The organism is Burkholderia sp. PvR073, from assembly GCF_054055695.1.
The window spans coordinates 170832-285850 of sequence record NZ_JBSRXO010000008.1 but is presented as its reverse complement, the minus strand read 5'-3'; the positions used below and the strand labels follow the sequence as shown (position 1 = coordinate 285850).

Genomic DNA, 115019 nt, shown 5'->3' with positions numbered 1-115019 from the left:
TGCTGCCGCGCCTGCTCGATCTCGAGGCGCCGACCGGCATGCCGACGCGCGCGGCAATCTTTTCGCACGTCGAAGACAGTCTGCCGGCCGGGTCGACCGATCGCGACAAGATCTGCATTGCCGTCCATCCGGAGCGTCGCGACGTGTGGTTCTGGATGATCCCGCTGACGAACGGGCGCTCGTCGGTCGGCTGCGTGGCCGACGCCGGTTTTCTCGACGTGCCGCAAGCGCAACAGGAATCGTTGCTGCGGGAATTGCTGCAGAGCGAGCCGACGTTGTCGCGGCTCGTCGGCGGCAAGCCGTTCGTGATGCCGGTGCGTCGCATCGCGGGCTATGCGTCGAATGTCGAGCACCTGCACGGGCGCGGCTATGCGTTGCTTGGCAACGCGGGCGAATTCCTCGATCCGATCTTCTCGTCCGGCGTGACGATCGCGATGCGCTCCGCGCAACTGGCAGTCGCCGTGCTCGAACGTCAGTTGCGCGGCGAGACGGTCGATTGGACGCGCGATTACGACATCGCGCTGCGCAAGGGCATCGACACGTTCCGCGAATTCGTCGAGCGCTGGTACTCAGGGGCGCTTCAGGACATCGTGTTTCATGAAGACAAGGCGTCCGACGTGAAGCGCATGGTCTGCTCGATTCTGGCCGGCTATGCGTGGGACGAGTCGAATCCGTTCGTACGGGAACCGGCGCGCGGCCTCGACGTGCTCGCCGAATTCTGCCGTGCCGGTGGCCTCGGGTGATTCGGTGAATCGAGGCGGGCGCCGAGCGATGTTTCGTCCGGCGCCCGCCATTGCATCACCGTTGCTCAGCTCCCCTGCAGCCGGATGTCGCGCGACGACGCGCCGACATACACGGTCCCGCCCGGCACGACCTTCCAGCCGTTTCGCGACGTATCCCACACGCTCTGCATCCGCGGTGAAATGGTCACGCGCACATGCCGTGCCTCGCCCGGGTTCAGCCGGATCTTCTCCCAGCCGACCAGCCGCTTCGGCGGTTCGTCCTTGTACGGCACGCCGAGATAGACCTGTGGCGTTTCCGCGCCTGCGACGCGGCCGTCATTGCGCACGGTAAACGCGACGCTCAGCGAGCCGTCCCGTTGCCGCGACACCGACAGCCCCGAATACGCGAAGTGCGTGTACGACAGCCCGTAGCCGAATTCGTACATCGGCTTGATGTTGCGCGCGTCGTACCAGCGATACCCCATGTTCAGCTTCTCCGCGTAGACGGGATCGTTCTCGAACGCGCCGCCTTGCCTCCACGCCTGCGAATCCTCGTCGCGCGCCGGGAACGTGACGGGCAGCTTGCCGGACGGATTGACCGCGCCGAACAGCACGTTCGCGATCGCCTTGCCGCCGCCTTCGCCCGGATACCATGCCTCGACGATCGCCGACACGCTGTCCTTCCACGGCATCAGCACCGGATTGCCGCTCTGCACGACGACGATCGTGTGCGGGTTGGCACGCGCGACCGCTTCGACGAGCGCATCCTGGTTCGACGGGTTCGCGAGGCTCAGGCTCTGCAGGTCGCCGAAATCCTCGCCGGCCGGCTGCGCGACCACGACGATCGCGACGTCCGAGCGCCCGGCGAGCGCCGCGGCCTGGTCGATTTCCTGCTGCGTGTACGCGCGGAACGGCGACTGCTGGTCGCTGTTGCCCGCGAACGTGACCTGCGCCGCCGGCGCGAGCGCGCGGATCGCCGCGACGATCGGCACGTCGACCTTCAGCCACGGATTGCGCCACCAGCTGCAGCCCGTCGACGAACCGAACGTCAGGCCGCCGCAGCCCGCGAACGAACCGGTGACCGGATCGCGCGTGTTGCCCGAGCCGCCGCCCGACAGCACGGCCGCATCGGCGTGGCCGCCGATCACGGCGATCCGCGACAGGGCGGACGCGGCCAGCGGCAACTGGTTGCCATCGTTCTTCAGTAGAACGATCGACTGCTCGGCGACGCCCTGCGCGAACCGGTTCGCGGCCGCGAAATCGATGGTGCCGCCGCCCTTGGCCGGATTGTCCATCACGCCGACGCGGATCATCACGGCCAGCTTGCGGCGCACCATGTCGTCGAGACGCGCGGTCGACACCGAGCCGTTCGAGATCGCCTGCTTGACGGCGGCGGGCGTCAGGTAGACGCTCGGCCCGACGTCCTCTTCCTCGTCGAGCCCGGCGTTGATCGAGGCGGCCGTGCTGTGCGCGGCGCCCCAGTCGGATTGCACCTGGCCCTGGAAGCCCCATTCGTTCTTCAGCACGTCGTTCAGCAGGTGATTGTTCTCGCACGCGTACGTGCCGTTCAGGCGGTTGTAGCTGCACATCACGCTGCCGGGCTGCCCGCGCTTCGCGGCGATCTCGAACGGCAGCAGGTAGAGCTCGCGCAGCGTGCGCTCGTCGATCTGCGTGTTGCCGCCCATCCGGCCGTGCTCCTGTTCGTTGCCGGCATAGTGCTTGATGGTCGCGATGACTTTCTGCCGCTGCGTGGCGAGCGTGCGCTCCGCGAGCAGGTCGCCGGCGAGCAGCGGATCCTCGCCGAGATACTCGAACAGCCGGCCGCCGCGCGGCTCGCGCGCGAGGTTGGTGCCGCCGGCGAGACCCATGCCGAATCCTTGCGCACGCAACTGGATCGCGACCTGCTTGCCGTAGTCGTACGACAGGCGGCGATCCCAGCTCGCGGCGACGGCGATCGTCGCGGGAAAGGTGGTGCTCGCAAGCGACGTGCTGCCGGAGCCGGTCGCCGAGTCGACCATGTTGAGATCGGGAATGCCGAGCCGCGGCACGCCCTGGATGTAGCCGGCGCCACCGCCCGGCACCTTGGACATTTCGTATTGCGAATGAATGAACTGCAGTTTTTCGTCGAGCGTCATCTTGCGCACGAGGAGGTCGGCGCGCCGCTGCGCGGCGGACGACGCGAATGCGTCGGCGGCATCGCCCGGTGAGTTGAAATCGGCGTTGCCCGCATAGACGCTGGTGCAGAGGGTCGCCGCCAGGACGGCGGCCGGCCAGAGTGTGTCCCGCATGTTGCTCTCCATGATCGTATTGCCGGTTGTTGTTCGGATGATGTCTGGAGCTGCGTACGTCCGATGGATTCGCATCGAACGCATTCGGCTGGCGATGCAGGGTGATTGCGCGTCGGCATGCCAGGCCAGGCGGGGAATCGTTACGGCCGGTTGGGCCCGATCGGACAACGCGGACGGCGACGCGGACCGCCCGACACTGCCGAATCGGATGTAGCGATTCTCTGCAGGGACCAATCGTACGAATGTAGTTTGACTACAGCATCGGTGTTTCTACCGATACGTATGATCTTTTTTCGATGCGATCGCTCGGCGCCGGAAAAAGACGGTCATCGTTCCCGATCGAGTGTTCGCGGCGGAGTAAGAAGTACCTGCGCGCGGGCGTTCGGGAAGGGGGGAAGGCGCGCAGCGCGATGCGGTTCGTTGTGCGCGCATCGAAGGGAACACCATCGGATTCTGGCCGCCACGAGAAAGCCGGGCAGCACGGACGACGCGCTAGCCGCGTCGAGCGACAGGGCTGCCGGGCAACGGAATCCCGGCGCGATAGACGACGGTCGCGAGCGCCGCGGCAACCGCGGCCTCGGCCGTCAGCACGGCGGCGGCCGCGCCCAGTTCCGCAAAGTACTTCGCGAGCACGGGCACCAGCACGATGTTCAGAATGCCCGACGACATCAGGATCCGCGTGAACGCCGATTTCATGCCGAGCGGCAGCATCGTCTGCACGCCGAACAAGTCGGTCATCCCGGCCATGAATGGAACGAATGCCATCCAGCGCAGCACCTGGACCGTCGGTTCGTACGAAGGGCCATACAGGATGCGCACCGCGAGCGGCGCACCGAAGAAGATCGCGAGCGAGATGCCGAGCACCATCACGACCTGCACGACGAACAGCTTGCGCAGGAACGAGAACGCGTCGTTGCGTGCGTGCCGCATCAGGTAGCTGATGCGTGGATAGGTCGCGGCCTTCAGCGGCTGGAGCATGCTGAGCGCCGCGCGGATCAGCTTGTCGCCGGCGGCGAAGTAGCCGGCCGCGACGTTGCCCGACACGAAGCCGAGCAGCACGGTGTTGGTCGACGCATAGAACGCGATCGACGTCGACGCGAGGAACACCTGCCAGCCGCCTTTCAGCGATTCGGCGATGTCGGCGACGCCGACGCGCACGAAGTCGATTTCCCGCTGGAAATACAGATAGGCGGCGAGCGCGATCGCGGACAGCGTCGGCACCGCGGCGTTGACGATCATCGCGCGGTCGATATCCGCCGGGCTGTGCACGAGCGCGAACATCGCGGGCAGGCTCAGGATGCGGCCGATGAACAGGATCACGCTCAGCGCGCGCAGCTTCTCCATGCCCTGGAAATACCAGCCCGGCGTAAACGCCACGCCGGCTACCATCCCGAAACCGATCAGCAGCAGGTCGCGGTCCTCGCCGAAGCGCTCGACCAGGAAGGTCAGCACGATCAGCACGATGAAGCAGATCACGGCGATGCCGATCTGCGCGTACAACGTCGCCCAGAAGATGCGAGAGCGTTCGGCGCGGTCGTCGCGGGCGAGCGCGATGCGCGGCGTCGCGGTCAGGTCGAAGCTGTAGCTCGTGCAGTTGGTGAGGTAGGCGATGACCGCGAGCGAGAACGCGAGCTGCCCGTAACCTTCCGGCCCCAGCGCGTGCGTCAGCAGCGGTGCGATCAGCAGCGGCACCGCGTACATCGAAATCTGCAACGTCAGCAGCAGCAGGAAGTTTTTCTTGATGTTTGACATTCGCTCGGTCGGCGCCGTGAGTGCCGCATGGCGGCGGAGTGCGGGCCGCCGTGCGCGCGCGCGGCCGGCCGGCGCTGGCCCGGCTGCGTGGGTTCGCGGCCCGTTCCGGCGGGCGCCGGTTTCGCCCGGCGATGCCGGACACGGCCACATCGTATGGCGGTCATGATACGGGCCGCGCGAGACGCCTGTGTTCGCGAGCCTACCGTTCGCGCGTGCGACGCGAATCGCGCGTCGGCGCGCATCGTTGTATCGCCGCAGTGACGAATGCATTTGTAAGCTGGCGCACCGAAGGACGCTCGGGCCCGGTGCTCTAATCGAGCGCACTGTTCTGGTTCAGCGCGCAAAGGGCTTGATGACGACTCGGGCCGACCACCGCCGTCCCTGGGCGACGGGAGCACGACGACGCATGGCGAAGGGCGAGCGGGGCGCGCAGGGGCGCGGCGGCAGTCCGTTACCCGAAGGCCTTGCGTTCGCCGACTAGTCGCACGATCGCGGAATGGCCGATCCCGGTGGGGCCGCCGGGGCGCGTGTCCGCACCCGATAACAAATACCGATCCGAGGAGTACCGATTGAAGCCGATAACGTTCGGCAGCTGCGTGGGGTGGCTGCACGAAGGACAGACGACACAAGGCGTGATCCTGTGCGAATCGCTGGGGCACGAGGCTTCGTGGACGCACAAGCTCATGCGGGCGATCGCGGAGCGGCTGGCCCGCGACGGCGTCACGGTATTGCGATTCAACTATCCGTGCACCGGTGACTCGGCCGGCGACGATCGCGACGCCGGTCGGCATGCCGCGTGCATCGCCAGCATTCACGACGCGATCGACCTGTTGCGCGACCAGGCTGGCATCACCGCGCTGACGCTCGTCGGGATTCGCGCGGGTGCGCTGTTCGCAATGCTGGCCGCCGCGGGGATGGGTCCGCGCCCGTCGCCGCGCGTCGATGCGCTGGTGGCGCTCGCGCCGGTCGTGCGTGGCCGCGCCTACCTGCGCGAGCTGTCGTTCGTGCATCGCCAGTGGCTCGACACCACATCGCCCGCAATCCGCGTCGCGCATCGCGACGAACCGTGCATGAACGTGCTCGGGCACCGCTTTCCCGCCGATTTCGTCGATGCGCTGAAGGCGCTCGACCTGTGCGACGTCGTGCGCGATGCGCCGACGTTGCCCGGCGCGATGCTGCTGATCCAGCCCGATCAGGGCGACGGGCCGGCATTGCGCGACGCGTTGCTCGCGCGCGGCGTGGACGTGACGAGCGATCCGTTTCGCGAATGGCCGACGACGATGCTGGACGGTACGCGCTCGCGCTTGCCGCTTGCCGCGATCGACACGCTCGCGAACTGGATCGCCGAACGCGCGCCGCATAAGCCGGCCGGCACCGACACCACGTCGCGAGCGGACCCGGCATGGAATGGCGAGTCGGCCGTCGCGCTCGACATGAACGACATGACCGAGCAGGTCGTCGCGGTCGGTCCGGACCGGCTGGTCGGCGTGCTGTGCCGGCCCGCCGATACGCGGCCGGCGAAGCCGGTCGGCCCGGCGGTCGTGATCGCGAACACGTCGACGAATCCGCGCAGCGGCGAAGGGCGCTTCAGCGTCCGGCTCGCACGCACGCTGGCACGTGCCGGCGTGACGACGCTGCGGATCGACGTGCATGGCGTCGGCGACAGCGGGTCCGCCGCGCCCGACGATCAGTCGGATGTCGTGTATTCGACGCAGTCGAGCGACGACGTGGCCGCTGCCGCGGACTGGCTGCGCGCGCTCGGTCATCCCGAGGTGGTCGCGGCCGGCATTTGTTCGGGTGCCTACGCGGCATTGCATGCGGCATTGAAGACGCCGTCGCTCGGCGGCGTGATCGCGATCAATCTCGCGCGCTTCGTGTGGCCGGCCGGGCTCACGCTCGAAGCGGTGCAGAAGCAGCGGAACAACTCGGTGCGCGGCTACTGGCTGTCGGTGCGCGACTGGCAGAAGTGGAAGCGCCTCGTGCGGGAGCGGCGCGACCTGCGTCCGATCGTGCGGGCCGTGGCCGCGAATGCGATCGCGCGGGTCAGCGTGCCGGCGAAGGCGCTCGCCGCGCGCGTCGGGTGGAAGCCGCGCTGCGGCACGCCACGCGGCGTGATGCATGACCTTGCGCAGCGCAACGTCTGGACGACGCTGGTGTACGGCGCGCTCGATCCCGGCATCGACGATGTCCGGCGTCACTTCGGCGCGATCGAGCACGCGTTCCGGCGCTCGCGTCACGTGCGTCTGCATCTCGAGCCGCGGGTCGACCACGCGGTGTACGGCGCGGCGGGCACGGACATCGTGATCGACCTGTGCATGCAGGCGCTGGGCCGCGACTCGGCCTGGCCGGTCGCGCGCGTCGCCGATCCGGCCACGCAGGATGCGGCCGCGCGATCGTACGCGAACGTGTCGGTCGGCCAATCGTGATGCGGGCCGCGCCCCTTGCGTCGACGCTTAGGGGCGCGATCCCGTTGGGCATGAAGATCGGCGTTCGGTGGGGTCGCTCACAGACGCGCCGTTCGCCGTGGTGTCCAATCCCGTATCGGCACGTGCACGACGTGCACGGTCACGCCGTGGCGTGACCGGCCGGGATGCGTCAGTCCGGATCGCCCGGCTGCGCATAGGGCGACTTCGCGTAGGGCGACGTGTACAGCGTGCCGGTGTGCCAGAGGTCTTCCGTGGGGGCGTCGGCCACTTGCGGGCGATGCGGCCGCCTCGGCACGAGCGGCCGGCGCAGTGCGCCGCGAGCGCGCGATTCGGGTGCTGCGGCGGTGCTCGCGGCGGGAAGCGCAGCAGGAAGCGCGGCGGCAGGTGCCGCGACGTCGGAGGCAGCCGCGGCCGGCTCCGTGGCCGCGCCGGTTATCGCGGTTTGGGCGGAACGCTGGAGCGGCACCGGCGCGAGCGGCGTCGACGATGCGAAGACCGGCGCGTCGGCCGGCGTGGCGGGCACAGTCTGCGCGCCGGCGGCACAGGCAACACAGGCCGAGACGATGCAGACGAGTGACGAAAGCGATGCAGAGCAGTTCATGACGAATCGTACGGAGTACGTGCGGTGAAGAGGGAGGCGCGGCACCGCCATGCGAGCCGCGCCGCCAAGCGTAATGCCGGAATTCGCCGCGTTCGGCGGGTTACCGCACAGTTTTGGAAGGACACGATGTCAATCACCACGCAACCGGAATCGACGCTCGGGACGCCGCGGCTACGCACGGCAGGCATCCGGCGCGCGCCGTGGCTGTCGCGCATGGCGATCGTGGCGGCCGCGTGCGCGCTGAGCGCATGTGCGTTGTCGCCGGGCATGAGCTACCGGGCGCCTGCCGCGGGCGACGCGAATGCGCGCGTGAGCGCCGACGCATCGGGCTCGGGCGGCCTCGACGGCGTGCAGAACGTGTCGAGCGAGGATCTGATCGAAATCACGCCGGCGTTCGTCGCACAGCAGCATTCTGGCCAGCGCGCCGACGCCGATGCGGAGATCCGCCAGTTGTTCGGCAAGCCGAAGCCGTACGCGATCGGCCCGGGCGACGTGCTCGGCATCGTCGTCTGGGATCACCCGGAATTGAACCTGCCGACGACGCAGACGACGGGCGGCGGCGACGGCGTCGGCGCCAGCTCGGTCGCGACGGGCTACACGGTCGACGCGAACGGCAACGTGCAGTTCGCGTATGCGGGCCTCGTGCATGTCGCGGGGCTGACCGAGGCGCAGGCGCGCGCGCTGCTGACGAAGCGGCTCGGCGAATACGTGCGCAAGCCGCAGATCGCGCTGCGCGTGCAGACCTACCGCAGCAAGCGCGTCTATCTGGATGGCGAAGTGCGCACGCCGGGTCTGCAGATCGTCAACGACATGCCGATGACGCTGCCCGAGGCGATCGACCGCGCGGGCGGCTTCACCCCGACGGCCGACCGCTCGCAGGTATCGGTGACGCGCGGCGACAGGACCGTGAACGTGAGCCTGCCCGCGCTGATCGCCGCGGGCGTGAACCCGTCGAACATCCTGCTGCGCGACGGCGACCTCGTGCGCGTGCGCGCGGCGAGCGACGCGAAGGTGTTCGTGCTCGGCGAGGTGTCGCGACCGGCGACGCTGACGCTGACCGACGGCCGGATGAGCCTCGGCGAAGCACTCGGCGACACGGGCGGCGTGAGCCAGTACACGTCGGACGCGCGCCAGGTGTTCGTCGTGCGCCGCGGCCCGGACAATCGCCCGCGGGTGTACCACCTCGACGGCAGTTCGCCCGCGTCGTTCGCACTGGCCGACCAGTTTCCGCTCCAGCGCCGCGACGTCGTGTTCGTCGATGCGTCGTCGCTGGTGCGCTGGAGCCGCGTCGTCAACCTGCTGATTCCGTCGTCCGCGCAGGGTGCGCTGACGGCCAGAGCCATCTCGCCGTGACGCGCGTGGCGGATTTCGTGACCGCGACCGCGCGTCGCGCCATACGGGACTGATTCTGCATGACTTCTTCGACCCTGCCTGACCCGCACAGCGGGCCCGCCCTGCGGCCGTCCTATCCGGTGCGCCGCTATTGGGGCATGCTGTCCGGCGGCCGCCGCCTGATCCTTTGCACGGCGCTCGCGGGCGCGCTCGTCGGCACCGTGTATGCGCTGTGCGCGGCGCCCGTCTACCGGACCGACATCCTGTTCCAGGTCGAGCAAAGCCCGACCGACTCGAAACCGACGTCGCCGCCCGGCGATCCGTCGGCGGTGTTCGACCTGAAGACCGACGCGTCGACCGAGATCGAGGTGCTGAAATCCCGCGCCGTGCTCGACCGCGCGATCGACAGCACCAACCTGGCCGTCGACGCGCGGCCGCATTACCTGCCGCTGATCGGCTGGCGGTTCGTGAGCGCGGCCGACGGGTTGTCCTCGCCGTTGCCGGGCGGCTACGTGTACGGCACCGAGCGCATCGACGTGCCGACCTTCGACGTGCCGAAGCGCCTGCTCGGCAAGGGGTTCGCACTGACGCTCGGCGACGACGGCGTCTATACGCTGCAGCGGACGGGCTGGTTCGGCCGGAAGGGGCCGGCATGGCAGGGCCGTATCGGACAGCCGCTGCATGTCGACACACCGCAGGGGCCGCTCGACATCTTCGTGCGCAACGTGGCCGGCAAGCCCGGCGCGCGCTTCGACCTGACGCGCTACAGCGACGAGGAAGCGACGGTCTGGCTGCAGAAGAACGCGCTGATCTCGGAGCGCGGCAAGCAGTCGAACATGATCGGCGTGACGCTCGACGGCATCGATCCCGTGCATGACAGCCGCGTGCTGAACGCGATCGGCGACGCGTACCTCGCGCAGAACACGCAGCGCAAGTCCGAGGCGGCCGACAAGCTGATCCGCTTCATGGATACCCAGCTGCCGCAGCTGAAGGCGCAACTGGAAAAGGCGGAAAGCCGCTTCAACGCATTCCGTGCGTCGCATGGCACCGTCAATACGAGTGACGAGGCGCTGGCATTGCGCCAGCAGTCGGTCGACATCGAGACGCGCGTGCAGACGCTGCAGCAGCGGCGCGAGGAATTGCTGACGCGCTTCATGCCGAAGCATCCGGCCTTGGTGGCCGTCGATGCGCAACTGGCCGACGCGCAGCGTTCGCTCGACACGACACGCAAGCAGATCCAGCAGTTGCCGACCGTCGAGCAGGGCGTGCTGCAGTTGCAGCGCGATGTGGCCGTCGATACCGCGCTGTACACAAACCTGCTCAACACGCGCCAGCAGATGATCCTCGCGCGGGCCAGCAAGACCGGCACCGTGCGGATCGTCGATACGGCGAAGGTCGCCGAGCGGCCGATCGGCCCGCATCGCGGGGTCGCGGTGATCGCGCTGCTGATGCTGGGGCTGCTGGCGGGCGCGGCGATCGTGATCGTCCGGCAGCGTGTCGTCGGCACGATCGGCGACGCCGAGGAAATCGAATGGACGACGGGGCTGCCCGTGTTCGCGACCGTGCCGCACAGCCCGGTCGCCGCGCAAACGGAGTCGCGACCGAAGGCCGGACGGCGCGGCATGCGCGCGCCGATGCCGCCGATCGACGCGCAGGACGCGGCGCTCGAAGGCCTGCGCAATTTCCGCGCGGCGCTGCAACTGTCGATGCCGGACGCGTCGAATCCCGTCGTGCTGATTTCCGGGCCGACGACGGGCGTCGGCAAGTCGTTCGTCGCCGCGAATATCGCGTCGCTCGTCGGCGCGGCGAAACGGCGGGTCCTGCTGATCGATGCCGACCTGCGCAAGGGTTCGCAGCACGAGCGGTTCCGCCATAGTCGCGCGCCGGGCCTGTCGGACGTGGTGGCAGGCACGCACGGGCTCGCCGAGACGATCCGGCGCGGGGTCGCACCGGGCCTCGATTTCATCCCGATGGGCAGCATCGTGCCGGACCCGGGCGAACTGCTGCTGCAGCCCGCACTCGCCGAACTGATCGAGCAAGTCTCAGCGCGCTACGACATGGTCGTGATCGACGGCCCGCCGCTGTTGCCGGTGGCCGATGCGCTGGTGCTCGGCCGCCTCGCGGGAACCGTGTTCCTCGTCGCGTGCAGCGGCGTGACGACGCTGACCGAACTCGAAGAAAGCGCGCGACGGCTCGAACATGCGCATATCGACGTGGGCGGCGTGGTCCTGAACGATTACAAGGGCGCGCCGGGACGGTACGACTACGGCTATAAGGAGACGAACACGCATCAGGCCGCGTCCGGATATACGGAAGGGATGGCGTCGCGGCAACGGGTGGAACGGGTGTCATGAACCGGCGAGCGGGCGGGGCCGGGCACGGGCCGCGACGGCGCCCTGTGACGATGCGCACGGCGGCGCGCGTGCGCTGTGCCACGGGCGGTTACGCAGGCGGTTATACGGGCTACTGGTGGGAAGATCCGGCGCGCCTCGTGCTGATGTTCATCCTGCCGTTGTACGGCATGCTGTCGCTCAGCCTGCTGGGCGACCCGAAAGCGATCGCGCGCGTCTATTTCGACGGCTACTACGCGTTCGTCGGCGCGCTGTTCCTGATGGTGGTGATGGCGGCCGCATGGCTCGCGACGACCGAAGCGCGCACGCGACGCGGGCCGCCGCCCGCCGCGGTCGAGCTGTCGCCTCGCGTGCTCGATTTCGTGTTCGCGCTCGCGCTGTTCGGCTATGCGCTGCTGCTGAGCGGCATCCTCACGCATCCGGCGCTGCTGGTCGCGTTCGTGCGCGGCGAAGCGAATGCCTACGACATGCTGGAACTGAAGGGGCGCATCACGGGCCTCAGCACCTTCACGCAGGCGACCGCGCCGTTCGTCGTGCTGTATTTCTATGTGTTCAGGACACCTGTAAAGGGACTGAATCGCTACAAGATCTATTTCGCCGTGCTTGCCGTGCTGACGCTGATGCGCAGCTTCATCTTCGCCGAACGGCTTGCGCTGATCGAGATGGTGATGCCGCTTGCGCTGATGGTCGTGCGGTTCCGGCTCGGAGGCCGGTATTCGGGGCTGTTGACGCTCGGTCCGTATGCGGCGATCCCGTTGCTGTTCGGCCTGTTCATCGCGAACGAGTACAACCGGTCGTGGGAAGCCTATTACGTCAACATCTACGACAACCTGTTCGATTTCGCGCTCGAACGTCTCGGCCTGTACTACTCGACGTCGTTGAACAACGGCGCCGGAATACTGAGTGTGCTGGGCTGGGACCAGGGCCACCCGATGTTTACGTTCGACTGGCTGCTGCGCTTCCCGGTCGTCGGCTCGACGTTGCAGCCGTGGCTGGACTCGGGCGACAGCATCAACCTGTTCCTGAACGGCTACGCCGACCCGGAGTTCAACAACCCGTCGGGCATCTTCGTCCACTTCTACGAGTGGGGCTGGTTCGGCTTGCTCGACGCGCTCGCGCTCGGCTGGGCGGTCGGCCGCAGCTATGCGGGCTGGCGGAGCGGCAACGGGTTCTGGTGCTGCATCCACGCGGTGCTTTACGTGTCGGTCATGGAAGTCATGCGAACGCCGAACCTGTTCAGCGGACGCAATTTCGTGCCGGTCGTACTGCTGATCGCCATCTTCCATTGGTTCGCCAAGGCGCCGGCACGTCCAGCGCCTGCCGCCGGCGGCGGAGCCGATGGAGAGGGAAGCCGGCGCGTCGTTGCGCGTGGCAATCGCGCCGCGGACGTCGATCCGGTGTTGTCGCGATAAGGCCACGGCCGAGTCGTGCGGGGCATGCGACCACTTTGCAGATTGCCGGGTCCCAACACCAATATTTCCCGGAGCCACTCCTTTTCATGGCGACTCACAAGCAGAAGTTTGAAATTCTGGACGGGTTGCGCGGCATTGCGGCAATCAGCGTGATGCTCATGCATTTCCTTCAGGATCTACCGATTCCGATACTGCAGAGTGCTTATCTTTCGGTCGACGTGTTCTTCATGCTGAGTGGCTTCATCCTCACGTACTCCTACGGGGAAAAATTGCGTCAGGCGTCGTGGCGGGGCGAGTATGTGAAGCGACGGGTGATCCGTCTTTATCCGATGATATGCATCGGGCTGACGATCGGGTTCGTGAGCCTCGTCGTCATGCGCGTCAATGCGTCAGCGGCGTTTTCGTTCGGCAACCTGGCGGCAGCCACCGGCCAGAATTATTTTCTCATTCCGTATCTGGGTCGTTTTTCGGTGTCGGGCTTTGTCGGCGCCACGAATCACGGCTTGCCGGCAGTCGACGATCCCGGTGTGTTTCCTCTGAATCCGCCCGCCTGGTCGCTGTTCTTCGAGTTGTTCGCGAGCGTTGTGCTGATCGCGGCCGTCAAGATGACAGAGCAGAACCTGCTGAGACTGGCCTATGCATGTCTCGGTGCGTTCGTCGCGTATGGATGGCTCGTGGGCCTCGACCACGACAAAGTGACTGTCATCCTGAATCAGGGCTGGGCGGCCGATAATTTCTTCGGCGGATTCTTCAGGGTCGGCTACGGGTTCCTGCTGGGCGTGGCAATCGCGAAAATGCACGACGCCAGTCTCCCGGCGAGGCCGCACTGGTTCGTTGCCGGGCTCGTCAGGAACGACTGGATGCTGTTTGTTGCGTTCCTGCTGGTCGTGCTGTTTCCGACGTCGATCAAGGGAATTTACGCGTTGGCCGTGCTGTTGTTCGTCGCCCCCGCGCTGGTTTATCGCGGCGCCATGCTCGCTCCGAGCGGCAAGGTGGTGGCACGGATCAGCACGTTCCTCGGCTGGATATCGTACCCGCTCTATTGTGTGCATTACCCGATCGGAAGGCTCGTGTTCGCGTATGCGCCGCAGGGCGACATCCACGTCGTCAGAACGGCAATGCTTGCGGCGTGCCTGTCGATCGTGTCGGCCGCGTTCCTCGCGAAATTCGTCGAGGAGCCGATCAGGTCGTATCTCGGCAAGCGCCTGTTCGGGAATCAACCGGCCGTGACCGGCAGCCCCGTCAACGTCGCGTAATCGCGCTGAGTCGCCGGGAAGGCCGGCGCGTGTCGATCCGGTCGCCTGCCGATCGCGCTACAGCGTCTCGAAGATCGCCTTCATCATCTCGGCACTGCGGCTCCAGCGATATTGCTCCGCATGCGCGATCCCCTTGCGTTTGAGCTCGGCCCTGAGCTCGGGGGAATCGAGCAGGCTACGTAATTTCCGCGCGATGTCGTCCTGCGAATACGGATCGCAGTACAGCGCCGCATCGGCACAGACTTCCGGCAGCGCGGCCGATTTTCCGACCACGGTCGGGCAGCCATAGCGCATCGCCTCGAGCGGCGGAATGCCGAAGCCTTCGTAAATCGACGGATAGAGGAAGCACGCCGCGTTCTGATACAGCGCCTTCAGTTGTTCGTCGCTGATATAGCCGACGTACTTGATGTTCGGCTCCGGCGCGCCAACCGGGTCGTGCTTGCCGAACACGGTGGTGTTCTGCATCCCGACGATGACGAGATCGACCGACGGATCGCCGATCTGCCGGAATGCGGCGATCAGCCGGCCGAAGTTCTTGGTGGGATTCATGCTGCTGACCGCGAGCACGAACCGATCCGGCGTCAGCGCATGTTGGTCGAGCACGCTCGTGTCCGGTTCCAGCGCGTCGAGATGATCGGCACCGAGCGGCACGACGCGGATCTTCTCCGCGGAAACGCCGCAGTGATGGGCGAGGCGATCCCGCGAGAACCGGGAGTTGGTCAGCACGCACACCGAGGTTCGCGCCAGGATCCAGAACATGATCCGATACCACATTCGAAACGGCCGGGAGAAATGCGCGGGCGTGTCGAACACCGCAGCATCGTGCATGTAGATGATCTGGTTGCCGAGGAAGATGGATGCCGAATTGCCGAGATTGACGATGCGGCCGCGGCGCGCGAACAGCGGGAGGATCAACTGCTCCCACACCACGCCCTTGTAAAAACCGACCTCGACCGTCTTCGCTCCACTCACCGCGACGCCGGGCCGAGGCGGCACCAGCACGGTCACCGGATCCTGTGGATGAAACTTGATCAGTGCGGCGATCAGCTCGCGCGCGACGCGTTGCACGCCGGTCGTCTTCTGCGTCGTGAATCGGCCGTTGTAGACGAGTTGCTTCGGTTTGCTGGCGATCATGTCAATAAGGAGATGTCGAAATCGGGATCAGGCTTCGACGTGATCCGGCGCAACCGGCTCGAAGTCGCGCGAGTCGGCACGCGGCTCGTCGGCGCCGAGTCCATAGAGGGCATTCCACTGGCGGAAGATCGCGTTGATCGAAAACCGCTGGATCGCGCGCTGCCGGGCCGCGGCGCCCATTTGCTCGCGCAGCTGCCGATCGTCGCGGAGCGCGGCCACGTAGGCGGACATCTCGTCGGCGTTCGACGCGACGTAGCCGGTCACGCCGTGGATCACCACGTCGCGATTGCCGACGACGTCCGTCACCACGGCCGGTATGCCGGCAACCTGCGCTTCGATCAGCGCGACCGGCATGCCTTCCCAGCGGGAGCTCTGCACGTAGATGTCCAGTTCGGCCGTGAGCGCCAGCGCCCGGGCGCGGGTCACCCAGCCGCTGCAGACGACGGCCCGGCGCTGGCCGGGATCCGCGATCTCGGCCGCGTTGCCGCCGATCCACAGAAACTCGACGTCGGCGCCGTGCAGCGTGTCGGCGAGTCGCACGAATGCTTCATGATTCTTCTGGAACGATGCCCGGCCGCTCATCCCGATGACGACCTTGCGATCGTCGCGTGTTCGACGCGGCGGAATCTCGGCCACATGGACGCCGTTTTCCACCAGGACCGCCGATTTCGGCCTGACCTTTCTTCTGATCTCGCCGAGCTCGCTGCCCGAGCAGGCGACGACGGTGCCGCCGATGCGCGCGGCGATGCGCTCGAAGCTCAAATACGCGAACTGCTTCATGCGCGACACGTCGGCGCGCAGGAACGAGAGTCCGTGCGGCGAGTAGAGGACCGTCGCATTCGGGGCGGCGATCCGGGCGGCGACCCGTCCCAGCACCCCGGCCTTCGACGAATGCAGATGAATCGCGGTCGGCTTGTACTCGCGCAGGTTGCGGATCAGCGCGCGCAAACTCCGCAGGTCCTGTGTGACGCTGACCTCGCGCACCATGTCCACTTGGACGAGCTTCACGTCGGGCCGGAACAGCGTTGAAAAATCGGCCGGGGTTTCCGGTCGGATCGAGTGCAGCACCGTGACATCGGCGCCGGTTGCCGCGGCATGATTGGCGAGATGCGTCAGCATCGAAAGCACGCCGCCACCAAACGCTTCGGCAATATGAACGATCTTTTCTGTGGTCATCTTTGGGTCCAGCGATCCGATCGCCCCTGTCATCGCCCATCGCGACGATGGGCAGCCGGTGAATCGTGCGGTCGCGTCGTCCGGTTCCTTGAACTATGCATTCCTAATTGATAAATGCTTGAGAGTCGTGGCCATTGAATCCCGCTGTCTAGCTCGCGTATGCGAAGCGGATGACGCGGTCGGTCGAATTGCACCGGACATGATGCAGCGCGACGAATCAATACCGCGTTCGACTACGGCGACTGGGGACGAGGTATCGGCGAAGTCCGGTCAGTGCGCGTGAATCCACTGGTCCGGATCATTGTGCAGCGCATGCGCGATCCATTGGGTGCGATGGCTTACCGAAGAGGCGATTCGACGCCGGACGTCACGGCCCGACGACGCTATCGTGTGCCGACGCGCTGCCCGGACGACTTGCGCACGCGGGCGAGGGGATTGGAGATATAGCGAATCGCACGGTTGCTGAGCGTCGACGACGGCAGCAGGCAGGCGAGCGACAGCCCGGCGACGGCCACCTTTTTCGCCGGACGCCAGAATGGATTGCGCAGCACGGTATGCCAGTAGCGTCCGGATTCGCACAGGAACCAGCGCCAGCGCCGCACGAGCGGCGCGTGATACAGCGTGCTGGCGAAGCGGGCCTTCTCGATCGCGAAGTCGAGCGGCGCGATCGGCAACGCTTCGTGCAGCCGCGTGCCGGCGAGCATGCGCAGTGTCGACCAGCGGCGTTCGGCCTTCAGCGCGCCCGTCGCGGCGTCTTCCGAATTGGTGAGTGCAAGGGCCGGCGTGTCGGCGGCTGCGCCGCCGGCCGGGCGTAGATCCGGATGCTGATGCACGCGATAGCCGCCGAGCGTTGCGTCGATCATGTGCACGGCGCCGAGCAGTGCGATGCCGTAGATCGCATAGAAATCCGCGCCGTGCAGGTTGTCGGCCGTGACGGGCACCGGAAAGATGCGCTTGAGCGCGTCGACCCGGTACGCGTTGCCGGACGCGGGCGGCGACGGATACAGCCAGCCCGCGCGCAACAGGCGGCCGCAATCGGTGTCGACGGCCGACTGCGGCACGCTCGCGCCGGTCATCGCACCGTCCCGCGCGATCACGTCGAGCCGGAAGTGGACCTTCACGAAGTCGCCGGACGCGAACGCGGCCAGCACGCGGGCCGCGGCGTCCGCATAGAGGAGGTCGTCCGCGTCGAGCAGGATCACGTAGCGCGTCGCGACATGCTCGAGCGCGCGGTTGTATGCGGCGACCTGACCGCGATTTTCCTGGAACACCGCCGTCACGCGCTCGCCATATGAGCGGATGATGTCGCGCGAATCGTCGGTGGACCCGTCGTCGACGACCAGTACGCGTACACCGTGCGGCGTCTGCGCGAGCGCCGAATCGATCGCGTCGCGCAGGTATGCGCCGTGGTTGTAGTTGCAGATGGCGATGGTCAGGTCGGTCATGAACGGGTTCTGGACGAGCGAAGAGCGGACGGTCCGCACGTCCGGTGCCTTGCGGCGACGCCGGAGCGCGGCCACGTCGTATGGTGGCCATGATACGCATCGCGGATCGGCGCTCGGTTCGCGAGCCTACCGTTCGGCGACGCGCCGCGTGAAAGCGCGACGAATCGTCGACCGGCACGCGGCAGCGCGCCGCGCAGGCGGGACGCATCGGTCTGTTGACGCACCGACACCCGGCCGGATCGAATGATTCAATCGAATGTATCGCGTCGTCCGCTGCGACGAGGGTGTCGCGGGCGGACAACTCGGCCGGCACGCGGCGATTCGCATGCGCAGGCCGACGGGCGAGATGTCATTCCGGAGGAAACGATTCGATATGCGTAGCTCGCAATGCTCGTTCCGCGCCTGCGCGTTGATCGCCGGCATGTGCATGGCAGGCGCACTGTCCTGGCCGGATGGTGCTGCGGCAGCGTCCGGCGCGCGTGCGCCTGGCGCGCTTCATGCGAATGTGCCGGACGCATACGTGCGTCCCGCCGCGGACGTGGCCGATCAGGCCGACATGCTGCAACATGCGCTGGACGCGTTGCAGCCGGGCCAGCGATTGATATTCGCACCGGGGCGATACGTGGTCGGCCGTTCGCTGGTCGTGCGACAGCCGAATGTGGTGGTGTCGGGCTACGGCGCGACGCTGATCGCGACCACCGCGGACGATCAGACGGTCGAGATGCGCGGCGACGGTACGGCGCTCGTCGGCTTCCGCCTGGCGGGCACCGGCACGACGCGCCTGACGACACCGGAATCGACGAAGGTCGAGGTCACGGGACGCGGCGTGCAGGTGCTCGACAACGTGATCGACGGCGGCGCCGGCGCCGGCATCTTCGTGTTCGGCGGCGCGGAGGTCGCGATCGTCGGCAACGAGGTGCTGTCGACACTGGCCGACGGCATTCACATGACGCATGGTTCGCACGACGTGCTCGTGCGGGGCAATGTCGTGCGCGGCACCGGCGACGACATGATCGCCGTGGTGAGTTACCAGGCGGAAGGCGTGCTGACGCGCAACGTGCTGATTACCGGCAATTCGCTGGAAGGCAACCCGTGGGGCCGGGGCATCACGGTGGTGGGCGGCGCGAATGTCACCATCTCGAACAACATCGTGCGCAACGTGCAGGTGAGCGCGGGGATTCTCGTCGCGCAGGAGGACAGCAACCGCACCTACGGCGCGTCAGACGTCCGCATCGAGAACAACGTGATCGCGGACATCCAGACGGCGACGGGCCGCACCGATCCGCGCCCGATCACGCAGCAGGCGGCAATCGAGGTCAGCACGTGGTCGGGTTCGGTGTCGCGTGTGACCGTGATCGGCAACCGCGTGTCGAATGCGCGCTTCGACGGCATTCGCCTGTGGGGAAACGTGTCCGGCGTGCGGCTCGCGGACAACCAGCTGTCGGGAATCGGCGGGATGGCGGTGCGGGTCGGCCCCGGCAAGGATTGCGCGAGCGATGGGCCGTCGAAGTCCTCGGCAAACCCGGTGAAAGGGGCGACGTGTGCCGCGGCGCATCAGTCGACGGCTACCGCTGCCGACGCGCTCGGCGCGGATCCGTCATCGCTGCCGCGCGTGCGCGAGGCCGTCAGGCAGGCGCGCTGGTCGCAGCGAAGCATAGATTGACCGCGCGCCGCCGCGATTCGCACGCGCCTGTCGAACGCGCTTAGCGAACGGCGTCGCGTTCCGCCGCTTCCTCATGCGGCTCGTCGGGTTCGCACGGTGAACATGGCGCCGGCGGCGCGGTACCGACGACCGGTCGTCCATACCGATCGTCGAACCGCACGATATCGTCTTCGCCGAGATAGTCGCCCGACTGTACCTCGATGATCTCGAGCGGGATCCGGCCGGGATTCTCGAGACGATGGACCTCGCCGACGGCAATGTAGGTCGATTCGTTCTCGCTGAGCAGGAACGTCTCGTCGCCGCGCGTGACCTTCGCGGTGCCGCGTACGACGATCCAGTGCTCGGCGCGGTGATAGTGCATTTGCAGCGACAGTTGCTTGCCGGGTTCGACGACGATCCGCTTCACCTGGAACCGCTCGCCGAGATCGATCGAATCGTAGTGTCCCCACGGCCGCTGCACCTTGCGGTGCTCGCTCGCCTGCGGGCGCTGCTCGGTCTTCAGGCGCGCGACGATGTTCTTCACGCGCTGCACGTCGTGCTTGTTCGCGACCAGCACCGCATCCGGCGTCTCGATCACGACGACGTCCTTCATCCCGACGCATGCAATCAGCCGGCCTTCCGAGCGCACGAAACTGTCCTGCGTGTCCTCGAACACGATCGGGCCGCGCGCGACGTTGCCCTGATCGTCCTTCGGCATGATTTCCCAGATCGCATCCCAGGTGCCGACGTCCGACCAGCCGGCCGAAAGCGGCACCACGATGCCTTCGATGCCAAGGTCGGGGTTCTCCGCGAGGCGCTCCATGACCGCGTAGTCGATCGAGTCGGCCGGGCAGGCGTCGAAGGCCGCCGCGTCGATCCGGAAGAACGGATCCTCGGCGATGCCCGCACGCCATGCCGCGTCGCAGGCCGCATGAATGTCGGGCGCGAGCGCGCGGATCGCCTTCAGCCAGATCGATGCGCGCGTGACGAAGATGCCACTGTTCCACCAGTAGTCGCCCGAATGCAGGTAGCGCTCGGCGAGCGCGGCGTTCGGCTTCTCGACGAAGCGCCCGATCGTATAGCCGCCCTGTCCGCCGAGTCGGCCGGCGCGCGGTTCGCCGACCTGGATGTAGCCGTAGCCGGTTTCCGCGCGGCGCGGCAGCACGCCGAGCGTGACGATCGCGCCTTCCTGCGCGTAGCGCGCCGCGCGCCCGATCGCTTCGTGGAACGCACCGACGTCGCCGATCACGTGATCGGCCGGCATGACCGCGAGAATGGGATCGTCCGCGAGCACATTGGCGTCGAGCGCCGCGAGCGTCAGCGCGGGCGCCGTATTGCGCGCGGCCGGCTCGAGCAGGATGCGTGCGGGCGCGGCGCGCCCGAGTACCTGAGCGGCGCTCATGATGCGATGCTGTTCGCCGCATACCAGCAGCAGCGTGTCGCCGAGCGACGCGTTCGCGATGCCGTTCAGGCGGCGCGCGGTCGCCGACAGCGGCGATTCGTTCGAGGTCAGCTCGATCAGTTGCTTCGGATACTGCTCGCGCGACAGCGGCCAGAGCCGCGTGCCCGAACCGCCGGCGAGAATGACGGGCAGGATGCGGGGCAGCTCGGGTTCGGGAACCGGGCGAAGGGTAGGGGTCATCGATTGGCTCCGGTATCGGCGGGCAGCCGGTTGTGCGTGCGACCGTCGGCGCGCGCGTCCTCGTTTCGCGAGCGCGGCGCCGGGACGGTCCGCGACAGCAGCTTGCGCAGCGCACCGGCGGCGCGGTCGGCCGGCCGGACGAGACCGACGAACGGCGCGCCCTGTTCGAGATAGGGGCCGTAGGCCTTGCGGAATCCGAAGCGTTTGTAGAATGCCTGGCGCTGAGCGGGAACGTGCGTGCGTACCGCCACGTCGGGCCATGCGGCCTGCGCGGCCGTGAGCGCGCGCTGCATCAGCTGCTCGAGGGTGGCGTCGTCCCGACATGCCTCGCTCGTGAGCACCTTGTCGATCACGACGTCCGGATCGACGTCGTCGCCGGGCAGCACGCGTGCGTACGCGACGACTTCGATCATGTCGCCCGTGTGCATGCGCGCGAACACGTGCAGCGCATGCGCATCCTTGCCGTCGATGTCGAGATGCGTGTGCGCGTCCTCGACCACCAGCACTGCGTTGCGCGAGCGCAGGATTGCATAGAGATCGACGGCGCTCAGATGTTCGAATTCACAACAATGCCATTCCATGATGCGGTCCTCGTGGGAATCCTTCAGCACGCAGCACCACACGAACGCGTTCGTACGGTACGGCGCGGCGATGCCCATGATGCGGATGCGGCGTGCGCCGGTCTGTTCGAAAGCCTACTCACCCACCCGTTTCACGCGGGCCGGCGCGGGCTGCGCGGCGCATCCGCGTGGCGCGAGCGGAGCAATGTGCGGTAGCACACAATGGCCGTGTGGAGGCTTTTCCATAATTAGCCTGTCGCGACGGTCCGCTGCGAAGCACGCAGCACGGGTCGCCGGCATCGAACGCGATTGAAGAACCGGGGGTTGTACTTGAAGATTGCGACTGCTCACGACCGACGGCTCGTACATCGCGGCGCTGGGCGCATACGGTCGACTGCCGCATGCAGGCTCACGTCTGCTGCTTCATCGATTTCCTCGCGCGGGGCAGGTCCGTCATTCGGACACCGTTGTTTCGGCGCACCGGCCGGCACGTGCATACTTGCTACTGCGCGTTGCCCGACTCTTTCGATTCGCATTCAGGCCCGCGCCGTCGCGTTGCCTGTCGCGTTGGCGCGACGGCAGCGACAGCGGGTGCGCGTCATGCGTGGCGGTCATGCTGCGTCGCGCAATGAAGTGGACGACACAACAGGTTTGCCGGCGATCGCCGATGCACCGCCGCGGCGCGAAAGCCGCGATCGGCCGACCCGGTACGGGGCGGCGACGCCCGGCCCGGTGCGCGACGGCCAAGCGCTTCGTTACGACGATGTAACGACCGCGCGCGATTCGCCGGCATTCGATGTGACATTCCGGTGTCGCGCGAGGAATGCGATTACCGACGCCTGAAAAACACTGCGCGGTTCTTACACGCGATTTCGTCAAGAATCGCAGGCAATAGGCGGTGCCGATCTTGCAGAAAAGTAGTATTTGCCACTGATTGATGCGAATGGTCGTAGATAATCAAATCTGAGTCGCTAAATGCGGCCGCGCCGGCGGGGCGGTAGCGTAACCGGCTGAATCGATGTTTATCGTTTGGTAACAAGCCCTCTCGATACGGGGTGTAAATTCAGGAGTGGATGAAATGAGTCAGCCATTCCGAAAGCGGGTTGGCGGCCGTCCAGTTCAGCATCGAGCGCGACTGTCGTGTACGACGCGACGCAAATGCGGACGGAATTCCCGTTTGCCGACGTGCTCCGCCTGACGGCGCGTCGCATCAAAGCCGGAACGCCGTGGCTCCCGCGGCCGCGCGTTCCCTTCGAGTTCGATGACAACGAGGCCGGATGAAATCTGGCTCGACCTCCGGGGGCTCTCGCCGTGTGCAGTTTCGATCTTCGCCAAAGCTGCGGAAACGCAGCACGGACCGGCGGCCATGCGCCGCCGCCCGCAGCGCACGCGAACGGTTCGCAGAGTGGAGAAAGTGATGGTTCGCTATGAATATGCCAATAACGCGCGATAAGAGCGCCGGCGCGGGGAGGACTACCGGGCAGCGTCCTTTGATTTACTGGACGCAGTCACCGTCCGTCATGCTTCGCAAGGAACTCGCGCGACGCGACTGGAAGGTGACGATCGTCGCGCACGCGAGCGAGTTGCGCGACACCTCCGGCGAAATCACCTGCGGCATCCTCGACCTGAGCGGCGGCCACGCCGACGCGATCGGCAGCATCGCGTCCACCTGCGCGTCGATGCGCGATGTCGTGTGGGTCGCACTGGTCGAGACCGGTCAGACCGCGTCCCCGAACGTGCGCGCGCTGTTGCGCGACTATTGCTTCGACTACATCACGTTGCCGGCGTCGCATCAGCGGATCGCCGACACGGTCGGCCATGCGTACGGGATGGAATGCCTGTTCGCACGCGATCGCGAACGCCTCGAATCGCAGGAGAACGGCATCGTCGGCACCTGCAGCGCGATGCTGCGGCTGTTCGATACGGTGCGGCGTTTCGCGCGCACGGACGCACCGGTGTTCGTGTTCGGCGAGACGGGAACCGGCAAGGAGCTGACGGCCGTCGCGATCCATCGTCATTCGGAGCGGCGCAACGGCCCGTTCGTCGCGGTCAACTGCGGCGCGATCCCGCCGCACCTGCTGCAATCGGAACTGTTCGGCTACGAGCGCGGCGCGTTTACAGGCGCGAACGCGCGCAAGGCCGGCTACGTCGAAGCCGCGAACGGCGGCACGCTACTGCTCGATGAAATCGGCGACCTGCCGCACGAGAGCCAGGCGAGCCTGCTGCGCTTCCTGCAGGAGCGCGCGATTCATCGCCTCGGCGGCAGCGATCCGGTGCCGGTCGACGTGCGGATCGTCTCCGCCACGCACGTCGACCTGCGCGAGGCGATGGAAGAAGGGCGGTTTCGCGCGGATCTGTTCCACCGCCTGTGCGTGATGCGCATCGACCAGCCGCCGCTGCGTGCGCGCGGCAAGGACATCGAACTGCTCGCGCATCACATGCTCGAACGCTTTCGCGGTGACGCGCGCCATCGCGTGCGCGGCTTCTCGACGGATGCGATCACGGCGCTCTACAAGCACGACTGGCCGGGCAATGTCCGCGAGCTGATCAACCGTGTGCGGCGCGCGGTGGTGATGACGGAAGGTCGCCTGATCACCGCGCAGGATCTCGAACTCGAATATTGTCTCGACGCGGCTTCGCCGTCCGTTGCCGACATCCGCAAGTCGATCGAGCGCGAAGCGATCGAAACGGCGCTGCTGCGCACGCGCGGCCGCGTCGCTGCTTCCGCGCGCGAACTCGGCGTATCGCGCGCGACGCTCTATCGCTGGATGGAAGCGTACGGCATCGAGCGGCCGCGCGGTACGGGGTCGTCGGACTGACGCGCGCGGCGCGGCCGCGCAACCGCACGGGCGACGCCGGCCGCGTCAGCCGGCCGGCGCGGCGCGCACGGTTCGTGCGGCGTTGACCGCGCGGATATCGACGGTCGGCGGCGCGCCGGCGGCCGCTCGGTCGCCCGTGTCGGCGAGCGGCATGAGCGCGACGCGTGCCGGCGTGCCGGGGGCGAGATCGAACCAGTCGTCGCGCGGCACGAAGCCCGGCGCGTCGATCTGTACGTGACGGGCGACGTGGCGCGTGTCGATGTCGACGTGCCACGTGTCGCCGATGCGCGACACACATGCCTCGATGCCGGGCTCGCGGCGTGCGAACACGGCCGGATGTGTGCGGGACGGGAAGTAGAACGCCTGCGACAGCAGCGTGCCATCGTCGGCGCGCAGTGTCGCGACGACGGTGTCGTGCTCGCAGGGGCCGAAGCGATACGCGTAGGTCCAGTCGAAGAAGCGGCCGAGCAATTCGGCCGAGCCGAGCCGCACCGTGTCGTGCGCCGCGATCCGGACCGGCCCGCCGGCCCGCGCGACCGGCGTGCGGCCGTCGCGCAGCGCGACCAGCTCGACGGCCGCCGACAGCGGCGCCGGTCGCTCGTTGATCACATGCACGTCGAGGCCGTTCAGCCCTTCGTCGACGAGCAGGACCTGCACCGGCTGAAGCACCTGGCGCAGCGCATACCACGCCGATTTCGGCCGATGCGTCGCATCGATCAAGCCCCATCCGGCGCCCGGCATCACGTCCTGGAACTGCCAGACGAGCGCTCCCGCGCAGCGCGAGCCGGTGCGCCGCCATTCGGCGAAGGTGTCGCGCATCAAGTCCGCGATCGCCGCCCGCGACAGCTCGAAGTAGCGCGACGGATCCTCGCGTCGCAGGCGGTCGGGCGCCACGTCATACAGCGTCTGCAGATAGTGATCGCGAATATCGTCGAAATCCCACGACGTGCCGGGGTCGCGCGGCACGGCCGCCTTCCAGCGCGGCTCATGAACGCCGGGCCAGCCGAGGCTCGCGAGCATCGCGTCGCACGGCACGTTCGCGAACGCGAGGCATTCGCTCGCGAAGCGCACGTCGGCGCGGCGCGCGTCGTCGAGCGGGCGCAGGTACGCGCCGACGCCGTAGTAGTGCGACACGCGCTCGCGCGGCAGGAACGGCAGTGCGCCGCCGTCCGGCGAGTCGGGGACGTAAAGCGCGTCGGGCCGCCGTGCCGCCGCATGGCCGGCGAGGCGCTCGGCGGTCAGTTCGAGGAAGCGCTGCTTCGGCCCGAGCCCCGACATCGCGGCCTGCTGGGCGATCTCGCTGCCGCCGCACAGCACCGCGAGCGACGGCGACGCGCGGTGGCGCGTGAGGAACTGTTCGGCTTCGCGATCGACGGCGTCGGCGAACGCGCGATCGTCGAGCGCGTAGTCGAAGTTCGCGAACATGAAGTCCTGCCACACCAGCAGCCCGAGCCGGTCGCACCACGCATGGAATGCGTCGGCCTCGTAGGTCATCGTGCCGCCGACGCGAATCATGTTGAAGCCGGCGTCGCGCGCGTGCCCGAGCAAACGGCCATAGGTCGCGTCGTCCGCGTGCAGCGCGAGCGGGTCGGCGCTGCTCCAGCAAGCGCCGCGCGCGAACACGCGCACGCCGTTCACGCGCAGCCCGAACCCCTTGCCGTCGTCGCCGGCGTCCGGTTCGATCGTGCGGAAACCCGTCGCACCGAGCGGCCGCCGTTCGGCGCCGATGTGCAGCGCGACGTCGTAGAGCACCGGTTCGCCGTGCGTGTGCGGCCACCAGCGGCGCACGTTCGGCACCGCGACGCTCGCATGCAGCCGGTCAGCGCCAATGCGTTCGAGCGTCGCGTGGTGCTCGCCGCACGACAGCCGGGCCGCGAACGCATCGGGCAGCGGAGCAGCGAACGCGAGTTCCGCATCGAGCCAGCCGGTGTCGCCGTCGATGCGCGCATGCAGGTCGCAATGGACGAGAACCGGGCCGTCGGCCGGGTCGAGCACGTCGACGGGCCGCCACGGTCCGGTCGGCACGCAGCGCGGAAACCAGCCGGGCATGTGCCCGAGCAGCGACGTGCGAACGGTGCGCAGCGTCGCCGGTTCGGCCAGCCGCGTGCGCCAGCGTGCACGGCGCGATGCGCGCGCGTCGCGCAGGTGCGGCGCGAGGGCGCGGAAGCAGAGGGTGAGCCGGTGTGTGCCGTCGAGCGACACGGGCACGTCGTGCGCGACGAACATGTTGTCCGAGCGCAGGATCGGCGCATCGTCGAGCCATGCCTCGGCGAGCGTCGCGAGGCCGTGAAAGCGTAGCACGCGTGGCCCGTGTCCGCGCAGTTCGACGCGATACCAGTGGTCGCGCTCGTCGAGCGACGCCGTATCGTCAGGCTGGCCGGCCAGCGCGAGCGCTTGCGCGACCGTGCCGGGGGCGGGGGCGGCGATCCAGCCGTCGGCGGGGAGGTCGAGCGGCCCGCGCACGGCGCCCGCGGCCGTTGCGAGCATCGACCACGCAGGCGCGGCGTGCGCGGCACGCGTGCGCGTCACCGCATCACCGGCACGGGAGCCGCGTCGACGCGAACGGGCACCGCATGCCGCAGCGGCGGGGCGATCTGCCGTGCACAGTCGATCAGGTCGGTGTAAGCCGCTTCGATCGCGTCGAGCGTCGCGTCGCCGCGTTCTTCCTTGCCGCGCGCGCAGGCTCGCGCGAGCCGGAATTCCAGCACCATCGCCTCGGATGCGATGCGGTCGCAGGCGGTGCGAATCTCGGCGAACGGCCCGACGCAGCCGCTTGCCTGCAGCCAGCGCGTGTAATGGCCGAACAGTTCGAAGTTCGCGCCGAGTTGCCGCACCGAATTGAACGAGTACGCGTGGAAGCGTTCGAGCGGCGAATCGGCGAGCGACTTCGTATCGATCCGCAACTGGCGCCGGAACGCCGTGATTGGATTGACGACCGGCAGGCGGCGCAAGTGCCGCTGCAGCGACGCGAGCGAGACTTCGCACAGCACGCGCTCGTCGAGCGGCGCGAAGCGACGCTTCGCGCATTCGACGTAAGGCGGCAGCGGCATCGGCGAGTTGCCGCCGACGAGGCCGTTGTAGTCGAAATCCTCGGCCACGTAATAGCCGCTGTTGTGGAAGTAGCCGATCTGGCGGCGCGTGCGATCGATCGCGTCGATGCCGATCGTCGTCTTCGTATGCTGCGCGCGGTAGCTGCTGCCGCGGGTGTCGGGCAGGAACCACGCGTCGACCTCGACGATCATCAGGTGGCCGCGCGCGACCTGCGTCTCGATGTGCTGGTCGAGCGGTTCGTAGATCGAGTGCTCCTGCACGACGATCCCGTAGAGCCGCTCCAGTTCGTCGTGCGGAAACTTGAAGAACGTGAACTGGTCGCCCTCGAAATCGAGCGCGATCGTAAATGGCAGTGCCGCGTACGGATTCAGGCCCCACCACCGGAGCACCTCGAGCCACATGTCGACGTAGCAGTTGGTCTGTTTCCAGACCATCTCCTGACTGTGCAGCGGGTGCGGCCGGTAGTGGCGTGCGCGATGGCGCACGTCCTCGAACGACGCGTCCTCGCCGTCGCGGGACACGAATTTCATCGCGTGCCCCACAGCACGTCGCGAACTTCAGGCGGCCATGCGTCGAGATCGAAGCCGTGATGACGGAACAGCGCGAGCGTCAGCCGCTCGAGGCCGAAACCGACGCAGCCCGTGTGTGCGACGTCGCCCGTCGCGGTGCGGATGTCCCACAGCAGCCCGAAGTGATCCATGTGGTAGTTGAAGCTCAGGCACGCGGTCTGGCGGTCGTCGTGTTCGATCGGAATCAACAGCTCGAACTTCAGGTTCTGCTCGCGCTGGCTGTTCGCGACGATCTTGCCGCCGCGTCCGAAGAACGGATCGTTCGCGAGATCGATCGCGTTCGGTAGGCGCAGCGCCTCGATCATCCGCGTGCCGCGCTCCATCCACGTCTCGCGGAACGCGACGATCTGCTCGGGCGTGCCGATCCGCACGTATTCGCGCATCCGGAACAGCTGCATGCGGGTCGGGTCGAGCGACGGCTCGTGGCGGAAGCAGTACGAGAACACGTCGACGATGCGGCCGTCGCCGGGCAGCGCACCCGCGCGCGCGACGACCGGATAGACCGGGTAGCAGGCGGCCGGCGTCATCACGACGTAGGTCGGCTTCTGGCTTTCGGTCCAGTCCTCGCCGCGATCGAGGCACTGCAGCACGCGCTGGTGCCGCTGTTCGTCGCCGCAGAACGCATGCACGCTGCCCGCGAGTTGCGGGAAGCTCTTCATGTATTCGCTGCGCTCGAATTCGGTGCGGCTCATCGCCGGCGGGAAGCGCAGCACTTCGGCCTGCTGGTCGGCGCCCAGACGCGTGACGAACGCGTCGAGCCCTTCGACGACGCGCTCGAACCGCTCGCTGCGCCCGAACAGGCCCTGGATCCCGGTCGACACGAGCAGGCCCGCATCGATCAACGCGTCGCGCAGCGGATTGACGCCTGCGCGATCGAGCGGCGCGTCGGACGCGATGGAGGCGGAGGGTACGGCGAGGCGATCGTTCACGAATGTTTCTCCAGCGTCGCGGGACGCAGTGCGAGCAGCAGGCTCGAGGTATTGGCGGCAATGCGGTCGTTGCTGATCATCAGCGGCGCCGCTTGCAGGTCGCGAAGGTGGCGGCCGATGCTGAACGGCGTGCCGTGCTTGTAGCCGGCCATTCCGCAGATCATCATGGCCTGCTGCGCGACCTCGAGCGCCGTCGACGACACATAGGTCTTCAGCGTGTTGATCTCCGCGGCCCAGGCCATGCCGGCCGACCACGAGCGGGTAGACGCGCTTGAATGGAGGCGCAGCACGTTGTCGACGCGCGCCTGCATCGCCTGCATCAGCGCCAGCGATTCGGCGATGCGCCGCGACGCGGGCGACGGCGCGCCGTCGGTCTGGCGCGCCTGCGCGCGGAAGAACTGGTGCGCGCGGTGGAACGCGTCGCCGGCCACGCCGATCCACACCGCCGCCCACAGGATGTGCGAAACCGGCACCATCGTCTGTTCGGCGATCTGCGCGAACGGCACGGGCAGGCATTGCACGGTCGCCCCGTGGGCGTCGAGCACGAAGCCGTTGCTGCAGGTGCCGCGCATGCCGAGCGTGTCCCATTCGCCGCGGCGCGTGAGCGTATAGCCGTCGCGCAGCAGCGTGACGAGCACCTGTTCGGACGCCGGCGCGTCGGCATCGCGCCGTGCGGTCGCGAGGATGCCGTCCGCGTAGTCGCCATACGAGATTGTTGGCGCGGATTTGTGCAGCCGGAATTCGCCGCCGTTGGTTTCGAGTGCGCACTGGCTCGCGCGCAGGTTGCCGCCGACGCCGTCCTCCGACGTCGCCGACGCGAGCAGCCATTGATGGCGCACGAGCTGCTGCAGGAACAGCTTGTGCCAGCCCTGGTCGGCCGCGTGGTTGACGATGCATGCGACCTGGATCTGGTGCATCGCGAACACCATCGCCGACGATGCGCAGGCCTGGCCGAGGATCGAGCATGCCGAGGCGATGTCGGCCAGCGACGCGCCCATGCCGCCAAGCTGGGTCGGGACCATCGCGCTCAACAGGCGGCGCGCGCGCATGGCCTCGATCGCCTCGACGGGGCAGCGCGCGTCGCGATCGACGGTATCCGCGTGCTGGGCGGCGATTTGCGCGACCGCATGCGCGGCCTCGTCGAGCCGGCGGGCTTCGTCGTCGGCCGCGAGCTCGGGAAGTAGCGCGCTCATGCGGAATGCTCGGAGCGTTGCAGGGTCGCGATCGTGTCCGCGAGCGCGTCGATGCTGCGGAACAGGTTGCGGTTGAGCATCTCGTCGGGAATCTCGATGTTGAACTGCTTTTCGATCGCGAGCATCAGCTGGATCGTGTCGAGCGAGGAGAGGCCCGCTTCGTAGAGGTCGTTCCCGTCACCGATCGAATCGATCGCGGCTTCGAGATGGGCGACGTGCTTGAGGATGGTTCTGATGTCTTTTTTCACGTGCTGCTCCGGCGTGCGTGGTGTCGTCCGCTCGGGCGGACGCGCATCGCGCGCTGACATCCCCCCGGCAGCCCGGCATCAGTAGACCATTCGCACGCACGGCGTTCTGTTCGCCACCCTACAATCGGCTGACCCGGCGCGCCCGCGAGCGCCGACCTGCCGTGCGCGTCACGCGCGCGCCGCGGCGCTCACGCCCGAGTCGGCCGACAGGATGCGCTTCATCTCGTCGCGTACGATCGCGCGGCAGCCGCACGACAGTTTCTCGAGGCCGGCCAGATCGGCGAGCACGATCGAGCTCCGGTACTGGCGGATCAGGCCGAGCCTCTGGATCTCCCCGGCTGCGTCCGTGACTGTCTCGCGGCGCACGCCGAGCATCTGCGCCAGCATGCTGTGGGTGACCTGGATCTCGATGCTGCGCGACCGGTCGTAGGCGAGCAGGAACCATCTGCATAACTGATGTTTGAGGACGTGATGGCGGCTGCAGAACGTGATCTGCGCGACCTGCGCCATCAGCAGCCGCACGCAGACGAACACGAGATGGCGAATCACCGGCGACGCGTCGAACGCGGCGGCGAAGATGCGCCGGTCGAGCCGGTAGACGAAGCCGTCGCGGCATGCGACGGCGCGGCACGGCATCCGGCCGCTGCCGCCGATCACGTCGTCGCACACGACGCTCTCGCTACCGATCTGGGCAACTTCCAGCGTCATGCCGCCGGTCGACACGTACTGCAGTGAAATCGCCGTCGTGACGGGCAGGTAGACCGCGGTGAGCATTTCGCCGGGTTCGCACAGCACCTGGCCCGATTTCAGATGCACGAGCTGAAGGTTGGCAATCAGCGTGGCGCGTTCGTCGCGGTCGACGGCGGCGAGGAACCGGTTGGCGTCGAAGCTGTGGGAAAGCTCGATCATGCCGCTCGCGTGGGCGACGGCGTCATTGGCCTGGTGAGTCACGGCGCATCCTCGTAAAGGGCGATCGCGCATCGCGCGGCGGCACCCACGAGGGATTTAGCACGCGCGTGCGGATTTGTGTTCGTCGGAATTCGAATGCCGATAGTGGGAAAAGGCTAGCACGCAATTGAATTAGATAAATTTCGCATTACGTCATTTCACAAAGTTTGACGATTCGATGAAAATCAAAATGTTATGTGGATTTGAAGTTCATGTTTTCGTGAATTAATCGTATCGAAGTGGATTGGCGGATAAGTGATGAATTCAGTGCTGATCGTGAATCAATCGGACGACGATGCAAATCGTACCGGGAAATTATTCGGAATGTATTGAACATTATTTGACAATCAATATTGGTGGCTCGTTTTATTCAATTGAATCATAGGCTTAGTTGGGATGTGTGCGTTAGCCTACAAAGCCGCGAATTAGTGGATCGATTCAAATTTGAGACAGTTTCAAACGGTCATTTGAGGCCCGGTACGCTGCTCCGGCGCCGTGCGGGACATCACGGAAACAATTGAAAACGGGCCGTAAGTATTTGAACGATAAGCGTCGCGCACCGCTGCTGGCGCCACCGCGCGCGACGTGATCATTGATCAGTCGAATCGCATGCTGTGTCCGCGACGGCGGGGGGTGTCCGGAAATGAGACGCTTTTTGCAGTTTTCGACCGGCTATTCAGGTGCTCTGAATCGCGTGTCATTTATATATTAAGGATGGAGCGGGTATTGGCACGTAAATCGCTTATTCGGGCAGGCGTGTCGAAACGGGACTGCCGATTCGATCCGGCGGCGTGAAGCCGAAGGTCGATTCGGTCGAGGGTTGTGGCCGCAACCCGCGTCGTCGTCCGGGCGCGCATCGCGATAACGAGTTCCGCTGACGCGGCTGCATGCGGCGCGGACAATAAAAGGGATACAGCCATGCTTCATCTTCACTCGAGCTACTCGGCGAATGCCATTCTCGGTGCCCTCCCCGAGGACAGCATCCGTGCCATTGCACCGCATCTCGAACTGGTCAGGATCAAGGCCGGCATGCTCGACCGGGTCGGGGAGCCGATGCGCCACCTGCATTTCCCGACCACCGCCATGATGTCCGTGCAGCACCTGATGGAGGACGGGGCGATGGTCGAGGTCGCGATGGTCGGCCGCGAAGGCGCGGTCGGCCTGGCGACGCTGGTCGGCGGCACCGCGGTGTCGAACCGCGTCGAAGTCCGCATCGGCGGGATGGCCTATCGCGTCCCGAGCTGCATCATGCGCTCGGAATTCGAACGTTCTCCGGCGACGTACCGCCTGCTGCTGAACTACTGTCAGGCGATGATGGCGCAGGTTTCGCGCAGCGCGCTGTGCAACCGCCACCACTCGGTCAGCGAGCAATTGAGTCGCTGGCTGCTGCTCGCGCACGACCGGATCGACGGCGACGAACTGGCCGTCACGCAGCAGACGATCGCGAACATGCTCGGCGTGCGTCGCGAAGGCGTGACGGAAGCGGCCGGCAATCTGCAGGAGGCCGGGCTGATCCGGCAGCGGCGCGGCCGCATCACCGTGCTCGATCGCGACGGTCTGGAGCGTCAGGCATGTGAGTGCTACGAGCTGATTCGTGCGGACTATCGCCGGCTGCTCGGCTCGCGAGCCGGCGCGCGAGCGATGCCGGTGCGGCAGCGCATGCAGGACATGCACGGCGGATTCCCCGCGCACGGTGCGTGACGATGCATGCGCTGGCGGGTGGAACGAATGCGATGCGGCGTGCCGCGGTCGCCGCGGCCGACGTCGCGCTCGTGCTGGCGGGAACCCTCGCCGCGCAGGCCGCGATGGGGCTCGCGTGGCGTGATCTGTCGGATGCGCAGCGCGGCGCGATTGCATTGCTGTGCGTGCTGACCGTCGCGCTGTTGCCGCGCACCGTGCGCGTGTCGCGCGGTGGGGCGTCGCCGCAGGGCGGCGGGGTCGTGCTGACGCGCACGGTGGTTGCCGTCGTGTGCGCGGGCGCGCTGACGGTGGTCGGCACGATGTGGATCATGAACCGTGGCGGTACGGTCACGACGCGCTGGATCGCGCGGACGGTGCTGTCCGGCGACGCGGCGCTGCTGCTCGGCAGGCTGGCGCTATGCGCGCTGGCGATGCAGCGCGGCGATCCGCGCGCGCGGCAGCGGCGGGTCGCGATCGTCGGCGCGACCGCTTACGGACGCGTGGCGATCGAGCGCATGCAGCTCGAGCCGGCCGGACTGTTCGCGGCGGCCTGCGTGTTCGACGACGATGCGCCGGCCGCCGCCGCGGCGGACGGGATCGGCGGTGTGCCGGTGATCGACGACTGGGTCGCGCTGCGGCGCATGATCCGCGCGGGCGAGATCGACGAAGTGTGGCTCACGCTGCCGATGTCGCACGAGTCGCGCATCCGGCGCATCGTGCGCGAACTGCGTGACGAGTTCGTCGAGCTGCGGTTGTTGCCGGACGTGCGGCAGATGGCGGTCGTCGAGCGTTCCGCGACCGATGTGCTCGGCATGCCGGCGATCAACCTCGCGACCACGCCGCGTTCCGCACCGGAACTGTGGGCGAAGTTCGCGTTCGACCGGCTGTTCGCGGTCGCCGTGCTGATTCCGCTGCTGCCGCTGCTCGCGGTGCTGGCGATCGCGGTGAAGCTGTCGTCGCCAGGGCCCGTATTGTTCAGGCAGCGTCGCAAGGGCGCCGACGGGCGGGAGTTCCATATCCTCAAGTTCAGGACGATGCGCGCGCATCGCGCGCAGCCGGGCGTCGTGCGGCAGGCCTCGCGCAACGACGCGCGCATCACGCCGGTCGGCGCGTTCCTGCGACGCACGTCGCTCGACGAGCTGCCGCAGTTCTTCAACGTGCTGTCCGGCCAGATGTCGGTGGTCGGCCCGCGTCCGCATGCGATCGAACACGACGACTTCTACCGGCAACTGATCGACTGCTACATGTATCGCTATCGCGTGCGGCCGGGGATCACGGGATGGGCGCAGGTGAACGGCTATCGGGGCGAGACGCGCAAGGTCGAGGCAATGGCCGCACGCGTGAAGCTCGACCTGTTCTACATGCAGAACTGGAGCTTCTGGTTCGACATGAAGATCATCCTGATGACGGTCGTGCGCGGCTTCGTCGGACGCAATGCATTCTGATTGAGAGGAATGCGAAGTATTGCGGGTGAGGAAGTCGGCCTCGATTCAACAGGCACCGCAACCGCAAACCAGAAACCGGCCCCGCGCTCAACTGTCCGACGGCGGCTGCCCACCCGCCGGCAATGCAGCGGGCGAGACGGCCGGCGAAGCGGCGGGGTGAGCGTCGGGCGCGGTTTGCGCGCTGGACGGCTGGATGGCGTGCTGAATCGTCGGCACGACCATCGTCGGGAACAGGGCCGCAAGGGCCACCCAGATGACGACGCCGAATACCATGACGTTCTCCCGGAAAGCCGCGGATTCGCCGCGCATGTTTTCAATCTATGACGCAACTTTGTACAGGGGATTGATCGATCTCAACGGCCGCTATGTCGGACGAATGCGCTCGAGCGGGTTTTCGCGTCCGTCCCCGGTTTCCGTGCGCGCGATGCGGGCGCTGACGCCGGTCAACACATGCGTGTGCATTGGGTTTATGCTGCGTCGAATGCGTCCGGCGCCTCGTGCGGCCGGGCGCGTATCCGGGCACGGCGCGACAACCACGCGCCGCATGCCTCATTGCGCGGGAACCCGGAAAAGGAGAGACGGCGATGGCGCTCGACCAACAACAACGGCAGACGCTGCAGCGGCGGCTGACCGAGAGCGAGCAGACGTTGCGGGCGGATATCCGGACGACCGAGGACCAGCGCGCGTCGGAGTCCTATGCCGAACTCGCCGGCGCGGCGCCGGACGAGGGCGACGAGGCGAATGCCGATCTGTTCGTCGACATGGATCATGCATTGATCGGCATGAAGCTGGCCGAGTTGCGTGCGATCGGGCGCGCACAGCAGCGCATGCGCGACGGCAGCTACGGCGAGTGCATCGACTGCGATGCGCCGGTCGACTACGAGCGTTTGCTCGCGCGGCCGAGCGCCGAGCGCTGCACGCATTGCCAGTCGGTGTACGAGCGTCGCTACGCGACGACGCCACGCGCATCGCTCTGACGTCGGCACCGGGGCCGCGCCGGCAGCGGGCCCCGCGCAGCGCGACACCGGCAACCGGAGCAGATGACCAACGGGCGCCCGCCGCCGTCGACATGCGGCGCCGGGTGGGCAGACGCCGGCGCGTCAGCGCACGGCGCCATCCACGTGGAAGGGAGCCACGCCGATCATGCCGATCCACAATGCCGAGTGCGCGGCCGTATTCGCCGAAATCGCCGACATGCTCGAGATCCAGGGCGCGAATCCATTCCGGGTGCGCGCCTATCGCAACGCGGCCCGTACGATTGCCGACTACGGGCGCGACATTCCGGCGATGATCGCGAACGGTGGCGATCTCGGCCAGATTCCCTCGATCGGCGCCGATCTCGCGGCGAAGCTGCGCGAGATCGCCGCGACCGGCACCTGCGAACTGCAGCAAACGCTGCGCCATGCGTTGCCGGGCGCGATCGTCGAACTGCTCGACGTGCCGGGGCTCGGCGCGAAACGCGTGAAGGTGCTGCATGATGCATTGCACGTCGATTCGCTCGAACAGTTGCGCGCCGAAGCGAAGAGCGGGCACGTGCGCGCGCTGCCGGGCTTCGGCGCGAAGACCGAAGCGCATCTGCTCGACGCGATCGACGATCGCCTGCAGCGCGAGCCGCAGCGCTTCCTGCTGCCCGATGCCGCGCAATCGCTGAGACCGATGCTGGAGCGGCTGCGCCAGGTGGCCGGCGTCGGCGACGTGGTGCCGGCCGGCAGTTTTCGGCGTTGCCGCGAGACGGTCGGCGATCTCGACATCCTCGTGAGCGCACGCGATCCGGCCGCGGTGGCCGACGCGTTCGTCGGCTGCGGCGACGTCGCGCGCGTGCTCGCGAACGGCAAGACGCGTTCGAGCGTCATGCTCGGCAACGGGTTGCAGGTCGACCTGCGCGTCGTCGACGCCGACGCGTTCGGCGCGGCGCTCGTCTATTTCACCGGATCGAAGGCGCACAACATCGCGCTGCGCCGGATCGCGCAGGCCGGCGGCCTGAAGATCAACGAATACGGCGTGTTCCGCGGCGACGAACGGATCGCGGGCGCGACGGAGGCCTCCGTCTACGAGGCGATCGGCCTTCACTGGGTGCCGCCCGAATTGCGCGAGGGCCGTGGCGAGATCGACGCGTCGCGCGCCGGCACGCTGCCGGCGCTGGTCGAGCGCAAGCACGTTCACGGCGATCTGCACGCGCATACCGACGCGTCGGCCGGGCGCGACAGCCTGCGTGCGATGGCGGACGCGGCCCGCGCGCGCGGGCTCGCGTATCTGGCCGTCACCGATCGCATGCCGGATGCCGGCGGCGGCCGTACCGATTGCGACTGGCTCGTGCGGCAGATCGACGAGATCGACCGCCTCAATGCGTCGTTCGATGATTTCGTGCTGTTGAAGGGCGTCGAGGCCGGCATTCGCGAGGACGGCAGCCTCGATGTGCCCGACGACGTGCTCGGCCGGCTCGACCTCGTCGTCGGCGCGGTGCGCGACGGCTTCGACCTGCCGGGCGACAGGCAGATCGAGCGGATCCTGCGCGCGATCGATCATCCGTATTTCACGATCCTCGCGCATCCGACCGGCCGGCTGCTCGGCGAACGCGACGCATGCGAACTCGACGTGCCGCGCGTGCTCGCCGCGGCCGCCGCGCGCCGCTGCTTCGTCGAACTCGACGGCGACCCGCGGCGGCTCGATCTGCCGGACCTGTGGTGCCGCGAGGCCGCGAAGGCCGGCGTCGCGGTTGCGATCGGCTCGGACGCCTGCTGCGCGGACGATCTCGACAACCTCGGATACGGTGTCGGCCACGCGCGGCGCGGCTGGCTCACGCGGCACGACGTGCTCAACACGCGCACGCTCGCGCAACTGCGGCCGCTGCTGGCGCGCACGATGGGCGGTGCGGACAGCGCGGGCGGCGCGTCGAAGCGCGACCGCCCGAAGGGCGCGTGACGGCGCGCCAGGCTCAGGCCAGCACGTCTTCCGCCGGGACGTACGGCAGGCCGAGCGCGAGCGCGACGGCCTCGTACGTGACGTGGCCGTCGCACACGTTCAGGCCCGCGCGCAGATACGGGTCGTCGGTCATCGCGCGTTTCCAGCCTTTGTCGGCGAGCGCGAGCGCATGGCCGAGCGTCGCATTGTTCAGCGCGAACGTCGACGTGCGCGCGACCGCGCCCGGCATGTTCGCGACGCAGTAGTGCACCACGCCGTCGACGACGAAGGTCGGCTGCGCATGCGTCGTGGCGTGCGATGTCTCGAAGCAGCCGCCCTGGTCGATCGCGACGTCGACGACGACGGCGCCCGTGCGCATCGTCGCGATCATGTCGCGCGTGACGAGCCGCGGCGCCGACGCGCCCGGCACGAGCACCGCGCCGATCACGACGTCGGCGTCGCGCACGGCTTCGTCGATCGTATGTGCGTTCGAGCAGACGGTCGCGATCCGGTTCGCGAAGATCAGGTCGAGCTGGCGCAGCCGGCCCACGTTGGTGTCGAGCACGGTGACGCGTGCGCCGAGGCCGACCGCCATCTGCAGCGCACCGGTGCCCACCACGCCCGCGCCGAGCACCACGACGTGCGCGGCCGGCACGCCGGGCACGCCGGCCATCAGCACGCCGCGGCCGCCGCGCGGGCTTTCGAGGTGCGTCGCCGCGACCTGGATCGACATGCGTCCCGCGACCTCGCTCATCGGCGCGAGCAGCGGCAGCCCGCCGCCCGGGCCCGTCACGGTTTCGTACGCGATGCAGACCGCGCCGGACTTCACGAGCGCGGCGGCCTGCTCGGGATCGGGCGCGAGATGCAGGTACGTATAAAGAATCTGCCCGCGCCGCAGCATCGCGCACTCGGCGGCCTGCGGTTCCTTGACCTTGATGATCATGTCGGCGCGCGCGAAGAGGTCGCGTGCGTCGTCGCACAGCGCCGCGCCGGCGGCCGTGTAGTCGTCGTCGAGCAGGCCGATCGCGGTGCCCGCGCCGCGCTGCACGAGCACGTGGTGGCCATGCCGCGTGAGTTCGCGCGCGCCGGCCGGCGTGAGGCCGACGCGGTATTCATGGTTTTTGATCTCTTTCGGCACACCGATCAGCATGAGTCGTCTCCTTGGGTATTCGTCATTGTTGTCGTGCCCGAGCGCGCTGCGATCGTCCGACCGTGCGTGCCGGCGAACGGCACGTGTGCGACGGGTGCGCATGCACGGTCCGATTGCCGTATTGGAATAAAAGGGTAGTGGTGCCCGGAGGGAAGTCAAGCGGCGGCCCGCCGCGACGGTGCGCGCACTGCACCGCAGCACGCGGCGTGGCGCATTGCGACCGGACGTCGCAATGCGCGCGGCACGCGGTTTGGGTATCGTCTTGGGTGCCGCGGAGCGGGGCCGCGTGCCGGAATCGTTCCGGCTGGATCACGCGACACAACGACACGATGAAGCAAGGAACCTTACCGACATGACGGGCGCGTATTTCAGCGTGCCGACGCTTTGCGCGATCGCACTGGTTCACGTCTACTGGGCGTTCGGCGGAAGGCTCGGCAAGCGGGCGGCCATTCCGGAACACGACGGCGTGCCGCTGCTGCGGCCGAGCGCGCCCGGCACGCTCGCCGTCGCGGCGGCGTTGCTGGCCGGTGCAGGCGCGGTGGCGTCGCGCGCGGGCTGGCTGTGGCCGAACCTGTATCCCGGCGCGATCGCGTTCGCGGTCGTTGCGCTCGCATTGATCTTCGCGGTGCGCGCGGTCGGCGATTTCCGCTACGTCGGCTTCTTCAAGCGGATCCGCGGGTCGCGTTTCGCGCGGATGGACAGCCTCTGTTACTCGCCGTTTTGCGCGGCGCTCGCGTTGTCGCTCGCATCGATGCTGTGGCCGTGGTGAGCGCCGGGCCGATCGGGGCGGTCATCTTGCAGCGAGTGAAGCCGTAACGCGCGTCGCGGCGCCTCCACGAAAGCACCGACCGGGGCGCGCGGGTTATGCCTGAAAACGACCTGCACCGACCGGGCGAAACCCGCGCCTGCGTCCGGCACCCCTCCGCGAGCAACGACGTGATCGGGCTGCGGCTCTTGCATATTCCGGCTCCCGCATTTTTCAATTGTTGCGATTTTCGATGCAATGAATTGCATCTAACCCTTTGGAAATGGAACCGGTTCCATCTATAATTCGCGGCACTCGTCGCCAGGCCCGAAATGAGGGTCGTGCACGTTGCGCTTGCCGTCGGCCAGCGCGGCGTCTAAGTTGAACCAGGGCCATGGCGATGGCGGGTAAATGACGTGAGAAGCCCGGCATTTGTCCGACGATAAGGCCCGCGAAGAGGTCGACCCGCGTGGCGCGCCCGAACCGGCGCGCCTGCGGCTGCATGATGGCGCCGTCACGCAATGCGCGGCCGGCGCCCGCATCGAGAGTGTTCGCAACACAGCAGGAACAGGATGCCGGCCGCATGCGGCATGGCTACCGGTCGGGCATGGCGCATACGGAATGCGCGTCCCCGAACCAAGCTCCCCAACGATCAACATCCGACCATGTCCACGCCACCCGACAAACCCAATTCGCGTCGCCGTTTCCTGCGCACGTCGGTCGCGCTCGTGCCGATCGCGTCGGTCGCCGGTTGCGACCTGCGCTCGTCGTCGTCCGCGACCACGGCCGGCAATGCGTCCACCGCGTCGGCCGGCGCCGAACGCGCGCCGTACAAGCCGACTTTCTTCGATGCGAAGGAGTGGGCGTTCGTCCAGGCCGCCGTCGACCGGCTGATCCCGGCCGATGCCGAGGGCCCCGGCGCCCTCGACACCGGCGTGCCCGAATTCATCGACCGCCAGATGGAAACCCCGTATGCGCACGGCGCGACGTGGTACATGCAGGGGCCGTTCCAGCAGGGCGTGCCCGAGCTCGGCTATCAGCTCAAGCTCGTGCCGCGCGACATCTACCGGCTCGGCATCGCGGCGGTCAACCGCTATTGCGAAAAGGCGCACGGCAAGACGTTCGCCGACCTCGATGCACCGACCCGCGACACCGTGCTCGGCGCACTGGAGAAGGGTGGCGCGCAGATCGACGACGTGCCGTCCACCGTGTTCTTCGGCCAGTTGCTGCAGAACACGCGCGAAGGCTACTTCTGCGATCCGGTGCATGGCGGCAATCACGACATGGCCGCGTGGAAGATGATCGGTTTTCCGGGCGCGCGCGCCGACTTCATGGATTTCGTCAACCAGAACGGCAAGCCGTATCCGTACGGCCCGGTTTCGATCAACGGGGAGCGCAGCTGATGGCCGCGGAAAAGAAGCCGCACGTCGATGCGGTGATTGTCGGCTTCGGCTGGACCGGCGCGATTCTCGCGAAGGAACTGACCGAAGCGGGCCTGAACGTCGTCGCGCTCGAGCGCGGCGAGTATCGCGACACCTATCCGGACGGCGCGTATCCGAACACGATCGACGAGCTGACCTACAACGTTCGCAAGAAGCTGTTCCTCGATCTGTCGAAGACGACCGTCTCGATCCGCCACGGCGTGCAGGACACCGCACTGCCGTACCGGCAGCTCGCCGCGTTCCTGCCGGGCGAAGGCGTCGGCGGCGCGGGGCTGCACTGGTCGGGCGTGCACTTCCGGATCACGCCGGAGGAGCTGCGCCTGCGCAGCCACTACGAAGAGCGCTACGGCAAGAAGTTCATCCCGGAAGGCATGACGATCCAGGACACGGGCGTCAGCTACGACGAGCTCGAGCCGTATTTCGACTTCGCGGAGAAGGTGTTCGGCACGTCGGGGCAGGCGTACAAGGTCGGCGGCAAGGTGGTCGGCGACGGCAACGTGTTCGAGGCGAACCGCAGCGACAACTTCCCGCTGCCCGCGCAGCTCAACACCTATTCGGCGCAGCGTTTCTCCGACGCGGCGAAATCGCTCGGGCTGCATCCGTACCGACTGCCGTCGGCGAACACGTCGGGGCCGTACACGAACCCGTACGGCGTGCAGATGGGGCCGTGCAACTTCTGCGGCTACTGCAGCGGCTACGCGTGCTACATGTACTCGAAGGCGTCGCCGAACCTGAACATCCTGCCCGCGCTGAAGCAGGTGCCGAACTTCGAATTGCGCTCGAAGTGCCACGTGCTGCGCGTGGACCTGGACGACACGAAAAAGCGCGCCACGGGCGTCACCTACGTCGACCCGGCCGGCCGTGAAGTGCATCAGCCGGCCGATCTCGTGATCGTCGCCGCGTTCCAGTATCACAACGTGCACCTGCTGCTGCTGTCGGGCATCGGCAAGCCGTACGACCCGATCTCGGGCGAAGGCGTGGTCGGCCGCAATTTCGCGTACCAGAACCTGTCGACGATCAAGGCGTTCTTCGACAAGGACACCTACACGAACCCGTTCATCGGCGCGGGCGGCAACGGCGTCGCGGTGGACGACTTCAACGCGGACAACTTCGACCACGGCCCGCTCGGCTTCGTCGGCGGCTCGCCGCTGTGGGTGAACCAGGCCGGCGTGAAGCCGATCAGCGGCATCGCGACGCCGCCCGGCACGCCGCAGTGGGGCTCGGCGTGGAAGAAGGCGGTCAAGGACAACTACGCGCACACGATCTCGATGGATGCGCACGGCACGAACATGTCGTACCGCGACGTGTACCTCGACCTCGATCCGACCTATCGCGATTCGTACGGCCAGCCGCTCTTGCGGATGACCTTCGACTGGAAGGACAACGACATCCGGATGGCGCAGTACGTGACCGGGCAGATGAAGAAGATCGCGGAGGCGATGGGGCCGAAGGCGATCGGCGTGTCGACGCGCGAGTTCGGCAAGCATTTCGATTCGCGCGCGTACCAGACGACCCACCTGGTCGGCGGCGCGATCATGGGCACCGATCCGAAGACGAGCGTGCTGAACCGCTACCTGCAGTGCTGGGACGTGCACAACGTGTTCGTGATGGGCGCGTCGGCGCTGCCGCAGGGCATCGGCTACAACCCGACCGGGATCATCGCCGCGCTGGCCTACTGGTCGGCACGCGCGATCCGCGAGCAATACCTGAAAAATCCCGCCCCGCTGGTGACCGTATGAAGAGGACAGTGAACCATTACAACGCCGCGCGCGGCATGTCCCCGCTGCGGCGCGCACTGGCGATCGGCACGGCATGGGCGGCGCTCGGTCTCGCCGGCGGGTCGGCCTTCGCGCAACCGGCGGCGCCGGCTTCGGGCCCGGCAGCCGCACCGGCCGCACAGTCGGCCGACGCGGCCCTCGTCAAGCGTGGCGAATACCTGGCCCGCGCCGGCGACTGTATCGCGTGCCACACGGCGAGCGGCGGCAAGCCGTTCGCGGGCGGCCTGAAGTTCGACACGCCGATCGGCGCGATCTATTCGACCAACATCACGCCGGATCCGAAGACGGGCCTCGGCGGCTGGACGCTCGAGGACTTCACCCGCGCGGTGCGCGAGGGCGTCCGCAAGAACGGCGACACGATGTACCCGGCGATGCCGTTCCCGTCCTACGCGCGTCTGAACGACGACGACGTGAAGGCGCTCTACGCGTACTTCATGCACGGCGTGGCGCCGGTCGAGCACGAGAACCGCGCGGTCGACATCGTGTGGCCGCTGTCGATGCGCTGGCCGCTGACGTTCTGGCGCAAGCTGTTCGCGCCGACGCCGAAGCCGTTCGATGCGACGCCGTATACCAATCCGGTGATCGCGCGCGGCGCGTATCTCGTGGAGGGGCTCGGCCATTGCGGCGCGTGCCACACGCCGCGCGCGGTGACGATGCAGGAGCGCGCGCTGACCGATGCGGGCGGCCTCGACTTCCTGGCCGGCGGCGCGGCGATCGACGGCTGGGTGCCGACGAGCCTGCGCGGCGAGCCGCGCACCGGGCTCGGCGCGTGGACCGAAACCGAGATCGTGCAGTTCCTGAAGACCGGCCGCACGCTGCGCACGGCCGCATTCGGCGGGATGACGGACGTGGTCGGCCACAGCATGCAGCACATGACCGACGACGACCTGACCGCGATCGCACGCTACCTGAAGACGCTGCCGCCGCGCGTGCAGGGCGAGCAGCCGCACGTGTACGACGCGGCCGCCGCGAAGGCGCTGCAGGGCGGCGACGCGAGCAAGCCGGGCGCGGCCGTCTATCGCGACAACTGCATGGCCTGCCACCGCAGCGACGGCCACGGCTACACGCGCGTGTTCCCGGCACTCGCCGGCAACCCGGTCGTGCAGGGCGAGGATCCGACGTCGCTGATCCACGTCGTGCTGGAAGGCAGCGCACTCGCGGGGACGCGCACCGCGCCGTCGACCTTCACGATGCCGCCGTTCGGCTGGCGCCTGTCGGACCAGGAAGTCGCGGACGTGTCGAATTTCGTGCGCACGAGCTGGGGCAATACGGGTGCGGCGATCACGGCCGCGCAGGTCGCGAAGGTGCGCAAGAGCGTGCCGTCGACGCGACCGGAGCCGCCGCCGGGCGCGCGGTTCCCGCAGGCATCCCGCTGACGCGGGCGGCGGGGCAGCCGGCCCCGCCCGCTCGCTCCGTCTCGCGGCGCCGGCCGGCGCGCGGGACACGTTCCTTCCGACCGGGGTTGTACCCCGCAATGGCGCGCCGCCACGTGAAAATTTCGCGGTGGGGCGCCATTCTTCCGCCTCATCCCTTATCCTTTCACTCTTGAACCTTACTAAATCGTTACAAGAGCCTGGGAGGGGGGATGCCTCATGACGTCAGCCTGATTGCGTTGCTCGCGGCCGGTTTCGGTCTCGCGATGATCTTCGGTTACCTCGCGTCGCTGCTGAAAATGCCGCCGCTCGTCGGCTATCTGCTTGCCGGTATCGTGATCGGCCCCGGCACGCCCGGTTTCGTCGGCGACCTGTCGCTCGCGCAGCAGCTTGCCGAAGTCGGCGTGATGCTGCTGATGTTCGGCGTCGGCCTTCATTTCTCGCTTGGCGATCTGCTCGCGGTGCGCAAGATCGCGCTGCCGGGGGCAGTCGTCCAGATTACCGTCGCGACGCTGCTCGGCGGCGGGCTTGCGCTCACCTGGGGCTGGAGCCTCGGCGCGGCGCTCGTGTTCGGGCTCGCGCTGTCGGTCGCGAGCACGGTCGTGCTGTTGCGCGCGCTGGAAGGGCGCGGGCTCGTCGAGACGGTCAACGGACGCATCGCGGTCGGCTGGCTCGTCGTCGAGGATCTCGTGATGGTGCTCGTGCTCGTGCTGCTGCCGCCCGTCGCGGGGTTGCTCGGCGGCACGCCGCCCGGCGACGCGCACGCGGCCGGCGGCAGCGTGTGGGGCACGCTCGGCGTCACGATGCTGAAGGTCGCCGCGTTCATCGTGCTGATGCTCGTGGTCGGCAAGCGCGTGTTCCCGCGCATTCTGTGGCTCGTCGCGCGCACCGGTTCGCGCGAGCTGTTCACGCTGTGCATGATCGCGGCAGCGGTCGGCATCGCGTTCGGCGCGGCGAAGCTGTTCGACGTGTCGTTCGCGCTCGGCGCGTTTTTCGCCGGGATGATGATGCGCGAGTCGGAGTTCAGCCGGCGCGCGGCCGACGAGACGCTGCCGCTGCGCGACGCGTTCTCGGTGCTGTTCTTCATTTCGGTCGGGATGCTGTTCGACCCGAAGGTGCTGCTCACCGAGCCGCTGCACGTGATCGAGGTCGCGGCGATCGTGCTGATCGGCAAGACGCTCGCGGCGGTCGCGCTCGTGATTGCATTCCGTTATCCGCTGAACACCGCGCTGACGGTCGGCGCGGGCCTCGCGCAGATCGGCGAGTTCTCGTTCATCCTCGCGGGTCTCGGCCGGGCGCTCGGTTTGCTGTCGGCCGAGGGGCAGAGCCTGATTCTCGCGGTCGCGCTGATCTCGATCGCGATGAACACGCTGCTGTTCGCGATGATCGATCCGGCGCTCGCCTGGATTCGCAAGCATTCGGCGTTCGCGCGCAAGCTCGAGGCGCGCGACGATCCGCTCGCCGCGCTGCCGATGTCGACGCCGCAGACGCACCTGACCGGTCAGGTCGTGATCGTCGGCTACGGCAAGGTCGGCACGCGCATCGCGCATGCGCTGGACGAGCGCGGGATCGCCTATGTCGTCGTCGAGCAGAACCGCGAACTCGTCGAGAAGCTGCGCGCGGACGGCGTCGCGGCCGTGTCGGGCGACGCGATCGAGCCGGTCGTGCTCGTGCAGGCGCATATCGCGCGTGCCGGGATGCTGGTCGTCACGCTGCCGGACGTGTTCGACGTGCGGCAAATCGTCGAGATCTCGCGCACGCTGAACCCGACGCTGGAGGTCGTGCTGTGCACGAACAGCGGCGACGAGGCCGACTTGCTGTCGAGCGAGGGCGTCGGCACCGTGTTCATGGGCGAGAGCGAACTCGCGCGCGGGATGACCGAGCATGTGCTCGGCCGGATGGTCAAGCCGGTGGCGGCTGCGCATTGACGGTGGCGCCTACTCGTATTCGACGACCCCGCCACACGCCCGGCCGCGTTCGCGCGGCCAGTGGGATTGCGTCGGCTGTCGGGACTGCGCCGGCCGTCGGGACGGCGAAAGGGCGCATGAGCGGCATTCGACGCGGCGAATAGCGGACGCATTCGCCGGCAGCCGCGCCCGGTATCACGCGATGGGTTTCAGCCTGCCGCCTTCGCCTGTACGGTCGCGCCGGATTGCGCGGCCGTCTTCACCGGCGTCGCCGCCTTCTGCGCGGCCGCCGTCTTCGGTTGCACCGCGGCCTTCGGCGCCGCGCCTGGCTTCTGCGGTGCCGCGCCCCTGGCCGGCGCATTCGGCGTCGGCTCGACCGGCGCATCGGGCGGCACGCCGAGCAACTGCAGCGCGCCGCTCGTGACCGACGAGAACACCGGGCCGGCCACCGTGCCGCCGTAGTAGCCCTTGCCGCGCGGCTCGTCGATCATCACCGCGACGATCAGACGCGGGTTGCTCATCGGCGCCATCCCCGCGAACAGTGCGCGGTACTTGCCCTTCGCATAGGTCGCGCCGACCTGCTTGCGCGCCGTGCCCGTCTTGCCGCCGATCCGGTAGCCGTCGACGCGCGCGCGGCGCCCCGTGCCGCCTTCGCCGACCGCCGACTCGAGCATCGAGCGGATCGCCGCCGCGGTTTGCGGCGACGTCACGCGGTGCCCGCGACGGGCGTCCATCGTCAGCGGATCGGTGCCGCTCTTCAGCAGCGACACCGGGTGCAGCGTGCCGTCGCCCGCATAGGCGGTGTAGGTCTGCGCGATCTGCAGCAGCGACATCGACAGCCCGTAGCCGTACGCCATCGTCGCCTGCTCGATCGGCCGCCAGCGCTTGTAGCCGCGCAGGCGGCCCGATGCGACGCCCGGGAACGTCAGCTCCGGCGCGCGGCCGATCCCGTATTCCTGGTACTTGTTCCAGATCGTTTCGGCGGGCAGGTTCAGCGCCAGCTTGGCGAGCGCGACGTTGCTCGATTTCTGCAGCGCCTGCGAGACGGTCAGCGAGCCGTGGTTCGACGTGTCGTGGATCACGGCCGGGCCGATCTTGTAGGTGCCCGGCGACGTGTTGATGATCGTGTTCGGCGTGACCTTGCGCTCGTCGATCGACAGCGCGACGACGAGCGGCTTGATCGTCGAGCCGGGCTCGAACGTGTCGATCACCGCGCGGTTGCGCAGCTGCTGGCCGGTGAGCCGGAAGCGATCGTTCGGATCGAAGGTCGGGTAGTTCGAGAGTGCGAGGATTTCGCCATTCTGCGCGTCGAGCACGACGACGCTGCCGGCCACCGCGTTGTTCTCGAGCACCGCGGCCTTGAGCTGGCTGTACGCGAGTTGCTGGATGCGCCGGTCGATCGTCAGTTCGATCGTCGCGCCGTGCTGCGCGGGGACGAGCGGGCGCGTGTCGGACACGATGCGCCCGAGCCGGTCGCGGATCACCTCGCGCTGCCCGGACGTACCCGACAGCCGCGCATTCGCCGCGAGTTCGACGCCTTCCTGGCCCTTGTCCTCGACGTTGGTGAAGCCGACCACGTGCGCGGCCGACTCGCCTTCCGGATAGAAGCGCTTCGAATCGGCGATCTGCGTGATGCCGTCGATCGCGAGCTTGTCGAGCCGGCTCGCGGTATCGGCGTCGATCTGCCGCTTCAGCAGCACGAACGTACGGTCGTTGCGCAGGCGGCGTCTGACTTCCGCGAGCGGCATGTCGAGCAGCTTGGCGATCTGCGGATAGTCGATTTCGGCGACCTGTTTCGGGTTCGCCCAGATTTCATAGGTCGACAGGCTGACCGCGAGCATCGCGCCGTTGCGATCGACGATGCGTCCGCGCATCGCGTCGAGCTCGATCGTGCGCTGGTAGCGCTTCTGGCCTTGCCCGACATAGAAATCCTGGTTCGCGACCTGCACCCAGAACGCGCGTCCGATCAGCGCGGCGAATCCGAGGGACACCATGATCACGACCAGTTTCGAGCGCCACATCGGCAGGCGCGACGCGAGCATCGGATGCTTGGTCGCGGCGGCGTACGGATCGGCGGGGTGGGTCTTCTTTTTCACGCTCATGCAAGGGCCGGGTCGGGCCGCCGGACGGCGGCAAGTCAGTCTGAATAATGTGATTGTAATAAATGAGTAAACATTGTGTGGGGAAAGTATGTTTCGGCCCCGTAAAAGAGGCGTGGCGGTACGCCGGGACGAGCGGAGAAAAAGCGGGAGGGAGGCTGGAAGGGCGGTGCGGCGCCCGACGAAATCGGGGCGGACCATTTGATTAACCCGGCCCCGATTAATTTCGAGTCCGGAAAATAAAAATCGCCTCGAAGCGAGGCGACTTTATTTATGAATATCGAAATGAATATCGCGGAAACTGGAATAAACCCCAAAACCGCAGAGGAATGCCGTCAGCAATACCTAGCGCGCGACGGAAGTAAATTCGTGGTTTTCCGACTCCGCCGTGGAGCGATCGACCGCCTGCAGGCGCCATGCGCCATCGGGGTGCTCGCCGGCGAGCACCGCGGGCCCCTGCTCGCGCTGCGTCGCACTGGACGACAGGCCCTTCAACTGGCACACGGCCTTGCCGCCATCGGCCGCGCAGAGGGCCATTGCACCCTCTACGTCCCGAATCTTGCCCCACGTCGGAAGATCGATACCCTGGTGTGCCTCGCGTGACCACAGGCCCTCGTCGGTATCGACCCACAGTACTGCGAACGCGTGTCGGGTTGCCGATTCGCTGCCATTAATGCGAATAGTGAGGCGCATTGGATCGTCTCCTGAAAAAAGGACACATTTGACTGTTTCGGTTTGGACAGTCTAGATAGACTGCAGTGAAACGCAAGTGATAAACCGCAATAAATTCCAATTAATTGTATTGGCGTTTCAGATCGAACGACGTCTGACGATTCATCGCGATCCGACGCCGCGTGCAAACGGAGGCGGCAGCGCGATGCGCACGCCGTGACCGCGCGATCGCGCCCCGGGACATGCGATGACTCGGGGGAAGTCCGAGTCGAAAGGTCGCACCGAAGCGATGACCCGATGGGCCCCCCGGCCGTCCGTCCGCACGCCCACCGAACGCCGAACGACCGGACGTTTGAACGATTTGCCAGCCAGCCGGCACGACACACTCCGACATTCGCGTACAAATCCACACACTTTCACGAAACTTTCGGGACAGACTTGCGGGCGATCGGGCCCCACACTTGGAGTTTCCCGATCCTGCGCCGCGGACGCCCGTCCGTGGCGCGCTGCCGAGACGCGATCGACGCGATCGCGGGCCGCAGCGAGATCGGGACTGCCGGGGCGAGCGTCGGCCCCGGCCCGGCCGAGCGCCGCGTGCGACCTCGCCATCCGGGGCAGCCGCGCTGTCCGGCCGACTCTTCGAAGGAGACTATCGTGCTGATCTGGAAAACCGCGTTGTCGCTCAACTGGCGCACGAGCCTCGTGTCGCCGGCCAGCGCACCGGTCGCGGCGGCCAACGTCGGACACCTGGTGCTCACCGGCGCCACCGGCTTCATCGGCAGCACCGTGCTGACGGCGCTCGTCAACGCAGGGTTGCTCGAGCGGATCGTGTGTGTCGTGCGCGCCGAGAATCGCGGCCATGCGGTCGCGCGTCTGCGTGAAGCGGCGCTGCGCGCGGGACTCGCGCCGTACTGGGCGTCGCGTCTGGGCGACGCGAACGTGGTCGTCGGCACGCTCGGCGACGTCTGGCAGGGCGCCGACGCGCCGCGTCTCGCCGGCGCGACGCACGTGATCCACTGCGCGGGCCATGCATCGCCGGCCGACGGCGCGCACCTGCAGGCGGACATCGCCGACTCGCTGGGCTTCGCCGCTCGCTTCGCGCACACGCCGCGGCTGCAGCGTTTCGTGTATGTCGGCACGGCGTATGCCCACGCGGGCCGCGGCGGGATCGTGCATGAGGACGCGGCGGGCTTGGCGGCAAGTGGCACGATGCAGGGCGGCGACGGGCTGCCCGGCGCGGTGCTCGCGGCGGACTACCTGCACGCGAAGGCGGAAACGGAACAGCGCCTGCGCGAACTCGGGCTGCCGCTCGTCGTCGTGCGTCCGTCGCACGTCGTCGGTCACACGGTGCTCGGCACGCGTCCCGCGCCGAATTCGTTCTGGATGTTCCGCGTCGCGCACGCGGCGCGCCGCTTCACCGCGCGGCCGATGACGCGCATCGACATCGTGTCGGTCGACGACGTCGCGCGTGCGACGATGCTGCTGGCCGTGAAACCGACGCTGATGCACGACGTGTACCACGTGTCGGCCGGCGACGAGGCGCCGCAGGTCGCGCAGATCGTGCGCGCGATGGACGAAGCGGCGGGCATGACGGGCGCGCCGCGCTACGCCGCTTGCGCGCCGGCCGAACTGCCGCTCGTGGTGCGTGACGTGCTCGGGCGGCCCGATCCGGCGCTCGAGCGCGTGATCGGCCGGGCGTTGCAGCGTTGCGCGGAATTCGCGACGGTCGATCGCGTATTCGACAACCGCCGCGTGCGCGACGAAATCGATTTCGAGCCGCTGCCGTTCATCGATTACGTCGAGGAATGCATGCGCACGTCACGCGGCGTCGCGGTGACCGAGCTGATGCGCGGCACGCTGCACTGACCGCCCGCGCGATCCCGGGCCTGCCGGTCCAGGTTCGCCGCCGCTCGCCGCGGCCCGGTGACGGCAGGTCCTAAGACGCGTTGCCGAGCTCGATCAGCCGATCGAGCGCACGGTAGACGTCGTCGAGGCCGTCCTGGCCGAAACGCGCTTCGAGCTGACGGTACTGCTCGTCGATGCGCGGACCGATTTCGGTCACCAGTTTCCTGCTTTGCGGTGTCAGGCTCACCAGCAGCCGGCGCTGATCCTCCTGCGCGCGTGTGCGCGTAATCAGGCCGTCGCGTTCCATCCGTTCCAGCACGCCCGTCAGACTCGGGCTCAGGATGCAGCAGCGGCGCGCGATCTGTCCCGCTTCCAGCGCATGCGCCGGCTCGCCGTCGAGCACGCGGATGATCCGCCATTGCTGTTCGGTCAGCGCGAATTCCTTGAGAATGGGGCGGAACAGGCCCATCAGCGTTTCGCGGGCCTCGAGCAGCAGCATGGCCAGATTGCGATGGTCGAGCGTACGGTTCATCGGGGTGGGGAATGGACGGGGACGCATCAATCTTAACAGCCGATGGTGACGAATATCGTGAATCAGGGTAATCGAGGTTGTCAGCGCACGATTGTTTACTTAAGATGTTAAGTATTGACGATGCGCCGCGACGCGCGGCAGGGGAATGACGCATGGAGCTGTCTTGCAGGACCGCCGCGGCACCGCCGCTGCCGGTCGCCATCGGTACCGTCTACGGCGCGCTGCTCAACGAACGCGCGGCACTCGACGCGCTCGGCGACGCCGTGCACGCGCCGCCTTACGGTCGTCCGCCCCAGGCGCCGATCCTGTATATCAAGCCGGCCAACACGCACGCAGCGGACGGCGCGGCCGTCGTGGTGCCGGCCGGCGTCGATGCGCTGGAGATCGGCGCGTCGGTGGCCGTCGTGTTCTCGCGGCGCGCGACGCACGTGCCGGTCGGGCAGGCGCTCGACTACCTGCACGGTTTCACGCTCGCGAACGACGTGTCGGTGCCGCATCCCGACTACTACCGTCCCGCTGTGCGCTTCAAGTGTCGCGACGGCTTTTGCCCGCTGGGTCCCGCGATCGTGCCGGCGGCGGCGCTTGCCGACGTCGACGCGATCGGCCTGACCGTGCGGATCGACGGCGACACGGCGGTGTCCGCCTCGACGGCCACGCTGATTCGCCCGGTGCGCGAACTGATCGCCGACGTGACGGCCTTCATGTCGTTCGACGCGGGCGACGTGCTGCTGCTCGGCGTCGCGGGCGGCGCACCGCGCGCCCGCGCGGGCAGCACGATCGAGATTACGGCCGCCGGCATCGGCACGTTGCGGCATACGCTGATTGCGGAGGACGCACGATGAAGACGGCACGCGTGATCTACAACGGCGCACTGCATGTGGCCGAGCCGGCCGGCGACGGCGCGATCCGGCTCGACACGGGGCGCGTGCTGGCCGAGGACGAGGTGACGTGGCTGCCGCCCGTCGCGCCGCGCACGACGTTCGCGCTCGGTCTGAACTACGCGGACCACGCGAAGGAACTCGCGTTCAAGGCGCCGAGCGAGCCGCTGATCTTCCTGAAGGGGCCGAACACGTTCATCGGCCACCGGTCGCGCACCGTGCGCCCGACGGACGCGACGCACATGCACTACGAGTGCGAACTGGCCGTCGTGATCGGCCGTCCGGCGCGCAACGTGAGCCGTGCGCAGGCGATCGACCACGTCGCCGGCTACACGGTCGCGAACGACTACGCGATCCGCGACTATCTCGAGAACTACTACCGCCCGAACCTGCGCGTGAAGAACCGCGACACCTGCACGCCGCTCGGGCCGTGGTTCGTCAGCCGCGACGAGATCGGCGATGCGGGCGACCTGATGCTGCGCACGACGGTCAACGGCCAGGAGACGCAGCGCGGCAGCACGCGCGACATGATCTTCGACGTGCCCGCGCTGATCGAGCACATCAGCGGCTTCATGACGCTCTCGCCGGGCGACCTGATCCTGACCGGCACGCCGGAAGGGCTCGCGGACACGAAGCCGGGCGACGAGGTCGTGACGGAAATCGAAGGGATCGGCCGGCTCGTGAACACGATCGTCGGCGAAGCAGACTACTATCGCGCCGGCTGAGCCCGTCGCCCAAGGAGAGCACATGACCATCAAGCACTGGATCGACGGCCGCGAAGTCGAGAGCCGCGAGACTTTCACGACGCTGAACCCCGCGACGGGCGATGTGATCACCGACGTCGCGTCGGCCGGCGAGGCCGAAGTCGATGCGGCCGTGCGCGCGGCGAAGGCAGCGTTCCCCAAGTGGGCGAACACGCCCGCGAAGGAGCGCGCGAAGCTGATGCGCAAGCTCGGCGAGCTGATCGAGAAGAACGTGCCGACGCTCGCCGCGCTCGAGACGCAGGACACCGGCCTGCCGATCGCGCAGACGAGCAAGCAGCTGATTCCGCGCGCGTCCGAGAACTTCAATTTCTTCGCGGAAGTGTGCGTGCAGATGAACGGCAGCACGTATCCGGTCGACGACCAGATGCTGAACTACACGTTGTACCAGCCGGTCGGTGTATGCGCGCTGGTGTCGCCGTGGAACGTGCCGTTCATGACCGCGACGTGGAAGACGGCGCCGTGTCTCGCGCTCGGCAACACGGCCGTGCTGAAGATGTCGGAGCTGTCGCCATTGACGGCCGACCAGCTCGGCCGGCTCGCGCTCGAAGCCGGCATTCCGCCAGGTGTGCTGAACGTCGTGCAGGGTTACGGCGCGACCGCCGGCGATGCGCTGGTGCGCCATCCGGACGTGCGTGCGGTGTCATTCACGGGCGGCACGGTCACGGGCAAGCGGATCATGGAACGCGCGGGCCTGAAGAAGTATTCGATGGAGCTCGGCGGCAAGTCGCCGGTGCTGATCTTCGACGATGCCGATTTCGACCGCGCGCTCGACGCGTCGCTGTTCACGATCTTCTCGATCAACGGCGAGCGTTGTACCGCGGGCTCGCGGATCTTCGTACAGCGAACGATCTACGATCGTTTCGTGCAGGAATTCGCGCGGCGCGCGAACAACCTGGTGGTCGGCGACCCGTCCGATCCGGCTACGCAGCTCGGCGCGATGATCACGCGCCAGCACTGGGAGAAGGTGACCGGCTACATCCGGATCGGCGAGCAGGAGGGCGCACGCGTGGTCGCGGGCGGCGCGGACAAGCCGGCGGGCCTCGCGGGCCATCTGCGCAACGGCAACTTCGTGCGGCCGACCGTGTTCGCGGACGTCGACAACCGGATGCGCATCGCGCAGGAAGAGATCTTCGGGCCGGTCGCGTGCCTGATCCCGTTCGACGACGAGGAAGAAGGGCTGCGACTCGCGAACGATACCGCTTACGGGCTCGCGTCGTACATCTGGACCCAGGACGTCGGCAAGGTGCATCGTCTCGCGCGCGGCATCGAGGCCGGGATGGTGTTCGTGAACAGCCAGAACGTGCGCGACCTGCGCCAGCCGTTCGGCGGCGTGAAGGAGTCGGGCACCGGACGCGAGGGCGGCGAGTACAGCTTCGAGGTGTTCGCGGAAATCAAGAACGTGTGTATCTCGATGGGTTCGCATCACATTCCCCGCTGGGGCGTGTAACGGCGCGGGTCGTTGCGCCGCTAGAACGAACGATACGGAGACTCAACGATGGGCAAACTGTCCCTCGCCGCGAAGATCACGCACGTGCCGTCGATGTACCTGTCGGAACTGCCCGGCAAACATCACGGCTGCCGCGACGCGGCGATCCGCGGTCATCGGCTGATCGGCGAGCGCTGCCGCGCGCTCGGCGTCGACACGATCGTCGTGTCGGACGTGCACTGGCTCGTCAACGCCGGCTACCACGTGAACTGCAATGCGAGGTTTGCCGGCACCTATACCAGCAACGAGCTGCCGCATTTCATCCGTGACATGCAGTATGCGTATCCGGGTAATCCGGCGCTCGGCCGCCTGATCGCCGAGACGGCCAGCGCGCGCGGGATCGCGACGCGCGCGCACGAGATCGACAGCCTCGAACTCGAATACGGCACGCTCGTGCCGATGCGCTACATGAACGGCGACCAGCACTTCAAGGTCGTGTCGATCGCCGGCTGGTGCATGTGGCATCAGCTCGACGAGAGCCGCCGCTTCGGCGAGGCGCTGCTCGAAGCGATCGAGAAGAGCGATTCGAACGTCGCGTTCCTCGCGAGCGGCTCGTTGTCGCATCGCTTCAACGACAACGGCAGCCCCGAGGAATCGATCCACCAGATCAGCCGCGAATTCTTCCGGCAGGTCGACCTGCGGGTGGTCGAGCTGTGGAAGCAGGGCGATTTCAAGACCTTCTGCGCGATGCTGCCCGAGTACAACGTGCATTGCCACGGCGAAGGCGGCATGCACGACACGGCGATGCTGCTCGGCCTGCTCGGCTGGGATCGCTACGACAAGCCCGTCGAGATCGTCACAGACTATTTCGCGAGCTCGGGCACCGGGCAGATCAACGCGATCTTCCCGCTCGCCTGAGCGCCGCGTCACCTAACTGGAGCGTTCCCATGCCACACATCGTCGTCGAATACACCGCGAACATCCGCGACGACGCGCGCATTCCCACGCTGCTGCGCACGATCAACGCAACGCTGATCGCGCAGGGCGGCGTGTTCCCGACGGGCGGCATCCGCTCGCGCGCGATCGAGCTGCAGGATTACTGCGTTGCCGACGGCACCGGGGACGACGCGTTCGTCCACGTGACGCTGAAGATCGGCTCGGGCCGCAGCGACGAGACCAAGAAGGCCGCGTGCGATGCGTTGTTCGACGCGATCAAGGCGCATTTCGCGGAGCTGTACGCGAAGCGCTATCTGGCGCTGTCGATGGAGCTGACCGAGTTCAGCGAAAGCGGCTCGTACAAGCACAACAACATTCACGCCCGCTACAAGCGGGCCGACTGAACCCATTCCCGATCCGACCATGCTCGAACCCGCCCTCATCGACCAGCTCGCACGGCGTCTGAACGACGCGGAGCGCGAGCGCACGCAGATCCGCCAGATCTCGCTCGACCATCCCGACATCACGATCGACGACGCGTATGCGATCCAGCGCGCGTGGGTGGCCCTGAAGCTCGCGGAAGGCCGCACGCTCAAGGGGCACAAGATCGGCCTCACGTCGAAGGCGATGCAGAACACGTCGCAGATCGACGAGCCCGATTACGGCGCGCTGCTCGACGACATGTTCTTCGACGACGGCGGCACGATCCCGACCGGGCGCTTCATCGTGCCGCGCGTCGAGGTCGAGCTCGCGTTCGTGCTCGGCAAGCGGCTCACGGGCCCGAATTGCACGATCTTCGACGTGTATGACGCGGTCGACTACGTGGTGCCCGCGCTCGAGATCATCGATGCGCGCAGTCAGTCGATCGATCCCGATACGAAGCGGCCGCGCAAGGTGTTCGACACGATTGCCGACAACGCGGCGAACGCGGGCGTCGTGATCGGCGGGCGGCCCGTGCGGCCCCAGGACGTCGACCTGCGCTGGGTCGCGGCGATCATGTCGCGCAACGGCGTGGTCGAGGAAACGGGCGTCGCGGCCGGCGTGTTGAACCATCCGGCCAATGGCGTCGCGTGGCTGGCCAATCGGTTGTCGCGATTCGGCGTCGCGCTGGAACCGGGACAGATCGTGCTCGGCGGCTCGTTCACGCGGCCGTGCGCGGCGCGCCAGGGCGACACGTTCAGCGTCGACTACGGCCCGCTCGGAACGATTCAGTGCTACTTCGAGTGAGGTGAGCGAGCGATGCAGATTCCGTCCAATGTCTTCAAGGCCGCGCTCGCGCGCGGCGACGCGCAGCTCGGGCTGTGGCTCGGCCTCGCGAATCCGTACAGCGCCGAAGTCGTCGCGGGCGCCGGTTTCGACTGGTTGCTGATCGACGGCGAGCATGCGCCGAACACGGTGCCGACGATCCTCGCGCAGTTGCAGGCGATTGCGCCGTATCCGTCGCATCCGGTCGTGCGCGTGCCGTGGAATGATCCGGTGATCGTCAAGCAGGTGCTCGATCTCGGCGCGCAGACGCTGCTCGTGCCGATGGTGCAGAGCGCGGACGAAGCGCGCGCGGCGGTGGCCGCGACGCGTTATCCGCCGCACGGGATTCGCGGCGTGGGCAGTGCGCTCGCGCGCGCGTCGCGGTGGAATCGCGTCGGCGATTACCTGCACCGCGCGAACGACGAGATGGCCGTGCTCGTGCAGGTCGAGACGCGCGCGGGGCTCGATGCGATCGAGGCGATTGCGCGGGTCGAAGGCGTGGACGGCGTGTTCATCGGGCCGGCCGACCTGGCGGCCGATCTCGGCCATCTCGGCAATCCGGGGCACCCGGACGTGCAGGCCGCGATCGACGGTGCGATCCGCACGATCAAGGCGGCCGGCAACGCGCCGGGCATTCTGAGCGCGGATGAGGCGGCGGCGCGGCGGTATCTGGAAGCGGGCGCGCTGTTCGTCGCGGTGGGTGTGGATACGACGCTGCTGGCGAGGAGTGCGCAGGCGCTGGCGGCGCGGTTCAAGGGGAAGGGCGAGGCCGTGAAGATGGGTGATGGGACGTATTGACGAAGCAGCGACGAGCTGACCGACGCGATGCTCGACGCCGCGCGTCACTTGCAATGAGCGCGGCGCGCGCCGCCTCGCACGAGAACGGCAGGTCGTCGCATGTCGAATACCTGCCTGCCTGTCGCACACGGTGCGCTTCATTCAAGCATGGCGTCCCTTAACCCGCTCGCCGTCCCGCTTCCCTATACTTTCCCGGCGTCGTCCCCATCGCCCGCCGGAACATGTCGATGAACGCGCTCACGTTGTCGTAGCCGAGATCGAGCGCGATCGTCGTGACCGGCACGCCGTCGGCGATTTTCTCCAGCGCCCGCAGCAGCCTTGCCTGCTGACGCCATTGCGCGAACGTGAGCCCTGTCTCGGCGACGAAGCGTCGGCTCATCGTCCGCGCGCTGATGCCGGCCCAGTCGGCCCATTCCTCCAGCCGCCGGTTGTCCGCGAGATCCATGGCAAGCGCATCCGTGATCTTCATCAGCCGCGGGTCCTGCGGGCGAACCAGTCCCAGCGCTTCGGCCTTCGACGACACGATTTCATCGAGGATCACGTCGGCGATTCGCGTCTGCGCGGCATCCAGTTCCGCATCGCCCCAGCTGGCCGCGCGCTGCACGGCCTCGCGCAGCAACGGCGTCGTGCGGATCGCGCGCGGCGTGCCGGGCAATGCCGCGCAGCGCGCTTCGGCGACGAACGCCGACCAGCCGGAAATGGGCCCGAACGAGTGCAGCGAATGCCGGTAGTGCGGCGGAATCCAGATTGCGTGGATCGCCGGCACGACCCATTCCTGATCGTCGAGGCCGATCGTCACCAGCCCGCTCTGCGCGCCGACTAGCTGGCCGCGCGCATGCGTGTGCGACGGGGTCACGCGCGGGTCGCGCTGCGTCAGCACGGCGGCGACCACGAACGGGCCGTCGTCGGACGTGATGAGGTGGGCGGGCAGCAACGGATCGGACATGGCGGGATTTCCGTATCGAATGGCTTTTATACCGGAGATCGGCCCCTGTTGCACGCCTACACTGCCTCATCGACCACCACTGGAGGACTGCACGATGCGAGCCGAACACCTTCTCCCCGACCACGCCGACCGAATCGAGGCCGGCGGAACGACGATCCGCAAGGGCACCGTCGGCGCGTTCCTGGCCAACGCGCGTGTGCTGACCGATCCGCACACGGCGCCCGCCGACCGCTCCCGCGCGGAAGCCGACACGATCGACGCATTGCCTGCGCTGCGCGCGCTCGGCCTGTTCGACGTGCTGGAAGTGCGCGATCCCGCGCTGCGTGCGTGGCTCGCCGCGCAATGATGCCCGCTCGAACAGTCGATCGAGCGCGCTGTTTCAAGGAGACCGCATGAAAGCCGCAGTCGTGAAGGGCGCGGGCGAAAGCCCCGTCTATATGGAATTCAAAGCGCCGCACGCGATGCCGGGCCACCGTGTGGTCGACGTGACGGCATCCGCGTTGAGCCGGCTTGCGCAGGCGCGCGCGTCGGGCACGCATTATTCGTCGGGAAGCGGCTATCCGTTCGTCGTCGGTGTCGACGGCGTGGGCCGGCTCGACGACGGGCAGCGCGTCTATATTTTCGGCGCCCCCGCGCCGTTCGGCACGATGGCCGAACGCACGATCGTGCCCGACGCCCAGTGCGTGCCGCTGCCCGACGGGCTTGACGACGTCACGGCCGCGGCGATCGCGATTCCCGGGATGTCGTCGTGGGCGGCGCTGATCGAACGCGCGCGCTTCGTCGCGGGCGAGACGGTGCTCGTCAATGGTGCGACGGGAACGTCGGGGCGGCTCGCGGTGCGGATCGCCAGGCATCTTGGCGCCGCGAAAGTGATTGCGACGGGCCGCAACGCGGTTGCGCTGCAGGCATTGCTGAGTGCCGGCGCGGACGCCGTCGTGTCGCTGCAGCAGGACGACGCGGATCTGGCGCGTGCGCTCGAACCGCATTTCCGCGCCGGGGTGGACGTCGTGCTCGACTATCTGTGGGGCGCCAGCGCGCAGGCGTTGCTGATCGCGGCGGCGAGGGCGGCGCCCGATGGCCGGCGGCTGCGCTTCGTGCAGATCGGCTCGATGGGCGGCGCGGACGTGCTGTTGCCGGGGGCCGTGCTGCGGGCGACGGCGATCGAACTGATGGGCAGCGGCATCGGCAGCGTGTCGCCTGCTGGGCTGCTCGCCGCCGTGCGTGGCGTGTTCGCCGCGGCCGGGCCGGCACGGCTGACGATCGAGACGCGTGCGGTGCCGCTGTCGGCGGTCGGCGAACACTGGACCGATGCGAACAGTCTCGTGCGCCCGGTGTTCACGATGCGCGACGGTGCGTGATCGGCATCGTCTCGCATCGCAGGGCGGAGGCGGGCGGAGGCGGGCGGCGATGCCTGCCTCCGCCCGCGCCGTCAGAACCGCTGCTGAATCCCCGCCGTCACACCCACCTGCGTGGTGCCATACCCGGCGAAATCGCGCGACACGCCGACCTTCTGCCCGTGCTGCGCGATCGCGAACGCGCCGGCCGCATACAGCACCGTGCGCTTCGACAACGCGTATTGCGCGCGCACCGACACCAGCGTCGGATCGGCATCGCTGCCGCCCTTGATGTTCTGGTGATAGACCGCCGCGACCAGCGAGAACGTCGGCGTGAACTGGTACGACCCGCCGACCCAATACATGTCGCTCAGCTGGTTCGCGGCGCTCGTGTGATACGTACGCCGATAGTTGCGATAGCCGGCCATCGTCTTCAGGTTGCCGAAGTCGTAGCTCACGCCCGCGTGGATGCCCTGGATATAGTTGACGGTATCGGCCGGCGTGACGCTGTCGGCCGCGCCGTTCTGCCGGTCGAACGTGACCACCGCCGCGAACGGGCCGGTCTCGTAGCCGAGCGCGAAGTCGTACTTCGAGCTGGTCTTCACGCTGCCCGGCACGTTGCCGAAGCCGTACAGCGCGCCGAACTTGAAGCCGCCGAATTCACCGTCGTAGCGCACGGCGTTCGACGAACGCGTGAAGAGGCCGTCCTTGCGCCCGCCGGTCGCCATCGACGACGTCGCCCACGAGTAGTTCTGCGCGTAACCCATCGGGTCGAACGGCAGCATGTAGTCGTAGGTGACGGTGAAGTTGCGGCCGAGCGAGACTTCGCCCCACTTGCCTTTCAGGCCGACCGTCGCGCGGCGCGCGAAGATCGAGTCGGGGCCGTCGTCGGACGCGCCGTTCGCCAGATCGATCCCGCTTTCGAGGCGGAACACGGCCTTCAGGCCGCCGCCGAGATCCTCGATGCCGCGCAAGCCCCAGCGCGACGTGTTCTTGTTGCCGGATTTCAGCTTGAACGAATTGCCGCCGTCCGGCGCCGCATGGTTCGTGTATTCGATGCCGGCATCCATGATCCCGTACATCGTGACCGACGACTGCGCGTGCGCGGTGCCTGCCGCGAGGCCGGCGACGGCAGCCGAGCCGGTAACGATAGCAGTGCGAATCGAACGTTCTGCGCGTGACTTCATTGACGGTGTCTCCTTGTTTATTGTGGGCTGGGTGAAACGGATTGGGGTGAAACGAATTTGCAGCGATACGCAGCGCGCGGCACGCCACGGCGGACGCCGCGAAGCGTCCGCCGATCCTGGATCGAAACGGGATGCGCGCTGGAATGCTGGCGCGGCGGCGCGCAGGCCGTCGCGCCCGGGTCAGCCCGCTTTCGCGAACGCCCAGCAGTCGTTGGCCGGGAATTCGATCCAGTGCGTGCCGGCCGCGCGCGGCACGTGGCCGAATGCGCGCAGGCGCATCTCGCCGCAATGGAACAGGTATTCCCAGCGGTCGCCGAGATACATCGACGTGACGAGATCGGCCTGCAGCCGGTTCGCGCCCGGGCCGTCGGCGACCTGCACGCGTTCGAGGCGGATCACGGCCTGCGCGTCCTGGCCCGGCGCGAACGTGTCGCGGGCGAGCGCCTGCAGCTCCCAGCCGTCGCCGGCGAGCGTCACGCGTTCGCCGTCGACGGCCGCGACGCGTGCGTCGATACGGTTGTTGCTGCCCATGAATTCGGCCGTGTACAGCGAGCGCGGCGCGCCGTACAGCTCGGCCGGCGTGCCTTCCTGCTCGATGCGCCCGTTGCGCAGCAGCAGGATGCGGTCGGACATCGCCATCGCTTCGGTCTGGTCGTGCGTCACGCAGAGCGCCGACAGCCCGAGCGACACGATCAGCTCGCGCAGCCATGCACGCGCTTCCTCGCGCAGCTTCGCGTCGAGGTTCGACAGCGGCTCGTCGAGCAGGATCACCGGCGGGTTGTAGACGAGCGCGCGCGCAATCGCGACACGCTGCTGCTGGCCGCCCGACAACTGGTGCGGAAAGCGTTCGGCGAGATGGCCGAGGCCGAGCTGGTCGAGCGCGGCCTGCACGCGGCGCTTCTGTTCGGCCGGCGCCACGCGGCGCAGCTTGAGCCCGTAGCCGACGTTGTCGGCGACGGTGCGGTGCGGCCACAGCGCGTACGACTGGAACACGAGGCCGAGCGAACGCTGTTCGACGGGCAGGTCGACGTGCCGCGCGCCGTCGAAGAACACGCGGTCGTCGAGCTGGATGCGCCCGTCGGACGGCTGTTCGAGGCCGGCCACCGCACGCAGCAGCGTGGTCTTGCCGCTGCCCGACGCGCCGAGCAGGCACACGACTTCGCCGGCCTTCAGTTCGAACGACACGCCCTTGAGGATCGGGTTGGCGCCGTAGCTGAGATGCAGGTCGTCGACGATGAGCTTATCCATGAAGTTTCACTCCGAAGCGCAGGGCCACGCCGAGACCGGCGCCGACCATCGCGATGTTGATGACAGAGAGCGCGGCGACCTGGTCGACGGCGCCGGTCGCCCACAGCGACACGAGCAGCGCGCCGATCACTTCGGTGCCGGGCGACAGCAGATAGACGGCGGTCGAGTATTCGCGCTCGAAGATCATGAAGATCAGGAGCCACGCGGCGAGCAGGCCGAAGCGCACGAGCGGCAGCGTCACGTCGAGCGACACGCGGCTGCGCGTCGCGCCGACGCTGCGGCCGGCTTCCTCGAGTTCCGGGCCGACCTGCAGCAGCGCGCTCTGGATGAGCCGCATCCCGTACGCGAGCCACACGACCGTGTACGCGATCCAGATGCTCCACATCGAGTTCTTCAGCTCGCGCAGGCCCGGGACGAACAGGAAGATCCACAGGAACGCGAGACCGGCGAGCAGGCCCGGCACCGCGCGCGGCAGCAGCACGAGGTAGTCGAGCAGTTTCGTCGCCCAGTCGTTGCGACGATGGCCGGCGAACGCGACGAGCGAGTAGAAGCCGATCGCGACCGCGCCGCCGATCACGCCAATGCCGAGCGTGTTGACGATGGCGCGCACGAGGTTGTCCTGTTCGAACAGCTCGATGAAGTTCGCCAGGGTCAGCACTTCGGCGAGCGCGACGCCTTCGCCCCAGTTGGTCACGAACGCGCGCAGCACGATGCCCGAGATCGGCACGATCACGGTCAGCATCAGCCACAGCGCGACGATCGCGAGCGCGACCCAGCGCCACACGCCGAGCGGCAGCACCGTCGAGCGGCCGGCCTTGCCCTTCACGGTGACGAAGCGGTTCGCCGTCTTCAGCAGGCGGCGCTGCAGCAGCACGAGCGGGAACGTGATCGCGACGATGCACACCGCGACCGCGGCCATCAGGTGATACGACGGCACGCCGAGCTTGTTGGTCAGCTTGTACAGGTAGGTCGCGAGCACGAGGTGGCCTTCCGGATCGCCGAGCACGAGCGGCAGCCCGAACACCTCGAAGCCGAGGAAGAACACGAGCACGCCGGCGAACAGCAGCGCGGGCATCGTCATCGGCAGGCTCACGTCGAGCGCGACGCGGAACGGGCGGGCACCCGTCACGCGCGCCGCTTCCTCGACGTCCGAGCCGAGGTTGCGCAGCGCGGCCGACGAGTACAGGTACACGTGCGGCACGTGCGTGAGGCCGACGATCACCGTGATCGCGAAGATCGAGTACACGTTCCAGGGCACGTTCTGCACCCCGAACATTTCCTTGAACCACACCGAGTAGAAACCGACCGGGCCGGCGGCGACCACGTAGCCGAACGCGAGCACCATCGGCGACACGAACACGGGCGTGAGCAGCAGCGGTTCGAGCCAGCGGCGGCCGGGCAGGTCGGTGCGGACCATCAGGAACGCGAGGATGCCGCCGAGCGGGATCGAGATGAACAGCATGCCGCCGGCGATGATGAACGAGTTCTTCACGGCCAACCAGAAGTCCGGGTCGGTGAAGATGAAGCGGAAGCCTTCGATGCCGAGCGTCTTGTTCGCATCGAAGAACGGCGCGGACAGCAGGCTCTGGAACAGGATGAAGCCGAGCGGCAGCGCGACCGCGACGGTCAGCACCGCGACGACGATCCAGCGCAGCATGCCGGCGAGCGGCTGCAGGCCGTTGGCCGGCAGCGCGGGAATCGTGCCGTCCTGGCCGGTGAAGGGCGGAACGGCCGGCGCCGTTCCGCGTGTGCTGGTTGAAAGCATGAGTTTACCCCTGCGGCCATCCGGATGGCCGCCTCTAGGAAGTCGGTAAGGGGAAGGGGGCCGCCCGCGCGCGGTGCGGCGGGCGGCCCGAGGTCAGCGGATCAGCGCTTGATCGCCTGCTGCCATTGCTTCAGGAACGCGAGGCGCTTCGACTGATCGAGATAAACGAGCAGGCCGGTGCCGATCTGGATCGGCTTCAGCGAATCGCCGAGTTCCTTCGTGAGGCTCGCGGCCGACGTTTCGCCGGTCACGTCCGTGCGGATCGCGTACAGGTTCGCCTGGTTCGCGATCAGCGTCTGGCCGCGCTGGGACAGCAGGTAGTCGACCCACAGCTTCGCGGCGTTCGGGTTTTTCGCCTTCTTCGAGATCGTGGCCAGGCGGCTCACGACCTGTGTGTAGTCCTTCGGAAACACGTAGCCGATCGACTTGTCCTTCTTCGCCTTCGCGTAGGCATACGAACCGATGATGTTGTAGCCGATCAGGTTCTCGCCCGACGAAATCCGCTCCATCATCGCGCCGGTGCTCGACTGCAGCTTCGGGCCGGTCGCGCCGATCGCCTTCACGAGCTCCCACGTGACCTTCTCGTTCACGTGCGCGTCCTGCGTCAGGTAGTTGAAGCCGACCCCCGACTTCTCGATGTCGTAGGTCGTGACCTTGCCCTTGAACTTGTCGGCTTGCGTGGTGAGCAGCTTGATCAGGTCGGCGCGCGTCTTCGGCACCTCGTTCTCGGGGATCAGGCGCTTGTTGTAGACGATCGCGAGCGGCTCGAACGTCGTGCCGTACGCCTGCTTCTGGTATTGCGCCCATTGCGGCACGTTCGGGCTTTCGGGCGAATCGTACGACGCCATCAGGCCGTCGTTGACGAGCTTGACCTGCAGGTCCATCGCGGAGCTCCACAGCACGTCGGCGCTGGTGCTGCTGGCCGCATTCTCGCTGATGTAGCGGTTGTACAGCTCGGTGCTGTTCATGTCGTTGTACTCGACCTTCACGCCGTACAGGCTTTCGAAGTCCTTGATCAGCGGGCGCACGAGGCCCGTGTCGGTCGTCGAGTAGACGATCAGCTTGCCTTCCTTCTTCGCGGCGTCGACGACACCCTGGTAGTTACCCGGATATCCGGCCGGAACCTGCGCGACGGCAGCGCCGGCGGCGGTGCCCAGGACGATCGCCAGCGCGGCGGCGAGCTGTTTCGGTGCAAACGGCATTGTCTTCCTCCAGTTATGCGTGTGTGTTGTTCGAGTGACGCGGATGTTAATTGCGAGGCACTTTCAGCCCGCTTTCATTTCGGTTCACAATAGCGTCCTTTGTGTCATGGATTTCCCGAGGTCCCCATGCGTGTGCTGCTCGTCGAAGACAACCCGAACCTCGCCCAGTCGCTGAACGACGCGCTGAGCGCCGCGCGCTTCGCGGTCGATCACATGGCGGATGGCGAGGCGGCGGATCACGTGCTGCGCACGCAGGACTACGCGCTGGTGATCCTCGATCTCGGGCTGCCGAAGCTCGACGGGCTCGAGGTGCTGCGGCGGCTGCGCGCGCGCCGCAATCCGGTGCCGGTGCTGATCCTCACCGCGCACGGCTCGGTCGAGGACCGCGTGAAGGGGCTCGATCTCGGGGCCGACGATTATCTGGCGAAACCGTTCGAGCTGACCGAGCTGGAGGCCCGCGCCCGCGCGCTGATCCGGCGCAGCCACGGCCACGAGCATTCGCGGGTCGAATGCGGGCCACTTTCGTATGACAGTATCGACCGCGGCTTCCATCTCGCCGGCGAACCGCTGTCGCTCACGCCGCGCGAGCGCTCGGTGCTGGAGGTGCTGATCCTGCGCAACGGCCGCGCAATCAACAAGGAGACGCTGTCGGAGAAGATCTTCGGGCTCGACGAGTCGGTCAACGCGGATGCGATCGAGATCTACGTGTACCGGCTGCGCAAGAAGCTGGAGAACACCGGCGTCGCGATCGTCACGCTGCGCGGGCTGGGTTATTTGCTCGAAGCGAAGGCAGTGGAATGACCCGCCCGAACCTGCGCACGCAGGTCGCGCTGTGGCTGCTGCTGCCGCTGCTCGGGCTGCTCGCGCTCGACTCGTGGCTCACGTACCAGCGCGCGATGAGCGCCGCGCACGTCGCGTTCGATCGCACGCTGTCGTCGTCGCTGAAGTTGATCCGCGAAGGCGTGCGCCTCCACGAAGGCGAGATCGAGGTCGACCTGCCGTATCTCGCGCTCGAGATGTTCGAGTCGGGCGACGGCGGCAAGATCTACTACCTGATCCGCGCGGACAACGGCCACACGATCACCGGCTATCCGGACCTGCCGCTGCCGCAGGGCGACGGCGCGCTGTTCGTCACGCGCTACTACGACGTCATGTATCGCGGCGATCAGTTGCGCATGGCCGCGCTGCGTGTGCCGGTGCACGACGTGCCGACCGCGCAGACGCGCATCGTGTGGGTGATGGTCGGCGAGACGATCGAGGCGCGCCAGGCGCTCGCGCGCGAGATCCTGGTGGGCTCGCTGCTGCAGGAGGGGCTGCTCGTGGTGCTCGCGCTCGGCATCGTGTGGCTCGGCGTCGGGCGCGGGCTGCGGCCGCTGAACCGGCTGTCGGCGACGGTCGCCGCGCGCAGCGACGGCGATCCGACGCCGCTCGACACCGGCGGCATGCCGAGCGAACTCGCGCCGCTCGTCGAGTCGATCAACCAGTACATCGGCCGCACGCAGCGGATGCAGGTCGCGCGGCGGCGCTTCTTCGCGGATGCGGCCCATCAGCTGAAGACGCCGCTCGCGGCCGTGCAGGCAGGCGTCGAGCTGGCGTTGCGACCGGCCGAGCAGTCGCGCGTGAACGTGCATCTGCGGCGCGTGAACGGCGCGGTGCGGCAGGCCGCGAAGATCGTCCAGCAGCTGCTGGCGCTGTCGCGGCTCGATTCGGACAGCGGCCAGGCGGTCGCGCACCAGCCGGTCGCGCTGCACCGGCTCGCGCGCAGCGTGACGCTCGACTGGTCGCCCGTCGCGCGCGCGCGCGACATCGACCTCGGTTTCGAGCACGAGGCCGATGTCGACGTGCTCGGCCAAGCGGACCTGCTCGGCGAAATGATCGGCAACCTGATCGACAACGCGATCCGCTATTCGGGCGACCGTGCGGTGATCACGGTGCGCGTGTCGCGCGAAGGCGAGCATGCGCGGCTCGACGTGATCGACAACGGGCCGGGCATTCCGGCCAGCGAGCGCGACGCCGTGTTCGAACGCTTCCATCGCGGCAGCAAGACGCAGACGGTCGAAGGCACGGGGCTCGGGTTGTCGATCGTGCGGGAGATCGCGCGCGTGCATCAGGGCAGCGTGACGCTGGCCGATGCGCACGGCGGCGGGTTGGTGGTCACGGTGCGGCTGCCGGCGGCGAGCCGTCGTTAGAGACGATTTCAATACGTGATCGTTCCAGCCGAGTGGCGGGGCGCGCGGCCTGCCGACCGGGCGCCCCGGCACTCACGGCTTCAGCAGCAGCTTGCCGACGGACTTGCGGTTTTCCATGTCGGCATGCGCTTGCGCCGCGTCCGCCAGCGAGTATTCGCCGCCGATCCGCATCTTGAGCCGGCCTTCCGCGATCCAGTCGAACAGCTGTGCCGAGTGCGCGCGAAGCAGTTCGGGCGTGTGGATATGATCGAAGAAGGTCGCATAGCCGATCTTGATGCTCCTCGGCAGGCTCATGAGGTCGATCGGCCCCGGCCCGCCGAGCACCGGACCGTACCAGCAGAAGGTTCCCGAGCGGCGCAGCACGTCGAGCGATCCCTGAAAGGTTTTCGGCCCGGAGCCGTCGTAGACGACGTGCACGCCTTCGCCCTTGGTCAGGCGCAGTGCCTTCGCGGCGAACCGGCCCCCGGTATCGACGATCACATGATCCGCGCCCGCTTCCGTGGCCGCGGCGACCTTGTCTTCGGACGAGACGCGACCGATCACATGGCCGCCTCGCAGCTTGATGATCTGCGTCAACAGCAGGCCCAGGCCGCCGGCAGCCGCGTGGACGAAAGCGACGTCGCCCGGCTGCACGGGATAGAAATCGGTCGCGAAATGGCTGGCGGTGAGACCCTGCATCATCACGGCGGCGGCCGTGCGATCGTCGATCGTGTCCGGAACCGGCACCAGCGACGTGGCGGGGATCGCGATCTGCTCCGCATAGCTGCCGGGCGCGTAGACCCACGCGACGCGCTGGCCGGGTTCGATGCCCTCGACGTCGTCGCCGACCGCCAGGACCCGGCCCGCGCCTTCGACGCCAAGAATCTTCGGGTTGGGCCACCCGGTCCAGGCCATGCCCTGTCGCACGCCGATGTCCATGAAGTTGACGCCTGCGAAGGCGATCTCGACCAGCACCTCGCCCGTACGCGCCACCGGGGCGGGCCGCTCGACCTGCTCAAGCATGTCGCGGCCGCCGATGCCGTTCATCACAATAGCTTTCATGACTCACCTCATTATTGAATGATCATTCATTAATTTGCCAAAAAAAATCTACCTCAGCGCCCGCAGCGTCATATCGGCCAACGCGGTCAGGCTCGCGTGGTCGGCGCCGCCGCGACCGGCCACGCGGATGCCGGTGATGTTCGCGATCAGGAACTGGGCGGTCGCTTCAGGGACGAGGCCGGCGGCCACGTCGCCTTCGCGCTGCGCATCGCGGACCCGCGCAGCGATCGCGGCGATCAAGCTGTGGCCCAGCACCGCATGGATCTCCGCGAGCTCGGGGCGGGACGCGCCGAATTCGTAGATCGAAATCGTGCCAAGACAGGGCTGGGCGGCCGTCTCGACCACGCGGCGAAGCAACGCGTCGATCCCGTCGATCGCGCGTGCGCCGCTGCGCAGCGCGTCGAAGTGCGCAGCGCATTCGCCCATCCCGTAGCGGCGCACGGCCGACAGGTAAAGCTGCCATTTGTCGCCGAAGGCCGCGTAGAGGCTCTGCCGCCCGATGCCCATCGCGCTGACGAGCATCTGGGCCGAGCTGCCCTCGAACCCATGCTCGCTGAAAACGGCGATCGCGCCGTCAAGCGCTGCGTCCGTGTCGAATTCCCTTGGTCTTGCCATGAGCGGACTATATCAGATCAGGAACGATCGTTCAATAACATTGTTGATGGGGAGCCAAAGGCTTGATCTGCCGGCGCGTGTGCACGCATGTCCGGCAGTCGTCGTGGCGGGTCGATCAGTCGCCGAACCCGATTTCCGCTTCGACCGATTGCCCGACCTCGAGCCACGCGCCCGCGCCTTCGACGACGATCGCGTTGATGCCGAACGTCAGCGCGTCGTCGTAGTTCGGGTTCGCGCGATAGGTCTGCATCGTGTCGGTCGGCTCGTGCGGCCAGTCGGGGTTCGGCGCACCGGTCACCTGGTCGATCGTCGGCATCGGGCAGCGCGTGCACAGCTTCACGAGGCGCAGCCGCACGGGCGTCTCGCCGTTGGCGTCGAGATGCTCGAGGAAATCCTCTTCATACGCGTCGAGATCCGACACGACGATGTTCGGGCGGAAGCGGTTCATCGGGATCGCCGGCACGCCTTTCGCGACGAGCTTCGCGTTCAGGTCGTCGAGCGACGACTGGCCGATCACGAGCAGCGGATAGCCGTCCGCGAACTGCGTGTGCGTATCGATGTCGCCGGTCCACTTGCGGTTGCAGCCGCGGCGCGCGTCGGCGCCGAAGCGCGCGAGCTTCAACGGCACGCCGAGGAATTCGGTGAGCCACGCAGCCGTTTCGGCGCCCGTGTCGATCGCGTCGACGGTGTCGCGCCAGACGGTCGCGGCCATCTTCGGCGTGGCGGGCGTCGCGTCGCCGTCGAGCGGCGTGCGGATCTCCGGCATGCCCGGCGCGTTCAGCACGAGCGCATCGCTGTCGAGCGCGGTGCGGATCAGCGCGAGGCGCGGATGCGTGCGCTGCGTGATCATCATCCCGTCGGAGGTGGTGATCAGCCAGTGGCGATCGTAGGCGAGGCCCGTTTCGAGCAGTTGCGCGCGCGGCAACGCGATGCCGGCGCAGGACTTGATCGGGTAGACGAAGAGTTCGGAGATGGCTGGCATGACGCTGGCTGACGAAGGCGGGATGATCGAATCGCGATTGTGCCAGATCGTGCGAAAACCGTTCGGGCGGTTGTACGCCGCCGCGCGGCCGGTTACGCGAGCGCGAAGCCGAGGTCGAAGGTCGTGCGCACGTCGAGCGGCTGGCGCAGCAGCCCGGCCTTCAGGTAGAAGTCGGCCGTGCGCTGCTGTGAGGCGATCACCGTCGCGTCGATCGGCTGCCAGCGCGTGTTGCGGCGCTCGAACTGCAGCTTCGCGGCCGCCGGCGGGATGCCGATGATGCGCGCGAGCGCCGCGGAATACGCGTCGACGTGCCGGTACGACCAGACCTGCGCGCGCACGACACGTTGCAGGAAGTCGCGCAGCACGTCGCGCTTCGACGCGATCGCCGCGTCGGTCGCCGCGACGTAGCTGAGGCCCGACCACAGGCCTCGGCCGTCGACGAGCACGCGCGCGCGGCCGCTCGTTTCGGCGAGCGCCGTATAGGGTTCCCAAGTTGCCCACGCATCGATCGATCCGGTTGCGAGCGCAAGCATCGTGTCGGCCGGCGGCAGGAAGCGGAACGAAACGGCGTCCGGCGGCAAGCCGGCCGCGTCGAGCGCCTTCAGCGTGACGAAATGGCCGATCGAGCCGCGCGTGGTGCCGATGCGCTTGCCTTTCAGGTCGGCGGCGTCTTTCAGCGTGGCGTCGGGCCGCACGAGCACGGCGGTGCCGTACGGGTCGGAGCGGTTCGCGGCGATCACCTTGATGCGGGCGCCCGACGCGAGCGCGAAGATCACCGGGGCGTCGCCGATCGGCCCGCAGTCGACGGCCCCCGCGTTCAGCGCTTCGGCCAGCGGCGCGGCGGCCGGGAATTCGGTCCACGCGATGTCGTACGCGAGGCCGTTCAGTTCGCCGGCCGCTTCGAGCAGCGCGCGCAGCCCGCCTTTCTGATCGCCGGCCCGCAGCAGCGGGCGCGCGCCCGATTGCGCGTGGAGCGCGGCCGGGGCGACGGTGAGGGTGGTGGCGAGGGCGCTTGCTTGCGCGAGGAAGTGACGTCGGGTCGGGTTCATCGTGAAGTTCTGTCGAGCGGGGAAACGGTTCGGGGATTCAGTGCGGGAGCCCGGCTTGCACATCGCGCACGGGTTCGGCATCGACGCGCAACAGCAGCGCGGTCAGCGGATCGACGTTCGCGGCGGCTGCCGGCGCGCGTGCGGGGGCATCCGAGCGGCACAGCAGGTCGGATGCCGACCAGCCGGTGCTGCCCGGCAACGCGCGCGCACGCAGCCAGCCGCGCCGGTCGGCGAGCAGTTGCGTGCCGCCGAACGCATCGGGCGGCACGCCCGCGATCGTCGCGAACGCCTGCCAGGCATCGGGCGTCGATGCGACACAGTTCGCGCGCACGCCGGTGGGCGGCGGTGCGGGCGTGTCGCCGGCGGTGACGAGCAGCGTCTGCCAGCGCGGGTCTTCCCGCGGCGGCGTGCCGGCCGGCGCGAGCGCGACGATGCGCACGCGCTGGCCTTCGCGCCAGCGCGCGAGCGGTTGCGGCGCGGCGCCGCCGCAGCGAACGTCGAGCGCCGGCAGCGGGACGGGCACGGGCCACGCACCTTCGGCCTGCGCGCCGCTGCCGGCCGACAGCGCTTTCAGGTAATCGAGCACGGCCCACGTGTCGGCCGGGCCGAGCGTCGCGGCAAAGCCCGGCATCGACGCCGCGCCGCGTGCGTCGTGCGTACCGTGCCGCACGCGCCAGTACAGTTCGCCGTCGAGCCGGCGCGCGAGCAGCGCGCCCGCGAAGGTCGGCGGCCAATGCGCGAGCGTCGCCGCGAGCGGCCCTTCGCCGCGGCCGTCCGCGCCGTGGCAGGCCGCGCAATGCTGCGTGTACAGGTGCTCGCCGCGCATCACGTTCGCGACGGAAAACGGCGCGGGATTGCGCTGAAAACTGGTCGGCACCGCTGGCGCGAGCCACAGCGATGCCGGCGGCCACGGTGCGAACCATGCAACGGCCAGCGCGGCGATTGCCGATGCCGCACGCCCTTTGCGCGACGCGATCGCGACGCAGCCAAGCGCCACGGCGAGCGCGCTCGCCGCACCCGCGAATGCGAGCTGGCGCGTGAGCGCCGCGTCGATGCGCAGCGTTTCGAGCGCGATCCGGTGCGCCCAAGGCCATGCGGCCTGTCCGTCGGCATCGCCGCTCAGGCCGGCCGCATGCAGCACGCGCGCGAACGCGACCTGCGCGCGATACAGCAGTTGCAGGAACAGGAGCGCCCAGTCGGAAAACGGCGGTGCACTCATCGGCGCGGCCTTTGCCGCGCACCGGCAATCCTGCGAACGGCACCGCGCATCTACCAGCTCGCATCGAGGCCGAGATGCCGCAGCGCCTCATGGCGCAGCTCGGCGAGACGCGGGTCGCCGCGATGGCGCGGATAGGGCAGGTCGACGCGCAGTTCCGCGACGATGCGTGCGGGACGCGGCCCGAACACGATCACGCGCTGCGCGAGAAACAGCGCTTCCTCGACATCGTGCGTGACGAGCAGCGCGGAGAACCCGTCGCGTTGCCACAGCGCGGTCAGCTCGGCCTGCATCGTCAAACGCGTCAGCGAGTCGAGCTTGCCGAGCGGCTCGTCGAGGATCAGGAGGCGCGGATCGTTGACGAGCGCGCGGGCGAGCGCGACGCGCTGCGCCATCCCGCCCGACAGCTGATGCGGAAACACGTTCGCGAACTCCTGCAGCCCGACGCGCGCGAGCGCATCGTCGACGCGATGCTGCGCGGTGCGCGCCACGCCGCGCGCTTCGAGACCGAGCGCGACGTTCGCGCGCACCCGGCGCCACGGGTAGAGCGTCGGATCCTGGAACACGACGATGCGCGACGGATCGGGCCGTTCGATCGGCGCGCCGTCCTGCGCGATCGTGCCTTGCCGCGCGGCGTCGAGACCCGCGACGAGCCGCAGCAGCGTCGATTTCCCGCAGCCGCTCGGGCCGAGCAGCGCGACGAATTCGCCGGCCGCGACCGACAGCGTGACGTCGTCGAGCACCGGCAGCGGGCCGCCGGGGCCGTCGAACGCATGGCTCACGCGGCGGATGTCGATGCGCGCGCCGCGCGGCGCCGTGAGAACGGAGGGTTCGAGAACAGCGGCGCTTACCATTTGACGGTTCCTTTCTGCCACGCGAGCACACGGTCGCGCACCGCGAACAGCAGCGCGATCAGCCCGGAAAACAGCACCGCCATCACGATCAGCGCCGCATACATGTTCACGTATGATGCCCAGCCCTGCGCCCAGCTCAGATACCAGCCGAGCCCCGACTTGACGCCCATCATCTCGGCGACGACGAGCACCGTGAACGACGCGCTCAGCCCCATGAAGATGCCGACGAAAACGTGCGGCAGCGCGGCCGGAATCGCGACGCGCAGCACCAGGAAGCGCGCGTTCGCGCCGAGCGTGCGCGCGACGTCGTAGTACTGCCGGTTCACGCTCGCGACGCCCGACCACGTCAGCACCGCGACCGGGAAGCCGGTCGACAGCGCGATCAGGAACGCGGCGGCCGAATAGCTCGTCGGAAAGAAGTAGAACGTGAGCGGCAGCAGCGCGGTGGCCGGCACCGGGCCGAGCACGCGCAGCACCGGATGCACCCAGTAGCCGATGCGGCGCGACCAGCCGATCGACACGCCGACGGCGAACCCGACCGTGACGCCGTAGGCAAACCCGAGCGCGAGCAGCTTCAGCGTATTGCCGGCGCTGCCGGCGAGGCGCGGCCAGTCGTCGACGTAGACCTCGATCAGCGCCTGCGGCGGCGCGAAGAACGGCGTGGGCAGCCAGCCGGTCTTCGCGGTGACGATTTCCCACGCGGCGAGCACGAGCGGCAGCGCGACGAGCCACGGCCCGGCCTGGCGCACGCGGGCGAGCCGCGCGCGCGTGGCCGGCACGCGATGGCCGAGCGTCGCCGAAATCAGCAGCAACGCGGCGATCGTCCACGCGGCGATGCCGAACGTATCGGTGTACGCCCAGTCGGTGAAGCCGACGACGCGGTTCGGCCACAGGTGCGTGAGCGCGCCGAGCACGGCCCATGCGACCGCCGCGACGACGCCGGCCGGCCAGGTGCGCGCACGGCGAGCTTCGGCCGCGAGCGTCGCGTCGCAGGCCGTGCACGCGGCACGGGACATAGCAGCAGCCGTGGCAGCGGCGGGGGCCGACGCGGTGCGGGCGGGGGACGTGTGTTCGATCGTCGACATCGCGTCACCCGAGCACGTTCGCATAGACCTGCTGCGCGAAGCGCTGCGGGTCGGTGCTCTTCTTCAGCACGTTGATCCGGCGGAAATCGTCCGCATAGAACGCGATTTCCTGCTGCAGGTCGACGTTGGTCGGGTGGTGCGTGTAGGTCAGCGTCGCGTACAGCTTGCGCAGGTCGTCGGGGTTGATCTTCGGCGAATACTTCGCGAACGCCTTCGCGGCTTCGTTCGGGTTGTCGTGCGTGTACTCGGTGGCCTGCACGATCGAGCGCGCGAGCGCGGCGGCCGCCGGCCGGTCGTTGCGTACGAGATCGCCGCGCGCGCCGATCACGCAGCACACCTTGCGCGCGTATTCGCCGGACAGGTTCGTCGCGAGTTCGGCATACGCGCCGTTGCTGCGTTTCTCGAGCAGGTAGAGATTCGGATCGCCGTCGGCGATCGCCTGGATCTCGCCCTTGTCGACCGCGACGCCGAGCAGGTCGGCCGGATACTGCCGCCACGTGATGTCGCGCTCGGGATCGATGCCGTTCTTCGCGAGCAGGATCGAGAAGAAGTGCTTGCCGGGCGCGGCGAGATCGCTGACGCCGACCGTCTTGCCCTTCAGCGCCTGCAGCGTCGTGACGCCGGCCGTCTTCGACCCGAGCAGCCGCACGCAGCCGCCGTGCGAGCTGCCGATGATCTTCACGTCGAAGCCGGCTTCGAGCGGCTTCAGCCAGCGGTGGATCATCCCGACCGCCGCGTCGGCCTTGCCGGTCGCGATCGATTCGAGCAGCTGGTCGGTCGACCCGCTGTAGTTGATCAGCTCGACCTTCAGCCCGTTTTTCTCGAAGAAGCCGTGCTCCTGCGCGACGACGATCGGCGTCAGGCAGAACGCGTTCTGGTTCCATGCGAACGTGAGCTTCTTCAGCGGCGGCGCGGACCAGGCCTTGCGGCCGAGCGTGATCGCCGGTGCGGCGAGCGCGGCGGCGCCGGCCGCGCGCAGCAGCCGGCGGCGCTTGTCGTCATGGGCGCCGGTCGGCGCGGGTGCGGTGGTATCGGTCATGGTGTGGTTTTGGGTTCCGGTCGTGCGGCAGGCGCTCAGTCGAGCAGGTCGGGTTCGTCGGCGACGACGCGCGCGAACAGGCTGTCGAACGCATGCAATGCGCCGTCGGGGCCGCCGATCTGGCTGTGCGTGTGCCGCGCGGTCGCGTGATCGATCGGTTGCGGCGTGCCGGCCGCTTCGGCCAGCAACTGCGTGTGCGCGGCATTGTCGAGCGCGATGTACCACCACGCGGTGGCCTCGACCGTCGGGCCGGCCGTCAGGATTCCGTGGTTCTTCAGGATCACGCCCTTGTGCGTGCCGCCGTCGGGTTTCACGAGCGCGGCCGCGATCCGCGCGCCTTCGCTCGTGTCGACGACCATGCCCGTGAAGTCGTCGAACAGCGCGTGATCCTCGTGGAACACGCACGCGTCCTGCGTCAGCGGGTCGAGCGCGCGGCCGAGCGTCGACCACGCCTTGCCGTAGGTCGAATGCGTATGCGCGGCCGCGACGAGGTGCGGATGCGCGTCGTGAATCGCCGCATGGATCGCGAACGCGGCCTTGTTCAGCGGCCGGTTGCCGATCGCGGTTTCGCCGCGGGCGTTGACGAGCAGCAGGTCCGATACCTTGATTTGCGAGAAATGCACGCCGAGCGGATTTACCCAGAAGTGGTCGGGCAGTTCCGGATCGCGCGCGGTGATGTGGCCGGCGAGGCCCGACGCGAAGCCGAAGCGCGCGAACAGGCGGAACGCGGCCGCGAGCCGCTCCTGCCGGTGGCGGCGCTCGGCGGCGACGTCGACGCGCGGCGCGGGCGGATCGAACCAGAAATGCTGGCGCGGGGTGTCGGCGAGGACGAGGCCCGACGCGGTGCGCGCGGGCGACGAAGAAGAGAGGACGGCGGACATGGCGGGCGGCTCCGTTTGCGTCAGGCGGCGCGCTGCGCCGCGTCGCGTGCCGCGACGGCGCTGCGTACGCGCGGAATCAGTTCGCGGCCGTAGTCGATCGCGTCGTCGAGCGGGTCGAAGCCGCGGATCAGGAACGTCGTCACGCCGAGGTCGTAGTAGTCGAGCAGCGCATCGGCGACCTGTTCGGGCGTGCCGACCAGCGCGGTCGAATTCGAGCGCGCGCCGGTGAGCTTCGCGATCTCGGTCCACAGCCGCGTGTCGACCCGCGAGCCGCGTTCGGCCGCGGCGAGCAGGCGCCGCGCGCCTTCGCTCTGTTGCGGGCCGCCGGTGCCGAGGCCGGCCGCTTCGCGCAGCCGGCGCGTCTCGTCGAGGATCCGGTGCGCGCGCGCCCACGCGTCGTCTTCGGTCGCCGCGAGGATCGGCCGGAACGACACGGAAAAGCGCACCTGCCGGCCGTGCTTCGCGGCTTCGGCGCGCACGCGGGTCGTCAGGTCGCGCACCTGGTCGAGCGATTCGCCCCACAGCGCATAGACGTCCGCGTGCTTGCCGGCGACTTCCAGCGCCGCCTCCGATGCGCCGCCGAAGTAGATCGGCACGTGCGGCTGCTGGAACGGCTTCACTTCCGAAAAGCCCTGTGTGAAGCGGTAGTGCGCGCCGTCGTGATCGAACGGCTGCGTTTCGGTCCAGATGCGTCGCAGGATGCCGAGGTATTCGTCGGTGCGCGCATAGCGCGCGTCGTGATCGAGGAAATCGCCGTCGCGCTGCTGTTCGCTGTCCGAGCCGCCGGAGATGAAGTGCACCGCGAGCCGGCCGCGGCTGAACTGGTCGAGCGTCGCGATCTGCCGAGCGGCGAGCGTCGGCGCGGTGAAGCCCGGACGATGCGCGAGCATGAAATGGATGCGCTCGGTCGCCGCGGCCGCGAACGCGATCGTCAGGGTCGCCGACGGGCCGGTCGAGTGATGCGGGACGAGGATCCGGTCGAAGCCGGCCGTTTCGTGTGCCCGCGCGAAGTCGCGCACGTAGTCGGGGTCGACGACGGGGCCGGCGGCCGGATGGATTTCCGACTGCTTCTGGCTCTGGATCATGCCGATGAATTCGACGCTCATCTGGGTCTCCGATGCAAGGACGGCCCGGCGCGGCCAGCGACGGCCGGGCGCGGCGGGGACTGGAGCGCAGATTACCGCCGGGATCATGCGGAACGGAAATAATCAATCCGGATTTGAATATCAGATTTGCATGGTTTGGGCGCGTGTGCGCTGCGCATACGCTGTGGGCTCGCGATCGAATCGAAAGGGCGCCGGCCGCCTGTCGTGCGGGGCTTCGGTCGCCGCCTGATCGCCGCCGGTCGCCGCCGGCTTCGCGAGCCGCCGCGCCGCGTGCCGATCGATCTCCGCCGTCACCGCCGTTACGTTATTGGCTACCCGCTACCCAGTCACCGAGGGAATCCGTACCGATGTCCGCCAGCCTTGCCGCTTCCTCGCCGCCAGCGCCGCTCGCACCGCAGTCGTCGCTGCGCCACCTGCCTGCCGACGATGCGCGCGTCGCCGCGCTGCTCGAGCGTCTCGCGCCCGAACTCGCGGCCGACGCCGCCCGCAACGATGTCGATGGCCGCTTCCCGCACGAGAACTTCGCGCGGCTGCATCGCGCCGGGCTGATCGCGCAGGTCGTGCCGCGCGAGCATGGCGGCGCGGGCGCGACGCTCGCACAGGCGAGCCGCATCGTGGCCGCGGTCGCACGCGCCGATCCCGCGACCGCGCTGGTGCTGACGATGACGTATCTGCAGCATCGCGCGCTCGGCCGCGCGGACCACCGTTGGCCCGCGCGCCTGCGGCGTGCGGTGTTCGACAGTGCGGTCGACGAAGGCGCGCTGATCAACGCACTGCGTGTCGAGCCGGCGCTCGGGTCGCCGTCGCGCGGCGGCCTGCCCGAAACGGTTGCGCGTCGCGACGGCGACGGCTGGCGGTTGTCCGGCCACAAGCTGTACTGCACCGGCATTCCGGCGCTGCGCTGGCTGGCCGTATGGGCGCGCACCGACGAGCCCGAGCCGCGGGTCGGCGTGTTCCTCGTGCCGCGCGAGCGCCACGCTGGGGACGATCCGCGCATCCGCGTGATCGAAAGCTGGAATCACCTGGGCCTGCGCGCATCGGGCAGCCACGAGGTCGTGTTCGACGACGTGCGGCTGCCCGCCGATCATGCGGTGGACGTGCGCGCGCCCGATGCGTGGATCGTGTCGGCCGCGAGTCATGCGGATGTCGACGCGCAGGCCGACCAGCAGGCCTGGATGGTCGCGCTGCTGGGCAGTCTCTACGATGCGGTGGCGAGTGCGTCGCGCGACTGGCTGCTCGAATTCGCGACGACGCGCGCGCCGAGCGGGCTCGGTGCGCCGCTCGCGACGCTGCCGCGCGTGCAGGAGGCCATCGGCGAGATCGAAGGGTGGCTGCACACGAACCGCGTGCTGCTGGACGCGCACATCGCACGCACCGATGCCGGCGATGCACCGCCGGTGACGACGAGCGGCCTCGTCAAGCGAACCGTGACGGAGCAGGCGATCCGCACCGTCGAGCACGCGTTGAAGCTGTCGGGCAATCACGGGCTGAGCCGCAGCAATCCGCTCGAACGTCACTATCGCGACGTGCTGTGCAGCCGCGTGCATACGCCGCAGGACGACGCGATCGCGGTCGCCGCCGGACGTGCGGCGCTCGAGGCGGCGGCGCGAAGCGCGACGCCGAACGCGGACGCGGGCGGGACATCACGCAACGCGCCGGCATCCGCTCGACACGATGCGTGAGCGCGGTGGCGTGACGGTCAGCGCAAACGGGACGACGTTGTGCAGCCGTCGTCCGTCCTGTTCAAGCGGCCTTGTCGTGCGCGGCGGCATCCGCGGGCAGCGCGAACGCAGTGCGTGCATGCGCGGCCACGGCGGCGAGCGGCGCCGTGAAGCGCGCGGCGTCCTGCCGGTGCAGCAGCCACAGATCGATCTGCGGCTTGAAATCGGCGAGCGGCACGATGTCGAGCGCATCGCGCAGCGGGCTGCCGTCGAGCAGCGGCAGCGGCATCAATCCGATGCCGAAGCCGTTCGCGACGCTCTGCAACTGCAGGTCGCGGCCGTAAGTGTCGAGCGTGACCGGCATCGGCAGCCCCTGCGCGTCGAGCGCCCGGCGCAGGCCCGCGCGAAACCCGCAGCCGTCGGGATTGAGCACCCAGCCGCGCGCATGGCAGTCGGCAAGCCGGTAGCCGCGGCGCGGCCAGTCGCCCTTGCGGCCGACCGCGACGAGCCGCGTGGCCAGCAGCCGTTCGCCCTCGACCTGCGGCGGCAGCACCATCTCGCGGGCCAGAAACACCAGCGCCGCATCGAGCTCGCGGCGCGCGATGCGTTCGACGAGCGCGCCGCCCCAGGCGGTCGTGACCTGTGTGGTGAGCGCCGGCCATTGCCCGGCAAGCCGCGCGATCAGGCCGGGCAGCATCAGTTCGCCGAGCCCCTGCGTGAGGCCGACGCGGAATTCGCCGGCGGGCGGCCGCTGGCCGGCCGTCAGTTCACGCAGCGCATCGACTTCGCGCAGGATCGCGCGACACTGCTCGAACACCTGCCGGCCGATGTCGGTCGGGCGCGGCGGCTTGGTGTTGCGGTCGAGCAGCGTCACGCCGAGCGCTTCCTCGAGGTTCTGGACGCGCCGCGTGATCGCGGGCTGCGTCATCCCGAGCTCGGTCGCGGCCTGGCTCAGCGTCTGGCAGCGGACGACCGCTGCAAAAGCGTCGATATCGCTAATTTTCATGTTTGTTCTGCATGGTCTTTCAGGTGCATCATGACGATCCATCATGTTCGGCATCATATTCGAGGAGCTGGCCGATGAGTACGCTTTCGTTGCGGCAGACGCCGCTGCATCCGTTCGTCGACGGGCTGGGCGCGCTGCTTGCGTCCGGTGCGAACGAGGCGCGCATTCTCGACGAGGGCGGCGCGTTGCTCGCCGCGCTCGTCGCGCACGACGACTGGCTGCCCGATGCGTTCGCGCAGCCCGATCCCGAGCGCTACCGCCAGTACTTGCTGCATCTCGATCCCGACGAGCGGTTTTCCGTCGTCAGCTTCGTATGGGGCCCCGGCCAGACGACGCCGATCCACAACCACACGGTGTGGGGGCTGATCGGGATGCTGCGCGGCGGCGAGTTTTCGCAGCCGTACCGGTTCGACGCAACCGGCAAGCCGGTGCCGGCGGGCGATGCGGTGCGGCTGCAGCCGGGCGAGGTCGAGGCCGTGTCGCCGCGCATCGGCGACGTCCATCGCGTGACCAACGCGTTCGCGGACCAGGTATCGATCAGCATCCACGTGTACGGCGCGAATATCGGCAAGGTCGAACGCGCGGTGTTCCTCGACGACGGCACCGTGAAGCCGTTCGTGTCCGGCTATTCGAACGCGTGACCGAGCGCGTGATCCCGCATGCCGCCCGCGCCCCGTTGCGAGCGCCCGCCCGCAGGCGCGAGATTCAACCGTTTTCCGTGTGCTTTCTTCAACGACTTCAACAGAATCCGACCGAGACATCGTGACGCAAACCGCTGATTCCACTTCCCGTTTCCCCGTCGCGTCGTACCAGGACGTACGCGCGCGCCTGCTGGCCCGCGACGAGCTCGCACTGATCGACGTGCGCGAGGAGGATCCGTACGCGCAGGGCCATCCCCTGTGGGCCGCCAACTTTCCGCTGTCGAAACTCGAACTCGACGCGTGGACGCGCATTCCGCGCAGCGACACGCCGATCGTCGTGTTCGGCGAAGCCGGCGGCGAGGATCTCGCGCCGCGCGCGGCCGCGACGCTCGCGCGGCTCGGCTATACCGACGTGCGCCTGCTCGACGGCGGCCTCGCGGGGTGGCTCGCCGCGGGCGGCGAGCTGTTCATCGACGTGAACGTGCCGAGCAAGTCGTTCGGCGAATGGGTCGAGGCCGAGCGGCATACGCCGTCGCTGTCCGCACAGGAAGTGCAGGCGCTGATCGACACGAAGGCCGACGTCGTGATCGTCGACGCGCGCCGCTTCGACGAATACCAGACGATGAACATCCCGACGTCGACGAGCGTGCCGGGTGCGGAACTCGTGCTGCGCGTGCGCACGCTCGCGCCGAATCCGCAGACTCGGGTCGTGGTGAACTGCGCGGGCCGCACGCGCAGCATCATCGGCACGCAGTCGCTGATCAACGCCGGGCTGCCGAACCCGGTCGCCGCGCTGCGCAACGGCACGATCGGCTGGACGCTCGCCGGCCAGACGCTCGAGCGCGGCGCGTCGCGACGCTTTCCCGACGACGTCGATCCCGCACAGCGCGACGAAGCACGCCGCGCCGCACGCGCGGTGGCCGAGCGCGCGGGCGTGCCGCGCATCGCGCTCGCGGAGCTCGCCGCGCTCGACGAACCGGGCCGCACGCTGTACCGCTTCGACGTGCGCACGCCGGAGGAATACGAGGCCGGCCACCTGCCGGGCTTCCTGAGCACGCCGGGCGGCCAGCTCGTGCAGGAGACCGACCATCACGCAGCGGTGCGCGGCGCGCGGATCGTGCTGGCCGACGACGACGGCGTGCGCGCGGACATGACCGCGTCGTGGCTCGCGCAGATGGGCTGGGACGTGCGCGTGGTCGAGCCGGCCGGCACGGCCGCGTTCGTGGAGCGCGGCCAGCCGCCGCGCGACGTGCCGGCGACGCCGCAGGTGACCGAAGTGTCGCCCGCGACGCTTGCGGGCTGGCTGAAGGAGGCGGCTGCGGGCGAGATCGCGATCGTCGACGTGACGACCAGCGCGAACTACGTGAAGCGCCATATTCCCGGCGCGTGGTTCGTCGTGCGCGCGCAGTTGCGCGACGCGCTCGCCGCGATCCCGCCGGCGAAGCGCTACGTGTTCACGTGCGGATCGAGCCTGCTCGCGCGGTTCGCGGCGGACGACGCGCGTGCGTTGCTGCCGGCCTCCGCGGCCATCTCGGTGCTGACGGGCGGCACGGCAGCGTGGATCGATGCGGGGCTGCCGCTCGAGCACGGCGACACGCATCTCGCATCGCCGCGGGTCGACCGTTACCGGCGCCCGTACGAAGGCACCGACAACGCGGCCGCCGCGATGCAGGCGTATCTCGACTGGGAATACGGGTTGGTCGATCAGTTGAAGCGGGACGGCACGCACCACTTCCGCGTGATCTGATCGCCGCGCGGCAACCGCCAACCGCCAACCGCCAACCGCCAACCGGCGCGCGGCCCCGCGTGCGCCGCGCCCGTTGCCGCGCGCTCTGCGCGTCCAGCGTTCAGCCGGTTCAGCGCTTGAACGTATCAACAGCCGTGCGGCCGACGGCCGGATCGTCGGTGAAGAAGCCGTCGATGCCCGCACGCAGGTACGCCTGGATCTCGCGCACCGAGCCCGCGGTGTTGCGCGTGGCCGGCGTGCCGCCGTCCTTCAGCGACGCGGGCAGGAAGTTGTTCTCCGGGCGGAACGTGTACGGGTGCACGACGAGGCCGGCTTCGTGCGCGTAGCGCACGTACGGCGTCGGCTGCTGCAGCGTGCCGTCCGCGGCCACCGCGATGATCGACGTCTTGTACGGCCCGACGCCGTTCGCATAGGACGCGATCTCGCGCATCCCGTCGCGCGTCGACAGGTCGCCGTAGGTGCGCTTGTCGTTCGCCTTCACGAAGTCGTACGGACGCTGGCCGGCTTCGTCCATCAACTGCACGAGCTTCCAGTTCGGCTGGCTCGACTTGATCCGGTTGCGGATCGTCTTCAGGTTCGCGACCTCGAACGACTGGATATAGACGGTCGCCGTGCGCGCCGTGTACGGATCCTTCAGCAGCGCGTCGACGAGGCGGTCCTCGAGCGGCAGGTCGATCGACTGGAAGTAGGTCGGGTGCTTGGTCTCCGGATACAGGTGAATCGTGCGGCCAGTCTGGGCGGACATCTGCTTCGCGAGCGCAACGATCTCGTCGAAGGTCGGGATCTCGAACTGATCGTTGTACGCGGTGTTCGCCGGACGGATCTGCGGAATGCGCTCGCGGGCGCGCAGCGTCTTCAGCTCGGCGAGCGTGAAGTCCTCGGTGAACCAGCCGGTCAGCTGCGTGCCGTCGATCGTCTTGGTCGCCTTGCGGCTCGCGAACTGCGGCAGCGTCGACACGTTCGTCGTGCCCGAGATTTCGTTTTCGTGGCGCGCGACGAGCACGCCGTCGCGGGTCGCGACGAGGTCGGGCTCGATCACGTCCGCACCGTCCTCGATCGCCTTGCGGTACGACGCGAGCGTGTGCTCGGGCCGCAGCGCGCTCGCGCCGCGATGGCCGACCACCTGAACCTTCGCGGAGATCGGATGCGTGGGATCGGACGCCGACACATCGTCGCCGCCGCAGGCGGCAAGCAGAAGGGCGGCGGCACAGGCGAACGGGATGCAGCGCAAGGCGGTCGGGCGCGTGAAGAGCATGGCGGTGAACCTTCGGAACGGAAGTCGGTGAAAGGGCGCTCGATCCGGCGGCGCGGCCTGAACGGGATCGAACGGGACGCGATCGTCGCACCGGATCATTACATATGTATTACTTTCGCCTTTCTGTTTTGTTGTGACGGTAAGCGAGCGGGACGGCGGAACACGCGACGGCGTGCGCGACGCGATCCGACCCGTGTTGGAGAGCCGCCGCGCCGGATGCACTAAACTTGCGGGACTTTTGCATCGCCGCGCCGGGCCGACGCCTGCCCGCGCACGACGATGCGGCGACTCGCGGCCGGCGCGGGCACCCCGGCGCCCGTGTGCGTCCGGGGCCCGCGCCGGCCGATTTTTACCGACCCATGACGACTCATACCGATCCCGCCTACCTGCTCGGCGACCTGCTGAAGAACGTTTCCCGCTCCTTTTACCTGACGCTGCGCGTGCTGCCCGACGGCATGCGCGAGCCGGTCGGCCTGGCCTACCTGCTCGCGCGCGCGGCCGACACGATCGCCGACACGGCGCTCGTCGCGCCCGAGCGCCGCGCGGCGCTGCTGACCGACCTGCGCGACGAGATCGAGCGGCTCGGCGACGGCGCGGCGCTGTCGCGCGCGCTCGAGGACGTGACGCGGATGCAGACGGATTCGCACGAGCACGTGCTGCTCGCCTCGATGAAGCCGATGCTTGCGTTGCTGCGCGCGCAGCCGGACGCGGACCGCGCGTCGATCCGCAAGGTCGTCGCGACGCTGACGTCGGGGATGGAGTTCGACCTGCGCACGTTCCCCGACGAGCAGTCGGGCCAGGTCGCGTCGCTGCCGAACCGTGACGAACTCGATCGCTACACGTATCTGGTCGCCGGTTGCGTCGGCGAATTCTGGACCGACATGACCGGTGCGCACACGCGGGCCGCGCGCGGCTGGGACTTCGCGGACATGCGCGAGAAGGGCATCCGTTTCGGCAAGGCGCTGCAGATGACCAACATCCTGCGCGACTGCGCGAAGGACCTGCGGATCGGCCGCTGCTACCTGCCGGACGACGTGCTGGCCGCGCATCGCGTCGGCGTCGCCGACCTGATGTCGCCCGACGCGTCGGCGCGCGCGCGCGGCGTGCTGGTCGAGCTGTTGCGTGCGACGCTCGCGCAGTATCGCGACGCGTGCCTGTATACGCTGGCGATTCCGCGCCGCTTCGTGCGTCTGCGGCTCGCGTGCCTGTGGCCGATCATGATCGGCCTCGAAACGCTCGAACTACTGGCCGGCCACGACGCGTGGCTCGATCCGGCGCGGCCGGCGAAGGTGCCGCGCAAGCGGGTCTACCGGATCATGGCGTCGTCGCTCGCGCTCGTCGGTTCGAACGCGGCGATCCGTGCACGCATGAACGCGCTGGTCGACGCGGTGAACGCGCGGATCGCGCCCCCCGCGTCGCATTGAATGTCGCCGGCGCGAGGCGCCGGCATCCTCTTTGGGCCCGCGTTCGCCGGGCCGCTCCGTCCGATCTCCTCCGCACGGGCTGAAACGTTTTCAAATTTCGCGTCCCGAAACGTGGGTGTCATGAACGTAAGCGATCCTGCGCGGCGATGTGAATCGCGGTGTCGATCGCGGTTGCGCATTGGTCAGAACAAACGTGCCGAAGGCGTCTGACAACATCGCTCGGTCGCGCTGCACCCGTAAAAATGTAAAGCTAGGGTTTTCACCGGGAAATGCCGGAAATCCCCGCCGCGTAAGCGTTTTCAGGTGTTATGTAACCGTTTGGTGAACCCGTGCGTTGCGTCGATCATACGATGACCGACTGGGCGTATTGGGAAACGATTGGTAATCCGTCAGAATCGCACCGGCATGTACTCGCACATGTGCATAAAACCACACCAGAAAAGAAATCATTCTTTGAGGACGGAGAATCAATGAAAAAGCGCGTCGCTTTCGCCATGACGGCAGTGGGTCTCGCAGCCGCTACCGCAGCCCACGCCCAGAGCAGCGTCACCCTGTACGGTATCGTCGATAACGCTATCGCCTACCAGAACAACTCGTCGGCAACCGGCGCGACCACGGGTGGTCACTCGAAGGTGCAGATGGCCACCGGCATTTGGGCGGGCAGCCGCTTCGGCCTGAAGGGCAGCGAAGACCTCGGCGGCGGCACGAAGGCGATCTTCCAGTTGGAAGCCGGCTTCAACGCGAACAACGGTTCGTCGCAATGGACGAACGGCATCTTCACGCGTCAGGCTTGGGTCGGCCTGAGCAACCAGACGTACGGTACGCTGACGGCAGGCCGCCAGTACACCGCGTACTACACGCTGCTGTCGCCGTACAGCCCGACGACCTGGCTGACCGGCTACTACGGCGCGCACCCGGGTGATATCGATTCGCTGGATACCAGCTACCGCGCGAACAACTCGCTCGTCTACATGTCGCCGAAGTTCTACGGCTTCACGGTCGGCGGTTCGTACTCGTTCGGCGGCGTCGCAGGCAGCGTGAACCGCGGCTCGACGTGGAGCGCGGCGATCCAGTACCTGAACGGCCCGGCAGGCATCGCGGTCGGCTTCCAGCGTATCAACAACGCGACGCTCGGCGGCGGTGTGTGGGGCGCGAACTCGACCGCGCAGAACGGTCTGGACACGAGCGGCAACGGCGCGGAACAGGCCGTGTCGTCGATCAACAACGGCTACCGGACGGCACAGGCGCAACAGCGTCTCGCGGTGACGGCAGGCTATCAGTTCACGCCGGCATGGGACGTTTCGGTTTCGTACTCGAACGTGCAATACATCCCGGGTACGCTGTCGGGCTTCCGGAACACGGCAATCTTCAACACGGCAGGCGCCGTGCTGCACTGGAAGGCAGCGCCGCAGTGGGACTTCGCGGCAGGCTACTCGTACACGCGTGCGACCGAGTCGAACGGCATCTCGAGCTCGGCCAAGTACCATCAGGTCACGCTGTCGCAGTACTACAGCCTGTCGAAGCGCACGGGCCTGTACGCAGTTGAGGCTTATCAGCACGCGAGCGGCAACACGCTCACCCCGACGGGCGGCGTGATCCTCGCGACGACGTCGACGGGCGACGGCGTGGGCGCAGGTTCGAAGCAGAACCAGATCGCTGCCGGCGTCGGCCTGATCCACCGCTTCTAAATGTCGCGCGGCGCGCGAGCGCCGCTCACGGCATGCGGTATGAAAACCGGCCTTCGGGCCGGTTTTTTTTCGCCGATACGCACCGGGCGCGTGGTGCATGGCGCGGGTGCGGTGTCGGTCAGGCCGCGTCCGGCGTGCATCGTCGAGTCATCGTGCCGGTCAGCGGTGCGAATCATCCGTCCAGTTTCCCGCCAGCGCCTGGAACAGCGCCGCCGTATCGGCAAGCCGGTCGGCTTGCGCGCGGGTCCGCTCGAGCGCGGTCTGCAATACCTGTCGCTGTGCATCGAGCAGGTCGATCAGGCTGATTCCGCCCGCCGCGTAGCGGTCGCCGGCAATCGCGCGGCTGGCCGCCGCCTGTTGCGCAGCGGTGTCTCTCGCCTGCAATTCGGCCGCATCGTGTTCGACCGCGCGCATCGCGTCGGCCACCTGCTGAAGCGCCAGCAGCACGGTTTCCCGATAGCTCGCGAACGCGGCGTCGTACGCCGCTTCGGCCGCGCGTTTCCGCGCGCGCAGTTCGCCGCCGTGAAAGAGCGGCTGCGTCAGGCCGAGCCCGACGTTCCACACATTGAGCCCGCTGACGATATCCGCGATGCGCGTGCGCTCCGACCCGATCCCCGCCGAAATCGAAAAACGCGGATACAGGTTCGCCGTGGCCACGCCGACGTTCGCGCTCGCCTGGTGCAGCACGGCCTCCGCCGCGCGGATGTCGGGCCGTTCGCGCGCGAGCGTCGACGGCAGCGCGACCGGCAGCGTGCGAGGCAGCGCAAGTGCGTCGAGCGCGAGGTCGGGCAATGCTTCGCCCGACGGCGGCGCGCCCAGCAGGATCGCGAGCCGGTGGCCGGCCTGCGCGTGGCGTGCGGCGAGCGGCGGCAGGGAGGCCTGCGTTTGCGCGAGCAGCGCGCGCTGGGCATGCACGTCGGCCCGCGACACGCCCCCCGCCGCGAAGCGCGCTTCGACGATGCGCAACTGCTGCGCTTGCGCGTCGACGAGCTGCCGCGTGAGCGCGACTTGCTGCGCGAGCGACGCGCGCAGGATCGCGGTCGCGACGACGTTGCCCGCGAGCGTCAGGCGCGCCGCGTCGAGCGTATAGCCCTGATAGTCGACCTGGGCACGCAGCGCTTCGAGCGCGCGCCGGTTGCCGCCGAACACGTCGAGTGCGTACGACACGCTCACCGACGCGTCATACAGCGTGAACGGCCCGGGATTCGGCATGTTGGCGGGCAGCCCGAACGCGGCGACGTCGACCTTCTCGCGCGTGGCGGACAGGTTCGCGTCGACGCGCGGCAGCATCGTCGCGCCGGCCTGGGCCGCATGGTTCTGCCGCGCTTCGTCGAGCCGCGCGCGGGCCTCGGCGAGCGTCGGGCTGTTGCGCCATGCGGTGTCGACGAGGCGGTCGAGCGGTTCGGAGCCGAACTGCGTCCACCAGCGTTGCAGCGTATGCGCGGACGACGCGAACGTCTGCGCGTCGCCGGCCGGGCCGCCGGCGGCCGCCGTGGTCGCGGGCGCTGCATCGCGCGTGTACTGCTGCGTGGCCGGCGGCTCCGGCGCGCGGAAATCCGGCCCGACCGCACATCCGGCGAGCAGCGCAACGGCGGCGAGCGTGCCGCCGCGGACAGCGTGGGCAGCGTGAAATGTGCGACGCGAAGCCGGTTTCATCGCGCGGCCCCTAATCGAGCGTGCGCCGGTAGAAGCGCAGCGCGACGCTCATCACGACGAGGGTGAACAGCGCGACGGGCCACACGGACGGCCACAGGTCGGCCCAGGCGTTACCTTTCAGGAGGATGCCGCGCACGAGGCGGTTGAAGTAGGTGAGCGGCAGCAGGTTGCCGATGAACTGCGCCCACTTCGGCATCCCGGCGAACGGGAACATGAAGCCCGACAGCAGGATGTTCGGCAGGAAGTAGAACACCGCGAGCTGCATCGCCTGCAACTGGTTCTGCGCGAGCGACGACAGCGTGATGCCGACCGTCAGGTTCGCGGCGATGAAGAGCAGCGCGGACAGGTAGATCGCGAACACGCCGCCGACGAACGGCACCTCGAACACGTACCGCGCGGCGGCGAGAATGATCGACACCTGGATCAGCCCGATGAACACGTACGGGACGATCTTGCCCGTCATCACCTCGAGCGGCCGCACGGGTGTCGCGAGCAGGTTTTCCATCGTGCCGCGCTCGCGTTCGCGGGTGATCGCGAGGCCGGTCATCATCACCATCGTCATCGTCAGGATCACGCCCATCAGGCCCGGCACGACGTTGTACTGCGTGATGCCTTCGGGGTTGTACAGGCGATGCAGCACGACGTCGAACGCGGCCGGGCGGCCGTTCAGGCGCGCGAGCGGGCCCGTCAGGTCCTTGTCCGCGACGGGCTGCACGAGACCCGTCAGCGCGCCGATCGCCGACGCGGTCGCGACGGGATCGGTCGCGTCCGCCTCGACGAGCAGCGACGGATGCTCGCCGCGCAGCAGCCGCTTCGAGAAATCGGCCGGCACGCTCAGCACGAACTGCACGTCGCCGCGCGCGAGCGCCTGCCGGCCGGCCGCTTCGTCGGGCAGCGTCGCGACGATGTCGAAGTACGCGGAGTTGCGCATCGCGGCGATGAAGCTGCGTGCGAAGGGGCTCGAATCGGCGACGATCACCGCGGTCGGCAGGTGCTTCGGATCGGTGTTGATCGCGAAGCCGAACAGCGCGAGCTGGATGATCGGCACGCCGACGATCATCGCGAACGTGACGCGATCGCGGCGCAGCTGCAGGAATTCCTTCAGCACGATGCTCCACCAGCGCGCGATCGAGAACGATTCGCGCAGGCCCGCCCACGCGTTCATGACGACGCTCCGCCGGGCGGCCCGGAGGCACGGCCCATCATGTAGATGAAGACGTCTTCGAGCCCGGTGTCGATCGGCGCGATCTGCAGCGCTGCGCGACCGTCCGTGCGCGCGCCGGCCTGGGCCGCCACCTGCGCGAGCGTTGCGTCGAGCAGCGCGCGATCGCGGCCGCTCACGTGCAGCGCGGAGCCGAACACGACGGTTTGATCGACGCCCGGCATCGTGCGCAGTTGCGCGGACAGTTCGGCCAGGTGCCCGCCCGTGATCGTGCGGGTCGACAGGTGCTGCGACGCGACGATCTCCGCCGACGTGCCCTGCGCGAGCAGTTCGCCGGAGGCGATATACGCGAGCTTGTGGCAGCGCTCGGCTTCGTCCATGTAGTGCGTGCTGACGAGCACCGAGATCCCTTGCGCGGCCAGGCGGTGCAGCTCTTCCCAGAAGTCGCGGCGCGCGGCCGGGTCGACGCCGGCGGTCGGTTCGTCGAGCAGCAGCAGCTCCGGCTCGTGCAGCATGCACGCGGCGAGCGCGAGGCGCTGCTTCCAGCCGCCGGACAGCGCGCCCGTGAGCTGATCCGCACGGCTCGCGAGACCGAGCCCGTCGAGCGCGCGCGCGACGGTTGCGTGGCGATCGGGCATCCCGTACACGCGCGCGACGAAATCGAGGTTCTCGCGGATCGACAGGTCTTCCCAGTACGAGAAGCGCTGCGTCATGTAGCCGACGCGCCGCTTGATCTGCGCGCTGTCGCGCACGATGTCGTAGCCGAGGCAGGTGCCGCTGCCCGAGTCGGGCGTGAGCAGCCCGCACATCATCCGGATCGACGTGGTCTTGCCGCTGCCGTTCGGCCCGAGAAAGCCGAAGATTTCGCCGCGCGCGACGCGCAGCGATACGTCCTTCACGACGTGCTTGTCGCCGAACCGCTTGTTCAGGCGGTTGACGTCGATCGCATACGGAGCGGCCGGCGCGTTCAACGCACCCTCACGGCGACGGGCTGGCCCGGATGCAGCTTCGGCGCGTCGGCGGGCGCCGGGCGCGCCTCGACCATGAACACGAGCTTGCTCCGGCTCTCGTTGCTGTAGATCACCGGCGGCGTGTACTCGGCCCCGCTCGACACATAGGTGATGCGCGCGGGCACGTCGGCCGCGCAGCCGTCGCAGTGGATCGCGATCGTGCGCCCGGGTGCGAGCGACGCGATGGCCGCCTCCGGTACGAAGAAGCGCACCTTCAGGTTCTGTGGCGGCAGCATCTGCACGACCGGATTGCCGGCCTGCACCCATTCGCCGACGCGGTACAGCGTGTCGTACACGCGCCCGGCGGCGGGCGCGGCGATGCGCTTCTGGTCGAGCTTCCATTGCGCTTCGGCCACGGCGGCCTGCGCGGCGTCGACCTGCGCGGCCTGGGCGGCGACCTGCTGCGCGCGGCCCGGCAAACGCGCGACATCGACCTGGTTCTGCAGCTCGCGCATCTGCGCGGCGGTGGTCTGCGCGGACGTGCGCGTATCGTCGAGCTGCTGCTTCGACAGGCCGCCGGCTGCGTACTGGCGTTCGTCGCGCGCGAGTTGTGCGGCGGCCCGCGCGGCTTGTGCGGTGGCCTGCGCGAGCTGGGCACGCGTGACCGCAACTTCCGGCGGGCGCTTGCCGGTCTGCAGGTCGGCAAGCTGCGCGCGTGCGGCCGCGAGCTGATGCTGCGCCTGCTGCAGCGCGGCCGTTTCGCTGACGGCTTCGAGCGCGAACACCGGCGTACCGGCTGCGACGGCCTGGCCGCGTTCGACCGACAGTTGGGTCAGCGTGCCCGCTTGCGACGACGACAGGTACACGAATTCGCCTTCGACATAGCCCTGGTAGGTCGTGCCGGTGTCGGCCGGCCGTCCGCAACCGGTGAGCAGCGCGGCGGCGGCCAGCGCGAGCGGCAGCGCGCGGGCCGTGCTCACGACGGCCTCCGGGGCGCGCGAGCGCGCGCATCCGGCGCGGTGACGGGCGGCTGCATGCCGGAGCCGAGCAGCGCGCGGACGTGGCAATGCAGCACGTCGCGATCGATCGGCGGCAGGCCGCGCGCGCTTTGCCACAGTTTCGCGGTCGCGAGCGGCAGCATGACGAGCGCGATGATCGAATGGAACAGGAAGGCGGGTTCGAGCGACGGGTTGAGCGTGCCGGCCTGCTGCGCGGCGCGGATGCGTTCGGCAAAACGCCCGACATGCTCGAGCGGAATGCGGCGGACCATCCGCTCGCGCAGCAGGCCGCCTTCGTGGACGATTTCGCGCAGCCAGATCGACGGCAGCCACGGCATGCGATGCGTGACGTCGAAGAACCGGTCGACGAGTTCGGCGACGAGCGCGAACGGATCGTTTTCGATTTGCGGCGCGGTCGGCCGCCACACGAACGCGATGACCTGCGCGAGCCGCTCCTCGACGATCGCGTCGAGCAGTTGCTCGCGATTCGTGAAGTAGTAGTGGACCATCGCCGACGTGACGCCGGCGGCCGCGGCGATCTGCGCGACCGTCGTCGCGGCGATGCCGTGCTCGGCGAACAGCTGGATCGCCACGTCGAGCATGTGATCGCGCAGGTCGAAGTCCTCCACCGACGGGCGGCGCCCGCGCGGCCTGGCGACGGTGGATTTCGCGTTCATGCAGACGACGCTAATTGATGAGTTAGTTAATTTCAAGGAAGGGTTTTCGCGCGCGTTGATCGCGATCGGGCATGCGCCGAATGGCGGTGCGCACGAGCGGGGAGGGAGCGCGGCGCAGGGCCGTGCGCGGGGGGCGGCGTGTAGGGAGCGGCTAATGAGGAAGCGGCGAAGGGGAACCGGCCGAAGCCGGTGACGCATCGGTATGGAAGCGGAAAGCGGAAAGCGGAAAGCGGAAAGCGGGGAGCGGGGAGCGGGGAGCGGGGAGCGGGGAGCGGGGAGCGGAAAGCGGGGAGCGGGGAGCGGGGAGCGGGGAGCAGGAAGCAGGAAGCAGGAAGCAGGAAGCAGGAAGCAGGAAGCAGGAAGCAGGAAGCAGGAAGCAGGAAGCAGGAAGCGGGAAGCAGGAAGCAGGAAGCGGGAACCGGCGGGGGAAACCGCTCGAGAAGCCGGCGCGCGCCCACCCCGGCACGCGCGCCCGAAACATCGTCACTGATCCATCGGCGACTTCAGCGGATCGTGCTCGCCCGTCAGCCCGAACACGACGAGCTGCGCGGGTTCGGTCGCGCTCGCATTGCGCGACATCGGGTGGCGCGAACCGGGCGCCTCGTACCAGCCTTCGCCGGCGCGGTAGCGGCGCACCGGGCCGCCGTTCACCTGCGACAGCACTGCGCCTTTCGACACGACCGCGAACACCGAGCCGAGATGCTTGTGCGCGTCGGACGCCTCGCCGGGCGCATAGTCGACGGTCGCGACGACGGCGAGCTTGCCGGGTGCTTCGGGCACGGCCTGGCGCATGATCGCATGCACGTTGTCGTCGGCATCGTGCGCGTGGGCGGCCGTCGGCAGCGCGGCGCCGAGCGCGAGTGACGCGCCCAGAACCACGCGGCGGAGCAGGGAGCGGGAATGCGTCATCGTCGTCCCCTTATTCGGGCATCTTGCGGAACGCGATGGCGAAGCGGTTCCATGTGTTGATCGTCGCAATCAGCATCGACAGCTCGAACAGTTCCGTGTCGCTGAAGTGCGGCTTCACGGCTTCCCAGACGGAATCGGGCACGTGGTTGTCGGCGACCAGCGTCAGCGCTTCGGTCCATTCCAGCGCCGCGCGTTCTCGCTCGGTGAAGAACGGCGTTTCGCGCCAGGCGACCACCGTCGCCAGGCGTCGGTCGGTCTCGCCGCCCTTGCGCGCGTCGGTGGTGTGCATGTCGACGCAGAAGGCGCAGCCGTTGATCTGCGACGCGCGCAGCCGGACGAGTTCGGCGAGCGGTTTCTCGATCGAGCTCTTCGCGATGAATTCCTCGGCATTGCGCATCACCTTGATCGCGTTCGGGCTGGCGGTATAGAAGTTCAGGCGCGGTTGCATGGCAGGTCCTTTTTCGGTGGGTGCGCCCGGGGGCGCGACAGGACCCACTTTAAGCATGTCATTGGCCTGCTTGAATGACCAATTCCATGGAAATTCAGGTAACCAGTTGCCGCCCGCCAAAGTCGCCCGAATTCAGCAGCACGGCCAGTTGCGCGAGCGCGGTATCGATGCGCAGCGCGTCGATTCCGCCATAGCCGAACAGCAGCCCCGCGCGCGCGGCCGAGCCGACGTGGAACGGCGAGATCCCGTACAGGCCGATGTCGTGCTCGCGGGCCGCGCGGACCAGCGCGGCTTCGTCGAGCCCCGATTTGAGGAGCGCGGCGAGGTGGATGCCGGCGGTCGGCACGATCGTGTCGAACCACGGCGCGAGGTCGCCGCGCAGGTGCGCGAGCAGCATCTTGCGGCGTGCGTCGTAGTGCTTCTGCACGCGCCGCAGGTGCCGCGCGAAATCGCCTTCGAGCATGAAGCGGGCGAGCGCCGCCTGCGTCAGCGTGCAGCTATGCCAGTCGACGATCTGCTTCGCCTTGGCAAGCGCCCCGCGCAGTGCGCGCGGCGGAATCGCGTAGCCGATCCGCAGTTCGGGAAAGATCGTCTTCGAGAACGTGCCGACGTACGCGACGAGGCCCGTGCGGTCGAGGCTTTTCAGCGACTCCACCGGCCGGCCTTCGAAGCGGAACTCGCCGTCGTAGTCGTCCTCGATGATCACCGCGCGGCGGCGCTGCGCCCATTCGAGCAGCGCGACACGACGGTCCAGCGTCATCGGCATCCCGAGCGGAAACTGGTGCGACGGCGTCACGTAGACGAGACGCGCGTCGTCGGGCAGCTGCTCGGTGACGAGGCCGTGTGCGTCGACCGGCATGCCGATCACCGTCGCGCCGAGCGAGGCAAACGCCGCGCGTGCCGGCGGATAGCCGGGATTCTCGACCGCGACGACGTCGCCCGGCCGCACGACCACACGCGCGATCAGGTCGAGCGCCTGTTGCGCGCCTTGCGTGACGAGCACGTCGTCCCAGCCGCAGGCCACCGCGCGGCTGAACCCGACGTAGCGCGCGATCGCGCCGCGCAACTGCGGATCGCCGGCCGGGTCGTGGTACTTGCCGGGGCCGCGCGCCTGCTGGCGCAATGCGTGATGCAGGCAGCGGCGCCATACGTCGAACGGGAACAGCGTCTTGTCGGTCACGCCGCCGCGGAAGTCGAAGGCGGGCGAGGCCTGCGGTGTCGGCATCGCGAGTGCGTCGGGCAGGTCGTCCCACAGCGCACGTGCGTCGACCGCGTGGACGCGCGGCGTGTCCTCGATGAGCGAGGGTGTCGACGCGACCGCCGCATGCGGAACCCGCGCGAGGCCGCCGGCGACGAACGTGCCGTCGCCCGCGCGCGTGTTCAGGTAGCCCTCGGCGACGAGACGCTCGAACGCATCGAGCGTCGTCTTGCGCGACACGCCGAGCTGCTTCGCGAGATCGCGCGTCGACGGCAGCCGGGCGCCGCCCTCGAGCCGCCCGTCGACGATCGCGGTGCGCAGCTGCCGGAAGATTTGCCCGGTCAGGTCGTGACGGCCTTCGATGCGGATCGCGATGTCCATCGCAGTGGTTACCTTGAATGCGGAGAATTGACGCCGATCAGCATACCGGAAGTGCGTTGCCCGATTGGCTTCCGGGAACAATACGCGAGCGGCTTCGCACGGCTCGCGAAGGCCATGCCGGCCGGCCCCCCTCCGCCACACGCGCGGCACGGCGCCATTCGATTGGACCGCCGCCCGCCGCTGCCTTACGATCCACCACAGTCCCCGACCGGAGTGCCCCATGCTGTCCGAAGACGAACTTGCGCTGCTCGATGCGATCCGCGCCACCGGCAGCCTGTCGCGCGCGGCCGCGCGGCTCGGCAAGGCGCCGTCGACGGTGTCGCATACCGCGCGGCAGCTCGAAACGCGCTTCGACGCGCTGCTGTTCGACCGGCGCGGCTACCGGCTGCAGCTCACGCCGGCCGGCCAGCTGCTGACCGACGAGGCGTCGCGCCTCGCGCTGGACGTCGCACGGCTCGCGCAGCGCGTGCGGCAGGTCGCGAGCGGCTGGGAGGACCGGCTGACGATCGTCAGCGACGAGGTGCTGGAGTTCGATACGCTGCTGCCGGTCATTCGCGCGTTCGATGCGCTCGATTCGGGCGTGTCGCTGCGTTTCACGCACGAAGTGCTCGGCGGCACCTGGGAAGCCCTGCGCGACGGCCGCGCGGACCTGGTCGTCGGCGCGACCAACGAGCCGCCGGCGATTCCGGGCTTCAAGTGGTTCGAGCTCGGCGCGATGGAATGGGTGTTCGCGGTATCGCCGCGCCATCCGCTGGCGGCGGCAAGCGAGCGGCTCACCCGGGACGCGATCGGCGCGCATCGCGCGGTGGTCGTCGCGGATTCGTCGCGGCGGTCGGTCGGCCGTGTGTACGGGCTGCTCGGCGGCCAGGCGGTGCTCGCGGTGCCGTCGATGCGCGCGAAGATCCTCGCGCAGCGCGACGGACTCGGCATCGGCTGGGTGCCGCGCCGGCGCGTCGCGTCGCTGCTCGCGCGCGGCGAACTCGTGGAGAAGGAAACGGCCGATCCGCGTGAACCGAACGTGCTGTATGTCGCATGGCGCAGCGACCGCGACGGCCGCGCGCTGCAATGGTGGCTCGAGCAACTGCGCGAACGGCGGCTCGCGCAGCGGCTGCTTGACGGGATCGACGTGTCGGGCTGAATGCGCGAGGCGGGAATGCGACGGAGGCGCCTTCCGCGAACATGTTCGAAAATTTCGAATATGTTCGCCGTGCCCATCGCACGGCACGGCCGCCGGCTGCGCGCATCCTGTGTTCACGGTCAACTCACCGGTTCACAGGAGAACATCATGCAACGCTTCGAAGGAAAGACGGTTCTGGTCACGGGCGGCAACAGCGGCATCGGCCTGGCGGCCGCACGGGCATTCGCGGCCGAAGGCGCGCGGGTCGTCATCACCGGCCGCGACGAGCAGACGCTCGCCGCCGCACGCGAGACGCTCGGCGACGGCGCGCTCGCGATCCGCAACGAGGCCGGCAGCGTCGCGTCGGCGCGGGCGCTGGCGGACACGCTCGCGGCGTCCGGCGTGCGGCTCGACGCGGTGTTCATCAATGCGGGTGTCGCGAAACTCGCGCCGTTCGCGGATAGCGACGAGGCGATGTGGGACCTCGTGTTCAACACCAACGTGAAGGGCGCGTATTTCCAGATCCAGTCGCTTGTCCCGCTGCTGAACCGCGGCGCGTCGATCGTGATCAACGGGTCGATCAACGCGCACATCGGGATGCCGGGTTCGTCCGTGTATGCGGCGAGCAAGGCGGCCGTCAATTCGTTCGCGAAGACGCTGTCGACGGAATTGCTGCCGCACGGCGTGCGGGTGAACGTGGTGAGCCCCGGGCCGGTCCAGACGCCGCTGTACGGCAAGCTCGGCCTCGATGCGGCGACGCTCGACGAGACGGCCGACAAGATCAGGGGCCTCGTCCCGATCGGCCGGTTCGGCACGCCGGACGAAATCGCGTCGACGGTGCTGCACCTGAGCGCGCCCGAGTCCGCCTTCATCGTCGGCGCGGAAATCATCGCGTCGGGCGGGATGGGCTTGCTCTGAGCGTGAAACCGGCAGGGCTGCCTCGCCTGGTCGGGCGGCGCAGCCCCGCCGTCAACGCGTATCGCTAGCGCGCTGCGCAGTCGTCACGGGCGTGACCCGCATCGAGCTGCGTCACCGTCAGCCCCGAGAACGTCGCGCTGCCATGCTCGGCGAACACGGCGACGCGGTCCGCGTCGCGGGGCGGAAAGATCAGGTCCGTGAGCGCCACGCGACCGCCGTTCGCGAACACTTCGACCGAACCGCGATCGACGACGATTTCAAGCTGCAATCGCCCGTTCTCGAGCGGCAGATCGACGATGTGCTCGCGGCTGAAGTTCCCGGCGAAATCCGTCGCACCGGAGCGGGAGCGGTCGAGCGTCAGCGTGCGCTTCGCGGTGTCGTACACGATCCGGGTGCCGATCGCGCCGTCCGCCGATCCACGGACGATCAACCCGGCGCGGGCCGCGCGCTGCGGCGTGATCGTCACCGTGATGCGCTGAACGACGCCGCGCGTGGCGGCCGACAGCGCGCGCGTGGCGGATTCGACGCTCAGATCACCTTCATGCACGGCGGGCCGCCCGTCGGCCCACGCATCGAATGCGGCGGCCGGTGTCACGACGAGCGTGGGTTCGCCGCCGATCGTCTTCAACGCGAACTCGCGCGGCAACGTCATCGCGCCGCGCCAGGGTGCCGTCGGCGCTTTCGCCGCGTAGTCCCAGTTGCTCATCCATGCAATCCCGACAGGGCGTGCGCCCGGCGCCCCCGAGAACGTGCCGGCCGCATAGAAATCGGCGCCATGATCGACCCAGCGAAATTGCGCGGGGTCCGAGCCGGCCGGCGCGACGCGATCGGGGACGAACGTGCGGCCGTCGAAATTGCCGACGAAATACATCGCACCGGAGCCGCCGGCGATCGACCACGGGTTGACGTTGACGATCATGACCCACTTGATGTGGCGCGGATCGTCGTCGACGGGCAGCGGCACGAGATCGGGCATTTCCCACAGCGCGCCCGCATGCGGCACGTCCGGCAGCGTGAAGTCGCTCAGGAACGACCAGTGGATCAGGTCGTCGGAACGGTAAAGCTTCACGACGTGTGCGTCGGCGACGACCGTCGTCATCAGCCAGTAGCGCCCGGGCGCGTACCACGACACCTTCGGGTCGCGGAACTGCTTCGATTCCGGGTCGAGCGTGAGCACCGGATTGCGCGCATAGGGGTGCCACGTCGCGCCGTGGTCGAGGCTGTATGCGAGCGACTGCGCCTGCGTGCCGGGCGCGTGACCGGAACCGGCCTTGTAGACGCTCGTATAGAGCGCGACGAGCGGCGTCTCGCCCGGCGCGCCGAGGCCGGACGTATTGTGCGTGTCGGCGACGATCGAGCCGGAGAAGATTTCCTCCGTGGCATTCGCGTGCATCGCGACCGGCTGCTCGTGCCAGTGGACGAGGTCGGTGCTGGTCGCGTGGCCCCACGACATGTTGCCCCAGTCGTGGCCGAGCGGGTTGTACTGGTAGAACAGGTGATAGCGGCCGTTTTCGTAGACGAGGCCGTTCGGATCGTTCATCCAGTTGCGTTGCGGCGTGTAATGGATGGCGGGTCGCCATTGTGGCGTCGCGCTCGCGAGCGGCGCGGCGCAGGTTGCGTGCATGCTGCCCGCAAAGGCGAGCAGGCAGGCGAACCGGAAGGAAAAGCGGGAAAACGTCGATTTCATGCGGGGGCCCGTGCTCCGCTGCGCGAAGCGGGAAGGAAGGGCGCATGCCGCGTACAGCGGCGACATGCGCGATCTGCGGAACAAAAAAGGGCGGGCGCACACGCGGCACGCGCGATGCGCACCCGCCGAACTGGCGGCCAGGCGGCCGCGGCCGTTACGGCCGGGTGCCGGCGCCGCCGTCGTTGTGACCGGCGCCCGTCGCGGGCAGGTTCGACGGGATTTCGCCGTACCCGCCGAGGCCGCCGCGTCCGTAGCCGCGGTCGACCGCCGTCGACGTGCCGTTGATGTTGACCTTCACGGTCGGCGCGAGCGTGCCGCCGCGACGCGGACCGATCGCATCGATGAACGACTCGACGAGCCCGCCCGGCATCACGTAGTGCGAATACGACTGGAACTCGCGCGGGTTCTGGTTCGGGTCCTGCGAATACGGCGCACCGGCCGGCGCGGAGAAGTCGGTCGGGTTGCCGAGCACGAGTCCGCTGCCGCCGTTCAGCGGCAGGTAGTCGCTGCGGATGCCGTTGCCGACGAAGCCATAGACGCCGTCAGGCCCGTCGACGCCGGCGGCCATCGTCGTGCGGTGGCTGATCGTGAACAGGTAGTACTTGCCGTCCTTCAGGTAGATCTGCGGACGCTCGGTCTGGTCGTCGACGCAGTTCGCGGACAGGATCGGCGGCAGGAACTTCCATTCGGTGAGCTGCGGGTTCGTTGCGACCGCCAGGCCGACATTGGCCTTTTGATACACTGCGCCCGAGTTCATCACGGCGTTCAGGTCTTCCTTGTACGGATCGTTCGGCGCGTAGCCGAGGTCGGCCTCGGTGCAGGTCCGGGCGCCGCGCTGGCCGCCCGTATTGCCTTCGAACACCATGTAGGTCTTGCCCGGATGCGCGGGATCGGTGAACACGAACGGATCGCGGAACGAGAAGTAGGTGTTTTGCTGGCCCGACTGGTAGTAGTTGCCGTCCGGCTGCAGCAGCGCCTTGTGATCGTCGAAGCCGGTGAACCACACGTGCTTGTCGTCGGCCTGGATGTGGCCGTCGGTGCGCGTGATGATCGCCTGCGGCGGCGTGATGTCGGCGCCGCCGGGGGCCGAGCGATTGAACGACGTCGCGGTGTAGTAAAGGCTGACGTTGTCGCCGTGCGTGAGGCGCGCCGAGCCCGACCATTCGGCATTGTTGGTCATCGGCGACGTGCCGAACACCTTGGCGCTCGCGCCGTCCGGGAACAGATGGCCGCCCCAGGTCCAGCCGCCGTTCGCCGGCCGCTGCGACGCGGGAATGCCGGCCCGGCGATAGAAGAAGCCGATGCGCGCATGGACGTGACGATCATCGAACGTGTAGCCGGCGTGCGGGTCCGCGGTCAGCGAGAAGATCACCTCCCAGCCCTTGTAGCTGAGCTGGTTCGCGCGCAGGTCGGCCAGCGGCCAGGTGTCCCACACCCACACGTTGGAGTTGATCAGCGGGAAGTCCTGCGGAATGTCCGGCATCGACAGCGCTTGCGGCAGCGAATTCTTGTCGGCGCCGGCCGTATGCGACTGCGCGACGATCTGGCGGATGTCCGCACGGGTCCAGCGCATCGTGAAGTTGCCCTCGGGGTCGTAGGCCTGCTGCGTGTGCGGCGTCGGTGCGGGCGCCCCGGCGGTTTGCGCATGCGCGGCGGACGCGAAAGCGGCCAGTGCGGCGCCGGTGAACAGCAAACGTTTGGCCGCAGTCGCGCGGCAAAAAGGAAAATAAGTCATGTTGGCTTTTGTTTCCGTTGACGGTGAAAGGGAACGGCTGACGGCGGCATCGATGTCCAAACCGGTTTGGATGCTATTTCAAACCGGTTTGGACGTCAAAAGATAAATATTTGACGGTAATAACTACCAATCGGCAATAATTGCTGCGCAAGCGGGAATGGCCGACTGGCATGCACAACGCGAGGAGCGACGTGAAGGTGAATCTGAAGGCGTTGTCGGACGCGCTCGGGCTGTCGCGCACGACGGTCAGTCGCGCGCTGAACGGCTATGACGACGTGAGCGAGGCGACCCGCGAGCGCGTGATGAAGGCCGCGCGTGAACTCGGTTACGTCGCGGATCCGACCGCGCGCCGGCTGGCGACGGGGCGCTCCGATGCGATCGGCATCGTCTATCCGTTCGGCGCGGGCGATCTCGGCGATCCGCGCTTCGGCGAAGTCGTCGCGGGCATCACCGAGCGGCTGGCAGAGCGCAATCTCGACTTCATCATCGCGTCCGCGAGGCCGAACGCCGAGCTGGACACCTATCGACGGCTCGTGGACGGCAAACTCGTCGACGGGCTGATCGTCGCGCGCACGCTGGTCGACGATCCGCGGCTCGCGTATCTGAGGTCGAATGCGTTTCCGTACGTCGCGTATGGCCGCACGCAGGCCGTCGAGCCCTACGCCTGGTTCGATTTCGACAACGAAGCGGGCGCACGCGATGCGGTGCGGCGCCTGATCGGCTTCGGCCATCGCCGCATCGCGATGATCAGCGCGCCGCTGTCGCTCAATTTCGCGATGCAGCGGCGCGCCGGCTATCTCGCGGCGCTGCGCGAGGCCGAGATCGAGCCCGATCCGGCATTGCTCGTCGAGTGTGCGTTCACGCGCGACGGCGGGCAGCAGGGCGTGCAGACGTTGCTCGCACGGACCGAGCCGCCGACGGCGCTGCTCGTCGACAACAATATCGCGGGCGGCGGCGCGTTCCGCGCGCTGGTCGAGCGCGGCGTGCGCCTGGGGCGGGACATGTCGTTGATCGTCTATGACGGCGTGCCGCCGGACGTCGCGCATCCGCATCGGGTGACGGCGGTCGTGCAGCCAACTGGGCAGGCGTCCGGACGCGCGCTGGCGGACTTGATGCTGGGGTTGCTGGCGGACGGCGTGCGCGGCCAGCGGCTCGAGATGCCGGTGATCGAGGCTGGCGATACGGACGGGCCGCTGCCCGGCTAGTCGACGCGGCGGCGGCTGGGGCGCGATCGGCAACGAACGTTGCGCGGCGCGCTCCCGCCGCAAAAGCCATGTCACCGACAGGGCCGAACGCGACGTTACTAGACGACCGGTCTAATCCGAGGCTATCATCCGGTCTCATGAATGCGACGTCATTCCTGCCGCACTCAGCCGGACGCGAAAATGCCATATCGCGCGGCGATGCTGGTCGTGCAGGAGATGCCGTCTTTTTTTCGAGGCCAAACTAGACGACTGGTCTAATAGCCTCGGGCAACATTTTCGGTAGGTGGCCGGCACGTTGACGCGCGCCAGCTGACTAACCGGCAGGCGCGCCGTCGTCGCCGGCACGCAGCGTGCGTCACGCTGGCCGCGGCCGTGACGCGGCCCCGTTCCCCCATTTCGAAGGAGTGTCCGATCATGAAGATTCTGGTTGTCCTGACCTCGCACGACACGCTCGGCGACACCGGCAAGAAAACGGGCTTCTGGCTCGAGGAACTGGCCGCACCGTACTACGCGTTCAAGGATGCGGGCGTCGAGCTGACGCTCGCGTCGCCGAAGGGCGGCCAGCCGCCGCTCGACCCGAAAAGCAGCGATCCGACCGCACAAACCGACGCGACGCGCCGCTTCGACGCGGATCCGGCGGCGAAGGCCGAACTCGCCGCCACCCGCAAGCTGGCCGACGTGTCGGTCGACGATTACGACGCGGTGTTCTATCCGGGTGGGCATGGTCCGCTATGGGATCTCGCCGAGGATCTGCATTCGATCGGCCTGATCGAGCGCGCGCTGTCGGCCGGCAAGCCGGTCGCGGCCGTGTGCCATGCGCCGGGCGTGCTGCGCCACGTGAAGGACCCGAAAACCGGCGAGTCGGTCGTGCGCGGCAAGCGCGTGACGGGCTTCACCAACAGCGAGGAAGCGGCCGTCGAGCTGACCGAAGTGGTGCCGTTCCTCGTCGAGGACATGCTGAAGACCAACGGCGCGCAGTTCGAGCGCAGCGCCGACTGGGCGCCGCATGTCGTCACCGACGGGCTGCTGATCACCGGACAGAACCCCGCGTCGTCGGAACCCGCTGCCGAGGCGCTGCTCGCCAAGCTCGGCCGCCAGTAAGCCGGCCGGCGCCGGCACGACCGGCGCCACGCCGCTTCCGTCGTCGGGTGCGCCGCGCCCCGCGACGGCCCCAATCGCTCTGCCGTGCACACCGCACGGCGGGTCATCGAGTCGTTTCGTAGAACCAAGCAAAGGAGTGTTGATGTCTGCCCTGTTCGAACCGTTCAAACTGAAGGATGTCATGCTGCGCAACCGCATCGCGGTGCCCCCGATGTGCCAGTACGTCGCCGAAGACGGCGTCGTCAACGACTGGCATCACGTGCATCTGGCCAGCATCGCGCGCGGTGGCGCGGGCCTCGTGATCGCCGAGGCGACGGCCGTGTCGCCGGAAGGCCGTATCACGCCGGGCTGCGCCGGGCTGTGGACCGACGCGCAGGCCGAGGTGTTCGCGCCGTCGGTCGCGGCGATCAAGGCGGCCGGTGCGGTGCCGGGCATCCAGATCGCGCACGCGGGCCGCAAGGCGAGCGCGAACCGTCCGTGGGAAGGCGACGACCATATCGCAGAAGGCGATCCGCGCGGCTGGCAGACCATCGCACCGTCGGCCGTGCCGTTCGGCGCGCACCTGCCGAAGATGCCGCGGGCGATGACGCACGACGACATCGCCCGCGTGCAGGCCGACTTCGTCGCGTCGGCGAAGCGTGCCCGCGACCTCGGCTTCGAATGGCTCGAACTGCACTTCGCGCACGGCTATCTCGGCCAGAGCTTCTTCTCGGTGCATGCGAACCAGCGCGATGACGAGTACGGCGGTTCTGCCGAAAACCGCGGCCGCTTCATCGTCGACACGCTGAAGGCGGTCCGCCAGGTCTGGCCGGAGCACCTGCCGCTGACCGCGCGTCTCGGCGTGATCGAATACGACGGCCGCGACGAAGAGACGCTCGCCGAATCGATCGCGCTCACGCAGCGGATGAAGCAGGAGGGGCTCGACATGCTGAGCGTGTCGGTCGGCTTTTCGACGCCCGACGCGCAGATTCCGTGGGGCCCGGCGTTCCTCGCACCGATCGCGGAACGCGTGCGCCGCGAGGCCGGCCTGCCGGTGTCGTCCGCATGGGGCATCGACACGCCGCAACTCGCCAATCGCGTCGTCGCCGAGCAGCAGCTCGACCTCGTGATGGTCGGCCGCGCGCATCTTGCCGATCCGCACTGGCCGTACTACGCGGCCAAGCAGCTCGGCGTCGAGCGTCCGTCGTGGACGCTGCCCGCGCCGTACGCGCACTGGCTCGAACGCTACCGGGTCGCCGACAAGGTGGCCTGAGCACGCGTTGCAGCGTGCGGCGGCGCCGCGTTTGCGGCACGCATTTGACGATGCATGACATCGCGACCGCATGCCGTTGCGGTGCCGATGGATAGAATGGCGGTTCGTACAGGCTTCCGGCCTGAGCGAACCGCCATTTTTCATTTCGACAGAGGTGCCATGCGCGTACAAGTGTCGCCGTCCCAGGATTCCGCCGCGCGGCCGCGCGCTCAGCAGATCGCCCGCGCCGTGCTGTATGCGGCGCTGCTGCTGCTCGCGCTGTGGGTGATCCGCGACTTCCTTCCCGCCATCGCGTGGGCGTGCGTGATTGCGATCGCGTTGTGGCCGTTGCTGAAACGCCTCGAATCCGAACGCTGGTTTCGCAACCGGCCGACCCTGATCGCGACCGTGATCACCGTGGGCGTGTCGCTGCTGGTGGTCCTGCCGGTCGCGCTTGCGCTCGGGCAGGCGATCTCGCAGGAGCACGACCTGCGCATGTGGCTGCAGTCGATCCAGGACAACGGCATTCCGCTGCCCGATGTCATCGGCCGGCTGCCGTACGGAGCCGCGCAGGTCACCGACTGGTGGCAGGCCAATCTCGGTCATCCGCTGCATGCGGGCACCGCGATGCACGGCGCGAGCGGCGAGAAGTTCCTCGCGTTCGGGCGGCAGTTCGGCACCAAGCTCGCGCATGCGCTGTTCGAGTTCGGCTTCATGCTGGTCACGCTGTTTGTGATCCTGAGGGCCGGCCACAAATTGTCGGGCGCATTGCTGCACGGCGCGCGGCGCGCGTTCGGCCCCGGCGGCGGCGAACTGATCGAGCGGATGGTCGCGGCGGTGTACGGGACGGTGACGGGGCTCGTCGTCGTCGGGCTCGGCGAGGGCGCGATTCTCGGCGTCGCCTATGCGCTGGCGGGCGTGCCGCACGCGGCGCTGCTCGGTCTGGTCACGGCCGTCGCCGCGATGCTGCCGTTCTGCGCGCCGATCGTGTTCTGCGGCGCGGCGCTCTGGCTGTTCGTGCAGGGTGCGACCGTGTGGGCCGTCGTGGTGCTGGTGGTCGGCTTCGTGGTCGTGTTCGTCGCCGAGCATTTCGTGCGGCCGGTGTTGATCGGCAGCTCGACCCGCTTGCCGTTCCTGCTCGTGCTGTTCGGCATCCTCGGCGGCGCCGAGACGTTCGGGCTGATCGGGCTGTTCGTCGGCCCCGCGCTGATGACGGTGCTGACGATGCTGTGGGCCGAATGGGTCGCATGACGATGCCGATCGTTGCGCCGATTCGCACCATGGGCGCAACGGCATCGCCGCGCGTGCGAGGCGGCGCGGTGCCGCAACCGTTCGCAACGATCGGGCGCGGGCCGGCCGGCGTCGAGCGGGGCGCCGGACACAGGTCTCTACATTTCTTTTCGATCCGGACCCAAAGGTCGAGTAGCATGGGGCTTTCGATCACGCCGGCATGGCGCAGCAGATTTCTCCAAGCATGCGATTGATTCCGATGTACCGTCCCGCCGCGACGCTGTCGCTGGCCGCCAGTTGCCTGATGCTGCACGGCTGCGCGTGGTTCGACCCGTGGCTGCCGTTCTCGTATTCGCGCACGCCGCTGGCGAGGGCCGCGTCGCGACACGGCGCGACGCGCGCCGACGTCGTCCGCGCGGGCGGCAACCCGCGCAGCGTGTGGATGGTCCGCAACGGCAGCGGCGTCTGCTACAACTACTTCATCGAGCACGGCAACGATCACCGGCCTTACTTCGTCGTGTTCGACAAGGCCGGTGTCGTCACGCAATACGGCTTCGATACCTGCATGGACGCCGACCGCAAGGGCACGCTCCAGCCGGGCAAGACCGTTTCCAGATAGCGCGGCGGGGCGCCTGCTGTGCCCGCCGCGACCGTCATCAGGCTAGCGGCGGCCATCAAGCAATCGTGTCGACCACGCCGCCATCGACGCGCAACGCCGCGCCCGTCGTCGCCGACGCCTGCGGCGAGCATACGTACACGACGAGGTTCGCGACTTCCGCCGTCGTCGCCGGCCGCTGAATGATCGAGCTCGCGCGCTGGCTGCGCACGAAATCCACCGCGACTTCGTCGATGCTGCGGCCCGTTTCGTCGGCCGTCGCTTTCAGCATGGCGCGCACGCCTTCCGACATCGTCGGCCCCGGCAACACCGAATTGACGGTCACGCTGGTACCGGCCGCGACCTTCGCGAGGCCGCGCGCGATCGCCAGCTGCGCGGTCTTCGTGAACCCGTAGTGAATCATGTCGACCGGGATGTTCAGGCCCGATTCCGACGAAATGAACACGATGCGGCCCGCGTTGCGCTCGAGCATGCCCTTCAGATAGTGCCGTGCGAGACGCACGCCGGACATCACGTTCATCTGGAAGTAGTGGGTCCATTCGTCGTCGTCGATGTCGAAGAAACCCTTCAGCCCGTAGATGCCCGCGTTGTTGACGAGGATGTCGGCCTCCGGCGTGTGCTGCGTGATGCGCGCGACGCCGGCCGCGTCGGACAGGTCGGCGGCGACGCCGTCGATGTCCGCGTCGGGCACCGCGCTGCGCAACAGCGCGAGCGCGGACTCGACCGACCCGTCGCTGCGTCCGTTGACGACGACACGTGCGCCCGCGTGCGCGAGCCCTTCGGCGATCGCCAGCCCGATGCCGGCTGTGGAAGCGGTGACGACCGCGGTCTTGCCTGTCAGATCGATGTGCATGAGCGTACCGGTTGGAAGTGGTTGGAAGAGGGAACGGAACCCGCCGCGTCCGCCGCGGCGGTCGGAACTCAAAGCTTAGGCGATCCGGCCGCGATGCGTCAGGGCGCGGTTGCATCGCGCCGCGCAGTCTTGTACGGTGTGCGTTCGCCGTCCGATCCGGGAGCCCGTCGCGTGAGCCGTTCCGCCAACACCCTCGCCGTGCCGTCGCCGTTCTGGCGCGACGCCGCGCTGCCGTTCATCGAGGCGCGCACCGTCGACGACGGGCGGACGATCTGCTACGCGAAGCACACGCACGACACGTTTTCGCTCGGCGCGATCGTTGGCGGCACGAGCACCTATCTGAACGGCGCGACGAAGGAACACGTCGGGCGCGGCGTGCTCGTGATCATCGATCCGGAGCAGGTGCATGCGTGTAATCCGTACGGCCCCGACGCATGGGCGTACCGGATGGTCTACGTGGACGTGCCGTGGCTCGCGCGTCTGCAGCATTCGCTCGGGCGCGATCCGAACGGCGATTTTCACGGGTTTTCGCCGAAATTGACGGAACGGCGCGACCTGTTCGCGCAGTTCGGCCGCTTTTACCGCACGCTCGTGGCGCCCGGCGTCGATCCGCTCGGCAAGGAAAGCGCGGCGGTCGAATTCTTCACCGGGCTGCACGGCGCGCTCGATCGCGAGCTGCCCGACGACGCGCGGCGCGGGGCCGACAATGCGAAGCTCGCGCGGGCGGCCGACTACATCGCCGCGCATTGCCGTCAGGCCGTCACGCTCGATGCGATCTGCGCGGCCGCGGACCTGTCGCCGTCCTACCTGATCCGCGCGTTCAACGCGCGTTACGGCATGACGCCGCATGCGTTCCTGATCGACCGCCGCGTGCAGTACGGCCGCGCGGAGTTGCGCCGCGGCCGGCCGATCGCCGACGTCGCGCTCGATGCGGGCTTCGCGGACCAGGCGCACTTCCAGCGCGCGTTCCGGCGCATCGCGGCCGCCACGCCAGGGCAATATCGAAGCGCCGCGAGCTGAGCGCGGGAAGGGCGGCCCGCTGCCGGCGACGGCCTGCAACATCGGTCATCCGCACTCCATCCGCCGCAAAAACACGTCGAAGCGCCCGCGCTAGATATCGAGCAGATAAAGCGCGCTGCCCGCGAGCAGCAGTGCCATCGCGCGGTTGAACAGCCGCATCCGCCGCGCATTCGCAAGCCGATGCCGCAGCGACGCGCCTGCATACGCCCAGCACGCGATCGACCCAAAGCAGATCACCAGATACAGCGCCGCGAATTGCCAGACCTGCGCGCGGTCGCCGTCGGCCGCATACGCGCCCATCGCGGCCACGCACGCGAGCCACGCCTTCGGATTGAGCCACTGCATCGCCGCACCGGCCGCGGCCGACGGGCCGGCGACGTTCGGTGCGTCCGGGTCGGCCGGGTCGGCCGATAACCGGCCGTCGTCGAGCGCGAGCCGCAGCGCGAGGTAAAGCAGGAACGCGATCCCCGCCCACTGGGTGGCGGTGGTCAGCATCGGCCAGCGCGCGAGCGCCGCGTGCAGCCCGAGGCCGATCAGCAGGAACAGCGCGACGAAGCCAAGCGTCGCGCCGGCCGCATAGCGCAGGCTTGCGCCGAGACCGTGGCGCGCGCCCGCGCTGAGCGCGACGATATTGACGGGACCGGGTGTGATCGACGACGCCAGCGCGAACGCGGCCATCGAAACCAGCATGCTCATCAGTTGCCTCCATGCGAATGTCAAAGTCGCATCGAGACTAACGAAGCCATGCGGGTCCGTATTGAAGAAAACTGCCCTCGGCGGCGCAGCCGCCGTCAATGCAAGGCGCGGGGGGCGGGCGCCGGCCGCAGCGCGTGCGGGTCGCCGGCATCGGGCGCGGGCAGCGGGTCGCCGCTGCATGGTTGCGTCGACACCGAGAAGCCGAACGTATTGATGCCGTCCGAACACGCGACGAACACGCTGCCGCCGTGCATCTCCGCGACCGCCTTGACGATCGACAGCCCCAGCCCGTGGTTCTCCTTGCTGTTCGCGCGCGCTTCCTCGAGCCGGTAGAAGCGCTCGAACACGTGCGAGCGCTGAGCGGGATCGATCGGCTCGCCGGGGTTCGCGACCGATACGTCGACGAGCGTGTCGCGGCGCGTGATCGTCACGTTCAGCGTCGCGCCGGGCGCCGAATGCTGGATCGCGTTGATCAGCAGGTTCGTCATCGCGCGGCGGAACAGCGAAGGGTCGACCGCCGCGCGCGCATCGCCGTGCAGTTCGGCGCGCAATTGCGCTTCATCGAGCGGAATTTCCAGAAAGTCGAGCATGCGCCGCACTTCGTCGGCGAGCGACACGTGCTTCAGGTCGGTCGCGCGTTCGCCGCGATCGCTGCGCGACAGGAACAGCATGTCGTTGATGATCACGCGCAACCGTTCGAACTCTTCGAGGTTCGACTGCAGCGTCTGGCGCATCCGGTCGACCGAACGGTCGCGGCTCGTCAGCGCGACCTGGGTCTGGCCGATCAGGATGCTGATCGGCGTGCGCAGCTCGTGCGCGACGTCCGCATTGAACGCCTCGAGCCGCGCATAGGTTTGCTGGATGCGTTCGAGCGCGCCGTTGAACGACGCGGCGAGATCGCGCAGCTCGGTCGGCAGTGCGTCGGTGTGCAGCCGCTGGCGGCGATTGGTGGCACTGATGGCCGCGGCGTCCTGCGATAGCCGTTCGAGCGGTGCGAGCCCGAAGCGCGCGACCGCGCGGCTCAGCAGCAGCGTGATGACGGTGGCCGTCGCGATCAGCGCGGCGAGCGTCCACGCAAACCGGCGCAGCATTCGCTGCGTGCGCTCGCACGACGTCGCGACGATCAGCTTCAGGTCCGGCCGCTCGCCGCTGCCGGCGAGCGCGACGGTCTTCGTCATCACGTCGTAGCTGCTGTCGTTGAGCGCGTACTGCTGGAACGCACCGAACGGCTCGCCGACGGGCACGCCGTTGACCGGATGGCCGAAGCGGAAGTCGGCGTCGGGGCTCTCGATCTGGTAGCGCGTCGATCCGTCGGGCGGTTCGAGATCGGCGAGCTTTTCCTGCATCAGGCGGCCGCGCGCGGCCGTGGTCGCGTGCGACACGATCATCTGCGCGACCTTCGCGCGCGTATCGATCGTCGCGCGCAGCTCGGCGAACAGCTGGCGCTCCATCATCACGAACAGCCCGCAGCCGACCAGCGTGAACACGAGCAGCGACACAATGCCGAACATCGCCGACAGCCGCAGGGTGATCGAGCGTTTCATGCGTGCCGCTCCGCGTCGCCTTCCTCGCGCGCCTCGAGCACATAGCCCATGCCGCGGATCGTGTGCAGCAGTTTCTCCGCGAACGGGCCGTCGAGCTTCGCGCGCAGGCGCTTGATCGCCGTCTCGACGACGTTCGCGTTGCTGTCGAAGTTCACGTCCCACACGAGCTCGGCGATCGTCGTTTTCGACAGCACCTCGCCGCTGCGCCGCGCGAGCACGCCGAGCAGCTGGAATTCCTGCGCGGTGAGGTCGAGGCGCGTGCCGTCGCGGGTCGCACGGCGGCCGATCAGGTCGACGCGCAGGTCGCCGATCGAGATCAGCGTCGATTCCTGCACGCGTGCGCGGCGCGTGAGCGCGCGCAGCCGCTCGATCAGCTCGAGGAACGAGAAGGGCTTGGTCAGGTAGTCGTCGGCGCCGCCGCGCAGCCCGCGTACGCGGTCGTCGACGCGGTCGCGCGCGGTCAGCATGATCACGGGCGTCTGCTTCTGCGCGCGCAACGCACGCAGCACGCCGAAGCCGTCGAGTTTCGGCAGCATCACGTCGAGCACGACCACGTCGTAGTCGAATTCGATGGCCTTCCACGCGCCGTCCTCGCCGTCGAGCGCGGTGTCGACGACCCAGCCTTCCTCGGTCAGGCCGCTCTTCAGGTATTCGACGACTTTCGGTTCGTCTTCGACGATCAGGACTTTCATGGATTCATTCGCCTATCCGGAGGTTAGGGGCCGACGCCCGCGGCGGGCTGCGGGCTGGCTGTCGCGACATCGGTGGGCGTCGCGCCGGCGTCCCAGCCGCCGCCGAGCGCCTTCGCGAGAAACACGACGAGTGCCGCGCGCTGGCCCTGGATCTGCACGGCCTGGCGCTCGCTCGTCAGTAGCTGCTGCTGGGCCGTCAGCACGTCGATGAACGGCGTCAGGCCGCCCGTATAGCGGTCCTGCGCGAGCGACACGAGCTTGCGCGCGTCGTCGACGGCCGCCGACGCCTGCTGCGCGGCCTGCGCCAGCACCGACAGGCCCGTCACCGCATTCTGCACCTCCTGGAACGCGGTAAGCACGGTCTGCCGGTAACTGGCCTGCGCGGCCACGTAGCCGGCCTGCGCGAAATCGACGCCGGCCTTCAGCTTGCCGCCTTGGAACAGCGGCTGGCTGACCGACGCGCCGAGCGACCACAGCAGCGCCGGCACGGTAAACAGGCCGGAGAAGCGCGTCGCGTCCCAGCCGATGTCCGGCGACAGCGCGATGCGCGGGAAGTACGCGGCGCGCGCGACGCCGATCTGCGCGTTCGCGGCGGCCATCGCGCGCTCGGCCGACGCGACGTCGGGCCGCCGCTGCAGCAGGTCGCTCGGCATCCCGGTCGGCAGCGCGGGTGCGTTGATCGGCACCACGCGCGGCGGCAGCGAGAACGCCGGGGCCGGCGTGCCGACCAGCGTGGCGATCGCCGTCTCGACCTGCGCGCGCTGCTGGATCAGCAACTGCGCCTGCGTGCGCGTCGCATCGAGCTGCGAGCGTTGCTGCAGCAGGTCGAGGCCGGACACAGCGCCGAGCTCGTGGCGCGCGCTCACGTAGTCGAGCGCCTTCTGCTGCAGGTCGATGGAGCGCTTGACGACGTCGATCTCGGTGTCGAGCTCGCGCAGTGCGAAGTAGCTCGACGCGAGGTCGGCGCTCAGCACGAGGCGCGCGTTCGCGAAATCGTCGCGCGCCTGCTCGGAGCCGGCCTGCGCGGATTCGACGCTGCGCCGCACGCGGCCGAACAGGTCGAGTTCGTAGCTGACGCTCGCGCCGACCTGGATCTCGTTCTGCACCGTCGACATGCTTTTCGTCGCGTAATTGGTCTGCGGCCGATCGGCGGAGATCTTGAAGCGCTGGCCGCTCGCGTTCAGCCCGACGGCCGGATACTGCGCGGACGCGACCGACGCGAGCGTGGCCTTCGCCTGGTCGTAGCGCGCGGCGACGACCTTCAGGCTCTGGTTGTTGCGCAGCGCGTCGGCTTCCAGCGCGTCGAGCTGCGCGTCGCCGAACGCGGCCCACCACGCCGGATCGAGCGGCGCCCGGGCCGGCGCGGCCGGGTGCCAGTACGCGTCGGCCGGGTCGAGCCGCCACGCGGCCGGCGTCTCGACGGCAGGGCGTCGGTAGTCGGGGCCGACCGTGCAACCGGCGAGCGCCGCGAGCGCGACAGCGGTCACGGCGGTCACGGCGGCCGTCGGGCGCAGGCGGGCGCGCATCGCGCTCACGACTTCGCTCCCGCGCCCGCGGAGGCCGGCTTCGCGACCGGCGGCGCCTGCACGACGACCGGGTCGCCGTTCGCGAGCGCGTCGCTCGGGTTCGCGACGAGGCGGTCGTTCGGCGTGAGCGGGCCGTCGACTTCGAGCGTCTGCCCGATCGTGCGCACGACCGTCACCGCCTTCAGGCGCACCTGGCCGTTCGCGTCGACGGTCGCGACCGTCGGCCCCTCGGCACGGAACAGCAGCGTATTGGCCGGAATCTGCAGGCGGCCGACCGGCGTCATCGGCAGCGTTGCCTGCACGTACGCGCCGGGCAGCAGCCGGCCGTCCGGGTTCGGCAGCGTGATCTCGATCTGCAGCGAACGCGTCGCGACATCGATCGCCTGGGACGTGCGCGTGACCGTGCCGTCGAAGGTCTTGCCGGGCAGTTCGGCCTGCGCGACCCCCACGTGCTGGCCGACCTTCACCTGCTGCGCGTAGGCCTGCGGCACCTGCACGTACAGGCGCAGCCGGTCGGCCTGCACGACCGTGAACAGCGAGCGGCCCGCGTTGCCGGAATTGACGAGGTCGCCGACGTCGACGTTGCGCTGCGTGACGACACCGTCGATCGGCGCGACGATGCGCTGGAAGCCCTTCAGTTCGGTGAGCCGGCGCATGTTCGCGTCGGCCGCCGCGAGGTTCGCGGTGCCCTGGTTGAACGCGCCCTGGCGATCGTCGAGTTCCTGCTGCGACACCGCATCGCGCTGACGCAGCTGCTGCGCGCGGTCGAACGACGTCTTCGCGAGCGCGAGCGCGGCCTGCGCCTGCTGGCGCTGCGCGGTGGCCTGCGCGAGCTCCTGGTTCAGCTCGGGCGTGTCGAGCTCGGCAAGCAGCTGGCCCTGCTTCACGTGCGCGCCGATGTCGGCCTGCCAGCGCAGCACGTAGCCGCTCGCACGCGCATAGATCGGCGCCTCGACGAAGCCGCGCAGCGTGCCGGGCAGCGTCAGCTTGCCGCCGCTGGCCGCATCGACCGGATGCACGATGCTCACGTACTGGCGCGTGTTCTGCTCGGCCACCGCGTCGAGCCGGCCGCGGTTCAACACGTTGACGACGATCGTGCGCGCGGCGCCCGCGGCCAGCAGCACGCCGATCACGATCAGCACGACCCGCGCGCGCCGCGACACCGACGTGCGCGTCGGCAGGTGCATGCCGTGTTCGTCCACCTGGATGCCGACGGAGCTGTGATGTTTCTCTTCCATGAATTCAACCAATCCAACCGGGTAGAGGGTGGGCGAAAGTCAGTGTCCGGCCTGGCGCGCGCGCCGCCGGGCCAGCCGCGCATGCACGCCGCCGAACACGAGCGGCACGAACAGCAGCGTCGAAACGGTGGCGAACAGTAGCCCGCCGATCACCGCGCGGCCGAGCGGCGCGTTCTGCTCGGCGCCTTCGCCGAGCCCGAGCGCCATCGGCACCATCCCGATGATCATCGCGAGCGCCGTCATCAGCACCGGGCGGATCCGCGTCGCGCCGGCCTCCAGCGCGGCCGTGAGCGGCGGCGCACCGGCCGCGAGGCGCTGGCGCGCGAACGACACGACCAGGATGCTGTTCGCGGTCGCGACACCCACCGTCATGATCGCGCCGGTCAGCGCGGGCACGCTCAGGTGCGTGCCGGTGATGAACAGCATCCACGCGATGCCGGCAAGCGCGGCCGGCATCGCGCTGATGATGATCAGCGGGTCGAGCCACGACTGGAAATTCACGACGATCAGCAGGTAGACGAGCACGATCGCCATCGCGACGCCGGCGCCGAGGCCGAGATACGACGTGCGCATCGTCTCGACCTGGCCGCGCACCGACAGCTCGGTGCCGCGCGGCAGCGTCGCGCGCGCGTCGGACACGATCCGGTCGATCTCGCCCGCGACCGAGCCGAGATCGCGGCCCTCGACGCTCACGTACAGGTCGATCGCCGGACGGATGTTGTAGTGCGTGACCACGGCCGGACTCGCGACAGGACGGATCCGCACGAGGTTGCCGAGCAGTTGCGGCGGCATGCCGGTGCGGCCGCTCGCGGAAATCGGCGTGCCGAGGAGGTCGTCGATCGACGAGATGTTGTATTGCGGGGTCTGGATCTGCAGCGGGTACTGGACGCCCGTTCGCGGATTGATCCAGAACGACGGCGTCGTCTGGGAACTGCCGGACAGCGAGATCAGCATGTTTTGCGCGACGTTCTGCGCGGAGAGGCTGAGCTGCTGCATGCGCGTACGGTCCATGTCGGCCACCAGGGTCGGTTCGTCGTTGCGCTGCAGCACGTGCACGTCGACGGCGCCGGGGATTCGCCGGATCTTCTTCATCAGGCTGCTCGCGATAGTCATGTTACTCGCGAGATCGTTGCCGAGCACCTGCACGTCGATCGCGGCCGGCTGACCGAAGTTCAGGATCTGCGTGATGATGTCCGACGGCTGGAAGAAGAATTCGACGCCGGGGAAGCGCCGCGGCAGCAGCGTGCGCAGCGTCTGCACGTAGTGCGCGGTCGCGCGATGGCCGGGCTTCAGCGCGATCAGCAGTTCGCCGTCGAGCGAGCCGATCGTGCCGCTGTTGCTGTACGACAGGTTGATGCCGCTCACCGGCAGCCCGAGATTGTCGACGATCGCACCCAGCTCGTCGGGCGGCACGGCTTCGCGGATCACGCGCTCGACCTGGTCGGTGAGGCGTGCGGTTTCCTCGATCCGGTAGCCGGTCGGCGCGCGCAGGTGCAGCCGGATGTTGCCGGAATCGGCGTTCGGAAAGAAGTCGCGGCCGAGCACGAACACGAGGCCGGTCGACAGCACGCAGAAACCGAGGAAGCACATCGCGTAGAAGCGGCGGCGCACCAGCAGCATGCTGAGCAGCACGATGTACCACGCGCGCAGCCGCTCGAACGCACCGTTGAACGCGTGATGGATGCGCGCGAAGCGCGACGTCGATTGATCGGGGCCGGTGCCGGCCTGCTGCGGGCGGAACAGCAGCATCGCGAGCGTCGGCACGAGCGTGCGCGACAGCACGTAGGACGCGAGCATCGCGAACACCACCGCCTCGGCGAGCGGCACGAACAGGAAGCGCGCGACGCCCGTCAGGAAGAACATCGGCACGAACACGATGCAGATGCACAGCGTTGACACGAACGCGGGCACGGCGATCTCGCCCGCGCCTTCGAGAATCGCGTCGTGCAGGCTGGTAC

Annotated in this window: 95 protein-coding genes (2 of these 95 cut by a window edge); 42 read left to right on the top strand and 53 right to left on the bottom strand. The window is 68.3% G+C overall.

The annotated features are described in order from the left end of the window. On the top strand, window positions 1-743 hold the 3' portion of the coding sequence (locus tag ACVK00_RS23755) for an NAD(P)/FAD-dependent oxidoreductase (RefSeq protein WP_284893975.1). Its footprint begins 505 nt before the window's first position; the window shows 743 of its 1248 coding nt (coding positions 506-1248); the start codon falls outside the window, past its left edge; its stop codon occupies window positions 741-743. A 65-nt stretch (window positions 744-808) separates the two neighbouring features. Here ACVK00_RS23755 and ACVK00_RS23750 read toward each other — a convergent pair whose 3' ends face one another. Together ACVK00_RS23750 and ACVK00_RS23745 are read right to left on the bottom strand one after the other, a co-directional pair. Then, window positions 809-3010, bottom strand: coding sequence for a glycoside hydrolase family 3 C-terminal domain-containing protein (locus ACVK00_RS23750; protein WP_354123097.1), 2202 nt, complete (start codon window positions 3008-3010; stop codon window positions 809-811). 492 nt (window positions 3011-3502) lie between these two features. After that, window positions 3503-4762 (bottom strand): flippase, encoded by a 1260-nt coding sequence (locus ACVK00_RS23745; RefSeq protein WP_284893976.1) that lies wholly within the window; start codon window positions 4760-4762, stop codon window positions 3503-3505. A 569-nt stretch (window positions 4763-5331) separates the two neighbouring features. Between ACVK00_RS23745 and ACVK00_RS23740 the strand changes: the two genes are divergently transcribed. Next, complete coding sequence (locus ACVK00_RS23740; RefSeq protein WP_284893977.1) at window positions 5332-7188, top strand: serine aminopeptidase domain-containing protein; 1857 nt, start codon at window positions 5332-5334, stop codon at window positions 7186-7188. Between the two features lie 169 nt (window positions 7189-7357). Here ACVK00_RS23740 and ACVK00_RS23735 read toward each other — a convergent pair whose 3' ends face one another. Further along, complete coding sequence (locus ACVK00_RS23735) at window positions 7358-7789, bottom strand: hypothetical protein (RefSeq protein ID WP_284893978.1); 432 nt, start codon at window positions 7787-7789, stop codon at window positions 7358-7360. 126 nt (window positions 7790-7915) lie between these two features. Here ACVK00_RS23735 and ACVK00_RS23730 point away from each other — a divergent pair, with 126 nt between their 5' ends. The 4 genes from ACVK00_RS23730 (at window position 7916) to ACVK00_RS23715 (ending at window position 14140) form a co-directional block, all read left to right on the top strand. Beyond that, the gene (locus ACVK00_RS23730) at window positions 7916-9142 is read left to right on the top strand and encodes a polysaccharide biosynthesis/export family protein (RefSeq protein WP_228909754.1); all 1227 of its coding nucleotides are present in this window, start codon (window positions 7916-7918) and stop codon (window positions 9140-9142) included. Window positions 9143-9201: 59 nt separating this feature from the next. Further along, window positions 9202-11475 (top strand): polysaccharide biosynthesis tyrosine autokinase, encoded by a 2274-nt coding sequence (locus ACVK00_RS23725; protein ID WP_284893979.1) that lies wholly within the window; start codon window positions 9202-9204, stop codon window positions 11473-11475. Continuing rightward, window positions 11472-12884, top strand: coding sequence for an oligosaccharide repeat unit polymerase (locus ACVK00_RS23720; protein ID WP_284893980.1), 1413 nt, complete (start codon window positions 11472-11474; stop codon window positions 12882-12884). The genes ACVK00_RS23725 and ACVK00_RS23720 overlap by 4 nt, the downstream gene beginning before the upstream one ends. Window positions 12885-12970: 86 nt before the next feature. Continuing rightward, entirely contained in the window at window positions 12971-14140 is a 1170-nt protein-coding gene (locus ACVK00_RS23715) for an acyltransferase family protein (RefSeq protein WP_284893981.1), read from the top strand. A gap of 57 nt (window positions 14141-14197) precedes the next feature. On the opposite strand, the gene ACVK00_RS23710 is transcribed toward ACVK00_RS23715, so the two are convergent. From ACVK00_RS23710 to ACVK00_RS23700, 3 genes are all read right to left on the bottom strand, one after another. Further along, a complete protein-coding gene (locus ACVK00_RS23710; protein WP_284893982.1) occupies window positions 14198-15274 on the bottom strand; it encodes a glycosyltransferase family 4 protein in 1077 nt (358 codons plus the stop codon). A 27-nt stretch (window positions 15275-15301) separates the two neighbouring features. Then, window positions 15302-16450 (bottom strand): glycosyltransferase, encoded by a 1149-nt coding sequence (locus tag ACVK00_RS23705; RefSeq protein ID WP_284893983.1) that lies wholly within the window; start codon window positions 16448-16450, stop codon window positions 15302-15304. 383 nt (window positions 16451-16833) lie between these two features. Continuing rightward, entirely contained in the window at window positions 16834-17895 is a 1062-nt protein-coding gene (locus tag ACVK00_RS23700) for a glycosyltransferase family 2 protein (protein ID WP_284893984.1), read from the bottom strand. 373 nt (window positions 17896-18268) lie between these two features. On the opposite strand from ACVK00_RS23700, the gene ACVK00_RS23695 reads away from it, so the two are divergent. Continuing rightward, the gene (locus ACVK00_RS23695; RefSeq protein ID WP_284893985.1) at window positions 18269-19558 is read left to right on the top strand and encodes a right-handed parallel beta-helix repeat-containing protein; all 1290 of its coding nucleotides are present in this window, start codon (window positions 18269-18271) and stop codon (window positions 19556-19558) included. 40 nt (window positions 19559-19598) lie between these two features. On the opposite strand, the gene ACVK00_RS23690 is transcribed toward ACVK00_RS23695, so the two are convergent. Together ACVK00_RS23690 and ACVK00_RS23685 are read right to left on the bottom strand one after the other, a co-directional pair. Beyond that, window positions 19599-21179 (bottom strand): mannose-1-phosphate guanylyltransferase/mannose-6-phosphate isomerase, encoded by a 1581-nt coding sequence (locus ACVK00_RS23690; protein WP_228909760.1) that lies wholly within the window; start codon window positions 21177-21179, stop codon window positions 19599-19601. Then, on the bottom strand, window positions 21176-21760 hold the full coding sequence (locus tag ACVK00_RS23685) for a GNAT family protein (RefSeq protein WP_228910075.1): 585 nt from the start codon (window positions 21758-21760) through the stop codon (window positions 21176-21178). Before ACVK00_RS23685 ends, ACVK00_RS23690 begins: the two co-directional genes overlap by 4 nt. A gap of 1406 nt (window positions 21761-23166) precedes the next feature. Here ACVK00_RS23685 and ACVK00_RS23680 point away from each other — a divergent pair. Next, the gene (locus ACVK00_RS23680) at window positions 23167-24558 is read left to right on the top strand and encodes a sigma-54 dependent transcriptional regulator (RefSeq protein ID WP_166722732.1); all 1392 of its coding nucleotides are present in this window, start codon (window positions 23167-23169) and stop codon (window positions 24556-24558) included. Between the two features lie 45 nt (window positions 24559-24603). Here ACVK00_RS23680 and ACVK00_RS23675 read toward each other — a convergent pair whose 3' ends face one another. The 6 genes from ACVK00_RS23675 to ACVK00_RS23650 form a co-directional block, all read right to left on the bottom strand. Beyond that, a complete protein-coding gene (locus ACVK00_RS23675; protein ID WP_456826961.1) occupies window positions 24604-27045 on the bottom strand; it encodes a glycoside hydrolase family 2 protein in 2442 nt (813 codons plus the stop codon). 38 nt (window positions 27046-27083) lie between these two features. Next, window positions 27084-28139, bottom strand: coding sequence for a DUF1839 family protein (locus ACVK00_RS23670; RefSeq protein ID WP_284893986.1), 1056 nt, complete (start codon window positions 28137-28139; stop codon window positions 27084-27086). After that, window positions 28136-29107, bottom strand: a complete 972-nt coding sequence (locus tag ACVK00_RS23665; RefSeq protein WP_284893987.1) for an amino acid--[acyl-carrier-protein] ligase — start codon at window positions 29105-29107, stop codon at window positions 28136-28138. Before ACVK00_RS23665 ends, ACVK00_RS23670 begins: the two co-directional genes overlap by 4 nt. Further along, on the bottom strand, window positions 29104-30300 hold the full coding sequence (locus tag ACVK00_RS23660; RefSeq protein WP_228909764.1) for an acyl-CoA dehydrogenase family protein: 1197 nt from the start codon (window positions 30298-30300) through the stop codon (window positions 29104-29106). The genes ACVK00_RS23665 and ACVK00_RS23660 overlap by 4 nt, the downstream gene beginning before the upstream one ends. Then, complete coding sequence (locus ACVK00_RS23655) at window positions 30297-30548, bottom strand: acyl carrier protein (protein ID WP_284893988.1); 252 nt, start codon at window positions 30546-30548, stop codon at window positions 30297-30299. Before ACVK00_RS23655 ends, ACVK00_RS23660 begins: the two co-directional genes overlap by 4 nt. Before the next feature lie 168 nt (window positions 30549-30716). After that, window positions 30717-31499 (bottom strand): Crp/Fnr family transcriptional regulator, encoded by a 783-nt coding sequence (locus ACVK00_RS23650; protein WP_284893989.1) that lies wholly within the window; start codon window positions 31497-31499, stop codon window positions 30717-30719. 915 nt (window positions 31500-32414) lie between these two features. Here ACVK00_RS23650 and ACVK00_RS23645 point away from each other — a divergent pair. Together ACVK00_RS23645 and ACVK00_RS23640 are read left to right on the top strand one after the other, a co-directional pair. Then, window positions 32415-33197, top strand: coding sequence for a Crp/Fnr family transcriptional regulator (locus ACVK00_RS23645; protein WP_228909766.1), 783 nt, complete (start codon window positions 32415-32417; stop codon window positions 33195-33197). Window positions 33198-33229: 32 nt separating this feature from the next. Then, on the top strand, window positions 33230-34621 hold the full coding sequence (locus tag ACVK00_RS23640; protein ID WP_284894058.1) for an undecaprenyl-phosphate glucose phosphotransferase: 1392 nt from the start codon (window positions 33230-33232) through the stop codon (window positions 34619-34621). Window positions 34622-34708: 87 nt separating this feature from the next. On the opposite strand, the gene ACVK00_RS23635 is transcribed toward ACVK00_RS23640, so the two are convergent. Then, entirely contained in the window at window positions 34709-34894 is a 186-nt protein-coding gene (locus ACVK00_RS23635) for a hypothetical protein (protein ID WP_284894059.1), read from the bottom strand. A 311-nt stretch (window positions 34895-35205) separates the two neighbouring features. On the opposite strand from ACVK00_RS23635, the gene ACVK00_RS23630 reads away from it, so the two are divergent. Together ACVK00_RS23630 and polX are read left to right on the top strand one after the other, a co-directional pair. Next, window positions 35206-35598 carry a TraR/DksA family transcriptional regulator gene (locus ACVK00_RS23630; protein ID WP_228909767.1) on the top strand — a complete coding sequence of 131 codons (393 nt, stop codon included), beginning with the start codon at window positions 35206-35208 and terminating at the stop codon, window positions 35596-35598. Window positions 35599-35764: 166 nt separating this feature from the next. Further along, complete coding sequence (polX, locus tag ACVK00_RS23625) at window positions 35765-37543, top strand: DNA polymerase/3'-5' exonuclease PolX (RefSeq protein ID WP_284893990.1); 1779 nt, start codon at window positions 35765-35767, stop codon at window positions 37541-37543. Between the two features lie 13 nt (window positions 37544-37556). Here polX and ald read toward each other — a convergent pair whose 3' ends face one another. Then, window positions 37557-38672 carry an alanine dehydrogenase gene (gene ald / locus ACVK00_RS23620; RefSeq protein ID WP_284893991.1) on the bottom strand — a complete coding sequence of 372 codons (1116 nt, stop codon included), beginning with the start codon at window positions 38670-38672 and terminating at the stop codon, window positions 37557-37559. Between the two features lie 352 nt (window positions 38673-39024). Between ald and ACVK00_RS23615 the strand changes: the two genes are divergently transcribed. The 5 genes from ACVK00_RS23615 to ACVK00_RS23595 all read left to right on the top strand — a co-directional run bounded on the left by ACVK00_RS23615 (window position 39025) and on the right by ACVK00_RS23595 (window position 45938). Beyond that, window positions 39025-39441: a DUF3995 domain-containing protein gene (locus ACVK00_RS23615; protein WP_284893992.1), complete on the top strand. Its 417-nt coding sequence runs from the start codon at window positions 39025-39027 to the stop codon at window positions 39439-39441. 641 nt (window positions 39442-40082) lie between these two features. Continuing rightward, window positions 40083-40820, top strand: a complete 738-nt coding sequence (locus ACVK00_RS23610; RefSeq protein WP_228909771.1) for a gluconate 2-dehydrogenase subunit 3 family protein — start codon at window positions 40083-40085, stop codon at window positions 40818-40820. Next, window positions 40820-42598, top strand: coding sequence for a GMC family oxidoreductase (locus tag ACVK00_RS23605; RefSeq protein ID WP_011658664.1), 1779 nt, complete (start codon window positions 40820-40822; stop codon window positions 42596-42598). The genes ACVK00_RS23610 and ACVK00_RS23605 overlap by 1 nt, the downstream gene beginning before the upstream one ends. Further along, window positions 42595-44013 carry a cytochrome c gene (locus ACVK00_RS23600; RefSeq protein WP_284893993.1) on the top strand — a complete coding sequence of 473 codons (1419 nt, stop codon included), beginning with the start codon at window positions 42595-42597 and terminating at the stop codon, window positions 44011-44013. The genes ACVK00_RS23605 and ACVK00_RS23600 overlap by 4 nt, the downstream gene beginning before the upstream one ends. Before the next feature lie 209 nt (window positions 44014-44222). Then, complete coding sequence (locus tag ACVK00_RS23595) at window positions 44223-45938, top strand: cation:proton antiporter domain-containing protein (RefSeq protein WP_228909774.1); 1716 nt, start codon at window positions 44223-44225, stop codon at window positions 45936-45938. A 188-nt stretch (window positions 45939-46126) separates the two neighbouring features. Here ACVK00_RS23595 and ACVK00_RS23590 read toward each other — a convergent pair whose 3' ends face one another. Continuing rightward, complete coding sequence (locus ACVK00_RS23590; RefSeq protein ID WP_284893994.1) at window positions 46127-48019, bottom strand: peptidoglycan D,D-transpeptidase FtsI family protein; 1893 nt, start codon at window positions 48017-48019, stop codon at window positions 46127-46129. A 342-nt stretch (window positions 48020-48361) separates the two neighbouring features. After that, a complete protein-coding gene (locus ACVK00_RS23585) occupies window positions 48362-48709 on the bottom strand; it encodes a DUF3564 family protein (protein WP_228909776.1) in 348 nt (115 codons plus the stop codon). 633 nt (window positions 48710-49342) lie between these two features. On the opposite strand from ACVK00_RS23585, the gene ACVK00_RS23580 reads away from it, so the two are divergent. Next, window positions 49343-50554, top strand: coding sequence for an SDR family oxidoreductase (locus ACVK00_RS23580; RefSeq protein ID WP_284893995.1), 1212 nt, complete (start codon window positions 49343-49345; stop codon window positions 50552-50554). Window positions 50555-50624: 70 nt separating this feature from the next. On the opposite strand, the gene hpaR is transcribed toward ACVK00_RS23580, so the two are convergent. Further along, on the bottom strand, window positions 50625-51065 hold the full coding sequence (hpaR, locus tag ACVK00_RS23575; protein ID WP_006754041.1) for a homoprotocatechuate degradation operon regulator HpaR: 441 nt from the start codon (window positions 51063-51065) through the stop codon (window positions 50625-50627). Between the two features lie 152 nt (window positions 51066-51217). On the opposite strand from hpaR, the gene ACVK00_RS23570 reads away from it, so the two are divergent. From ACVK00_RS23570 to hpaI, 7 genes are read left to right on the top strand one after another with little or no spacing between them, the layout of a single operon-like run. Next, window positions 51218-51907 (top strand): fumarylacetoacetate hydrolase family protein, encoded by a 690-nt coding sequence (locus ACVK00_RS23570; protein WP_284893996.1) that lies wholly within the window; start codon window positions 51218-51220, stop codon window positions 51905-51907. Then, entirely contained in the window at window positions 51904-52668 is a 765-nt protein-coding gene (locus ACVK00_RS23565) for a fumarylacetoacetate hydrolase family protein (RefSeq protein WP_228909778.1), read from the top strand. The genes ACVK00_RS23570 and ACVK00_RS23565 overlap by 4 nt, the downstream gene beginning before the upstream one ends. A 22-nt stretch (window positions 52669-52690) precedes the next feature. Further along, window positions 52691-54154, top strand: coding sequence for a 5-carboxymethyl-2-hydroxymuconate semialdehyde dehydrogenase (gene hpaE / locus ACVK00_RS23560; protein ID WP_284893997.1), 1464 nt, complete (start codon window positions 52691-52693; stop codon window positions 54152-54154). A gap of 48 nt (window positions 54155-54202) precedes the next feature. Next, the gene (hpaD, locus tag ACVK00_RS23555; RefSeq protein WP_175667748.1) at window positions 54203-55051 is read left to right on the top strand and encodes a 3,4-dihydroxyphenylacetate 2,3-dioxygenase; all 849 of its coding nucleotides are present in this window, start codon (window positions 54203-54205) and stop codon (window positions 55049-55051) included. Window positions 55052-55080: 29 nt separating this feature from the next. Beyond that, on the top strand, window positions 55081-55473 hold the full coding sequence (locus ACVK00_RS23550) for a 5-carboxymethyl-2-hydroxymuconate Delta-isomerase (protein WP_228909780.1): 393 nt from the start codon (window positions 55081-55083) through the stop codon (window positions 55471-55473). 19 nt (window positions 55474-55492) lie between these two features. Next, window positions 55493-56296, top strand: a complete 804-nt coding sequence (hpaH, locus tag ACVK00_RS23545) for a 2-oxo-hept-4-ene-1,7-dioate hydratase (protein WP_228909781.1) — start codon at window positions 55493-55495, stop codon at window positions 56294-56296. Between the two features lie 12 nt (window positions 56297-56308). After that, a complete protein-coding gene (hpaI, locus tag ACVK00_RS23540) occupies window positions 56309-57112 on the top strand; it encodes a 4-hydroxy-2-oxoheptanedioate aldolase (protein ID WP_228909782.1) in 804 nt (267 codons plus the stop codon). A gap of 157 nt (window positions 57113-57269) precedes the next feature. Here the strand turns inward: hpaI and ACVK00_RS23535 are convergent, their stop codons facing one another. Then, window positions 57270-58058, bottom strand: a complete 789-nt coding sequence (locus ACVK00_RS23535; protein WP_228909783.1) for an AraC family transcriptional regulator — start codon at window positions 58056-58058, stop codon at window positions 57270-57272. Between the two features lie 94 nt (window positions 58059-58152). Between ACVK00_RS23535 and ACVK00_RS23530 the strand changes: the two genes are divergently transcribed. Further along, the gene (locus ACVK00_RS23530) at window positions 58153-58404 is read left to right on the top strand and encodes a hypothetical protein (RefSeq protein WP_166724413.1); all 252 of its coding nucleotides are present in this window, start codon (window positions 58153-58155) and stop codon (window positions 58402-58404) included. A gap of 46 nt (window positions 58405-58450) precedes the next feature. Then, complete coding sequence (locus ACVK00_RS23525) at window positions 58451-59416, top strand: quinone oxidoreductase family protein (protein ID WP_354123095.1); 966 nt, start codon at window positions 58451-58453, stop codon at window positions 59414-59416. Window positions 59417-59487: 71 nt separating this feature from the next. On the opposite strand, the gene ACVK00_RS23520 is transcribed toward ACVK00_RS23525, so the two are convergent. From ACVK00_RS23520 to ACVK00_RS23505, 4 genes are all read right to left on the bottom strand, one after another. Next, window positions 59488-60579 carry a porin gene (locus tag ACVK00_RS23520; protein ID WP_284893999.1) on the bottom strand — a complete coding sequence of 364 codons (1092 nt, stop codon included), beginning with the start codon at window positions 60577-60579 and terminating at the stop codon, window positions 59488-59490. A gap of 180 nt (window positions 60580-60759) precedes the next feature. Beyond that, window positions 60760-61827: an ABC transporter ATP-binding protein gene (locus ACVK00_RS23515; protein WP_105785132.1), complete on the bottom strand. Its 1068-nt coding sequence runs from the start codon at window positions 61825-61827 to the stop codon at window positions 60760-60762. After that, window positions 61820-63592 carry an ABC transporter permease gene (locus tag ACVK00_RS23510; protein WP_228909786.1) on the bottom strand — a complete coding sequence of 591 codons (1773 nt, stop codon included), beginning with the start codon at window positions 63590-63592 and terminating at the stop codon, window positions 61820-61822. Before ACVK00_RS23510 ends, ACVK00_RS23515 begins: the two co-directional genes overlap by 8 nt. A gap of 101 nt (window positions 63593-63693) precedes the next feature. Continuing rightward, on the bottom strand, window positions 63694-64794 hold the full coding sequence (locus ACVK00_RS23505; RefSeq protein ID WP_284894000.1) for an ABC transporter substrate-binding protein: 1101 nt from the start codon (window positions 64792-64794) through the stop codon (window positions 63694-63696). A gap of 126 nt (window positions 64795-64920) precedes the next feature. Here ACVK00_RS23505 and ACVK00_RS23500 point away from each other — a divergent pair, with 126 nt between their 5' ends. Together ACVK00_RS23500 and ACVK00_RS23495 are read left to right on the top strand one after the other, a co-directional pair. Then, the gene (locus ACVK00_RS23500; protein WP_175705729.1) at window positions 64921-65595 is read left to right on the top strand and encodes a response regulator; all 675 of its coding nucleotides are present in this window, start codon (window positions 64921-64923) and stop codon (window positions 65593-65595) included. After that, entirely contained in the window at window positions 65592-66983 is a 1392-nt protein-coding gene (locus ACVK00_RS23495) for a sensor histidine kinase (protein ID WP_284894001.1), read from the top strand. Before ACVK00_RS23500 ends, ACVK00_RS23495 begins: the two co-directional genes overlap by 4 nt. Before the next feature lie 72 nt (window positions 66984-67055). Here the strand turns inward: ACVK00_RS23495 and ACVK00_RS23490 are convergent, their stop codons facing one another. From ACVK00_RS23490 to ACVK00_RS23445, 10 genes are all read right to left on the bottom strand, one after another. Beyond that, window positions 67056-68009, bottom strand: a complete 954-nt coding sequence (locus ACVK00_RS23490; RefSeq protein ID WP_284894002.1) for a quinone oxidoreductase family protein — start codon at window positions 68007-68009, stop codon at window positions 67056-67058. Between the two features lie 63 nt (window positions 68010-68072). After that, window positions 68073-68639: a TetR/AcrR family transcriptional regulator gene (locus ACVK00_RS23485; RefSeq protein WP_228909790.1), complete on the bottom strand. Its 567-nt coding sequence runs from the start codon at window positions 68637-68639 to the stop codon at window positions 68073-68075. A gap of 115 nt (window positions 68640-68754) precedes the next feature. Then, window positions 68755-69621, bottom strand: coding sequence for an MOSC domain-containing protein (locus ACVK00_RS23480; RefSeq protein ID WP_284894003.1), 867 nt, complete (start codon window positions 69619-69621; stop codon window positions 68755-68757). Window positions 69622-69713: 92 nt separating this feature from the next. After that, entirely contained in the window at window positions 69714-70670 is a 957-nt protein-coding gene (locus tag ACVK00_RS23475) for an ABC transporter substrate-binding protein (protein WP_284894004.1), read from the bottom strand. Window positions 70671-70707: 37 nt separating this feature from the next. Beyond that, window positions 70708-71889, bottom strand: coding sequence for a c-type cytochrome (locus ACVK00_RS23470; RefSeq protein ID WP_284894005.1), 1182 nt, complete (start codon window positions 71887-71889; stop codon window positions 70708-70710). Window positions 71890-71939: 50 nt separating this feature from the next. After that, window positions 71940-72740, bottom strand: a complete 801-nt coding sequence (locus ACVK00_RS23465; protein WP_228909794.1) for an ABC transporter ATP-binding protein — start codon at window positions 72738-72740, stop codon at window positions 71940-71942. Further along, entirely contained in the window at window positions 72734-73825 is a 1092-nt protein-coding gene (locus ACVK00_RS23460; protein ID WP_284894006.1) for an ABC transporter permease, read from the bottom strand. Before ACVK00_RS23460 ends, ACVK00_RS23465 begins: the two co-directional genes overlap by 7 nt. A gap of 4 nt (window positions 73826-73829) precedes the next feature. Next, window positions 73830-74864 (bottom strand): ABC transporter substrate-binding protein, encoded by a 1035-nt coding sequence (locus ACVK00_RS23455; RefSeq protein WP_175709867.1) that lies wholly within the window; start codon window positions 74862-74864, stop codon window positions 73830-73832. A 35-nt stretch (window positions 74865-74899) separates the two neighbouring features. Further along, entirely contained in the window at window positions 74900-75745 is an 846-nt protein-coding gene (locus tag ACVK00_RS23450; protein WP_284894007.1) for a class II aldolase/adducin family protein, read from the bottom strand. A 20-nt stretch (window positions 75746-75765) separates the two neighbouring features. Beyond that, window positions 75766-76851 carry an LLM class flavin-dependent oxidoreductase gene (locus tag ACVK00_RS23445; protein WP_284894008.1) on the bottom strand — a complete coding sequence of 362 codons (1086 nt, stop codon included), beginning with the start codon at window positions 76849-76851 and terminating at the stop codon, window positions 75766-75768. 347 nt (window positions 76852-77198) lie between these two features. On the opposite strand from ACVK00_RS23445, the gene ACVK00_RS23440 reads away from it, so the two are divergent. After that, complete coding sequence (locus ACVK00_RS23440; RefSeq protein ID WP_284894009.1) at window positions 77199-78533, top strand: acyl-CoA dehydrogenase family protein; 1335 nt, start codon at window positions 77199-77201, stop codon at window positions 78531-78533. 61 nt (window positions 78534-78594) lie between these two features. Here ACVK00_RS23440 and ACVK00_RS23435 read toward each other — a convergent pair whose 3' ends face one another. Further along, a complete protein-coding gene (locus ACVK00_RS23435) occupies window positions 78595-79518 on the bottom strand; it encodes a LysR family transcriptional regulator (protein ID WP_228909800.1) in 924 nt (307 codons plus the stop codon). A 74-nt stretch (window positions 79519-79592) separates the two neighbouring features. Between ACVK00_RS23435 and ACVK00_RS23430 the strand changes: the two genes are divergently transcribed. Together ACVK00_RS23430 and ACVK00_RS23425 are read left to right on the top strand one after the other, a co-directional pair. After that, window positions 79593-80159 (top strand): cysteine dioxygenase family protein, encoded by a 567-nt coding sequence (locus ACVK00_RS23430; RefSeq protein WP_175705741.1) that lies wholly within the window; start codon window positions 79593-79595, stop codon window positions 80157-80159. Between the two features lie 121 nt (window positions 80160-80280). Next, entirely contained in the window at window positions 80281-81906 is a 1626-nt protein-coding gene (locus tag ACVK00_RS23425; protein ID WP_284894010.1) for a rhodanese-related sulfurtransferase, read from the top strand. Window positions 81907-82015: 109 nt separating this feature from the next. On the opposite strand, the gene ACVK00_RS23420 is transcribed toward ACVK00_RS23425, so the two are convergent. After that, on the bottom strand, window positions 82016-83161 hold the full coding sequence (locus ACVK00_RS23420) for a glycerophosphodiester phosphodiesterase (RefSeq protein ID WP_284894011.1): 1146 nt from the start codon (window positions 83159-83161) through the stop codon (window positions 82016-82018). 359 nt (window positions 83162-83520) lie between these two features. Between ACVK00_RS23420 and ACVK00_RS23415 the strand changes: the two genes are divergently transcribed. Together ACVK00_RS23415 and ACVK00_RS23410 are read left to right on the top strand one after the other, a co-directional pair. Then, window positions 83521-84585, top strand: coding sequence for a phytoene/squalene synthase family protein (locus tag ACVK00_RS23415; protein WP_284894012.1), 1065 nt, complete (start codon window positions 83521-83523; stop codon window positions 84583-84585). Between the two features lie 470 nt (window positions 84586-85055). After that, window positions 85056-86273 carry a porin gene (locus ACVK00_RS23410; protein ID WP_012365962.1) on the top strand — a complete coding sequence of 406 codons (1218 nt, stop codon included), beginning with the start codon at window positions 85056-85058 and terminating at the stop codon, window positions 86271-86273. Window positions 86274-86432: 159 nt separating this feature from the next. Here the strand turns inward: ACVK00_RS23410 and ACVK00_RS23405 are convergent, their stop codons facing one another. From ACVK00_RS23405 to pdxR, 8 genes are all read right to left on the bottom strand, one after another. Further along, window positions 86433-87929: an efflux transporter outer membrane subunit gene (locus tag ACVK00_RS23405; RefSeq protein WP_284894013.1), complete on the bottom strand. Its 1497-nt coding sequence runs from the start codon at window positions 87927-87929 to the stop codon at window positions 86433-86435. Between the two features lie 10 nt (window positions 87930-87939). After that, a complete protein-coding gene (locus ACVK00_RS23400) occupies window positions 87940-89094 on the bottom strand; it encodes an ABC transporter permease (RefSeq protein ID WP_166726622.1) in 1155 nt (384 codons plus the stop codon). Next, window positions 89091-90062, bottom strand: coding sequence for an ABC transporter ATP-binding protein (locus ACVK00_RS23395; RefSeq protein WP_284894014.1), 972 nt, complete (start codon window positions 90060-90062; stop codon window positions 89091-89093). The genes ACVK00_RS23400 and ACVK00_RS23395 overlap by 4 nt, the downstream gene beginning before the upstream one ends. After that, window positions 90059-91021 (bottom strand): HlyD family secretion protein, encoded by a 963-nt coding sequence (locus ACVK00_RS23390; protein ID WP_228909810.1) that lies wholly within the window; start codon window positions 91019-91021, stop codon window positions 90059-90061. The genes ACVK00_RS23395 and ACVK00_RS23390 overlap by 4 nt, the downstream gene beginning before the upstream one ends. Further along, complete coding sequence (locus ACVK00_RS23385) at window positions 91018-91716, bottom strand: TetR/AcrR family transcriptional regulator (protein ID WP_284894015.1); 699 nt, start codon at window positions 91714-91716, stop codon at window positions 91018-91020. The genes ACVK00_RS23390 and ACVK00_RS23385 overlap by 4 nt, the downstream gene beginning before the upstream one ends. A 483-nt stretch (window positions 91717-92199) precedes the next feature. Continuing rightward, window positions 92200-92625 carry a cupin domain-containing protein gene (locus ACVK00_RS23380; protein ID WP_284894016.1) on the bottom strand — a complete coding sequence of 142 codons (426 nt, stop codon included), beginning with the start codon at window positions 92623-92625 and terminating at the stop codon, window positions 92200-92202. Between the two features lie 10 nt (window positions 92626-92635). Beyond that, window positions 92636-93073, bottom strand: coding sequence for a carboxymuconolactone decarboxylase family protein (locus ACVK00_RS23375; RefSeq protein WP_006755641.1), 438 nt, complete (start codon window positions 93071-93073; stop codon window positions 92636-92638). A 94-nt stretch (window positions 93074-93167) separates the two neighbouring features. Next, a complete protein-coding gene (gene pdxR / locus ACVK00_RS23370) occupies window positions 93168-94652 on the bottom strand; it encodes a MocR-like pyridoxine biosynthesis transcription factor PdxR (protein ID WP_284894017.1) in 1485 nt (494 codons plus the stop codon). 220 nt (window positions 94653-94872) lie between these two features. Here pdxR and ACVK00_RS23365 point away from each other — a divergent pair, with 220 nt between their 5' ends. Both ACVK00_RS23365 and ACVK00_RS23360 read left to right on the top strand, forming a co-directional pair. Then, window positions 94873-95790: a LysR family transcriptional regulator gene (locus ACVK00_RS23365; protein ID WP_284894018.1), complete on the top strand. Its 918-nt coding sequence runs from the start codon at window positions 94873-94875 to the stop codon at window positions 95788-95790. Between the two features lie 147 nt (window positions 95791-95937). After that, complete coding sequence (locus tag ACVK00_RS23360) at window positions 95938-96687, top strand: SDR family oxidoreductase (protein WP_284894019.1); 750 nt, start codon at window positions 95938-95940, stop codon at window positions 96685-96687. A gap of 64 nt (window positions 96688-96751) precedes the next feature. Here ACVK00_RS23360 and ACVK00_RS23355 read toward each other — a convergent pair whose 3' ends face one another. Continuing rightward, the gene (locus tag ACVK00_RS23355) at window positions 96752-98374 is read right to left on the bottom strand and encodes a glycoside hydrolase family 32 protein (RefSeq protein WP_354123094.1); all 1623 of its coding nucleotides are present in this window, start codon (window positions 98372-98374) and stop codon (window positions 96752-96754) included. A 154-nt stretch (window positions 98375-98528) separates the two neighbouring features. Continuing rightward, on the bottom strand, window positions 98529-100109 hold the full coding sequence (locus ACVK00_RS23350) for a glycoside hydrolase family 68 protein (RefSeq protein ID WP_228909816.1): 1581 nt from the start codon (window positions 100107-100109) through the stop codon (window positions 98529-98531). 170 nt (window positions 100110-100279) lie between these two features. Between ACVK00_RS23350 and ACVK00_RS23345 the strand changes: the two genes are divergently transcribed. The 5 genes from ACVK00_RS23345 to ACVK00_RS23325 all read left to right on the top strand — a co-directional run bounded on the left by ACVK00_RS23345 (window position 100280) and on the right by ACVK00_RS23325 (window position 105495). Beyond that, window positions 100280-101314, top strand: a complete 1035-nt coding sequence (locus ACVK00_RS23345) for a substrate-binding domain-containing protein (protein WP_284894021.1) — start codon at window positions 100280-100282, stop codon at window positions 101312-101314. Between the two features lie 414 nt (window positions 101315-101728). Further along, window positions 101729-102415 (top strand): type 1 glutamine amidotransferase domain-containing protein, encoded by a 687-nt coding sequence (locus ACVK00_RS23340; RefSeq protein WP_284894022.1) that lies wholly within the window; start codon window positions 101729-101731, stop codon window positions 102413-102415. Window positions 102416-102557: 142 nt separating this feature from the next. Further along, window positions 102558-103667 carry an NADH:flavin oxidoreductase/NADH oxidase gene (locus ACVK00_RS23335; protein ID WP_284894023.1) on the top strand — a complete coding sequence of 370 codons (1110 nt, stop codon included), beginning with the start codon at window positions 102558-102560 and terminating at the stop codon, window positions 103665-103667. Window positions 103668-103826: 159 nt separating this feature from the next. Further along, complete coding sequence (locus ACVK00_RS23330; protein WP_228909824.1) at window positions 103827-104897, top strand: AI-2E family transporter; 1071 nt, start codon at window positions 103827-103829, stop codon at window positions 104895-104897. 223 nt (window positions 104898-105120) lie between these two features. After that, on the top strand, window positions 105121-105495 hold the full coding sequence (locus ACVK00_RS23325; protein ID WP_228909825.1) for a hypothetical protein: 375 nt from the start codon (window positions 105121-105123) through the stop codon (window positions 105493-105495). A gap of 55 nt (window positions 105496-105550) precedes the next feature. Here ACVK00_RS23325 and ACVK00_RS23320 read toward each other — a convergent pair whose 3' ends face one another. After that, window positions 105551-106345: an SDR family NAD(P)-dependent oxidoreductase gene (locus ACVK00_RS23320; RefSeq protein ID WP_228909826.1), complete on the bottom strand. Its 795-nt coding sequence runs from the start codon at window positions 106343-106345 to the stop codon at window positions 105551-105553. A gap of 171 nt (window positions 106346-106516) precedes the next feature. On the opposite strand from ACVK00_RS23320, the gene ACVK00_RS23315 reads away from it, so the two are divergent. Further along, complete coding sequence (locus ACVK00_RS23315; RefSeq protein ID WP_228909827.1) at window positions 106517-107365, top strand: AraC family transcriptional regulator; 849 nt, start codon at window positions 106517-106519, stop codon at window positions 107363-107365. Window positions 107366-107455: 90 nt separating this feature from the next. Here the strand turns inward: ACVK00_RS23315 and ACVK00_RS23310 are convergent, their stop codons facing one another. The 6 genes from ACVK00_RS23310 to ACVK00_RS23285 all read right to left on the bottom strand — a co-directional run. After that, window positions 107456-108061, bottom strand: a complete 606-nt coding sequence (locus tag ACVK00_RS23310; protein WP_228909828.1) for a LysE family translocator — start codon at window positions 108059-108061, stop codon at window positions 107456-107458. 95 nt (window positions 108062-108156) lie between these two features. Further along, window positions 108157-109605, bottom strand: a complete 1449-nt coding sequence (locus ACVK00_RS23305; RefSeq protein ID WP_228909829.1) for a heavy metal sensor histidine kinase — start codon at window positions 109603-109605, stop codon at window positions 108157-108159. Next, window positions 109602-110297, bottom strand: a complete 696-nt coding sequence (locus ACVK00_RS23300) for a heavy metal response regulator transcription factor (RefSeq protein WP_006755759.1) — start codon at window positions 110295-110297, stop codon at window positions 109602-109604. The genes ACVK00_RS23305 and ACVK00_RS23300 overlap by 4 nt, the downstream gene beginning before the upstream one ends. A 23-nt stretch (window positions 110298-110320) precedes the next feature. Beyond that, window positions 110321-111823, bottom strand: a complete 1503-nt coding sequence (locus ACVK00_RS23295; protein ID WP_284894060.1) for an efflux transporter outer membrane subunit — start codon at window positions 111821-111823, stop codon at window positions 110321-110323. A 5-nt stretch (window positions 111824-111828) separates the two neighbouring features. Continuing rightward, a complete protein-coding gene (locus ACVK00_RS23290) occupies window positions 111829-113061 on the bottom strand; it encodes an efflux RND transporter periplasmic adaptor subunit (RefSeq protein WP_284894024.1) in 1233 nt (410 codons plus the stop codon). A gap of 39 nt (window positions 113062-113100) precedes the next feature. Next, window positions 113101-115019 carry the 3' portion of an efflux RND transporter permease subunit gene (locus ACVK00_RS23285; protein WP_284894025.1) on the bottom strand. The gene runs 1330 nt beyond the window's last position, so only the last 1919 of its 3249 coding nucleotides appear in the window; its start codon lies beyond the right edge, outside the window; it ends in the stop codon at window positions 113101-113103.

Coding starts and splice junctions, on each gene's coding strand:
- ACVK00_RS23515 (WP_105785132.1), bottom strand. CDS start 61,827: ATGGATAAGCTCATCGTCGACGACCTGCATCTCAGCTACGGCGCCAAC.
- ACVK00_RS23590 (WP_284893994.1), bottom strand. CDS start 48,019: ATGAGCGTGAAAAAGAAGACCCACCCCGCCGATCCGTACGCCGCCGCG.
- ACVK00_RS23380 (WP_284894016.1), bottom strand. CDS start 92,625: ATGACGCATTCCCGCTCCCTGCTCCGCCGCGTGGTTCTGGGCGCGTCA.
- ACVK00_RS23355 (WP_354123094.1), bottom strand. CDS start 98,374: ATGAAATCGACGTTTTCCCGCTTTTCCTTCCGGTTCGCCTGCCTGCTC.
- ACVK00_RS23400 (WP_166726622.1), bottom strand. CDS start 89,094: ATGAACGCGTGGGCGGGCCTGCGCGAATCGTTCTCGATCGCGCGCTGG.
- ACVK00_RS23290 (WP_284894024.1), bottom strand. CDS start 113,061: ATGGAAGAGAAACATCACAGCTCCGTCGGCATCCAGGTGGACGAACAC.
- ACVK00_RS23690 (WP_228909760.1), bottom strand. CDS start 21,179: ATGACCCCTACCCTTCGCCCGGTTCCCGAACCCGAGCTGCCCCGCATC.
- ACVK00_RS23670 (WP_284893986.1), bottom strand. CDS start 28,139: ATGAAATTCGTGTCCCGCGACGGCGAGGACGCGTCGTTCGAGGACGTG.
- ACVK00_RS23530 (WP_166724413.1), top strand. CDS start 58,153: ATGCGAGCCGAACACCTTCTCCCCGACCACGCCGACCGAATCGAGGCC.
- hpaD (WP_175667748.1), top strand. CDS start 54,203: ATGGGCAAACTGTCCCTCGCCGCGAAGATCACGCACGTGCCGTCGATG.
- hpaE (WP_284893997.1), top strand. CDS start 52,691: ATGACCATCAAGCACTGGATCGACGGCCGCGAAGTCGAGAGCCGCGAG.
- ACVK00_RS23585 (WP_228909776.1), bottom strand. CDS start 48,709: ATGCGCCTCACTATTCGCATTAATGGCAGCGAATCGGCAACCCGACAC.
- ACVK00_RS23320 (WP_228909826.1), bottom strand. CDS start 106,345: ATGCACATCGATCTGACAGGCAAGACCGCGGTCGTCACCGCTTCCACA.
- ACVK00_RS23350 (WP_228909816.1), bottom strand. CDS start 100,109: ATGACTTATTTTCCTTTTTGCCGCGCGACTGCGGCCAAACGTTTGCTG.
- ACVK00_RS23365 (WP_284894018.1), top strand. CDS start 94,873: ATGCTGTCCGAAGACGAACTTGCGCTGCTCGATGCGATCCGCGCCACC.
- ACVK00_RS23375 (WP_006755641.1), bottom strand. CDS start 93,073: ATGCAACCGCGCCTGAACTTCTATACCGCCAGCCCGAACGCGATCAAG.
- ACVK00_RS23605 (WP_011658664.1), top strand. CDS start 40,820: ATGGCCGCGGAAAAGAAGCCGCACGTCGATGCGGTGATTGTCGGCTTC.
- ACVK00_RS23680 (WP_166722732.1), top strand. CDS start 23,167: ATGAATATGCCAATAACGCGCGATAAGAGCGCCGGCGCGGGGAGGACT.
- ACVK00_RS23705 (WP_284893983.1), bottom strand. CDS start 16,450: ATGACCACAGAAAAGATCGTTCATATTGCCGAAGCGTTTGGTGGCGGC.
- ACVK00_RS23750 (WP_354123097.1), bottom strand. CDS start 3,010: ATGCGGGACACACTCTGGCCGGCCGCCGTCCTGGCGGCGACCCTCTGC.
- ACVK00_RS23505 (WP_284894000.1), bottom strand. CDS start 64,794: ATGCCGTTTGCACCGAAACAGCTCGCCGCCGCGCTGGCGATCGTCCTG.
- ACVK00_RS23695 (WP_284893985.1), top strand. CDS start 18,269: ATGCGTAGCTCGCAATGCTCGTTCCGCGCCTGCGCGTTGATCGCCGGC.
- ACVK00_RS23725 (WP_284893979.1), top strand. CDS start 9,202: ATGACTTCTTCGACCCTGCCTGACCCGCACAGCGGGCCCGCCCTGCGG.
- ACVK00_RS23570 (WP_284893996.1), top strand. CDS start 51,218: ATGGAGCTGTCTTGCAGGACCGCCGCGGCACCGCCGCTGCCGGTCGCC.
- polX (WP_284893990.1), top strand. CDS start 35,765: ATGCCGATCCACAATGCCGAGTGCGCGGCCGTATTCGCCGAAATCGCC.
- ACVK00_RS23645 (WP_228909766.1), top strand. CDS start 32,415: ATGCTTCATCTTCACTCGAGCTACTCGGCGAATGCCATTCTCGGTGCC.
- ACVK00_RS23710 (WP_284893982.1), bottom strand. CDS start 15,274: ATGATCGCCAGCAAACCGAAGCAACTCGTCTACAACGGCCGATTCACG.
- ACVK00_RS23430 (WP_175705741.1), top strand. CDS start 79,593: ATGAGTACGCTTTCGTTGCGGCAGACGCCGCTGCATCCGTTCGTCGAC.
- ACVK00_RS23330 (WP_228909824.1), top strand. CDS start 103,827: ATGCGCGTACAAGTGTCGCCGTCCCAGGATTCCGCCGCGCGGCCGCGC.
- ACVK00_RS23405 (WP_284894013.1), bottom strand. CDS start 87,929: ATGAAACCGGCTTCGCGTCGCACATTTCACGCTGCCCACGCTGTCCGC.
- ACVK00_RS23455 (WP_175709867.1), bottom strand. CDS start 74,864: ATGACCGATACCACCGCACCCGCGCCGACCGGCGCCCATGACGACAAG.
- ACVK00_RS23720 (WP_284893980.1), top strand. CDS start 11,472: ATGAACCGGCGAGCGGGCGGGGCCGGGCACGGGCCGCGACGGCGCCCT.
- ACVK00_RS23565 (WP_228909778.1), top strand. CDS start 51,904: ATGAAGACGGCACGCGTGATCTACAACGGCGCACTGCATGTGGCCGAG.
- ACVK00_RS23470 (WP_284894005.1), bottom strand. CDS start 71,889: ATGAGTGCACCGCCGTTTTCCGACTGGGCGCTCCTGTTCCTGCAACTG.
- ACVK00_RS23640 (WP_284894058.1), top strand. CDS start 33,230: ATGCGGCGTGCCGCGGTCGCCGCGGCCGACGTCGCGCTCGTGCTGGCG.
- ACVK00_RS23660 (WP_228909764.1), bottom strand. CDS start 30,300: ATGAGCGCGCTACTTCCCGAGCTCGCGGCCGACGACGAAGCCCGCCGG.
- ACVK00_RS23730 (WP_228909754.1), top strand. CDS start 7,916: ATGTCAATCACCACGCAACCGGAATCGACGCTCGGGACGCCGCGGCTA.
- ACVK00_RS23535 (WP_228909783.1), bottom strand. CDS start 58,058: ATGTCCGATCCGTTGCTGCCCGCCCACCTCATCACGTCCGACGACGGC.
- ACVK00_RS23675 (WP_456826961.1), bottom strand. CDS start 27,045: ATGCTCGCAACGGCCGCGGGCGCCGTGCGCGGGCCGCTCGACCTCCCC.
- ACVK00_RS23295 (WP_284894060.1), bottom strand. CDS start 111,823: ATGCGCGCCCGCCTGCGCCCGACGGCCGCCGTGACCGCCGTGACCGCT.
- ACVK00_RS23500 (WP_175705729.1), top strand. CDS start 64,921: ATGCGTGTGCTGCTCGTCGAAGACAACCCGAACCTCGCCCAGTCGCTG.
- ACVK00_RS23595 (WP_228909774.1), top strand. CDS start 44,223: ATGCCTCATGACGTCAGCCTGATTGCGTTGCTCGCGGCCGGTTTCGGT.
- ACVK00_RS23610 (WP_228909771.1), top strand. CDS start 40,083: ATGTCCACGCCACCCGACAAACCCAATTCGCGTCGCCGTTTCCTGCGC.
- ACVK00_RS23715 (WP_284893981.1), top strand. CDS start 12,971: ATGGCGACTCACAAGCAGAAGTTTGAAATTCTGGACGGGTTGCGCGGC.
- ACVK00_RS23630 (WP_228909767.1), top strand. CDS start 35,206: ATGGCGCTCGACCAACAACAACGGCAGACGCTGCAGCGGCGGCTGACC.
- ACVK00_RS23410 (WP_012365962.1), top strand. CDS start 85,056: ATGAAAAAGCGCGTCGCTTTCGCCATGACGGCAGTGGGTCTCGCAGCC.
- hpaR (WP_006754041.1), bottom strand. CDS start 51,065: ATGAACCGTACGCTCGACCATCGCAATCTGGCCATGCTGCTGCTCGAG.
- ACVK00_RS23550 (WP_228909780.1), top strand. CDS start 55,081: ATGCCACACATCGTCGTCGAATACACCGCGAACATCCGCGACGACGCG.
- ACVK00_RS23735 (WP_284893978.1), bottom strand. CDS start 7,789: ATGAACTGCTCTGCATCGCTTTCGTCACTCGTCTGCATCGTCTCGGCC.
- ACVK00_RS23745 (WP_284893976.1), bottom strand. CDS start 4,762: ATGTCAAACATCAAGAAAAACTTCCTGCTGCTGCTGACGTTGCAGATT.
- ACVK00_RS23435 (WP_228909800.1), bottom strand. CDS start 79,518: ATGAAAATTAGCGATATCGACGCTTTTGCAGCGGTCGTCCGCTGCCAG.
- ACVK00_RS23475 (WP_284894004.1), bottom strand. CDS start 70,670: ATGAACCCGACCCGACGTCACTTCCTCGCGCAAGCAAGCGCCCTCGCC.
- ACVK00_RS23480 (WP_284894003.1), bottom strand. CDS start 69,621: ATGCCAGCCATCTCCGAACTCTTCGTCTACCCGATCAAGTCCTGCGCC.
- ACVK00_RS23305 (WP_228909829.1), bottom strand. CDS start 109,605: ATGAAACGCTCGATCACCCTGCGGCTGTCGGCGATGTTCGGCATTGTG.
- ACVK00_RS23485 (WP_228909790.1), bottom strand. CDS start 68,639: ATGGCAAGACCAAGGGAATTCGACACGGACGCAGCGCTTGACGGCGCG.
- ACVK00_RS23325 (WP_228909825.1), top strand. CDS start 105,121: ATGCGATTGATTCCGATGTACCGTCCCGCCGCGACGCTGTCGCTGGCC.
- ACVK00_RS23600 (WP_284893993.1), top strand. CDS start 42,595: ATGAAGAGGACAGTGAACCATTACAACGCCGCGCGCGGCATGTCCCCG.
- ACVK00_RS23450 (WP_284894007.1), bottom strand. CDS start 75,745: ATGTCCGCCGTCCTCTCTTCTTCGTCGCCCGCGCGCACCGCGTCGGGC.
- ACVK00_RS23340 (WP_284894022.1), top strand. CDS start 101,729: ATGAAGATTCTGGTTGTCCTGACCTCGCACGACACGCTCGGCGACACC.
- ACVK00_RS23335 (WP_284894023.1), top strand. CDS start 102,558: ATGTCTGCCCTGTTCGAACCGTTCAAACTGAAGGATGTCATGCTGCGC.
- ACVK00_RS23510 (WP_228909786.1), bottom strand. CDS start 63,592: ATGCTTTCAACCAGCACACGCGGAACGGCGCCGGCCGTTCCGCCCTTC.
- ACVK00_RS23490 (WP_284894002.1), bottom strand. CDS start 68,009: ATGAACGGCATCGGCGGCCGCGACATGCTTGAGCAGGTCGAGCGGCCC.
- ACVK00_RS23360 (WP_284894019.1), top strand. CDS start 95,938: ATGCAACGCTTCGAAGGAAAGACGGTTCTGGTCACGGGCGGCAACAGC.
- ald (WP_284893991.1), bottom strand. CDS start 38,672: ATGCTGATCGGTGTGCCGAAAGAGATCAAAAACCATGAATACCGCGTC.
- ACVK00_RS23385 (WP_284894015.1), bottom strand. CDS start 91,716: ATGAACGCGAAATCCACCGTCGCCAGGCCGCGCGGGCGCCGCCCGTCG.
- ACVK00_RS23525 (WP_354123095.1), top strand. CDS start 58,451: ATGAAAGCCGCAGTCGTGAAGGGCGCGGGCGAAAGCCCCGTCTATATG.
- ACVK00_RS23300 (WP_006755759.1), bottom strand. CDS start 110,297: ATGAAAGTCCTGATCGTCGAAGACGAACCGAAAGTCGTCGAATACCTG.
- ACVK00_RS23685 (WP_228910075.1), bottom strand. CDS start 21,760: ATGGAATGGCATTGTTGTGAATTCGAACATCTGAGCGCCGTCGATCTC.
- ACVK00_RS23635 (WP_284894059.1), bottom strand. CDS start 34,894: ATGGTATTCGGCGTCGTCATCTGGGTGGCCCTTGCGGCCCTGTTCCCG.
- ACVK00_RS23440 (WP_284894009.1), top strand. CDS start 77,199: ATGTCCGCCAGCCTTGCCGCTTCCTCGCCGCCAGCGCCGCTCGCACCG.
- ACVK00_RS23345 (WP_284894021.1), top strand. CDS start 100,280: ATGCACAACGCGAGGAGCGACGTGAAGGTGAATCTGAAGGCGTTGTCG.
- ACVK00_RS23445 (WP_284894008.1), bottom strand. CDS start 76,851: ATGAGCGTCGAATTCATCGGCATGATCCAGAGCCAGAAGCAGTCGGAA.
- ACVK00_RS23615 (WP_284893992.1), top strand. CDS start 39,025: ATGACGGGCGCGTATTTCAGCGTGCCGACGCTTTGCGCGATCGCACTG.
- ACVK00_RS23415 (WP_284894012.1), top strand. CDS start 83,521: ATGACGACTCATACCGATCCCGCCTACCTGCTCGGCGACCTGCTGAAG.
- hpaH (WP_228909781.1), top strand. CDS start 55,493: ATGCTCGAACCCGCCCTCATCGACCAGCTCGCACGGCGTCTGAACGAC.
- hpaI (WP_228909782.1), top strand. CDS start 56,309: ATGCAGATTCCGTCCAATGTCTTCAAGGCCGCGCTCGCGCGCGGCGAC.
- ACVK00_RS23520 (WP_284893999.1), bottom strand. CDS start 60,579: ATGAAGTCACGCGCAGAACGTTCGATTCGCACTGCTATCGTTACCGGC.
- ACVK00_RS23495 (WP_284894001.1), top strand. CDS start 65,592: ATGACCCGCCCGAACCTGCGCACGCAGGTCGCGCTGTGGCTGCTGCTG.
- ACVK00_RS23420 (WP_284894011.1), bottom strand. CDS start 83,161: ATGCTCTTCACGCGCCCGACCGCCTTGCGCTGCATCCCGTTCGCCTGT.
- pdxR (WP_284894017.1), bottom strand. CDS start 94,652: ATGGACATCGCGATCCGCATCGAAGGCCGTCACGACCTGACCGGGCAA.
- ACVK00_RS23465 (WP_228909794.1), bottom strand. CDS start 72,740: ATGGTAAGCGCCGCTGTTCTCGAACCCTCCGTTCTCACGGCGCCGCGC.
- ACVK00_RS23700 (WP_284893984.1), bottom strand. CDS start 17,895: ATGACCGACCTGACCATCGCCATCTGCAACTACAACCACGGCGCATAC.
- ACVK00_RS23310 (WP_228909828.1), bottom strand. CDS start 108,061: ATGAGCATGCTGGTTTCGATGGCCGCGTTCGCGCTGGCGTCGTCGATC.
- ACVK00_RS23460 (WP_284894006.1), bottom strand. CDS start 73,825: ATGTCGACGATCGAACACACGTCCCCCGCCCGCACCGCGTCGGCCCCC.